General features: G+C 70.5%; 109 protein-coding genes and 4 pseudogenes (2 of these 113 running past the window's edge). 73 read left to right on the top strand and 40 right to left on the bottom strand.

Annotated features, from left to right (window positions below; all coding sequences use genetic code 11):
- The 4 genes from ACZ5GH_RS37755 to ACZ5GH_RS37770 all read left to right on the top strand — a co-directional run.
- Positions 1–137, top strand: partial view of a PhzF family phenazine biosynthesis protein gene (locus ACZ5GH_RS37755; RefSeq protein WP_464336665.1) — the end only. Its footprint begins 691 nt before the window's first position; 137 of the gene's 828 nt are visible here — the last part of the coding sequence; its start codon lies off the left edge, out of view; its stop codon occupies positions 135–137.
- 1,126 nt (positions 138–1,263) lie between these two features.
- Complete coding sequence (locus ACZ5GH_RS37760) at positions 1,264–1,716, top strand: glycine-rich domain-containing protein (RefSeq protein ID WP_464336938.1); 453 nt, start codon at positions 1,264–1,266, stop codon at positions 1,714–1,716.
- 144 nt (positions 1,717–1,860) lie between these two features.
- On the top strand, positions 1,861–2,517 hold the full coding sequence (locus tag ACZ5GH_RS37765; RefSeq protein ID WP_464336666.1) for a class I SAM-dependent methyltransferase: 657 nt from the start codon (positions 1,861–1,863) through the stop codon (positions 2,515–2,517).
- Positions 2,518–2,622: 105 nt separating this feature from the next.
- Positions 2,623–3,156 carry a helix-turn-helix domain-containing protein gene (locus tag ACZ5GH_RS37770; protein WP_464336667.1) on the top strand — a complete coding sequence of 178 codons (534 nt, stop codon included), beginning with the start codon at positions 2,623–2,625 and terminating at the stop codon, positions 3,154–3,156.
- A gap of 44 nt (positions 3,157–3,200) precedes the next feature.
- Here the strand turns inward: ACZ5GH_RS37770 and ACZ5GH_RS37775 are convergent, their stop codons facing one another.
- The 5 genes from ACZ5GH_RS37775 to ACZ5GH_RS37795 form a co-directional block, all read right to left on the bottom strand.
- Positions 3,201–3,392, bottom strand: coding sequence for a hypothetical protein (locus ACZ5GH_RS37775; RefSeq protein ID WP_464336668.1), 192 nt, complete (start codon positions 3,390–3,392; stop codon positions 3,201–3,203).
- A gap of 683 nt (positions 3,393–4,075) precedes the next feature.
- Positions 4,076–4,375: a hypothetical protein gene (locus ACZ5GH_RS37780; RefSeq protein ID WP_464336669.1), complete on the bottom strand. Its 300-nt coding sequence runs from the start codon at positions 4,373–4,375 to the stop codon at positions 4,076–4,078.
- Between the two features lie 97 nt (positions 4,376–4,472).
- Entirely contained in the window at positions 4,473–5,252 is a 780-nt protein-coding gene (locus ACZ5GH_RS37785; protein ID WP_464336670.1) for an SDR family NAD(P)-dependent oxidoreductase, read from the bottom strand.
- 441 nt (positions 5,253–5,693) lie between these two features.
- Positions 5,694–6,068, bottom strand: a complete 375-nt coding sequence (locus tag ACZ5GH_RS37790) for a pyridoxamine 5'-phosphate oxidase family protein (protein WP_464336671.1) — start codon at positions 6,066–6,068, stop codon at positions 5,694–5,696.
- 48 nt (positions 6,069–6,116) lie between these two features.
- Positions 6,117–6,500, bottom strand: a complete 384-nt coding sequence (locus tag ACZ5GH_RS37795) for a VOC family protein (protein WP_464336672.1) — start codon at positions 6,498–6,500, stop codon at positions 6,117–6,119.
- A gap of 147 nt (positions 6,501–6,647) precedes the next feature.
- On the opposite strand from ACZ5GH_RS37795, the gene ACZ5GH_RS37800 reads away from it, so the two are divergent.
- Complete coding sequence (locus ACZ5GH_RS37800; protein WP_464336673.1) at positions 6,648–9,479, top strand: ATP-binding protein; 2,832 nt, start codon at positions 6,648–6,650, stop codon at positions 9,477–9,479.
- Positions 9,480–9,561: 82 nt separating this feature from the next.
- On the opposite strand, the gene ACZ5GH_RS37805 is transcribed toward ACZ5GH_RS37800, so the two are convergent.
- Entirely contained in the window at positions 9,562–10,011 is a 450-nt protein-coding gene (locus tag ACZ5GH_RS37805) for an iron chaperone (RefSeq protein ID WP_464336674.1), read from the bottom strand.
- Between the two features lie 267 nt (positions 10,012–10,278).
- Between ACZ5GH_RS37805 and ACZ5GH_RS37810 the strand changes: the two genes are divergently transcribed.
- Positions 10,279–11,346, top strand: coding sequence for a DEAD/DEAH box helicase (locus tag ACZ5GH_RS37810; protein ID WP_464336675.1), 1,068 nt, complete (start codon positions 10,279–10,281; stop codon positions 11,344–11,346).
- A gap of 307 nt (positions 11,347–11,653) precedes the next feature.
- Here the strand turns inward: ACZ5GH_RS37810 and ACZ5GH_RS37815 are convergent, their stop codons facing one another.
- Positions 11,654–12,127: an isochorismatase family protein gene (locus ACZ5GH_RS37815; RefSeq protein ID WP_464336676.1), complete on the bottom strand. Its 474-nt coding sequence runs from the start codon at positions 12,125–12,127 to the stop codon at positions 11,654–11,656.
- A gap of 60 nt (positions 12,128–12,187) precedes the next feature.
- Positions 12,188–13,074 (bottom strand): IS5 family transposase gene (locus ACZ5GH_RS37820; RefSeq protein WP_464336939.1). Its coding sequence is split into 2 segments (ribosomal slippage): positions 12,188–12,720 and positions 12,720–13,074, totalling 888 coding nucleotides; the frame shifts between segments, so codons are not numbered across the junction.
- Positions 13,075–13,156: 82 nt separating this feature from the next.
- Here ACZ5GH_RS37820 and ACZ5GH_RS37825 point away from each other — a divergent pair.
- Positions 13,157–14,047, top strand: a pseudogene (locus tag ACZ5GH_RS37825) (IS701 family transposase); the annotation flags it as partial.
- A 44-nt stretch (positions 14,048–14,091) separates the two neighbouring features.
- On the opposite strand, the gene ACZ5GH_RS37830 reads toward ACZ5GH_RS37825, so the two are convergent.
- A protein-coding gene (locus tag ACZ5GH_RS37830; RefSeq protein ID WP_464334099.1) for an IS3 family transposase occupies positions 14,092–15,302 on the bottom strand; the annotation gives its coding sequence in 2 pieces (ribosomal slippage) (positions 14,092–15,008 and positions 15,008–15,302; 1,212 coding nt in all).
- Positions 15,303–15,378: 76 nt separating this feature from the next.
- Between ACZ5GH_RS37830 and ACZ5GH_RS37835 the strand changes: the two are divergent.
- Positions 15,379–15,633, top strand: a pseudogene (locus tag ACZ5GH_RS37835) (IS701 family transposase); the annotation flags it as partial.
- Positions 15,634–15,860: 227 nt separating this feature from the next.
- Here ACZ5GH_RS37835 and ACZ5GH_RS37840 read toward each other — a convergent pair.
- A protein-coding gene (locus ACZ5GH_RS37840; RefSeq protein ID WP_464336677.1) for an IS5 family transposase occupies positions 15,861–16,747 on the bottom strand; the annotation gives its coding sequence in 2 pieces (ribosomal slippage) (positions 15,861–16,393 and positions 16,393–16,747; 888 coding nt in all).
- A 798-nt stretch (positions 16,748–17,545) separates the two neighbouring features.
- Here ACZ5GH_RS37840 and ACZ5GH_RS37845 point away from each other — a divergent pair.
- The 4 genes from ACZ5GH_RS37845 (at position 17,546) to ACZ5GH_RS37860 (ending at position 20,896) form a co-directional block, all read left to right on the top strand.
- Positions 17,546–17,971, top strand: a complete 426-nt coding sequence (locus tag ACZ5GH_RS37845; protein WP_464336678.1) for a hypothetical protein — start codon at positions 17,546–17,548, stop codon at positions 17,969–17,971.
- 418 nt (positions 17,972–18,389) lie between these two features.
- Positions 18,390–18,986, top strand: a complete 597-nt coding sequence (locus ACZ5GH_RS37850; protein WP_464336940.1) for an eCIS core domain-containing protein — start codon at positions 18,390–18,392, stop codon at positions 18,984–18,986.
- Positions 18,874–19,365: a M35 family metallo-endopeptidase gene (locus ACZ5GH_RS37855; RefSeq protein ID WP_464336679.1), complete on the top strand. Its 492-nt coding sequence runs from the start codon at positions 18,874–18,876 to the stop codon at positions 19,363–19,365. The genes ACZ5GH_RS37850 and ACZ5GH_RS37855 overlap by 113 nt, the downstream gene beginning before the upstream one ends.
- A 1,201-nt stretch (positions 19,366–20,566) precedes the next feature.
- Positions 20,567–20,896, top strand: coding sequence for a hypothetical protein (locus tag ACZ5GH_RS37860; RefSeq protein WP_464336680.1), 330 nt, complete (start codon positions 20,567–20,569; stop codon positions 20,894–20,896).
- A gap of 22 nt (positions 20,897–20,918) precedes the next feature.
- Here the strand turns inward: ACZ5GH_RS37860 and ACZ5GH_RS37865 are convergent, their stop codons facing one another.
- Complete coding sequence (locus tag ACZ5GH_RS37865; protein WP_464336681.1) at positions 20,919–21,443, bottom strand: DUF1877 family protein; 525 nt, start codon at positions 21,441–21,443, stop codon at positions 20,919–20,921.
- 2,592 nt (positions 21,444–24,035) lie between these two features.
- Here ACZ5GH_RS37865 and ACZ5GH_RS37870 point away from each other — a divergent pair.
- The 3 genes from ACZ5GH_RS37870 (at position 24,036) to ACZ5GH_RS37880 (ending at position 27,661) form a co-directional block, all read left to right on the top strand.
- A complete protein-coding gene (locus ACZ5GH_RS37870) occupies positions 24,036–24,920 on the top strand; it encodes an IS5 family transposase (protein WP_464336941.1) in 885 nt (294 codons plus the stop codon).
- 48 nt (positions 24,921–24,968) lie between these two features.
- Entirely contained in the window at positions 24,969–25,451 is a 483-nt protein-coding gene (locus ACZ5GH_RS37875; protein ID WP_464336682.1) for a GNAT family N-acetyltransferase, read from the top strand.
- 1,427 nt (positions 25,452–26,878) lie between these two features.
- The gene (locus ACZ5GH_RS37880) at positions 26,879–27,661 is read left to right on the top strand and encodes an IS5 family transposase (protein ID WP_464336683.1); all 783 of its coding nucleotides are present in this window, start codon (positions 26,879–26,881) and stop codon (positions 27,659–27,661) included.
- On the opposite strand, the gene ACZ5GH_RS37885 is transcribed toward ACZ5GH_RS37880, so the two are convergent.
- From ACZ5GH_RS37885 to ACZ5GH_RS37895, 3 genes are all read right to left on the bottom strand, one after another.
- Positions 27,627–28,112 carry a hypothetical protein gene (locus ACZ5GH_RS37885; protein ID WP_387760888.1) on the bottom strand — a complete coding sequence of 162 codons (486 nt, stop codon included), beginning with the start codon at positions 28,110–28,112 and terminating at the stop codon, positions 27,627–27,629. The two genes, ACZ5GH_RS37880 and ACZ5GH_RS37885, sit on opposite strands and share 35 nt — an antisense overlap.
- Before the next feature lie 112 nt (positions 28,113–28,224).
- A complete protein-coding gene (locus ACZ5GH_RS37890; RefSeq protein ID WP_464336684.1) occupies positions 28,225–29,343 on the bottom strand; it encodes an NADAR family protein in 1,119 nt (372 codons plus the stop codon).
- Positions 29,344–30,131: 788 nt separating this feature from the next.
- Positions 30,132–31,088 (bottom strand): ATP-dependent DNA ligase, encoded by a 957-nt coding sequence (locus tag ACZ5GH_RS37895; RefSeq protein ID WP_464336685.1) that lies wholly within the window; start codon positions 31,086–31,088, stop codon positions 30,132–30,134.
- A gap of 623 nt (positions 31,089–31,711) precedes the next feature.
- Here ACZ5GH_RS37895 and ACZ5GH_RS37900 point away from each other — a divergent pair.
- The 4 genes from ACZ5GH_RS37900 to ACZ5GH_RS37915 all read left to right on the top strand — a co-directional run bounded on the left by ACZ5GH_RS37900 (position 31,712) and on the right by ACZ5GH_RS37915 (position 35,263).
- Positions 31,712–32,041, top strand: coding sequence for a hypothetical protein (locus tag ACZ5GH_RS37900; RefSeq protein WP_464336686.1), 330 nt, complete (start codon positions 31,712–31,714; stop codon positions 32,039–32,041).
- Positions 32,042–32,043: 2 nt separating this feature from the next.
- On the top strand, positions 32,044–33,702 hold the full coding sequence (locus tag ACZ5GH_RS37905) for an alpha/beta hydrolase (RefSeq protein WP_464336942.1): 1,659 nt from the start codon (positions 32,044–32,046) through the stop codon (positions 33,700–33,702).
- 171 nt (positions 33,703–33,873) lie between these two features.
- Complete coding sequence (locus ACZ5GH_RS37910; protein WP_464336687.1) at positions 33,874–34,326, top strand: hypothetical protein; 453 nt, start codon at positions 33,874–33,876, stop codon at positions 34,324–34,326.
- 397 nt (positions 34,327–34,723) lie between these two features.
- A complete protein-coding gene (locus tag ACZ5GH_RS37915) occupies positions 34,724–35,263 on the top strand; it encodes a hypothetical protein (RefSeq protein WP_464336688.1) in 540 nt (179 codons plus the stop codon).
- On the opposite strand, the gene ACZ5GH_RS37920 is transcribed toward ACZ5GH_RS37915, so the two are convergent.
- The 3 genes from ACZ5GH_RS37920 to ACZ5GH_RS37930 form a co-directional block, all read right to left on the bottom strand.
- Positions 35,253–36,182, bottom strand: a complete 930-nt coding sequence (locus ACZ5GH_RS37920) for a hypothetical protein (RefSeq protein WP_464336689.1) — start codon at positions 36,180–36,182, stop codon at positions 35,253–35,255. The two genes, ACZ5GH_RS37915 and ACZ5GH_RS37920, sit on opposite strands and share 11 nt — an antisense overlap.
- 717 nt (positions 36,183–36,899) lie before the next feature.
- Entirely contained in the window at positions 36,900–37,184 is a 285-nt protein-coding gene (locus ACZ5GH_RS37925) for a hypothetical protein (protein ID WP_464336690.1), read from the bottom strand.
- Positions 37,177–37,479, bottom strand: a complete 303-nt coding sequence (locus ACZ5GH_RS37930; protein WP_464336691.1) for a hypothetical protein — start codon at positions 37,477–37,479, stop codon at positions 37,177–37,179. The genes ACZ5GH_RS37925 and ACZ5GH_RS37930 overlap by 8 nt, the downstream gene beginning before the upstream one ends.
- Positions 37,480–37,967: 488 nt before the next feature.
- Here ACZ5GH_RS37930 and ACZ5GH_RS37935 point away from each other — a divergent pair, with 488 nt between their 5' ends.
- From ACZ5GH_RS37935 to ACZ5GH_RS37945, 3 genes are read left to right on the top strand one after another with little or no spacing between them, the layout of a single operon-like run.
- A complete protein-coding gene (locus ACZ5GH_RS37935) occupies positions 37,968–38,537 on the top strand; it encodes a hypothetical protein (protein WP_464336692.1) in 570 nt (189 codons plus the stop codon).
- A gap of 47 nt (positions 38,538–38,584) precedes the next feature.
- Positions 38,585–39,817: a tyrosine-type recombinase/integrase gene (locus tag ACZ5GH_RS37940; RefSeq protein ID WP_387760191.1), complete on the top strand. Its 1,233-nt coding sequence runs from the start codon at positions 38,585–38,587 to the stop codon at positions 39,815–39,817.
- The gene (locus ACZ5GH_RS37945) at positions 39,817–42,165 is read left to right on the top strand and encodes a tyrosine-type recombinase/integrase (protein WP_464336693.1); all 2,349 of its coding nucleotides are present in this window, start codon (positions 39,817–39,819) and stop codon (positions 42,163–42,165) included. The genes ACZ5GH_RS37940 and ACZ5GH_RS37945 overlap by 1 nt, the downstream gene beginning before the upstream one ends.
- Before the next feature lie 4 nt (positions 42,166–42,169).
- On the opposite strand, the gene ACZ5GH_RS37950 is transcribed toward ACZ5GH_RS37945, so the two are convergent.
- Complete coding sequence (locus ACZ5GH_RS37950) at positions 42,170–42,496, bottom strand: hypothetical protein (protein ID WP_387760194.1); 327 nt, start codon at positions 42,494–42,496, stop codon at positions 42,170–42,172.
- A 147-nt stretch (positions 42,497–42,643) separates the two neighbouring features.
- Between ACZ5GH_RS37950 and ACZ5GH_RS37955 the strand changes: the two genes are divergently transcribed.
- The 3 genes from ACZ5GH_RS37955 (at position 42,644) to ACZ5GH_RS37965 (ending at position 45,314) form a co-directional block, all read left to right on the top strand.
- Positions 42,644–43,741 carry a Mu transposase domain-containing protein gene (locus ACZ5GH_RS37955; protein WP_464336694.1) on the top strand — a complete coding sequence of 366 codons (1,098 nt, stop codon included), beginning with the start codon at positions 42,644–42,646 and terminating at the stop codon, positions 43,739–43,741.
- A 65-nt stretch (positions 43,742–43,806) separates the two neighbouring features.
- Complete coding sequence (istB, locus tag ACZ5GH_RS37960; protein WP_464336943.1) at positions 43,807–44,586, top strand: IS21-like element helper ATPase IstB; 780 nt, start codon at positions 43,807–43,809, stop codon at positions 44,584–44,586.
- Between the two features lie 173 nt (positions 44,587–44,759).
- A complete protein-coding gene (locus ACZ5GH_RS37965) occupies positions 44,760–45,314 on the top strand; it encodes a hypothetical protein (protein WP_464336695.1) in 555 nt (184 codons plus the stop codon).
- Between the two features lie 424 nt (positions 45,315–45,738).
- Here ACZ5GH_RS37965 and ACZ5GH_RS37970 read toward each other — a convergent pair whose 3' ends face one another.
- Positions 45,739–47,685, bottom strand: coding sequence for a hypothetical protein (locus tag ACZ5GH_RS37970; protein ID WP_464336696.1), 1,947 nt, complete (start codon positions 47,683–47,685; stop codon positions 45,739–45,741).
- Positions 47,686–48,113: 428 nt separating this feature from the next.
- Between ACZ5GH_RS37970 and ACZ5GH_RS37975 the strand changes: the two genes are divergently transcribed.
- The 5 genes from ACZ5GH_RS37975 to ACZ5GH_RS37995 all read left to right on the top strand — a co-directional run bounded on the left by ACZ5GH_RS37975 (position 48,114) and on the right by ACZ5GH_RS37995 (position 52,415).
- On the top strand, positions 48,114–50,276 hold the full coding sequence (locus ACZ5GH_RS37975; protein ID WP_464336697.1) for a cell wall-binding repeat-containing protein: 2,163 nt from the start codon (positions 48,114–48,116) through the stop codon (positions 50,274–50,276).
- A 90-nt stretch (positions 50,277–50,366) separates the two neighbouring features.
- Positions 50,367–50,738, top strand: a complete 372-nt coding sequence (locus tag ACZ5GH_RS37980) for a hypothetical protein (protein WP_464336698.1) — start codon at positions 50,367–50,369, stop codon at positions 50,736–50,738.
- 634 nt (positions 50,739–51,372) lie between these two features.
- Entirely contained in the window at positions 51,373–51,591 is a 219-nt protein-coding gene (locus ACZ5GH_RS37985) for a hypothetical protein (RefSeq protein WP_464336699.1), read from the top strand.
- 153 nt (positions 51,592–51,744) lie between these two features.
- Positions 51,745–52,080: a hypothetical protein gene (locus tag ACZ5GH_RS37990; protein WP_464336700.1), complete on the top strand. Its 336-nt coding sequence runs from the start codon at positions 51,745–51,747 to the stop codon at positions 52,078–52,080.
- A complete protein-coding gene (locus ACZ5GH_RS37995; protein ID WP_464336701.1) occupies positions 52,077–52,415 on the top strand; it encodes a hypothetical protein in 339 nt (112 codons plus the stop codon). Before ACZ5GH_RS37990 ends, ACZ5GH_RS37995 begins: the two co-directional genes overlap by 4 nt.
- Positions 52,416–52,478: 63 nt before the next feature.
- Here the strand turns inward: ACZ5GH_RS37995 and ACZ5GH_RS38000 are convergent, their stop codons facing one another.
- Positions 52,479–53,036: a hypothetical protein gene (locus ACZ5GH_RS38000; RefSeq protein ID WP_464336702.1), complete on the bottom strand. Its 558-nt coding sequence runs from the start codon at positions 53,034–53,036 to the stop codon at positions 52,479–52,481.
- Positions 53,037–53,911: 875 nt separating this feature from the next.
- Between ACZ5GH_RS38000 and ACZ5GH_RS38005 the strand changes: the two genes are divergently transcribed.
- The 4 genes from ACZ5GH_RS38005 (at position 53,912) to ACZ5GH_RS38020 (ending at position 57,361) form a co-directional block, all read left to right on the top strand.
- Positions 53,912–54,208, top strand: a complete 297-nt coding sequence (locus ACZ5GH_RS38005; protein ID WP_464336703.1) for a hypothetical protein — start codon at positions 53,912–53,914, stop codon at positions 54,206–54,208.
- Between the two features lie 207 nt (positions 54,209–54,415).
- The gene (locus ACZ5GH_RS38010) at positions 54,416–55,600 is read left to right on the top strand and encodes a competence protein CoiA (RefSeq protein ID WP_464336704.1); all 1,185 of its coding nucleotides are present in this window, start codon (positions 54,416–54,418) and stop codon (positions 55,598–55,600) included.
- A 308-nt stretch (positions 55,601–55,908) separates the two neighbouring features.
- A complete protein-coding gene (locus tag ACZ5GH_RS38015; protein ID WP_464336705.1) occupies positions 55,909–56,742 on the top strand; it encodes a hypothetical protein in 834 nt (277 codons plus the stop codon).
- A complete protein-coding gene (locus ACZ5GH_RS38020) occupies positions 56,735–57,361 on the top strand; it encodes a Fic family protein (RefSeq protein ID WP_464336706.1) in 627 nt (208 codons plus the stop codon). The genes ACZ5GH_RS38015 and ACZ5GH_RS38020 overlap by 8 nt, the downstream gene beginning before the upstream one ends.
- A gap of 229 nt (positions 57,362–57,590) precedes the next feature.
- On the opposite strand, the gene ACZ5GH_RS38025 is transcribed toward ACZ5GH_RS38020, so the two are convergent.
- The gene (locus ACZ5GH_RS38025; protein ID WP_464336707.1) at positions 57,591–58,352 is read right to left on the bottom strand and encodes a GntR family transcriptional regulator; all 762 of its coding nucleotides are present in this window, start codon (positions 58,350–58,352) and stop codon (positions 57,591–57,593) included.
- 307 nt (positions 58,353–58,659) lie between these two features.
- Between ACZ5GH_RS38025 and ACZ5GH_RS38030 the strand changes: the two genes are divergently transcribed.
- Positions 58,660–60,147, top strand: coding sequence for a pyridoxal phosphate-dependent decarboxylase family protein (locus tag ACZ5GH_RS38030; RefSeq protein ID WP_464336708.1), 1,488 nt, complete (start codon positions 58,660–58,662; stop codon positions 60,145–60,147).
- Positions 60,144–60,812: a hypothetical protein gene (locus tag ACZ5GH_RS38035; RefSeq protein WP_464336709.1), complete on the top strand. Its 669-nt coding sequence runs from the start codon at positions 60,144–60,146 to the stop codon at positions 60,810–60,812. The genes ACZ5GH_RS38030 and ACZ5GH_RS38035 overlap by 4 nt, the downstream gene beginning before the upstream one ends.
- Here the strand turns inward: ACZ5GH_RS38035 and ACZ5GH_RS38040 are convergent.
- From ACZ5GH_RS38040 to ACZ5GH_RS38050, 3 genes are all read right to left on the bottom strand, one after another.
- Complete coding sequence (locus ACZ5GH_RS38040; RefSeq protein WP_464336710.1) at positions 60,770–61,660, bottom strand: phosphotransferase; 891 nt, start codon at positions 61,658–61,660, stop codon at positions 60,770–60,772. The genes ACZ5GH_RS38035 and ACZ5GH_RS38040 overlap by 43 nt on opposite strands.
- Positions 61,661–62,059: 399 nt before the next feature.
- Positions 62,060–62,569 (bottom strand): hypothetical protein, encoded by a 510-nt coding sequence (locus ACZ5GH_RS38045; RefSeq protein WP_464336711.1) that lies wholly within the window; start codon positions 62,567–62,569, stop codon positions 62,060–62,062.
- Positions 62,566–63,363 (bottom strand): NucA/NucB deoxyribonuclease domain-containing protein, encoded by a 798-nt coding sequence (locus tag ACZ5GH_RS38050; RefSeq protein ID WP_464336712.1) that lies wholly within the window; start codon positions 63,361–63,363, stop codon positions 62,566–62,568. The genes ACZ5GH_RS38045 and ACZ5GH_RS38050 overlap by 4 nt, the downstream gene beginning before the upstream one ends.
- A 597-nt stretch (positions 63,364–63,960) precedes the next feature.
- On the opposite strand from ACZ5GH_RS38050, the gene ACZ5GH_RS38055 reads away from it, so the two are divergent.
- Together ACZ5GH_RS38055 and ACZ5GH_RS38060 are read left to right on the top strand one after the other, a co-directional pair.
- Positions 63,961–64,866 (top strand): IS5 family transposase, encoded by a 906-nt coding sequence (locus tag ACZ5GH_RS38055; RefSeq protein WP_387760396.1) that lies wholly within the window; start codon positions 63,961–63,963, stop codon positions 64,864–64,866.
- A gap of 32 nt (positions 64,867–64,898) precedes the next feature.
- Positions 64,899–65,498 carry a hypothetical protein gene (locus ACZ5GH_RS38060; RefSeq protein ID WP_387760364.1) on the top strand — a complete coding sequence of 200 codons (600 nt, stop codon included), beginning with the start codon at positions 64,899–64,901 and terminating at the stop codon, positions 65,496–65,498.
- A 73-nt stretch (positions 65,499–65,571) separates the two neighbouring features.
- Here the strand turns inward: ACZ5GH_RS38060 and ACZ5GH_RS38065 are convergent, their stop codons facing one another.
- On the bottom strand, positions 65,572–66,411 hold the full coding sequence (locus tag ACZ5GH_RS38065; protein WP_464336713.1) for an IS5 family transposase: 840 nt from the start codon (positions 66,409–66,411) through the stop codon (positions 65,572–65,574).
- A 272-nt stretch (positions 66,412–66,683) separates the two neighbouring features.
- Here ACZ5GH_RS38065 and ACZ5GH_RS38070 point away from each other — a divergent pair, with 272 nt between their 5' ends.
- On the top strand, positions 66,684–67,079 hold the full coding sequence (locus ACZ5GH_RS38070; protein WP_464336714.1) for a contact-dependent growth inhibition system immunity protein: 396 nt from the start codon (positions 66,684–66,686) through the stop codon (positions 67,077–67,079).
- 44 nt (positions 67,080–67,123) lie between these two features.
- Here the strand turns inward: ACZ5GH_RS38070 and ACZ5GH_RS38075 are convergent.
- Positions 67,124–67,368, bottom strand: a pseudogene (locus ACZ5GH_RS38075) (transposase); the annotation flags it as partial.
- 516 nt (positions 67,369–67,884) lie between these two features.
- On the opposite strand from ACZ5GH_RS38075, the gene ACZ5GH_RS38080 reads away from it, so the two are divergent.
- Complete coding sequence (locus ACZ5GH_RS38080) at positions 67,885–68,202, top strand: hypothetical protein (protein ID WP_464336715.1); 318 nt, start codon at positions 67,885–67,887, stop codon at positions 68,200–68,202.
- 174 nt (positions 68,203–68,376) lie between these two features.
- Here the strand turns inward: ACZ5GH_RS38080 and ACZ5GH_RS38085 are convergent, their stop codons facing one another.
- From ACZ5GH_RS38085 to ACZ5GH_RS38110, 6 genes and pseudogenes are all read right to left on the bottom strand, one after another.
- Positions 68,377–68,970, bottom strand: coding sequence for a hypothetical protein (locus ACZ5GH_RS38085; protein WP_464336716.1), 594 nt, complete (start codon positions 68,968–68,970; stop codon positions 68,377–68,379).
- A protein-coding gene (locus ACZ5GH_RS38090) for an IS5 family transposase (RefSeq protein WP_464336944.1) occupies positions 68,967–69,853 on the bottom strand; the annotation gives its coding sequence in 2 pieces (ribosomal slippage) (positions 68,967–69,499 and positions 69,499–69,853; 888 coding nt in all). Before ACZ5GH_RS38090 ends, ACZ5GH_RS38085 begins: the two co-directional genes overlap by 4 nt.
- 242 nt (positions 69,854–70,095) lie before the next feature.
- Positions 70,096–71,027: pseudogene (locus tag ACZ5GH_RS38095) on the bottom strand (IS5 family transposase).
- Positions 71,028–71,551: 524 nt separating this feature from the next.
- Positions 71,552–72,736 carry a HEAT repeat domain-containing protein gene (locus ACZ5GH_RS38100; protein WP_464336717.1) on the bottom strand — a complete coding sequence of 395 codons (1,185 nt, stop codon included), beginning with the start codon at positions 72,734–72,736 and terminating at the stop codon, positions 71,552–71,554.
- Between the two features lie 121 nt (positions 72,737–72,857).
- Positions 72,858–73,313: a hypothetical protein gene (locus ACZ5GH_RS38105; RefSeq protein WP_464336718.1), complete on the bottom strand. Its 456-nt coding sequence runs from the start codon at positions 73,311–73,313 to the stop codon at positions 72,858–72,860.
- A gap of 94 nt (positions 73,314–73,407) precedes the next feature.
- Positions 73,408–74,319: a DNA-3-methyladenine glycosylase family protein gene (locus ACZ5GH_RS38110; protein ID WP_464336719.1), complete on the bottom strand. Its 912-nt coding sequence runs from the start codon at positions 74,317–74,319 to the stop codon at positions 73,408–73,410.
- A 174-nt stretch (positions 74,320–74,493) separates the two neighbouring features.
- Here ACZ5GH_RS38110 and ACZ5GH_RS38115 point away from each other — a divergent pair, with 174 nt between their 5' ends.
- From ACZ5GH_RS38115 to ACZ5GH_RS38135, 5 genes are all read left to right on the top strand, one after another.
- Positions 74,494–75,177: a hypothetical protein gene (locus tag ACZ5GH_RS38115; protein ID WP_464336720.1), complete on the top strand. Its 684-nt coding sequence runs from the start codon at positions 74,494–74,496 to the stop codon at positions 75,175–75,177.
- Between the two features lies 1 nt (position 75,178).
- Positions 75,179–76,714 (top strand): DNA polymerase Y family protein, encoded by a 1,536-nt coding sequence (locus ACZ5GH_RS38120; protein ID WP_464336721.1) that lies wholly within the window; start codon positions 75,179–75,181, stop codon positions 76,712–76,714.
- Positions 76,715–76,787: 73 nt separating this feature from the next.
- Complete coding sequence (locus ACZ5GH_RS38125; protein WP_464336722.1) at positions 76,788–80,078, top strand: error-prone DNA polymerase; 3,291 nt, start codon at positions 76,788–76,790, stop codon at positions 80,076–80,078.
- Positions 80,079–80,188: 110 nt separating this feature from the next.
- The gene (gene lexA, locus ACZ5GH_RS38130; RefSeq protein WP_464336723.1) at positions 80,189–80,878 is read left to right on the top strand and encodes a transcriptional repressor LexA; all 690 of its coding nucleotides are present in this window, start codon (positions 80,189–80,191) and stop codon (positions 80,876–80,878) included.
- A 94-nt stretch (positions 80,879–80,972) separates the two neighbouring features.
- Complete coding sequence (locus ACZ5GH_RS38135) at positions 80,973–82,127, top strand: hypothetical protein (RefSeq protein WP_464336724.1); 1,155 nt, start codon at positions 80,973–80,975, stop codon at positions 82,125–82,127.
- Between the two features lie 636 nt (positions 82,128–82,763).
- On the opposite strand, the gene ACZ5GH_RS38140 is transcribed toward ACZ5GH_RS38135, so the two are convergent.
- Positions 82,764–83,336: an HhH-GPD-type base excision DNA repair protein gene (locus tag ACZ5GH_RS38140; protein WP_464336725.1), complete on the bottom strand. Its 573-nt coding sequence runs from the start codon at positions 83,334–83,336 to the stop codon at positions 82,764–82,766.
- A gap of 109 nt (positions 83,337–83,445) precedes the next feature.
- A complete protein-coding gene (locus ACZ5GH_RS38145; protein ID WP_464336726.1) occupies positions 83,446–84,294 on the bottom strand; it encodes a hypothetical protein in 849 nt (282 codons plus the stop codon).
- A 156-nt stretch (positions 84,295–84,450) separates the two neighbouring features.
- Between ACZ5GH_RS38145 and ACZ5GH_RS38150 the strand changes: the two genes are divergently transcribed.
- From ACZ5GH_RS38150 to ACZ5GH_RS38190, 9 genes are all read left to right on the top strand, one after another.
- The gene (locus ACZ5GH_RS38150; protein ID WP_464336727.1) at positions 84,451–84,588 is read left to right on the top strand and encodes a hypothetical protein; all 138 of its coding nucleotides are present in this window, start codon (positions 84,451–84,453) and stop codon (positions 84,586–84,588) included.
- 501 nt (positions 84,589–85,089) lie between these two features.
- A complete protein-coding gene (locus tag ACZ5GH_RS38155) occupies positions 85,090–85,302 on the top strand; it encodes a hypothetical protein (RefSeq protein WP_464336728.1) in 213 nt (70 codons plus the stop codon).
- Positions 85,303–85,737: 435 nt separating this feature from the next.
- Positions 85,738–86,205 carry a hypothetical protein gene (locus ACZ5GH_RS38160; RefSeq protein ID WP_464336729.1) on the top strand — a complete coding sequence of 156 codons (468 nt, stop codon included), beginning with the start codon at positions 85,738–85,740 and terminating at the stop codon, positions 86,203–86,205.
- Between the two features lie 120 nt (positions 86,206–86,325).
- Positions 86,326–86,709 carry a hypothetical protein gene (locus ACZ5GH_RS38165; protein ID WP_464336730.1) on the top strand — a complete coding sequence of 128 codons (384 nt, stop codon included), beginning with the start codon at positions 86,326–86,328 and terminating at the stop codon, positions 86,707–86,709.
- 907 nt (positions 86,710–87,616) lie between these two features.
- A complete protein-coding gene (locus tag ACZ5GH_RS38170; RefSeq protein ID WP_464336731.1) occupies positions 87,617–87,838 on the top strand; it encodes an RNA polymerase sigma factor in 222 nt (73 codons plus the stop codon).
- On the top strand, positions 87,835–88,485 hold the full coding sequence (locus ACZ5GH_RS38175) for a hypothetical protein (protein ID WP_464336732.1): 651 nt from the start codon (positions 87,835–87,837) through the stop codon (positions 88,483–88,485). Before ACZ5GH_RS38170 ends, ACZ5GH_RS38175 begins: the two co-directional genes overlap by 4 nt.
- A gap of 110 nt (positions 88,486–88,595) precedes the next feature.
- The gene (locus ACZ5GH_RS38180) at positions 88,596–88,817 is read left to right on the top strand and encodes a hypothetical protein (protein WP_464336733.1); all 222 of its coding nucleotides are present in this window, start codon (positions 88,596–88,598) and stop codon (positions 88,815–88,817) included.
- Complete coding sequence (locus ACZ5GH_RS38185; RefSeq protein ID WP_464336734.1) at positions 88,814–89,134, top strand: hypothetical protein; 321 nt, start codon at positions 88,814–88,816, stop codon at positions 89,132–89,134. Before ACZ5GH_RS38180 ends, ACZ5GH_RS38185 begins: the two co-directional genes overlap by 4 nt.
- The gene (locus tag ACZ5GH_RS38190; protein WP_464336735.1) at positions 89,131–89,547 is read left to right on the top strand and encodes a hypothetical protein; all 417 of its coding nucleotides are present in this window, start codon (positions 89,131–89,133) and stop codon (positions 89,545–89,547) included. The genes ACZ5GH_RS38185 and ACZ5GH_RS38190 overlap by 4 nt, the downstream gene beginning before the upstream one ends.
- Before the next feature lie 168 nt (positions 89,548–89,715).
- Here ACZ5GH_RS38190 and ACZ5GH_RS38195 read toward each other — a convergent pair whose 3' ends face one another.
- The gene (locus ACZ5GH_RS38195; protein ID WP_464336736.1) at positions 89,716–90,090 is read right to left on the bottom strand and encodes a hypothetical protein; all 375 of its coding nucleotides are present in this window, start codon (positions 90,088–90,090) and stop codon (positions 89,716–89,718) included.
- Positions 90,091–90,092: 2 nt separating this feature from the next.
- On the opposite strand from ACZ5GH_RS38195, the gene ACZ5GH_RS38200 reads away from it, so the two are divergent.
- Positions 90,093–90,437, top strand: coding sequence for a sigma factor-like helix-turn-helix DNA-binding protein (locus ACZ5GH_RS38200; RefSeq protein ID WP_464336737.1), 345 nt, complete (start codon positions 90,093–90,095; stop codon positions 90,435–90,437).
- A gap of 30 nt (positions 90,438–90,467) precedes the next feature.
- On the opposite strand, the gene ACZ5GH_RS38205 is transcribed toward ACZ5GH_RS38200, so the two are convergent.
- A protein-coding gene (locus tag ACZ5GH_RS38205) for an IS5 family transposase (protein WP_464336945.1) occupies positions 90,468–91,354 on the bottom strand; the annotation gives its coding sequence in 2 pieces (ribosomal slippage) (positions 90,468–91,000 and positions 91,000–91,354; 888 coding nt in all).
- A 116-nt stretch (positions 91,355–91,470) separates the two neighbouring features.
- Positions 91,471–92,142, bottom strand: coding sequence for an HNH endonuclease family protein (locus ACZ5GH_RS38210; protein WP_464336738.1), 672 nt, complete (start codon positions 92,140–92,142; stop codon positions 91,471–91,473).
- A gap of 627 nt (positions 92,143–92,769) precedes the next feature.
- On the opposite strand from ACZ5GH_RS38210, the gene ACZ5GH_RS38215 reads away from it, so the two are divergent.
- The 7 genes from ACZ5GH_RS38215 (at position 92,770) to ACZ5GH_RS38245 (ending at position 96,052) form a co-directional block, all read left to right on the top strand.
- Positions 92,770–93,051 carry a hypothetical protein gene (locus ACZ5GH_RS38215; protein WP_464336739.1) on the top strand — a complete coding sequence of 94 codons (282 nt, stop codon included), beginning with the start codon at positions 92,770–92,772 and terminating at the stop codon, positions 93,049–93,051.
- On the top strand, positions 93,005–93,532 hold the full coding sequence (locus tag ACZ5GH_RS38220; RefSeq protein ID WP_464336740.1) for a DUF6879 family protein: 528 nt from the start codon (positions 93,005–93,007) through the stop codon (positions 93,530–93,532). The genes ACZ5GH_RS38215 and ACZ5GH_RS38220 overlap by 47 nt, the downstream gene beginning before the upstream one ends.
- A 37-nt stretch (positions 93,533–93,569) precedes the next feature.
- Positions 93,570–94,418 carry a helix-turn-helix domain-containing protein gene (locus tag ACZ5GH_RS38225; RefSeq protein ID WP_464336741.1) on the top strand — a complete coding sequence of 283 codons (849 nt, stop codon included), beginning with the start codon at positions 93,570–93,572 and terminating at the stop codon, positions 94,416–94,418.
- A gap of 159 nt (positions 94,419–94,577) precedes the next feature.
- Positions 94,578–94,721, top strand: coding sequence for a hypothetical protein (locus ACZ5GH_RS38230; protein WP_464336742.1), 144 nt, complete (start codon positions 94,578–94,580; stop codon positions 94,719–94,721).
- Positions 94,718–94,930: a hypothetical protein gene (locus ACZ5GH_RS38235; RefSeq protein WP_464336743.1), complete on the top strand. Its 213-nt coding sequence runs from the start codon at positions 94,718–94,720 to the stop codon at positions 94,928–94,930. Before ACZ5GH_RS38230 ends, ACZ5GH_RS38235 begins: the two co-directional genes overlap by 4 nt.
- Positions 94,914–95,630 carry a phytanoyl-CoA dioxygenase family protein gene (locus ACZ5GH_RS38240; RefSeq protein ID WP_464336744.1) on the top strand — a complete coding sequence of 239 codons (717 nt, stop codon included), beginning with the start codon at positions 94,914–94,916 and terminating at the stop codon, positions 95,628–95,630. Before ACZ5GH_RS38235 ends, ACZ5GH_RS38240 begins: the two co-directional genes overlap by 17 nt.
- Positions 95,627–96,052, top strand: coding sequence for a hypothetical protein (locus ACZ5GH_RS38245; protein ID WP_464336745.1), 426 nt, complete (start codon positions 95,627–95,629; stop codon positions 96,050–96,052). The genes ACZ5GH_RS38240 and ACZ5GH_RS38245 overlap by 4 nt, the downstream gene beginning before the upstream one ends.
- 62 nt (positions 96,053–96,114) lie before the next feature.
- Here ACZ5GH_RS38245 and ACZ5GH_RS38250 read toward each other — a convergent pair whose 3' ends face one another.
- Both ACZ5GH_RS38250 and ACZ5GH_RS38255 read right to left on the bottom strand, forming a co-directional pair.
- Entirely contained in the window at positions 96,115–97,365 is a 1,251-nt protein-coding gene (locus tag ACZ5GH_RS38250; protein ID WP_464336746.1) for an MFS transporter, read from the bottom strand.
- A gap of 108 nt (positions 97,366–97,473) precedes the next feature.
- On the bottom strand, positions 97,474–97,599 hold the full coding sequence (locus ACZ5GH_RS38255; protein ID WP_464336747.1) for a hypothetical protein: 126 nt from the start codon (positions 97,597–97,599) through the stop codon (positions 97,474–97,476).
- 76 nt (positions 97,600–97,675) lie between these two features.
- On the opposite strand from ACZ5GH_RS38255, the gene ACZ5GH_RS38260 reads away from it, so the two are divergent.
- Positions 97,676–98,137, top strand: coding sequence for a hypothetical protein (locus tag ACZ5GH_RS38260; RefSeq protein WP_464336748.1), 462 nt, complete (start codon positions 97,676–97,678; stop codon positions 98,135–98,137).
- A 155-nt stretch (positions 98,138–98,292) separates the two neighbouring features.
- Positions 98,293–98,526: a hypothetical protein gene (locus ACZ5GH_RS38265; RefSeq protein ID WP_464336749.1), complete on the top strand. Its 234-nt coding sequence runs from the start codon at positions 98,293–98,295 to the stop codon at positions 98,524–98,526.
- Between the two features lie 62 nt (positions 98,527–98,588).
- Here the strand turns inward: ACZ5GH_RS38265 and ACZ5GH_RS38270 are convergent, their stop codons facing one another.
- The gene (locus ACZ5GH_RS38270) at positions 98,589–98,750 is read right to left on the bottom strand and encodes a hypothetical protein (protein ID WP_464336750.1); all 162 of its coding nucleotides are present in this window, start codon (positions 98,748–98,750) and stop codon (positions 98,589–98,591) included.
- A gap of 188 nt (positions 98,751–98,938) precedes the next feature.
- On the opposite strand from ACZ5GH_RS38270, the gene ACZ5GH_RS38275 reads away from it, so the two are divergent.
- From ACZ5GH_RS38275 to ACZ5GH_RS38315, 9 genes are all read left to right on the top strand, one after another.
- A complete protein-coding gene (locus tag ACZ5GH_RS38275) occupies positions 98,939–99,559 on the top strand; it encodes a DNA-binding protein (protein WP_464336751.1) in 621 nt (206 codons plus the stop codon).
- A gap of 5 nt (positions 99,560–99,564) precedes the next feature.
- Positions 99,565–101,784, top strand: a complete 2,220-nt coding sequence (locus ACZ5GH_RS38280; protein ID WP_464336752.1) for a hypothetical protein — start codon at positions 99,565–99,567, stop codon at positions 101,782–101,784.
- Positions 101,781–102,479: a helix-turn-helix domain containing protein gene (locus tag ACZ5GH_RS38285; RefSeq protein ID WP_464336753.1), complete on the top strand. Its 699-nt coding sequence runs from the start codon at positions 101,781–101,783 to the stop codon at positions 102,477–102,479. Before ACZ5GH_RS38280 ends, ACZ5GH_RS38285 begins: the two co-directional genes overlap by 4 nt.
- Positions 102,480–102,604: 125 nt before the next feature.
- Positions 102,605–104,971, top strand: a complete 2,367-nt coding sequence (locus tag ACZ5GH_RS38290) for a helicase associated domain-containing protein (protein ID WP_464336754.1) — start codon at positions 102,605–102,607, stop codon at positions 104,969–104,971.
- A gap of 227 nt (positions 104,972–105,198) precedes the next feature.
- Positions 105,199–105,504 carry a trypco2 family protein gene (locus ACZ5GH_RS38295; protein WP_464336946.1) on the top strand — a complete coding sequence of 102 codons (306 nt, stop codon included), beginning with the start codon at positions 105,199–105,201 and terminating at the stop codon, positions 105,502–105,504.
- 2 nt (positions 105,505–105,506) lie between these two features.
- Positions 105,507–110,027, top strand: a complete 4,521-nt coding sequence (locus ACZ5GH_RS38300; RefSeq protein WP_464336755.1) for a trypsin-like serine peptidase — start codon at positions 105,507–105,509, stop codon at positions 110,025–110,027.
- Between the two features lie 14 nt (positions 110,028–110,041).
- Positions 110,042–110,854, top strand: a complete 813-nt coding sequence (locus ACZ5GH_RS38305; protein ID WP_464336756.1) for a replication-relaxation family protein — start codon at positions 110,042–110,044, stop codon at positions 110,852–110,854.
- Between the two features lie 360 nt (positions 110,855–111,214).
- Positions 111,215–112,420, top strand: coding sequence for a hypothetical protein (locus tag ACZ5GH_RS38310; protein ID WP_464336757.1), 1,206 nt, complete (start codon positions 111,215–111,217; stop codon positions 112,418–112,420).
- A 266-nt stretch (positions 112,421–112,686) separates the two neighbouring features.
- Positions 112,687–113,975 carry the 5' portion of a P-loop NTPase fold protein gene (locus tag ACZ5GH_RS38315; RefSeq protein ID WP_464336758.1) on the top strand. It continues 2,674 nt past the right edge of the window, so 1,289 of the gene's 3,963 nt are visible here — the first part of the coding sequence; the start codon lies at positions 112,687–112,689; its stop codon lies off the right edge, out of view.

Genomic DNA, 113,975 nt, shown 5'->3' on the forward strand with positions numbered 1-113,975 from the left:
CACGACTCGGCCGCGAGGAGCTCACAGGCCTCCAGGTGTCCGCACGCAGCGGCCTGGTGCGCACCGCTCTGCGCGACGACCGCGTCCACCTCACGGGGAACGCCGTCACGGTCTTGGACGGCGCCCTGCACGTCTGACGCCCCAAGGACTGGAAGCGTAGTTCTCGAAGGAGCTCCGGCCCGTCCACCCTGGCCCCGGCGGCCGCCGTTCGGCTTCCGTCAGGCCGCCGTCTCCATCCCGGCTGCGCACCGACGCCTCGATCCTCGCAGGCTTGCTTCGGCCCGGCCCCGCCGGCCTCTTCCTCAGGGTCGTGGGCCCCCTACCACCGCTACCGCGCGGCGTTCGTCGTGAGCGCGCATGGCTGGGCGATCTCCCTAGAAGTGGCCAGACGTCAGTCCAAGGGTCGATGCGCGAAATGGATGTCGGGAAGAGGCGGGTAGACAGTGGGTGGGGCAGGGTGAGTGCCCGCTTCGGTAGTCCGTGTTGCCCCGGCGCCGGCCCTGACCGCGAGCCGGGTTGCGTCGGCTTCTCGCCCGGTCTCTCGGCGTTGACCACAGAAAGGGGGTCACGCCCTGCTCGTGGCTGGACGGGGCTGCGCTGGAACACGCGGTCCTCCCGCCACGAACCCTCCGGGACGGAGACCGACGCAGCCACCGGTTCCCGCTTCGACAAGACCAGCAGCACCGAGGGATCCCCGGCTACCCGGGCCGTCGGCTTGCCGCCGAGGTCCGGAGCCCGCACATTCCCCGGCACGACCAGCCGGAACCCCCGACACACCACCACTACGCACGGTCGTGCACTGGTGTTCCGGCCGCCGGTGAGCCGGTCGTCGGGGTTGTGCTTCCGCCGCGGGGGGGGGGCTTCTGGGGTGGTGGTGGCGAGGCGTAGTTCGTCGAGGCCAGGCAGGGGGATCGGCCAGTGGTCGTGCCAGCGGGAGCGCCTGGCCGAGGCCATGTCCGACCGGGGCGGGCAAGGCACCGGGGCCAGCAGGGTGCGGCGGTTGCATCCCGGCGTGCGCGCACGATCGCTGACAGGTGGTTACGCCCCGCCCGTCCGCTCATCACGTCCCGCACGTCGTGTGCGGCCCCTGCACGCCGTGTGCGTACCGCCCCGACGCGCCTTGCCCGCCCTCGGCGGCCGCCGCACGCTGATCCCACCGGACCGGGGCACCGACACCCGGGACGGACCCAACGAACCCCTCCCGCCCGGCGGGTGGGGTGCGCACCACTCGACACCCTTCGAGAGGAGCACGAGTTGACCACGATGATCAGCGAGGCGGTTCAGCTGCCGGCCTCCGACCAGCGGGACCCCCGGGCCTACGTGGACCCGCAGGTGTGTGAGCGGGAGGTCACGCTCCTCATGCGCGACTACCCCTTCGACAAGGTGATGGCGGAGCGGCTGTTCAGCGCGGCCGTCACCTACCTCGTCACCGCGATGGAGAAGTGGGGCCAGGGCCTGGAGATGTGCTGCGGGCGGATCGTGGACATCGCCGTCCACGTCTTCATCCTCGACACCGCGAACTACCGCGACTTCTGCCACCGCCACTTCGAGGGCCGGTTCCTGGAGCACATTCCGGAGACCGCGTTCAAGTACGACGGGTCGGTGGAGCGCACGGCGCACATCATCGCCGACAACGGCTTCCCCGTGGACTGGCCGCTGTGGGAGGCGGACTACGCGAAGTGCGGGCCGTGCCACCCCGGTGCGAGCTGCCACTGACACACCGCCGACCGGGGCCCGGGGCGCACCGCGCGCCCCGGGCCTTTCCCCTTGCGGTGGATCCGGCCGGTTCCCGCACGCTACGCCCGGCGCCCCCGGTACCTTGACGCTCGTTGCGACCGCCACGGCACCGGAGGCCAGTTGATGAGCAGCGCACCCATGACCGCCGCCGAGTACTGGGACAGGTACCGGCCGAACCGGGAGCGGCCCCTGGCAGACCGGTTCGACTGGACCGGCGTGCCCGGCAACGGCCCCGGGGCCGAGGTGCTCGGGGCGCCAGGGACCGTGCTGGACCTCGGCCCGGCTGAGGGGGAGAACGCGGCGTTCATGGCCCAGGCCGGAGCGCAGGTGGTGGCCGTCGACTTCTCCGGGGTGCAGGTGGAGCGGGCCCGCGCCTTCTGGCACCACCTGCCGGGGCTGGAGTTCGTGCAGGCGGAGGCGTGCGAGTTCCTGGACGGCGAGCCGCGGGTGTTCGACGCGATCTACTCCACGTGGGGCGCCGTCTGGTTCACGGACCCGGAGGAGCTGCTGCCGCGCGTCGCCAAACACCTGGCCCCCGGCGGCATCTTCGCCTTCTCCCACCGGGAGCCGGCAGCCGGCTCCTACGGCGCCCGCCCGATGGGCGGCAAGTGGCTGGAGGGCAGGCAGACGGAGCTGACGGTGACGAGGTGGGAGTACCCGGCGCCGGCCTGGGCCGACCTGCTGAAGCGGCACGGGTTCGCGGAGGTGAGGGCCGAGGTGGTGGAGGCGGCGCAGGCCGGCGCGCTCGGCACCCTCCTCGTCACCGCCCGGGGGGCGTGAGGCCGCCACCGCGCGCACTCCAACCGCCGCCCGGCACCCCCTTCCTGCGCCCACCGGCCACCGCCTACCGTCACCCCTCCCACTGCCTGGCACGGGGAGGGGATCGTGAGGTGCATCGAGCAGGAGGTGGCGGCACAGCTGCGCGCCGCCCGCGCGGTGAAGCAGGTGACGCTGGCCGAGGCGGGACGGCACGCCGGGTACTCCCCGTCGGCGGTCAGCCGGATCCTGGCGGGGAAGATGGCGGTGCCGCCCGAGGCGCTGCGGGCGATGGCTCAGTTCCTGGAGATCCCGCTGCACAGGGTCGGCCTGTCCGTGTCGGCTGCCCCGGCATCCCTCCACGCGCCGCCCGCCGGGTCTAGGGTGGCGTCAGCCGTGGGGAGTTCGGAGGGTGATGTGAGAAGGCGTGAGTTCATCGCGGTGGGAGCCGCGGGCATCACCGCCCTCGCCCTCGGCACCGGCCGCGCCGCTGCGCTGAGCCTTCCTCAGCAGGAAGTGGATCCGGTGGAGCAGGCGCTGTTCGGCACCGGCCGTGCCACCCCGCCCGCCGGCCGGCGTTGCTGTCCGGCTGTCGTCCCGGTGCCGCCGTCGGCCCGTCCCGTCCGGGCCTCACGTGGACCGCTCCAGGCCGGCGCGGCGTGAAAGGGCCCCGGCAGGATGGTGATCTTGGCAGTGCGGGTCGGGGCCTAAAGGATGATCTTGAGCGCCTCGTCCCACACGTCGCCTCCGTCTGCCCAGGTCCACAGCCATTGGCGCAGTGACGGCGCCGCGTAGCGCAGCCCGTCGTGGGGGTTCTCGCCCCAGTCGGGTTCCCAGCCGTCGGCATCCCAGAGCAGGACCGGGTTGTCGACCGCTATCAACGAGACGTACCACTGCATGCTGCAGCCGCCACCGCTCAGGAAGAGCCAGGACGCCGGCGGCCCCCACTCCGGATATGAGTGTGTGGGGAGGTCGCGAGCGGCCAGTCCGGCCGGTGCCATTGCGGAATCCGGCGCGGTGTCAGCGAGGCAAGACCGCCTTCCGGGCCGAAGCCACCGTCACCGACCTCGGTGTAGACACGTCGGAGCAGGAGCGGCAGCTCGTACCCGAGCTCCCGCTCCACCTGTTCGACCTCGGCCTTCGTGACCGGAGAGAACGGCTGATCCGGCAGACAACCGCGGGTGACACCCGCGCTTTCTGCGCCCCAGGCGAGAGCACGCAGTCTTTCCACAAGCGCGTCGTCGTCTGCAGAGGTACGACGGGAGGCATCAGTCACGGGGCGGAACTGTAGCCGGGCGAGCACCTGGATCGGCCCCGTGCCGGCCTCGATGGGGTGGAGCGAGTTAGTGGTCAGCGTCGCGTTGTTCGTGGTCCGCTGTGCCTGGCCGGTGCTGCGCCACCGGGGCGGTGCGCGGGCCGGGGCGGTCGTCCCGGGCCGGCTGTGCCCCTGCTCGGCCGCCGCCGTCCCGGGTCCGCCGAACGCAGTGGCTGTGCCCGTGCCCGCCTCGCTGCTCCGTCGTTCCTGTTGGCCTGGTGCCCGCCCTGGCTGCGTCGGGGTCCCGGGTCAGTTTTCCGCCTCCCGTTAGAACGGTGGCTTGGTGGCGAGTTGTAGCCGCCGTTCGCTGTCCTCGTCGGTTTCGAGGCCGTTGGTGTCGTGCCCCCAGTCGCGCAGGCCTTCGAGGGCGGCGTCGCGGTGGTCGGGGCGGTCGCTCTCCTCCAGCAGGCGCCGGGCGTGGCTGGCGAGCGCGGTGCGGTGCGGTGCCAGTTGGGGGTGCTCGACCAGGGAGACGGCGGTGAAGACGCAGGCGTGGCGGACCGCACGGTCCTCAGATCGGGGCAGTCGCAGGGCTCGCCGAGACCGGCAGCCGGGCCGACAGACCACTGGTCACCGCCCTGCTGGACAACCCGGTCCCTCAGGTCCGAGTCCACGTGCTGCGCGCCCTGCGGAGCCTCGACGCGGTGCCCGTGCCCCGGGCGGATCACCCGGCCGCCATCGGGCCGAGGTAGGTGCCACCGGAGACGTCGATGGTCTGACCGGTCACCCAGCGGCCCTGCGGGCCCGCCAGGAAGCCCACCACATCTGCGACGTCCTCCGGCACGCCGATCCGTCCAAGCGCGGTGATCGACTCAAGGCCGGCCATCGCCTCGGGAACGCCGGTCCACCCTGCGGTCATGTCGGTCAGCACCACCCCGGGTTCAACCGTGTTCACGGTGATTCCGCGTCGCCCCAACTCGTTGGCAAGCGACGGGCCGAGGGCCGCCAGCGCCGCCTTGGTCACGGTGTAGCCGATCTGGAGGGGGTTCGCGATCCGAGTGGCCGCCGAGCCCACGTTGACGATCCGTCCGCCGTCCCGCAGTAATGGCAGCACCCTCTGGATCACGAAGATCGGAGTGCTCACGTTGACCGCCAGAAGCCGCTCGAACTCCTCCTCGGTGAGTTGCTCGATCGAACCGACCGAGTGCATACCCGCGTTGTTGACCAGAATGTCCAGACCGTCCGCGCCATGATCCGCCAGCCCGACGGTGAGCCCCTCGAACAGCCGGTCCGCCGCACCGGTCTCACCGAACAGGGCCCGCACCGCGAACGCCGAGCCGCCGGCCTCGGCGATCCGCGCCACAGTCTCCGCGGCAGCTGCCTCATTGCCCCCGTAGTGGACCGCGACCAGCGCACCCTCGGCGGCGAGCCGCAGGGCGACCGCACGTCCGATCCCCCGCGAGCCGCCCGTCACCAATGCGGTCCTACCGTCAAGCGCCCCCATGATCGACTCTCCCTCGTGACGCCCCGGTCGAATCCGGGAACGATTCACCCTATGCGGCCACGGTGACGTGCGGTACTGGCCCTCCCGCGCCCACCCAGGCCCGTGCCTTGCCGACCCAGGGGTCAGCACGCCTTCGGTCAACCCGCTGAGAACGCCCGCCACGGGCAACCGGGTCGGCTCTCAAACCGCCTCGGTTGGACGGCAAAGGACATTGGTGGACTCCTTGATGCCGGGCCCGACCTCGGAGAACTCCTTGGAGGCCGGCCTCCAACCTTGGAGACGGCGCCGACACCTTGACGGATGTCTGATGCCGGCACCGAACACCTTGATGCCCGGCACGGCGCGGGCCGCCAGGCCTGCCTACAGCTCCCGGGCCCCACCCCGGGGCCGCCTTGTTCGGTGTTCTGCGCCGTGGATGCGGCTGGAGGTGGCCGGTGTTCGTCAGGCGAGCCAGCGGCCGTCCCGCATGAGTTCGCGGTCGGCCAGTTCGTTCTCCTCGCGCCAGGCCTGGATGCGGTACGGGGTGATGTGGAACCAGCGGTAGAGCGTGGTGAGTGTGCGCGGGTCGAAGCCGGTGCGCTCGGCGAAGCGGTCACCCTGTTCCTGCGGGAGGGCGTCGATGTCGAAGACCTCGACGGCGCCGTCGAGCATGGTGACGTCACGGGTCGGGCCGAGTGCGAGCCGGACGGTCCCGGCGGTGGCCAGGTTCCTGCCGGTGGGACTGTCCGCCGGGGTGGCCACCCGCAGGGCGCGGCCGTCCCAGTCGAAGGACAGCGGCACCAGGTACGGCGCGCCGTCGGTGGAGGCGGTGGCCACCCAGACGTCGATGTCGTGGGCGAGCCGGTGCTCGGTGTCGAGACGGCGCTAGGCGCGGGAGCGGGGGGTTGGGCCCGCCTGGTCCTGAAGGATGCCGAGGACGTTGCCGTCGGGGTCGGTGACGGTCGCCACCAGGCGACCGCCGCCGACCTCGTGCGCGGGCTCGGTCACGGTCGCGCCCGCTGCGGTCGCCTCGGCCAGCGTCGCCCGGATGTCCGGCACGTGCCAGTAGGTCACCGGCGAGGTCATCGCCTGCGGCCCGCCGCCCGGCACCAGCCCGATGTGCTGGCCTCCAACCTCGAAGCCGACGTAGTAGGGCGAGTCGTTGCGCGGCGGGACGCCGAGCAGAGCCGCGTACACCGCCTTGGCCTTGCCCAGATCGGACACTGGGTGGAGCACCGTCTTGATTCCCGAGGTGGACGGGCCGGCCATGGGCACTCCCTTGATGTCGTGGGCCGCGATCGACCCGTTCCGTGTGCAGTCACAGCGTCCCGCCCGGCACGGCCGGCCGGCATCCGTGGTGACCACGGAGACACCCACGGAGCCGGAGCACGGAGGGCGTGCGACAGAATGTCGATCATGGGAGCAGCAGCGGACATATCGCCTCGCGAGGCTGAGGTGCTGGAGCTGGTCGGGGACCACCTGAGCAACGCCGAGATCGGAGCACGGCTGTTCGTCTCGGTACGTACGGTGGAGACCCATGTCTCCTCACTGCTGCGCAAGTTGGAGGTGCCCGATCGGCGGGCCCTCGCCCGGCGCGCCTCCGAACAGATCCGCACCGACCTCCCGCGTCCGGCGCCGGCACTGCCGGTGCGGCTGACCTCGTTCATCGGCCGGGCGGGCGAGCGGGCCGCGCTGACCGCGCTGCTCAAGGAACACCGACAGGTGACCGCGCTCGGCCCCGGCGGCGTCGGCAAGACCCGGATCGCGCTGACAGTGGCCTCGGACGTGGCCGGCGAGTTCGCTGACGGGGTGTGGTTCGTCGACCTGGTCCCGGTCAGCGATCCCGGCATGATCGCGACCGCGGTCGCCGAGGCGATCGGCCTCGGCGAGCAACTGGGCCGCGACATGGCCGAGTCCGTGGTTGTTGCGCTGACTGATCGACACGCCCTGCTGGTGCTGGACAACTGCGAGCACGTCGTGGACGGGGCGGCGCTGTTCGTCGAGCGGTTGTTGGCCGCCTGTCCTCGGGTGCAGGTGCTGGTGACCAGCCGGTCCCGGCTGATGGTGCCGTTCGAGCGGGTGTTTCCGGTTCCGCCGCTGTCACTGCGCGGCGACGGCGGGTCGGACGCGGTCGCGTTGTTCATGGACCGGGCGGCATCGGTGGGCTGGCCGTTGGATCCTCCGCTGTACGACCAAGTCACGGAGATCTGCGAACGGTTGGACGGCATGGCGCTGGCGATCGAGCTGGCCGCCGCCCGGTACCCCACGCTCGGTCTTGACGGCATCACCGCTGCCCTGGCCCATCCGCTGCGGATGCTCACCGGAGGCTCCCGCGCGGAGGACCGGCACCGCTCGGTGCGGGCGGCGCTGGACTGGAGCCACAACCTGCTGGACCCGGCCGACCGGGCACTGCTGCGCCGGGTGTCGGTGTTCGTGACACCGTTCACCGCCCTGGCAGCGGCAGAGGTCGCCGGGCCCGACAGGGCAACCGTCGCCGACGGACTGGCCCGGCTCGCCGAGCAGAGCCTGCTGGCGGTGACGCCGTCCCCGGGCGGAACCCGCTACCGGGCGCTGGAAACGCTGCGCCAGTACGGGGCCGACCGCCTCACGGAGGCCGGCGAGCTGGACGATACTCGTGCCCGGCACCTCCGCTGGTGCCTGGCCGAGAGCACCGATCTGGCGGCGGCACGAGCCAACTGGCGGGCCCGGTTCGACCAGGTGGCCGACGAGCTGCGCGCCGCCCTCGCATGGGCGCAGAACCGACCGGATCGACGCGCGGACGCCCACCGCCTCGCCCGCGGCATGGCGGAGCTGGCCTTCACCCGTCAGCTGATCGGCGAGTCCCAGCAGCGGTACGAACAGGCCGCCGCGCTCGCGATCACCCCGGCCGACAGGGCATCGATGCTCCGGCACGCCGCAGCCGTGGCCGGATGCCGCCTGCACGGCGATGACATGCACCGCTTGAACCGCGAGGCCGCAGACGTCGCGCGACAGTCGGGCGACACCGCCGCAGCCGCCCGCGATCTGGCGACCGCCGCCAGCAACGCCTACCGGTTCTCCAGCAAGTTCGCCCGGAAGCTCCCGCCGGAGGAAGCCGACGAGCTCATTGCCGAGGCGCGGGAACTGGCCGGCGACGATCCCTGCGCCCGGGCCGCGGCCGCGCTGGCCGAGGCCGGACGGGCACTCACCCACGCGATCGGCGCCGCGCAGCCCACGGCCGGCGCTTCGCCCGAGGCGACGGGTACGGACCCGGGCCCGGGTGGTGCAACCGCCCAGGAGGCGATCGCGTCCGCCGAACGAGCGGTCGAGCTCGCTCGCCTCGCGGGTGATCCGCTCGCGGAGTCCGCTGCGCTCGACACCCTTGCCGGTGCGCTGAGCTGGGCCGGGGACACGTTCGCGGCGGCGGCGACGGCGCGGCGCCGGGTCGAGCTGATCTCGTGCGCACCGGAGGGCCCGGCCAGCACCCATGAGCTGATCGAGGCCCTCGCCGAGGCCACGGAGGCCGGCCTCGGCGTCGGGGACCTTCGGGGCGCCCGCCAGTGGGCGCGGCGACTCGCGGATCATCCGCAGCTGGCCGAGGTAGGCCACCGGGCCACGGGCTGGCTCCTGGCGGCCGACGTGCTGGCGGGCGAGATCGAGCAGGCGCGCACCGTCAGCCTCCGGTTCCGCGACGCCTGGCAGCAGGCCGGCAGCCCTGCCCGGTCGGTCCTCGGCCCGCCGGTGGCAGCGATGGCGACGGCTCACGGGCTGCGCGGCGACCAGGAAGCCCGGCGCGACTGGAGCGCGTTGCTCGAACAGGTCGACCCCTCGCCGTGGAACACCTACGGGTACGGGGCGGTCTTCGACGCGATCCTGATGCTCCACCAGGGGCGGCCCGAGGCAGCGCTGGAACGGATGGCCCCCGAACCCGGGCAGGTGCGGCAGTGGACCACTTGGATCTGGCTCCACTGGTACGTGGCGCTACGCGCCGAAGCCGCCGTGCTCGTCCGGGCCACCGACGCCGCCGACCGCCTGTCACAGGCCCGGACCGCCGTGGCCGGCAACCCCGTCGCCACCGCCCTCGTGGAGCGTGCCGCGGCACTGTTCGACGGTGACGCGGAACGGCTGATCGCCACTGCGGGTGTGTTCGACGCCGCCGGCTGCCGCTACCAGTCGGCGCGCACCCTGATGCTCGCGGGCGGCGAGCACGCCGTCCGCGGCGCGAGTGCGCTCGCCGACCTCGGTCTCGCGCCGATGTCCACGCGGTAGCCGCGCCGCGGCCCGGCTACCGCACGGACACCGGCGACGGAGGCGGTCCGGGCGGCACCATGCCGACAGAGGCGGCCGCGCCTCACACCGCCCGCTTCACGAGCTCGGCGATCCGTGCCTCCACCTCGGGCGTCACCTCGGTCAGGGCGAATCCGGCCGCCCACATCGGGCCCTCGTCCAGCTTCGCCAGGTCGCTGAAACCGAGCGTCGCGTAGCGTGCCTTGAACTTCTCCGCGCTCTGGAAGAAGCAGACGACCTTGCCGTCCAGCGCGTAGGCGGGCATCCCGTACCAGAGCTTCGGAGCGAGGCTCGGCGCGTTGGCGGTGATGACGGCATGGACGCGCTCGGCCATGATCCGGTCCGAGTCCCGCATCCCGGCGATCTTCGCGAGCACGTCCCGCTCCGCTTCTGCCGCCTTCTCCGCGGCCGTACCACGGCGTGCCGCCTTCTTCTGCTCCAGAGCGTGCGCCTTCATGGCGGCCCGCTCGTCTGCCGTGAACCCCTCGTACGTGCTGCTGGCGGTGCCGGCCATGATCACTCCTTCAGTCGCTGGTCATGATCGCCCCGGTCTGCTGCCGGGCCGATCACCGTGGCCACAGTCTGTCCCGGCGGGGGTGCGGACCGCCTCCGTGCTGACCACGGAGAGCACCACTGACAGTGAGTCGGTGCCGGCCCTGAACCCGCGCGGCCTCGCTGGGGATGTCCAGATGCTGCTGCCGGCGGAACCGTACGCGGTTGCCGACCCCGGCTCGCCGACGTTCCGGCCGACTACCTCGCAGGCCACCACGAGCTTCTCGGCTTGCTTGGCGAGCACCTCGGGCGCCAGCTCCACCGGCGCCGACCCGCGCGGGTCGGCGCCGGTGCCCAGCCGCTCCCGGTGCAGCCGTCCGGCACCGCCGCGGTGAACCCGCTGCCGCTGCACGGGTTCCAGAAGGACGCCGTCGGGGCCGCGGTGCGTGAGGTGAAGGACGGCGGCCGCGCGACGGTCGTCGCGGCGACCGGCTCCGGCAAGACTCTCATCGCGGCCGGCTGCGCCCGGCGCCTGGCCGCCCGGGGCCGGGTGCTGGTGCTGGTGCCGACGATCGAGCTGCTGGAGCAGACCGCCGAGGCCTGGTCGCTGCGCGGCGGTCGCCGTGGCCTGGCGGTGGCGGCGTGCTCGCGGGAGGAGGCGCTGGAGAGCGCTGAGGCCGGCGGCCGGATCCACGCCGAGGTGACCACGCAGGCGGCCCGGATCGCCGACCTGGTCAACGGCGCCCCCGACGGCCAGCCGGTCACCGTGTACGCCACGTACGCCTCGCTGGAGCGGATCGTCCAGGCTCACCGCGACTTCGGCCTCCCGGCCTGGGACCTGGTGGTCATCGACGAGGCCCACCGAACCGCAGGAGCCGAGGGAAGGCGTGGGCCGCGGTCCACAACCCAAGGAGTACTGGGAAGCGGACACCCGCGCCTACGCCGCCGTCCCGGCCGGCATCTTCGGCGTCATCACCCAGGTCCGCTCCTACCCGAGTCCGTGGCCGTACGTCGTGGCATGGGACCGCGGCCCCAAGTGCGGCGTGCGCGACCACCAGATCGAGCGCACCGCCGACCAGTCCCTCGCACCGCCGCCCGCCACCAGCGCGCCGCCACCGCGGCCGGCGTGCGGGGCGTGCTGGACGCCCTGCGCAGCTACGCCACGAGCGAGGACCCGCAGGCCGCCGACCTGGTGCTGGTGCGGCGGCACGGCACGACCCCGCGGCGAACGGACCAGGGCCGGGCCCTGGGGGCCGCGCTGCACCGCATCCTCACCCGCGCCGAAGCCGGTACGGCCCCGGGCCGGGAGTGGGCCGGCGCCGACCGGCCCGACCGGGACCGCGTCTTCGCCCACTGATCCGGTGGGGTGGTCACGGCCCCGCGACCACCCCACCCCCTCTCTTCTTCCCTGTTCCCTCAGGGCCGCGCGGCCTTCCCGAGCCCGCGCGTGATCCCCGGACACCCGGGGACGCCGGACCCTGTCCGGCCCGAACTCCCGGCACACCCGTGCCCGGAGCCCGCCACGCAGAGGGAGAGCACCATGGCACCCGACCGGCACCACGCCGCCGAGGCCACCACCAGCGCTACAACGCGAACCCGCACACGATCACTCGAGAGAACGGAGACCCGCGCCATGCATCGCCTCGGACCCACGGCGTGGACGCCTACCGGTAATCCTGCGTCGTGGTGACCCGGCCGAAGCGCGGGAAGGTCCTCGCCACCGCGAAGTCGTGTTCCTCCGCCGCCGTGGCCGACATGGCGTCGACGACGAACTCGACCTGGTAACCGAGATCGCTCGCGGCCCTAGCGGTCGACTCCACGCCCATGGTGGTGACCAGTCCGCCGAGGACGACCGTGTCGACGCCCAGTTCCCGCAGCCGGGCATCGAGGTCCGTGGTCGCGAACGCGCCGATGCTGCGCTTCACCAAGACGACGTCCCCCTGCTCCACCAGACCGGGCGCGAAGTCGCTGCCCGGCGGCTGCTCGGCGACGTCCGGCCGGTCGACGCGGATTTGGACCACCGGCCTCCTCTGCGCGCGGAAGGCCTCGGCCAACTCCCGGCATCGTTTCAGCACCTCGTCACCCGTGTGCGGGGCGAGGGGCAGCGCGATGATGCGCGGCATCAGATCGATCAGCACCAGAGCGGTTGTCATACTGCCCGACCTTAGGCCGTGTCTCGTAATTGATCTTGGTGGGGGCTATTGCTCCTCGGCTCGCAGCCACAGGATCAGCGAAGCGAGGACGACGCCGGCCCGGTAGCGCTTGGCCAGCTTGTCGAACCTGGTGGCCACGGCCCGAAATTGCTTCAGCCTGGCGAAGCAGCGCTCAACGACGTTGCGACCCTTGTAGGCGGTCTTGTCGAAGGCCGGCGGGCGCCCGCCGCGGCTTGCGCGGCGGGCGCGGCCGGCGATCTGGTCCCGGCGTTCGGGGATGGTCGCCCTGATCCGCCGGCGCCGCAGCAGCCGGCGGATCGTCCGGGAGGAGTACGCCCTGTCGGCCACGACCCGGTCGGGTCTGGTCCTCGGCCGCCCGGCCCCTGTGCGCGGAACACGGATCGCGTCGAGGACGGCGGGCAGCATCGTGCAGTCGGCCGTGTTGCCCGTGCTCAGCACGATCGACAGCGGCAGGCCCCGGCCGTCGACCGCCAGGTGGATCTTGGTGGTCAGCCCGCCCCGGGACCGGCCGAGCGCCTCGCGGCGCGCAACTGCTGCCGGATCATCCGATTCGTCCTCGGGCTGATCCCCTTTTTGCGGGCCCCGGCCGCGTGCTGGTGGGCCCGCGCGACCGTGGAGTCGATCGAGACCGTCCACTCCACGGACCCCACCGCGTCGTTGCGGACCTGGACCTCACGCAGAAGCGCGGCCCAGGTGCCGTCCTTCTCCCACTGGGCGAAGCGCCGGTAGACGGTCTGCCACGGACCGTACCGCTCGGGCAGATCACGCCAGGGGGCTCCCGTCCGCAGCCGCCACAGCACCCCGTTGACCACCTGGCGATGATCCCGCCATGGACGCCCGGCCCCGTCCCGCTGCGGCAACAACGGCTCTATCCGAGCCCACGCGGCATCCGTTATCTCTCCTCGACCCACCACAAGATCAATTATGAGACACGGCCTAGTACTGCAACGGTGCTTGCCGTGACGGTTGTTTGGTTCGCTCGTTGGACTGTTCATGGGTGGGGACATATCCGAGGTGGATGCTCGTTGGTGGTCGGCCGGGCTGGCCGGGTTGCATGAGCGGTTTGCGCCTCGGTTCGCGCGGAGCGAGCCGCGGGAGTCGGCGTTGGCCTACATGCGGGGACTGCTGGCGCCGTTGGAGCGCAAGAACGGCTGGACGGTGGCCGAGGAAGCCGGCCACGAAGGCCCGGACCGGATCCAGCGGCTGCTGAACCGGATCGACTGGGACGCGGACGGGGTGCTCGACGATGTGCGCGAGTACGTCGTCGAGCACCTGGCCGATCCGGACGGCGTGCTGATCGTGGACGACACTGGGTTCCTGAAGAAGGGCGTGCGGTCGGCAGGTGTGCAGCGGCAGTACTCCGGTACCGCCGGCCGCACCGAGAATTGCCAGGTCGGCGTCTTCCTCGCCTACTCGGGTGAGCGGGGCCGGACCCTGATCGACCGAGCCCTCTACCTGCCGAAGTCCTGGACCGACGACCGTGTGCGGTGCCGGGCGGCGGGGATCGGCGACGAGGTCGAGTTCGCGACGAAGGTCCAGCTCGCCCGGCGGATGGTCCGCCGCGCGATCGACGATGGGATCCCGTTCCGCTGGGTGACCGCGGACGCGGGCTACGGCTACAGCAAGGGCTGGCGCACCGAGCTCGAACAAGCCGACGTCTTACACGTCGTGGCCACCACCCGACACGACACCGTTGTCACCCGGCGGGCCCTGGACCACCCGCTCCACGACCTGATCGCCGACCTGCCCCGGCAGAAGTGGAAGCGCCGCTCCTGCGGGGAGGGCGCCCACGGCCTGCGGATCTACGACTGGGCCCGCGTCGAGGTCCGCCCATGGCATCGCCCGGACCGCAAGCACTGGGTCCTGGCCCGCCGCAGTATCACCGACTCGACGAAGATGGGCCCTGACCCCGGATGTTGGACACGGGGTTATGCGGCTTGGGCGAGTGTAGTTGATGTTGTGCTGAGGGCGGTCTCGTAGGCGATCGGGCTGCGGTATCCGAGGCTGCTGTGGCGGCGGACTGTGTTGTAGCGGTGGAGCCAGCGGAAGAGCTCCAGGCGGGCCTCGCGCTCGCTTGACCAGCTCTTTCGGCCTTGGAGGGTCTCGCGTTTCGCCGTCGCGTTGAAGCTCTCCGCGAGCGCGTTGTCAGCGCTGGACCCGACCGCGCTCATCGACTGCCGGACGCCGGCCCGGCGGCAGGCCTCGGCGAAGACCCTGCTGCTGTACTGGGAGCCGTGATCGGTGTGCATCACCGCCCCGTGCAGGCTGCCGCGGGTCCGCTCGGCCGCGGCCAGGGCGTCGATGACCAGCTCGGCGCGCATGTGGTCGGCGATTGCCCAGCCGGCCAGCCGGCGCGAGCACAGGTCGATCACGGTCGCGAGATAGCAGAACTTGCCGCCGCCGACCGGCAGATACGTGATGTCGCCGACGTACTTCCGGTTGGGCTGCTCGGCGGTGAAGTCGCGGCCGACCAGGTCCGGGGCCTTCGCCGCGGCGGGGTCCGCGATGGTGGTGCGGTGCTTGCGCCGCAGCCGCAGCCCGGCGATCTGGGCGGCGTTCATCAGCCGGGCGACCTTCTTGTGGTTCACGACGTCGCCCTGGTCGCGGAGCTCGGCCGTGACGCGCGGGACGCCGTAGGTGCCGTCCGAGGCGGCGTGGACCGCGCGTATCCGCGCGGTGACCTCGGCGTCCGCGGCCTGCCGGGCGGCGCGGTCGGGGGCGGTGGTCTGCCAGTAGTAGAAGCTGGACCGGGCGATGCCCAGGACCTGGCACAACCGCTTGACGCCGTAGCGGCGCTGGTGGTCGGCAACGAACTGGCAGCGGTTCACCAGCGCGTCTCCCCTGCGAAATACCGGGCGGCCTTGCGCAGGATGTCGCGCTCCTCCTCCAGCTCGCGGATCCTCTTGCGCGCGGCCGCCAGCTCGGCCTGCACCGCGTCAGCGGCCGGAACCGCCGCGAGAGCCCCGGCCGCCGAGTGCGAGGCGGGACGGCGTCCGTCGGCGGTCCGAATCCAGTTGCGCAGGGTCTCGGTGTTCACCCCGAGGTCCTCGGCGACCGACTTGATCGTCGCCCCCGGCCGGGACCGGTACAACGCGACCGCGTCCACCTTGAACTGCGGCGGGTAGTGCTTCATCACCATCTGTGCAGGACTCCTGTCCACCCGGACCATCAAGATCCAAGTGTCTCTGGTGTCCAACATCCGGGGTCAGGGCCCGATCTCCTACTACATCGCCTACGCGCCCGCCGGGGCCACCCTGAACGAGCTGATCGCCGTCGCGGGTGCCCGCTGGGCGATCGAGGAGTGCTTTCAGACCGCCAAGGGCCAGTGCGGCCTGGACGACTACCAGGTCCGCCGCTACCAGGGATGGCACCGGCACATCACCCTCGCGATGGCCGCCCACGCCTACCTCACTGTCCTGCGCGCCCAGCAACTCGAAAAGGGGCCGGACCCGCTCGAACGCCAGACCTGATACCGCTCACCGTCCCCGAGATCCGCCGGTTGATCACCGGCCTCACCCGGCCCGTCCGCCGCAGCATCGCCCACGTCCTGCACTGGTCCCATTGGCGCCGCCGACGCCAACACCAGGCCCGCACCAGCCACTACAAACGACGAGGCCATAACCCAGGGACTGAAGCGTCGTCACAATAACAACCGTTGCAGTACTAGGGCGTGTCTCGTAATTGATCTTGGCGGGGGTCATTGCTCCTCGGCTCGCAGCCACAGGATCAGCGAGGCGAGGACGACGCCGGCCCGGTAGCGGTTGGCCAGTTTGTCGAACCTGGTTGCCACTGCCCGGAATTGCTTCAGCTTGGCGAAGCAGCGCTCAACGACGTTCCGCCCCTTGTAGGCGGCCTTGTCGAAGGCAGGTGGGCGCCCGCCGCGGCTTGCGCGGCGGGCGCGGCCGGCGATCTGGTCCCGGCGTTCGGGGATGGTCGCCTTGATCCGCCGGCGCCGCAGCAGCCGGCGGATCTTCCGGGAGGAGTACGCCTTGTCGGCCACGACCCGGTCGGGCCTGGTCCTTGGCCGCCCACTCCCGAGACGTGGGACGCGGATGGCGTCGAGGACGGCGGGCAGCATCGTGCAGTCGGCCGTGTTGCCCGTGCTCAGCACGATCGACAGCGGCAGGCCCCGACCGTCGACCGCCAGGTGGATCTTGGTCGTCAGTCCGCCCCGGGACCGGCCAAGCGCCTCGCGGCACGCAACTGCTGCCGGATCATCCGATTCGTCCTCGGACTGGCCCCCTTTTTGCGGGCGCCGGCCGCGTGCTGGTGGGCTCTGGCGACCGTGGAGTCGATCGAGACCGTCCACTCCACGGTCCCCACCGCGTCGTTGCGGACCTGGATCTCACGCAGGAGTGTGGCCCAGGTTCCGTCCTTCTCCCACTGGGCGAAGCGCCGGTAGACGGTCTGCCACGGACCGTACCGCTCGGGCAGATCGCGCCACGGGGCACCTGTGCGCAGCCGCCACAGCACCCCGTTCACCACCTGCCGGTGATCCCGCCAAGGACGCCCGGCCCCGTCCCGCTGCGGCAACAACGGCTCAATCCGAGCCCACGCCGCATCCGTTATCTCTCCACGACCCACCACAAGATCAATTATGAGACACGGCCTAGACGCCGCCACCTGCCCGTTCTGCCCGCCGCGTGTCCCGTCGGCTGCCGTCCGGCTGCGGCCCGGAGGCCGAAAGCGCCGCCGCTCGTCGTCCCCGTCCGGCCGCCGTCTCCGTGCCAGCTGCGCGCTGCCGTTGTGCCGTCGCCGTCCGACTGCTTCGTTTGTCCCGCTCAGACCGGGCCGCTTCCGCCTGCCTTGGCTGTGCCGCAGCCGGTAGCCGCCGCCCGGGACGATGGCGGGTCCGGACCGTCGCTGCTCCGCCGTCCGGCCGCTGTCCGGGCCCGCTGTGCCCGCCGGGCCCGGCCTCCGTCGGCTGGGTTTGGCGTGGCCCCCTGTGTTGGTGTCTGGCCGGTTGTGGGTCGTTTCTGGCGCCCCGCAGGGGGCCGGGTCGATCTGCTCGTCGGTGTGGTGGGCCAGCCGACTGCACGACATCCTGCTCGGTCGACCTGGTGCTGCTCGCGGCCGTCCGGTCGCCGCCGTCCCGCGTCGGGCCGGCTTGTCGCCATCCGGGTCCTGCTCGTCGGGTGCTGCTCGCTGCCGTCCCGGTCCGCTTCCCGCCGTCCGGGACCGGCCCGTCGCCGTCCTCGTCGCCCAGGCCGCCGTCCTCGGCGCCTCGGACGCCCTACTCGCCGCCGTCCCGCCCGGTCGGCGCTGCGGCGGATGGGGCGGGAATCGGGCACAAACCTTCCCCTGACGGACCGTCACTGAAAGACTTGCCGTGAGCCGGTCCAGGCCGGGCGTCAGCACCAGGAAGCCAACGGGAGTGTCTCCATGTCGCGCAGCCTGATCACGTCTGCCGCGAAGGGCGTGGCCACCACGGCGGCCGCCGCTGCCCTTGTTCTCACCACCACCGCCGGGGCCGGCGTGGCCGTGCCGGCCGCCATCACCGCCAAAACCACCACCGCGTCCCCCTCACTCGCCTTCGCCTACTTGACCATGGTTTTCGACCAGTGGTCGCACAAGACGCCGGACGCCGAGGACTCAAGCCACGTCGGCTGGCTGTACAAGGGGAGGAGCTACTTCTACTGCTGGACGCGGGGACAGGACTACCACGCGGTGGAGAACGGCCGTTACAGCAATATCTGGCTGAAGACCGACGACGACACCAAACACAAGAACGTCTTCGTCAGCGACACCTACCTGGACGCCTACGGCTGGCAGAACGACACGGCGGTCTTGCCAAAGTGTGTGATGTGACCCCGGCGGGCACCACGAGGACGCAGGCCGATCACGCCGGTCTCGTAGGGCTCTTATGGGCGTCGTATACGGGAGGCCTGCGGCCCTGTGCTGGGAAGCAGCGCGTTAGGTAGGAAAGCAACGTCGTGCTCGCGTACGGACGGAGACGGTCATGCACGCACACCGGAGGCCGGAACGGAAATCCTCCGAGGGCCCGCGGCGCACCGCGGGGCCGGACGTCGGCGCGACTGGCCAGGGCCCTGCGCGGGCCCGGCTGCTGACCGCCGCCGACCTGAGTGGTCTGCAGCGAAGCGTCGGCAACGCTGCGGTGGGCAGGATGCTGGCCGAGCACGGGTCCCGGGCCGGTGGGCCGGCGGCCGCGGTGCACGAGGTGTTGCGTGGGGCCGGGCGCCCGTTGGACGACCGGACGCGGACCGACATGGAAGGCCGTCTGGGGGCGGACTTCTCCGATGTCCGCCTGCACACCGGCCCCGCCGCGAAGGCCTCCGCCGCCGAGATCGGTGCCCGTGCCTACACCTCGGGCAACGACGTAGTCATTGGTGAGGGCGGCGCGGACCGCCGCACGCTCGCCCATGAGCTGACCCATGTGATTCAGCAGCGCTCGGGGGCGGTCGCCGGGACGGACAACGGCTCCGGCCTGAGGATCAGCGACCCCGCCGACTCCTTTGAACGCGAGGCCGAGGCGAACGCCACGCGGGCCCTGGCAGCGCCGGTTCAGCGGATGACGGGGCAGTCGCTGACGGAGTCGGAGCGGGACGTGTCCGGGCGGGGCGTCCTGCGGCGCGCCGCCGTTCAGCGGGCCCGAGTGCAGGTCGGTGGCGAGGGCCGAGCGGAGGTGGTGGAGAAAGCCGTCCAGGACGCGCAGGCCAATCATCGAGGAAGCCCTCGGCCTGCTCGACGAGATGAAGGAACGGAACTACCCGCTGGACGAACCGATCTTCGTCCGGTACTTCGGGCAGCACGTGGACAAGGAGATCTTCAGCCACATCGAGGAGGTCTACGAGGGCGCGAGTGACATCCTCGAATCGGTCCTGATCGAGGACCACCAGCCGAACATGATGGTCGGCAACGAGGCGGGCGTGCACGCGTACACCGTCCAACACGGTCCGATCAGCCTCGCCGACAGGTTCTGGAGCAGCAACAGCCGCCAGCAGGCCCTGACCCTGGTGCACGAGGCGACGCACGCCGCCTCCGACACCCACGACGAGAGCGGGTTCGGCCGCTCGGCCGCCGAAGCGTTCGCCGCCGCCTCGCCTGCCGGGGCCCTCATGTGCGCCTACAACTACGAGTACTTCGCGGACGAAGCGGGCTCGGCCTCGCTGAGTCCGGAGAGCGAGTCGGAGAGCGAGTCGGAGAGCGAGCGGGTCAGCGAGTCGGAGAGCGGCTCCGACTGAGTGACCCCACCGGGGTGGCTGTGCGTGGGCGGGGCGGCCGGAGCTGAGACCTGCGGATCGGCGTGTAGCCGCTGGCGTCCGCCAGCTGGTCGGCCGTGCGGGGCTGTCGATGAGTGGCGCGCGCCCGGGGGTGCCGACCGCTGCGGGCTGTCGGCGGCGACCGACGAGGCGAAGCACAGCGGCACTTGGTGGGGCCGTTCTCGGTCGGATGTCCTGACGCAGGCCCTGCTTCGGGGAGGCGCCACCCACCGCCCGCTGCACGGCGCGGACAACGTGCCGCGCAGCGGGGACAACGTGCTGACCGAAGATGCGCGGGGTGCGGGACAATCCGTCCGTCGAGTCGGCCGCCCCGGGACAACGCCCGGGGCCCAGCCGACCCTGCTGCCGCCGCACCGGTTCGCCGGGCCCGCTCCGAGCCGCCGCCCCTGGGCGCCCGCCGCCGCCGTCGGGCGTTGGCCGCGTCGCGCCGCTGTCCTCACCGTCTTCGGCGTCCACACACCAACCCCGGTGCCGGGCCGCCGGGGCCCCTGCTGCCGGTTCCGGGGGGCGGGGACAACCCGGACTCGACCCCGGCACCGCCCTGGGACAACGTCTGTCTCACCGGCCCGGTCCGTCCCTCCGTCCGCTGCCCCGGGCCGGTCGGCTATCCGCCGGGTGCCCGCCCCGGGCACACTCCGCGGTCCGGCCGCGCCGTCCCGGTCGCCCGCCCCCACCGGCCGCCGGCCGCACCCCGGGCCCGTCCGGTCCGCTCCAGCTCCTGGAGATTCCGCTCCTACCCCCGGCCCGGGCGCCCGCCCCACCGTTATTGTCGCCGTGCTGTCCGGCCGGGCCGCCGTGCTGCGCGGTGCCGCCCGTGTCGCTGGGGCGGGCGTCCGTCCGGGGCGGTGGGGGAGTGACTTCTCCTGCCTCCTGCTACCGCCGCCCGGGCCGTCGACCGCCCGTTCCCATCCGGCCTGGGCTCCGTCTGCCGTCGTTCGGACTCCGCCCCGTCTGCCGCTGCGCGGCCGTCCTGCCCCGGCCGTCTCCGGCTCCGGGCCTGGCGGACGCGTGGGGGAGTGGCCCCGCCGCCCCGCCGCGGTAGACGTGCTCAGATCGGGAGCTGTAGGTATGCCCGCGAGGTTCGGTTCCGTGCGACGATTCTTCGGGTGAAGAGCCGTGATGATGGTCTCCTCGGCGTCTGCTGATCGAGCCGCTGACTGTGGTGGCTACCGACGCCTCGGAGCAACTGGCCTGGGTGGCCGTGCGCGGGGTGACGACGGACGACATCGCTTTGGATTTCGAGCATGCCTTTCGGATGGCCGAAAGCCTGGTGAAGGAGGGGGCTCTCGACCCGGCGGTCGTGCCTGACCTGGGTGCGATCGATCTGATCTTCGGGGAGATGAGCGGCCAGGATCAAAGTGGCCGGTGGACCGAGGACGTAGTGGCTGCGGATCCGGGCTGGGCCCAGGCCCGGGCTTTGGCCCGCCAGGTACTCGTGGTGCTGCTGGGAGAGTGGCGCCTGCCGCTGCCCGAGGTCTGCGTAGTGCGGTGAGGCCGGCCTGATGGTGACCTGCTCAAGCCGACTCGAACTTGACCATTGCGTCGCCCGCAACTGCGGCCTCAGCGAAGAAGTTCTTTAGTTCCTTGAGGTCGGCGGCCATATCCTCTGCCCATTTTTGGCTCCACGGCGTGGAGAAGCCCAGGGACGTGACCTGTCGTGCCAGCGCAGCATCCAAGCCTCTCAACAGGTCGTCGACCGCGACTTCTTGCAGGAAGGCTGAGGCGTCCTGCACCTGGTTGGGGCGAAGCACCCACAGCTCTGTCCTGACGAACCCGTACTCGGGGTCTTCCTTGCCCTCGACCCGTTGCTCACCCCCGAAGACCGGCAGCTGAGCGACGTCACGGGAGGTCGCGCTGGCTGCTGTCAACGCGAAGTGCATCAAGTGGCCGTTGCGCTCCACGGCCATCACCATGCCGGTCTCGCGGAGCGGCTTGAATTCCGGATCGCACCAGTGCGGCACAAGCGCGTCCAGCTCCTTCGGTGAGAGCTCATCCAGCGACTTGCCGGCCACACGCCGCCAGAAGAAGTCCACGCTCATCTCGCCACCCACTCCCATGCTGCTGCCCGGCATCCCTGGTGCCGCTCGCACGGCAGGTTAGGTGACCGCTCTGACAAACCGGGCGAATGCCAGGACGGCAAGCTGAGCACGTTCATCTGGCTGCGGTCCTGGCTGCCGTTTCCCGCTCCCGCTCCCGCTCCCCGGCCGCTGCCCGTCCGCCGTGCCGTCCGCCGTGCCGTCCGCCGTGCCTGCTCGTCCCCCGGCCGCTGTCCGTCGTCCTGGCCCGGTGGTTGCCCACCTGCTGCGTTCCACCCGGCTGCCGTCCGGCTGCCGTCTTGGCCGGCGGGAGGAGGCCGAAGGCGCCGCTGCTCACCCCCGCCCGCCCGCTGTCGTACGGTCCCGGTTGCTGCCGGGCCCTGGCGGCCGCCGTCCTGGCCGCTTCGCTGGCCCGGCTCACGCTGGCCCGCCGTCCCCTCGGCTGCACCGCAGCCAGGAGTCGCCGGCCGGGCCGGGCCGGGCCGGGGCGATGGCGGGCCCGGACCGTTGGTGCTCCGCCGCTGGCCGCCGTCGCTCAGCCCGCCCGTCGTCCGCCGTCCTCCCGGCCCGGTCGCTGCCGTTGTGCCTCCGCCGTCCCGTCCCGGCCTGGCCGCCGCTTCCCGCTCCCGCCGTCCGGCCGCTTCGCTGGTCCCGCTCACGGTGGGCCGCTTCCGGCCACCGTCCGGCTGCCAGGTCGACGTCCTGCTCGCCCCACCCATCTGCCGCCGACCCGGCGCCCCGGCCGTCCCGCCCGTCCGGTGTCGTACGGTCCGCCAGCCGTCCGGGGCCGCTGCACGCCACCCGGTAGTCGTCGGCCCCAGTGCCCGCCGTCGCTGTCCAGGTCCGCCCGGACGGCTGCGCCCTGCAACGCGCGCTCGGCTGAGCCCCGCTCGCGGCCGCCGTCCGGCTGCTGTCGTCAGTTGTTCCCGGCCGGTGCTCGCTGCTGTCGTACGGTCCCGTCGACGTCGGCGTGCGCCCGGCCGGCTGCGTCCCGGTCGGCTGGTGGAGGCCGAAGGGCGCCGCGGCTCGCTGTCTCCGGACGGCCGCCGTCCGCCGTCCGGCTGCCGCGGCTGTCCTGCCCGGCTGGCGCCGGTCCGCTTCGCCAGCCGTCTGGGGCCGCTGCGCTCCACCCGGTAGTCGCCGGCCGAAGGCGGCGCTGCTCACCCCCTCCTGTCCGCTGTCGTACGGTTCCGGCTGCTGCTGGGCCGCAGCGGCCGCGGTCCGGCTGGTTCGCTGGTCCGGCTCATGCTGGGCTGCTTCCGCTCCTGGGCTGTGCTGCAGCCGGTAGTCGCCGGCCGGCCGGGGCGATGGCGGGTTCGGACCCGTTGCTGCTCCGCCGTTCGCCGTTCGCCGCCTGCCCGTGGTCGTCCTGGTTCGGACCGTTGCTGTTGTGCCTTCGCCGTCCCGTCCCGGTCTGGTCGCCGTTTCCCGTTCCCGCCGCTCGGCCGCACGGCCGCGGGCCGCTCCGTCCGGCCGTGGCTGCGGTCCGGTTGTCGTACGGGCCCCGTCGACATCGGCGGCTGCCCGGCTGCTGCCGGGCCGTCGGCCGGGGCCGCTGTGCTCCACCTGGCTGCCAGCCCGGCCGGCGGGTGTAGGCCGGAGGCGCTGCCGCTCGCGGTACTCGTCCGGCCCGTACGTCTCCTCCGGGCGCCCGCCGTCGTCCCGGTCCGGCCGCTGCCGCGGTGCCTCCGCCGTCCCGCCTGGCCTGGCCGCGGCTGCGGTCCGGGTGTCGTACGGGCCCGTCGACATCGGCTGTTGTCCGCGCGCTGGCCGTTGGTGCTCACCTGCTGCGCTCCACCCGGCTGCCGTTCGGCTGCGTCCCGGCCGGCCAGCGGCGGGCTCGAAGCTGGAGCTGCGGGAGAAGGCTCGGCCGGACCGGCTGGAGCGCCCGCAGTGCGAACAGGCCTGCGCTGCAAAGGAGTTGGGCCCGCTGGTGCTGCCGGTCCCGACCCGGCGCGAGCTGGTGGCCGCGCTGGTCTCTGTGCTGTGACGTGGGCGGATAGCCCTGTTCCCCTGTGTGTGGTGTGGGTGCGACAGGTGGGTGCGACAGGGCGCGGGGGCGGGGCTGCTGCTCGGCGGTGGCGGTCGGGAAGGCCGGCCTTCCCGACCGCCTGGTCCTGGTGGTGGTGCTCGGCGGCCGGTGGCTGGGGGCCGGGGCGGTGGGTGCGGGGTGCAACGCGAGGGGTGCAACGCGGTGTTGCGCTGGGGTGCGACACGGGGCCGTGTTGCGGGTCTGACCAGGTGCTATGTGGCCGGGAGCGGGGGCGGGTGGGCGTGTTGCGGTGCCGTGTTGCACCGGGCTGTTCGGTCCGCCGGCCTCGGCGGTTCCCGCCGCCCGTGATCTGTGACAGCGAAGTTGGGACGATTGTCACCAAAGTCGGGACAACGCTGGTTTGTGACACTGAACTTGGAAGTGATCGGTCTCGTCGGTCGCCTGAGGCTCCTGCCGACGGACGGCGCGGTAGGTTGCTCGTCATGACTGAGCTTGGACCCGTGGCTTGGCCGCCTGAGAAAGTGTTGGGTAATTGATCAACTGCGTGCCGTGACGCGCTGGCGGTGATCTTCGCGGTCGGGGTGTCCGCGAAGATCACCGCCATGTGTGTCTGCGCGTGCAAGCCGTCCTATGACTCGTCGTTGACGGATGCCCAGTGGGCGGTGATCGAGCCGCTGCTGCCGGTTCGGGATCCACGCCGGGCCGGCCGTCCGTTGAAGTTCCCGCGTCGGCTGGTCGTGGACACCGTGTTGTACGTGCTGGTCAGCGGATGCGCGTGGCGGCTGGTACCACACGACCTCGCCCCCTGGGACGTGGCCTACCGGTGGTTCCGTGCCTGGACGGCGGACGGCGTCTGGGACCGGGTCCACGACGTGTTGCGGGAGCGGGTCCGGGTGGCCGACGGACGGGATCCACAGCCCTCGGCGGCGGTGCTGGATTCGCAGTCGGCCCGCAGCCACCAGGGCGGGCAGGCGATCGGCTACGACGCGGGCAAGCGGGTGCGGGGCCGCAAGCGGCACCTGCTGGTGGACACCTGCGGGCTGGTGCTGCGGGTGGTCGTGCACTCGGCCTCGGTGCAGGACCGGGCGGGCGCGAAGCTCGTCCTCGCCGGCATCAGGGACATGTTTCCGCAGGTCGGGTTGGTCTGGGTCGACGGCGGTTACGTGAACGTGGTCGATGCCGGCCTGGTCGGCTGGGCGGCGGAGCACGAGGGTCTGGCGGTCGTCGCGGTGCCGCGCAACGCGGATGTGAAAGGGTTCCAGGTGCTGCCCCGCAGGTGGGTGGTCGAGCGGACATTCTCCTGGCTGGGACGGTGCAGACGGTTGGCACGGGACTACGAGCGCAAGACCGCGCACGCCGAAGCGATGATCAAAGTCGCCATGATCCGGCTCATGGCCGCCCGCCTCGCCGGCGAGGAGATCGAACCACGCGGCCCCATCGAGACCGAAGCAGCCCGCCGCCTCGCCGACGACCTCAAGAACGAGTGATCACCCGATTACCCAACACTTTCTGAGCCGATCAGGACCAAGAGGCTCGTGCTCCGTGAGCCCGAGACCCGGGACCGTGCGGCGTTCATCGAGTTGCTCGCCTCGCCAGAGGTGCACACCTACCTCGGCGGCCCCCGGCCGCGTGACGAGCTTGAGCGCGTGATGTCCGGGGCGCCCGAACGGTGGCCCGGGAGCTTCGTCGTTGAGCTCGACGGGGCGATGATCGGCCAGATCCTGCTCAGGAGAGCAGCGGGGAACCGTCGCCCGGCTGCCGCTGGGAAGGCCGAGCTCGGCTACCTGTTCCTGCCGCAGGCATGGGGATTCGGGTACGCCTCCGAGGCGTGCGCGGCGGCACTCGGCTGGCTCGCCGACACACTTCCCGGCGAGCCGGTGGTGCTCACCACCCAGAGCGCCAACGTCGCCTCGATGCGTCTCGCGGCGAAGCTGGGCTTCACCGAGGTAGAGCGGTTCGAGGCCTGGGACGCCGAACAGTGGCTCGGCCTGCGGTCCCCCACCACGCCGACTGATTGAACTCGCACTCGACAGCGCGGATCCAAGAGGGGCCGCCGATCGATCGTCGGCCTCATCGCGCCGCTTGCGCCAGTACTTCCCAACTTCGCTGTCACAAACAGGCACTGTTCCCAACTTCGGTGACAACTGTCCCGACTTTGCTGTCACAGGTCAGCCCGCGCCGTCCGGTGCCGTACCCGCGCTGGCGCGCCCTGGCCGCCGTCCTGGTCGGCCGCCAGGACGTCCCGCTGCGCCCCCGTCTCGGCCGGCGGCCGCCCGTGCCGGCCACCTGGCCGTTCGGTGCGCCCCGCCTGGTGGCGGTCCTGGCTGCCGCCCGCGGTGCTGCCCAGGGCCGTCGTCCAGGCCCCGTCGTCCTGGCCGGTTCCGGGTGCGCGCTGCCCGGTGCCGGGCCCCGCTGCGCCCCGCCCCGCTGTGCCGTCGAGGCCCCGTCGTCCTGGTTCGGTGTTCGGTTTGGTGGTGCTGCTCCGGGAATTGTTTGGTTGACGCTGGGCGGGATTTCCTGGGTGCGTCTGGAGGGCGGTTGCCGTGTCGGTACGGAGGGCCGTAGGCCCCTTTCCAGCGTGCCTGAATGGGATTTCTGACCGCTGCGCCGTGCGAGTCTTTAGGATTGCAGCCTGAAAGGACGACGGAGAATAATTCGTATTCCGTCTGTGAGTGTGGCTGGATAGAGCGGGTACGGGCGTTTCCGCGAGATTTTTTGTTCGCTTCCCGAGCCCGTCCGGGAATCGGTGCTATAGAGCCGTACGGAAGTCGGGGAAACGCCGCCGAATATGCTTCGGATACCCGGCTGGGATTCTCGGTTGCGGGCCCGTTAGGGGCCGTCGTCCGGGCTGTTCGTGAGGCCCGCCACCGGATTCGGGGAGGCCCGGGCCGGGCCGGAGGCCCACCGGCGTCCCTTCGAGGGCCGCAGGCCCCGCCCCAGGTGATATGCGGTGTGTGGCTTGCAGTGGTGGTGCGTCACGTGTTTTCAGTGGCCGGTGTTCTGGTTGGGTTGGTCAGGGCGTCAAGTCGCTGAAAGTTGGTGGCGTGTTGGCGTTGAAACACGGTGTCGTTGTTCGGTGAGGTTTTGCTGCCACCTGCTATGACGGCTGCCGGAGGCCGACGCGGCCGATGGTGGGACTTGCTGGTGCGACCACACCATGGCCTGTGTGTTCACTAGCCGTTGCTCTATCGATCTTTGTGATCGTGAGTTCGAGTCTGCCGACTCGGTTGGGTGATCTTCTGGTCGGCGGGGCATGGAAGTGGGGCCTCCCGCACAGCTCGTGGGTGTCGAATCCAGCCGAGCAATCAGGAGGCCCCTGGTGCTGCAGTCTTCCGTCTCTCTGGCGTTGCCGTCCAACTCCGCACCCCTGTCGTGTGATTGCCTCGCTCACCGGTTCGGGAACGCCGGCAACCGGCCGCACAGGCGTCCGAGGTACCCCTCGGACATGACCGACGCGGAGTGGGCCGTCGTGCGCGACGCGATGCCCGTGCCCGCCTGGCTGGAAGGCCGCGGCGGGCAGCCGGAGGGCTACTGCCACCGGCAACTGGTCGACGCGGTGCGCTACCTGGTCGCGGGCGGCATCGCCTGGAGGGCGGTGCCCGCGGACTTCCCCGCATGGGACCGCGTCTACGCCTTCTTCCGGCGCTGGCGGGACAAGGGATTGGTCGCCGAGTTCCACGACCGGCTGCGCGACCGGGTCCGCAAGGCGGCGGGTCGTGATCCGGAGCCGACCGCCGGGATCGTCGACGCGCAGTCGGTGAAAGGGGCCGCGTCGGTGCCGGCCGTGAGCCGGGGGTTCGACGGCGGGAAGAAGGTGAACGGCCGCAAGAGGCACATCGTCGTGGACACCCTCGGGCTGCTGCTGGCCGTCATGGTCACCGCTGCCTCGGTCACCGACCGCGAGGCCGGCCGAACCCTGCTGGAGCGGATGCGTGAGCGGCACTGGCGCATCTCGCTGGTGTGGGCCGACGGCGGCTACACGGGAGGCCTGGTCGACCTCGCCCGCGACGTGCTGCGGATCGCGCTGACCGTGGTCAAGCGGACCGATGATGCCACGGGCTTCGTGGTGCTGCCGAAAAGGTGGCTGGTGGAGAGGACGTTCGCGTGGCTGATGCACTCACGCCGCCTGGCCCGCGACTACGAGAGGCGCACCGACACCTCCGAAGCGATGATCCGGTGGTCGATGAGCATGGTTATGAGCCGCCGGCTCGCCCGGCGGGCACACTGAACATTCCCGGCCGCTCCTCGACGAGCCAGCCCCGCGCGGCCAGCCGCTTGGCCTTCGACCGCACTCCCTCCACCTTCGCCGGAACCGGCTCCAGCCCGAGTGTCGCCGCGAGCTGCCGACAGTCCATCTCCTCCCCGTCCCGCTCGACCAGGATCTCCACGAGCCGCTGGTAGTCCGGTGCCAGCACTGCTGGGGCGAGTCCTTCACGCCATTGCGGCACCACGGAACCGGGCACCGCTGCGGCGACCTGCTTCGTCCCCTCATCGGCCGCCACAACCGACGGCCCGTCTTCGCCGCCGCGAGGAAGGGCCAGCACCTCGGCCACCGTCTCACGGGCGATCACGAACCGTTCCCACGCGGCTTCCGCCTCCCGCAGCTCGGCCTGAAGGGCCTCCACACGTTGCCGGGCGGAGCGTTCACGCTCCTCCAGCAGCCCCATCACCGACGGCATCCGGCACCTCCACCGAAGAGACGACACGACAACCCGTCTCTGCCACCGAGGCACCGGCACTACGCCTGACCAGCGGAAACGCACCCGTCATTATCGGAAAGACAACGACTTCTCAGCGGGCCAGGCCGTGCTGGTCTGCAGCGAGTTCAGAGCGGATGAGTTCGAGGAGGCGGCCCGTCCAGTTACGCCCTGTCTGGTCGTGCTGGCTCCAGTAACGGGAGCGCATGTCGGTGTAGAGGATCGTGGCGTCTCCTGTCTCGACCAACACCTTTGCCAAGTCGGGGTGTTGGAAGAACTTCGCGCGCAGTAGCCGGGCCATCACCGCAGCGCGGGCCTGTTCCCAGCCGGGGTGCCGGGGAGCGGCCTTGGCGGCTTGCTGCGCGTCGTAGGGGGTGTTCGCGGCGCGGATCGTCTCCCGGTGCTGCTCGTGCGTGGTGGACAGGGCCCAGTAGGCGTGGCTGACGGTCGGGTACGCCACACCGTCGATCTCGATCGGTGCCGGGTACTCGTTGCGCAGGACCAGGACGCCGGGATCGGCCGGCCAGCCGTTGGGGTAGACGACCTGGCCCAGTTCGATGGCAGGCGCGTGGGCGACATCCGCTCCGTCCACGGGGCGGCGCGCGGCGGCCCGGGCGAGTGCCTGGTCGCGCTCGGCGAAGTACGCCAGCGCATGCTGGTACATCTCGTCGGTGACGACCGGCCCGCCACCGAACAGGCGCGCCCCGGCCCCGGCGGCGAGGGCTTTCAGCGGCCAGTCTTTGGCGTCCATGTCGCCCAGCGCGTAGCGGCGCAAATGCTCGGGGACGGCCAGGTACGCCTCCCGCAGCCCGGCGCGCTGTTCCTCGCTCGGCTCGGCGCGGAACGCGGTGACTGCTGCCAGGCAGCGGCCGGTGGAGTCGGGCCGGCCGTTGAGGCGGTCGATCTCGTCGCGGACCTCACCCAGCAGTTGTTCCGGTGTCGTCCACGACTGGACCTCAGCGAACTTCCATGCGGCCACATGGTGGGCCGACGCCCGCGCACCGTCCTCGAGCGTGGTGGCGACCCACCCGCTGCGCAGCTTCTCTGCGAACTCCTCGACGGTGACCAGTCCCCAGCAGTCGACCAGCCCGTCGGCATAGATCAACAGGTCCGTGAGGAAGTAGTCGCTGCCGTTGCGGATGAACACGTGCCGCCACGTACCAAGGATGCGTTCGCCGTCCGCATGCCTGAAAGTGCGCCGGAATCCTGACATGCCCGCCAGCGTAGAGGCCGCCGTTCCGCGTTCCTCCTGCAGGGCCCGGCCCACTGATCGGTGATGCCGTCTTGCTGCTGAACGGCTGTTGTCGCCCGCGACTGTACTGCTGAAACCTGGTGCCGTTTTCGTTCCGTCCATCGTGTGCCGCATCGCGGCGTGTCGGGATGAGACCGCCTGGCCGTGGGCAGTCTCGCCGCGCAAGGCAGCGGTCCTGCTGCGAGACCACCAGTGGGGGAGGAGTCATGGAATGCGCGAACCAACCATGCGCCCGCAGACACCGCCGCCCGCGCCAGGCCTTTTCACAGGAGAGGCCGGCCGCCGTGGTGGGGCGTGAGGGATCGGTGGCCCGGTTGATGGATCTGGACAGCCGGGGGGAGCTGACCACCGCTCACGTGCGTCTGGTCGCGTCGGCGATGGGGGTGTCGGAACGGGCGGTCTGGTACTGGGTGGCTGCCGCCCGTACGGAGGGGCGGCTTTCGGCCCGGCCGCGCGAGCGGACGGTTCTCACCCCGGAGGTTCGGCGTCTGCTGACGTTCTGGGGCGGGAACACCGCCGCGGTCCACCGTGAGCTCGCCGCCGGGGCCGCCGACGATCCCACTGCCTCCTTTCCATCACTGCGGGCCCTGCAGCGGGCGGTGCGCAGGGATCTGTCGGTGGGGGAGCGGGCGGGTCTGCGGGGCGGGGAGGCGGCCCGGTGGGCGTATGACGTGTTCGGGAAGCGGCCGGCGTTGTGGCCTCGCGGCACACCCCCCTGCTCCCACGGGCCCGGCCGGCTGCGCCCCACGTCAGCCGCGGAGCCCTCGCCAGACCGGTTGCCGGAGCCGGCCGGCGTCGGTCAGTTCCAGGAACTCGACCTCGGCGTGGAGCTCGGGCCGTACGAACCGCACCTCGGTGCCGCGCGCCAGCCCCAGGCCGGCGCCGGTGGTGAACGGTGACACCGGGACGGCGAGGCGGCGCAGGGTGGCGGCCAGGGCACGCTTCTCGGCGGTGACCATGCCGCTGCTGACCGAGCCGACGAACAGGAGCCGGCCGTCGTCGGCTGGGGCGGGGACGCCGACCAGGACGGCGCGCACCGAGGTACCGCCCGGGCCGCCGGGCAGCCAACCGCCGATCACGACGTCCGCCACCCGCAGGTGCTTGACCTTGGTCCAGTCCCGGGAGCGGCTACCGGGCCGGTACAGGGAGTCGCGCCGCTTGGCCACGACACCCTCCAGCTGATGCTCGCGAGTCCAGCCGTAGGCGTCGGTGACCGAGTCCCAGACCGGCGGCACCCGCAGGTGCGGCCGCTCCAGCTCCAGGCCCTCCAGCAGCTCGCGCCGGCGCGCGTACGGCTCGTCGAGCAGTGACCGCTCACCGGTGTGCAGCAGGTCGAACGCGACGTACAGGGCCGGCGCGGCGGCCGCGCCGGCCCGCACCGCGGCCGGGCGGGTGCGGTGGATGCGGCCCTGCAGCGCGGCGAACGACGGGATACCGGAGCGCATCACCACCAGCTCGCCGTCCAGGACCAGCGGGCCGCGGACCTCCGTGAGCGCGTCGGCGACCTCGGGGAACCTGCCGGTGAAATCCACGCCGGAGCGGCCCAGCAACCGCACCGGCGCCGCCTCGGGCACGTACGCAACGCACCTCGCCCCGTCCCACTTCACCTCTGCGGCCCACCCCGGCCCGGACGGCAGCGGGCCGGCCGTCGCCAGCATCGGCTCGATGTGGGGCAGCCGCACCCGCGCGGATCCTCGGGCACTCACACCTCAAGGGTGCCGCCGGGCACCGCCCGGAGCGGAACTGGATACACCCATCCGCCAGCCCCGGGGAGGTGTGTGCCGCGGGCTGCCGCACGGGCTCAATGCCGGGATTCGGCGGCGGCGCGGCTGGCGGTGACGACCTGAGCCGAGGCGTTCGGCGAGCCGGGCAGCTGGGTGAGTGGTCACCCGAATGCGATGGTGTGCGGCAGGGCGAGCGCGATCGCCGCGACGGCCCCGCAGCCCGAACAGGCCCTCGGTGTGCTGGCGGGGCAGGCGCTTCTGGGTCTGCTTGATCGGGGCGTTGCCGCCGTCCGGCTGGCACAGCTGCTCGGCGGTCGCCGGCCAGCCGGAGCGGCGGCGGGCCTACGGCGCTCGTAGATGGAGCCCTGGCGGGCCGCGCCTCCCGCTCGGGCCTCGGCGGCTGCCGTCCCGGCGCCGGCGTGTCCGCGCTGACCGCTGAACGACCGCTTCGACCGGTCCGCCAGGGAATTTAGGTGCCATAAAAGCCTCATACAGCTATAACGTGGCAAATCACCTGATAGCGAATGAGTATCTATACGGATAGGGGTCAGTCGGTTACCTGAATAGGATTCCTGCTGACTGAAAGTTGTCGGGAGGGGAGTGCTGTGGGGCATCTCAAGGTCGATCCAGGTGAAATCCGCATGTCCGCAGGAGCGGCGCGAGCTATCGGCGAGGACTTCGCGAAGCCCAGCCAGGCCGCTGTTACCGCCAGTCAGACCGCCGCCAGCCAACTGACCGGGTGGGCGGTAGCCGCGCGGCTGAACCAGGTGGCCGGTAGCTGGGCGCCGGTGCTGGCGGGTGTCAGTGACCGCCTGACGAAGACGGCCGACAACCTCACCGCCACGGCACAGGCCTACGCGAACAACGAGAACGCCAACGCCGAGGTCTGGCAGAAGCAGCACATCGGCGAAGCATGGGAGAAGCCGGGCCAGTGAGCATGTTCGAGTTGCTGCTCCGCTTCGACCCGACCGGACTGCACGAAGCTGCCAAGGCCTGGCGCGCCCTGTCCAACGGGGCGCAGTCCGCTGACACCCGGCACCGCAGCCAGGTGAACGCCCCACTGAGGAACGGCAACTGGGAGGGGGAGGATGCGCAGAAGGCGTTCTACACCCTGGGCCGGAATGAGCAGATCCTGGAGATCGTGCGTGTGGAGTCCGCCGCTGTCGCACTCGCTCTGGACACCGTCGCCGACCGGATCTACCAGGCGCAGACCAATCTGAAGAACGCCGTGCACCGCGCCGAGGAGTGGGGCCTGACCGTCGGTGCCGACGGGATAGTGAATCTGCCGGCGCTGAGCAAGGGGGAGCAGAACGATCCCGAGGCCGCGTCCAACCCGGAGCGCAAGTCGCTGGAGACCCTGCGCACGCAGGCACAGGAGCGGATCAATAAGGCACTGGCCGATGCGAAGGAGGCGAGCGACAAGGGCGTCATCGCCCTCGGCCGCCTTGACGCCGACATCCTGACCAGTCCCAGGACGTTCGGCTCCGTCGCCGAGACTGCCACGGACGTGAAGGACGTGGCGAAGGATCTCGGCCTCTCCGATCCTTACGTTCCCGAGAACAAGGACCCGCAGAAGTCCGCGGACTGGTGGAAGTCGCTGACCCCGGAGCAGCAGAGCAGTTACCTGGCGCTTTACCCGGACAAGGTCGGACAGCTGGACGGCCTACCCGCAACGGTCCGGGACGAGGCGAACCGGCTGGCGCTCGACCAGGAGTTGGACCGGCTGAGGTCCGGTACCGCGCGTGGAAGCGGAAGCGACCAGGGGGTGTACAACCTCCGCGAGCAGAACCTGATGAAGCTCAAGGAGCAGCTCGACCAGCACGACAGTATGGCCGAGGACAAGCAGTTGTTCCTGCTCTCGTACGACTCCAAGTCCTACAGCGGAGACGGTAAGGCGGTCATCGCGATGGGCAATCCCGACACCGCTGACCACACTGCCGTCATGGTGCCGGGGACCGGGACCACTGTCGGCAGCACGGGAGGCCAGATCGAACGCATCAACAGCATGCAGGAGGCCGCGAAGGAGGCGTCGAAGGGGACGAACCAGAAGGTCTCCGTGATCTCGTGGCTCGGATACGACGCACCCGAGATCCCGGTCCTGCAAGAAGCGAACGCCGCCATCGCCGGCACCACTCGGGCGGAGGACGGAGCCGAGGCCCTGCGCCAGTTCACCCAGGGCACGCGGGTCGCCCAAGGCGACCACCACAGCCACCTCTCAGTGTTCAGCCACAGCTACGGGACGACCCTTGTCGGTGCGGCTGCCGCCGGCGGACAGGGACTGGGGGCCGACGACATCGTCGCCATCGCCAGCCCAGGAATGACCGTCCAGCGCGCCGACCAGCTCCACATCGACCCGGCCCACTTCTGGACCGGCCGGGCGGCAGACGACCCGATCGAACTCGCCACAGAACTCACCCTCGGCGACGACCCGATGGTCAGACCGTTCGGCGGGAACAACATTCAGACCGACACCTCTGGGCACAGCGGGTACTGGGACGCCGGCAGTAAGAGTCTCGACAACCAGGGCCGCATCATCGTCGGGAAGCAGCCGACCACGGTTCCCAAGGAATACCCCACCCCGCCGCCTCCCCCGTAACAACCGGCGCCGGGCCAATCACAGCCCGGCCGCTCGGTCCTCATCCTGTACCGGCCGCAAGGACTCACTGTGCCGTTCCACCTGCCACGATTCGCTGTACGCCCTCTCGAGGCCCGACGCCTGAGGGCCGCGGCGATCGCACTCTGTCTGCCCCTCATCCTCGGAGGATGCATGTCAACGCCTGGTCCCAACGATCCGATCCCTGTCAAGGCCCGCCAGGACGCCCAGGACTGGGCGCAGCACATGACCGAATACATGGCGCAGGCCGCCGGCGCCACCCTCGACGCGGGTAGTGCCGAGCCGAAATTCAGCAACTGTGTCGGTAAGAACGACGAGGTCCGCAACGACGGCCGGTACAAGCTGGCGTACGCGGTCTACAGCTCCGCCCCGCTTGAACAGCACCCCGAGGCTGTCCGCAAGGTTCGCGCAATGCTCGAACAGCAGGGCTTCAAGATCGATGGCTACCGGGAGACCACCGACGGCAAGGTGGACACCGTTCTCGACGCCTCCCAGGAATCGAGCCGGTACATGGTCACGGTCGAGACCACGACCGGAGGACTTCTCCTCTTCCGGGTCAGGACCCCCTGCCTGATGCCTCCCACCCCGTCACCGGCTTCGCACTGAGTACCGCAACTCGGCAGGCAACCGCATCGACGCCGCCGTCCAGTCCGGTACCGCCTCCGTGCTCCTGCGCCGACTCGGGGGCCAGTGAGCGGCCACTGCACCGAGGTCTCAGCTGGCCCATGGCAACGGCAACGGCCCTCGACAGGCGGAAGCGGTGACGAGAGTGCGCCGTCGCCGCCGAGCCGCAGGGCTGCGTCACAGGGTGATGACGCGGGCGGGCGAGGCATACGACGTGGCTCGGCGTGTCGATGACGAACTCGGCCAGGCTGCGTTCGTAGGGATCGGGAGCCGACGCCAGTCGCAGACGCTGTGGCGAGCGCTGCCCGCTGACGCTCGCTCCCAAGGGCCCGCACTGACCCCGCAACCCGTCCGACCAACCGCCGGACTCAGGAGCACGATGGCTGCCAGCGTATCCCGCACCCCCCGGTGGTTCACCGCCGCTGCGCTCCTGCTCGCGGTGCTCAGCGGATGCTCGTCCGCCCATCCCGCCGACAGGAGTGACACACCGCCCGTGAAATCCAAGGCCGACGCTCAAGCCTGGGCGCAGCAGATCACCGAGCACATGGCCCAGACGGCCGGGATCGAGACCGACGCGTCGACCATCGACGCGCTCTTCACCCCGTGTACCGGTAAGAACGGCGAGACCGCCCCCGACGATCGGTACATCCTGATGTACAGCGTCAAGAGCACGGTGCCCCGTGCCCAGCACCCGGAGGCGGTCAGGAAGGTCCGCGACATGCTGGTCGGCGAAGGTCTGACCGTGAAGGGCTACCGCGAAACCGTGGACGGCAAGCCGGACGCGCTCGTCGACGCCTTCCATCCCAGCAGCCGCTACTCAGCGACGGCGTCCACGTCGGGTACCGCTGACCGTATGTACCTGCGGGTCGTCACCCCCTGCCTACTCCCTCCCCCTGAAGAGGCGGCTCCTACGTCCTGACGCCGGCCACCCGCAGCGCGGCAGGAGAACGGCGAGGCCGCCCAGCGAGGGCGGCTTCGCCGTTTCGATGCTGGTGGGCACCTGCTCGGCGATCGCCCACGGCGTCCTTCGCCGGGGCCGCAGACGGGTCGTCGTACTCCCGGGAGATCACCTGGACCTGGCCCGACTCGGCGTCGTAACGCACAGTGTCCAGGCCCTGGCGGTCGAGCTCGGCGATGGTTTCGGCGTGGGTGGTGGTGTTCAAGGCGAGCATCCCGACCGGCGAGTGCCTCGGGCCGAGCTCCACCTCCTCGCGGAGCAGGATCTGCATCAGGCGGTTGGCGGAAGCCGAGGGCAGGTCCTCGTCCACAGCGACGTGCAGCATCAGTTGTTCCTCGCCGCTGGTCCGCCATCGGACCTGTGCCACCCACGCCGAGCGGACGGCGGGGAACTCGCGGACCCGTCGAGCCAGTGCGTCGCGCAGGGCGATCGCCACCGGGTCGGTGGACCAGTCGAGCTTCATCTCTGCCCCGGACCCGTAGGTCGCCCAGTCCTGCAGCACCTGCTCGGGAAAGATCGCCTGTCCCTTTCCGGAACGGACCCCGAGCACGGCGACGCCGGTCTTCTCCAGGATGTCCCTCAGTCGCGCCGCGTCGCAGTGCACCATCCCGGCGGCCTCCGCCAGCAGTTGCGTGCCGAGTGCCGCGTCGGTGAACCCGAGCAGTGTGGGCGGCTGCTTGTCGTCGGGGAGGAACATCACCGATCCGGTGTCGGTGACGGGAACGAACACCCCGTCGTCGAACAGCGCGGTGAGCACCGCCTCCGGTGCGGGCTCGTGCCCGTCCGCACGACGGTCGAGAAGGTCGGCGAGACGTACGTTCGAATGCTCGATCACGCGTGCAGCGTAGTGCCCGGCCGGCCGCCGCCAGCCCCGCCCCATCGGGATCCGACCAGCACTCCGGTTCCAACAACCGTGACCAAGTTCCAACTAACGTGTCACGGCTCACACCACCAGGTCGCCGGGTACAGGCCACCCGCAAGATACAGATCCCAATCGCAAGATACGGATCTCAGTCACAGTTCCGTCGGCCGCGCGCCGCCCCGGCCGGCCGTTCCCCCGCAACGGGCTCTTCTCGACCAGAGATTCCGTGACGTGGGCCGGGGCGTCGCCTATGTGTCCGGGATTCCGGCCCGCCCGTTGTTCCGTGACGCCGTACCGGTGACGGAACCCGGTGGTACGTGGCCACATGGGGCGGCGGCCGTTCAGTTCCTGTCAGCGGTCGTAGGCGGTGTCCAGTTCGCGGCGGGCCAGGAAGGCGCGAAGGTCAGGCGGTGACCTGCTGCACCCTCTGTCCAGCCCGGCGGGCGTCTCCGGCGTCGGCGGTGACGCACTTCAGTTCGGCCTCGGGGATGAGGGCTCGGAGCCGTTGGGGGCAGGGCCGACGCCGCGATGGCGTTGTGGACAAGGACGACGAAGGCCCGTACGTCCGCCTCGGTGGTGTCCTCCAGCGCGAGGGTGAGCAGCTCACGTCGGCCGTCGGGCGGTGTCAGGAGGCCGGGCCGCTGCTGCAGGACGGCGTCCCGCCGGCGGTGCCCGTGTCAGAGGTCGAGGTGTGTGCGGCGTCCGGCGGCGGGGGTACGTCACCGGACGGCTGCGTCAGCTCTCAGAGGGGGATGACGCGGGTGAGGCGTACGACATGGCTGTGCGTGTGTCGATGACGTACTCGACCAGGCCGCGGCCGTGGGGGATCGGAAGCCGGCGCCAGTCGCCGGCGCTGTCGCGGGCGCTGCTCTCTGGCAGCCACGGGTCCTCGGCGATCGCGACGGTAAGCGCGACGATCGCGGAGAACAGCTCGACCGACAGGCCGGGATCGGACAGGGCGTCCTGAACGGCTTCGGACGGCAGGACCGGCCACAGGTCGTCTGGGTCTTCGCTACTCACCCGGCATGTCCCCGCCGCGGTCACGGCGCAGCCGCAGGATGTCGGCCATGGTGCCGGTGGGCAGGGTGCCGGTGCGGGCGGCGGCGATGATGCGGTCCTGCTCGGGGTCGGTGTCCATCTCCGCTTCGCACCACCAACGGTTGAGGACCTGCTCGGCCTGGTCGATGGGGGCTTGGCCGAGCTCGCGGTAGAACTCCATCCGGCGGCCGCCCTGCAGCGCGGCGGCGATGCCGTCGGGGGTGCGGGGCACTCGGGGCTGCGGCTGCGGGGGGTGGTGCACGGGTTGGACGCTCATCGGGCTCCTCCTGCCTCTCGCCACCACCGTATCCGCTTTGGGTCGGCCTCCGGGCCGTGCCCGCCATGGTCGCTGCCGACCGACTGCGAGATGTCGGTCGGGACCCGGCCCTCTTCTAGCGGTGGCCGGTGTGCGAGCGGTGCTGGCGGGCGGTGACGAGGGCGCGCCACCGTGCGCGGACGGCGTCGGGGCCGTCGTACCAGCGGGCGCCGGAGGGGAACTGGAGGTCGCGGCCGGCCTGGCACGTAGACGTCGTCGCGGTGGAGAAAGACCTTGATCGCGCGCTTCTCGTCCTCAGGTGTGTTTTTATCGGGGTGAAGTAGAGCCAGGGCTTCGGTCGGTTGGGGAGCCGGTGGTTCTTCGGCGAGTTGGGAGCCAGTCGGTGTGATGGTGTGGAACATGCCGCTTTCGGAGTAATCGCGGGGGCTTGCGCCGTCTGGCCGTCACTCTGTGCCTGTTGATCACGGTCCAGGTCAGGGAGACCGCTGGTGCACAGGTCACGTGAGTGGCTGTTCGAGAGGATCCGCCGGGCCAAGCGTGAGCAGGGGCTGTCGGGGCGGGAGCTCGCGGTGCGGTTCAAGGTGTCGCGGAACACGGTGAAGAAGGCGTTGGAGTCTCCGGTGCCGCCGAAGCGCAAGTCGCCGCCGCCGCGCAAGAGCGTGCTGGAGCCGGTTAAGGGCTTCATCGACGCGATGCTGCGCGAGGACCTGGACGCTCCGGCGAAGCAGAAGCACACGATCCCGCGGATCATCGAGCGTCTGGCCGCGGAGCACGACTTCGAGCTGGCCCGTCCCACGACGGTCTGGGACTACGTGTCCAAGCGGCGCCCGGAGATTCGCGCGGAGGCGCTGGAGGGACGCCGGCATCTGGACGGGATGGTGCCGCAGGCGAAGAGGCCGGGCGAGGAGGCGGAGGTCGACTTCGCGGACTTCTGGCTGGACCTGGCCGGGCAGCGGCGCAAGTGCGTGTTGTTCACGCTGCGGCTGTCCTACTCGGGCAAGGCAGTGCACCGACCCGTTGACCGCACTACCGGCGTGTCCTACGAGTTGGCCTGGTGACGGCGAGGAGTCTCCGTTCGGGATGGTCCCGATGAGACGGAGACGTAATGAATCGCGCTGCGGCGACGGACGAACGCGAGGTGACCGGGCTGGTGGTGGCCCGAGTCGGCAGGGTGCAGGCGACCAGTGCTGCGACGCTGCCCTGGGTGGTTCTCGACGGGGCGGGGCGGGCGATCACGCCGGCGAGCGAGTTCCTGCGGGAACTGCTGGCCTGCGGCAACACCCCGGCCTCCTGCCGTTCCTATGCCTTTGACCTGCTGCGCTGGTTCCGATTCCTCGCGGCAGTGGATGTGGAATGGAACCGCGCGAAGCGCGTGGACGTACGCGACTTCGTCCTTTGGCTGCGGACGTGCCACAACCCGGCGCGGGACCGGCGCCGACCGGACGCGCCCGCGCCGGGATCGCTGAACGCGCGCACCGGCAAGCCCTACCTGAAGTCGGGCTATGCTCCGGCGACCATCAACCACGCGGTGTCGGTGCTGGCGGCGTTCTACGACCACCATCTGCAGACCGGGCAGGGGCCGGTGGTCTCCCCGGTGCCACCGCAGTCCCGTGATGGCCGCCGACTGGAAGCGCACCACAACCCACTGGAGCCGTTCCGGCTGCACCGCCGGGGCGCCTACCGACAGAAGCAGGTCGACCGCGAACCCCGCGCCGTCCCCGACGATGTCGTCGAGGACCTGTTCACCTCCCTGGGCTGCCACCGCGACCGGGCACTGTTCTCCATGTTCCTGTCCAGCGGCGCTCGGGCCGCCGAGATGCTGGGCATGACGATCGGCGACGTCCACCCGGGCGAGGGACGGATCTACGTGCAGACCAAGGGCCTGGGCGGCGCGAAGGAGGCATGCCCAGCCTCCCCGGAAGCCTTCGCCTGGCTGGCCCTCTACCTCGGCGACCTTGCCCAGGACGGCCACCGGCCCGCCCCGCACGAGCCGGTCTGGTGGACCCTACGCGGGCAGACACGCCCGCTGACCTACACGGCCCTGCGGGCGGTGCTGAACCGGATCAACGCGAGGATCGGGGCGAACATCACGCTGCACGACCTGCGGCACACCCTGTGTCTGCGCCTGATCGAGGACCCGGCCATCACCCTGGTCGACGCCCAGCAGGTGATGCGCCACCGGCGCATCACCACGACCAGTACCTACCTGCGGCCCAGGACCGACGAGGTCATCGCCAAGGTTCATGAGCACTACACACGCCCCAAGCCGCCGCCGCGGCCGCTGACCGGCTGGGCATACGACCCGGACGACCTCGCCGACGTCTTCGGGAACCGGTGATGGCCCGCCACGGGCGTGTCGCCCGCACCCCGGTCAGCCCACGCGACCCCGCCCTCCTCACCACCGTGCTGCCCCAGCCCAGGACCACGACGCGTGCCAGTGGCCGGGAGTCCGCGAGTCGCGATGAACTGGCCCGCCTGGCCGAGGGCCTGCTGAATGAGCCGACCGTCCGTAACCTGTGGCGCCAACAGCTCTCACTGACGCGCATCTTCGACTGGCTGGAGGGATTCCCCGCCGACACCTGGCAAGACCGATGGCTCCTGAGCGGTTCCGACGAACTGGGTCCTGGCTGGGGACCCCAGGGGCTCAGCGCGGGCACCCGATCGCGGTTCACCGCCGGTCTCGGCACCTTGATCGTCCTCCAGGCGATCCGGCCCTCCTACGGTTGGCTGTTCGGCAGCCGCCTCCTGGGCGTCTACGACGCCTACCGTCGTCACAATCAGCCCGCGCTGTTCGCCGAACTCACGCAGCGCGTCGGCGGACAGCGCTGCGACGAGCACGCGACCGATGCCCTGAACGTGCTCGGCCGCATGAGCATCGTCACCGGCAAGGACCTGTTGGCCTTCGACCTGGAAGACCTCACCGACTACGCCAAGGCCCGTCGGGACAACGGCCGCACTGTCACGGCCTTGCCCCTCGCCTACGACATCCTTCACGCCGTCGGCGGTCTCAAGGACTCGCCACCGACCTTGCGCGAGGCCCAGGCCCGCGGCCAGCTCACCCCCGCCGAACTGATCGACCGCCACCCGATCACCAACCGCGCGGTCCGCGACGTGCTCGTCCACTACCTCGCCGAGCGGTCCGCCGTCCTGGACTACGGCTCCCTGGTCAACCACGCTCAGATGCTGGCCGACCTGTTCTGGGGCGACCTGCAACGCCACCAGCCTGCGATCTCCTCGTTCAACCTGCCCGACGAGGTCGCCCAGGCATGGAAGCAACGCGTCCGGGTCCTGCCTGACGGGCGACCGCGCCGCACGGCCCACGCCGTGTTCCTGGCGGTCCGCTCCTTCTACCTGGACCTCTCGCAGTGGGCCATGGAAGACCCAGCCCGCTGGGCGGCCTGGGCCGCCCCCTGCCCGATCAGCGAGGCCGACATCCGCGGCTACATCAAGGAGAGCCGGCACCGGCAAGCGCGGATGCAGCAGCGCACCCGCACCCTGGTCCCCGTCCTGCCGCAGCTCGTCCGCACTGCGGAGACCCGGCTGCAGCACGCCACGCTCCTGCTGCAGGCAGCCCGCTCCGCGACGCCGGGCGACGAGTTCACCGTCGAGGGCTCGCGCTATCGCCGCACCGGGCGCAACGGCAGCCACTGGCGCCCCACTGCCCTGTTCCTCGCCCCGGTCGACGAGCCCGGTCCCCGGTTCGATGCCGAATGCGAGGAGAACAACGCCTTCTGGACCTGGGCGAGCATCGAGGTCCTGCGACGCACCGGGGCCAGGATCGAGGAACTCCTGGAGCTCACCCATCTGAGCCTGCGTCAGTACCAGGCGCCGACCGGCGAGACGGTGCCGCTGCTGCAGATCAGCCCGTCCAAGACCGACCGTGAGCGCGTCATCCCCGCCGACCCGGACCTGGTCGCCGTCCTCGCCCGGATCATTCGCCGGATCAAAGGCACCGGCGAGCGGGTGCCGCTGCTGACCCGCTACGACGGCTACGAGCGGGTCTTCGGGCCGCCGCTGCCGCACCTGTTCCAGTGTCTTTCCCAGCACCGGCTGCAGGTCATCTCCCCCAACCGGATCCGCGAGCTCCTCACCGAGCACGCCCTTCGGGCCGGCATCGTCGACGTCGACGGGACACCGCTGAGGTTCACGCCGCACGACTTCCGCCGAATCTTCTCGACCGAGACGGTCAACGGCGGCCTGCCGATCCATATCGCCGCGAAGCTCCTCGGACATCTCGATCTCAACACCACCCAGGCCTACGTCGCCGTCTATCCCGAAGAGGTGATCCGCCACTACCGGCAGTTCGTCGACCAGCGCCGAACCCACCGTCCCAACGAGGAGTACCGCGAGCCCAGCGACTCCGAGTGGCAGGACTTCCGCGACCACTTCAGCCTGCGCAAGGTCGCCCTCGGTACCTGCGACCGCCCTTATGGGACACCCTGCCAGCACGAACACGCCTGCATCCGCTGCCCCATGCTCCGCCTCGACCTTGCCCAGGAACCCAGACTCCTGGAGATCGAAGCCAACACCCGTCAACGCCTCGGAGAGGCCCAACGGATGCGGTGGCTTGGCGAGGTCGCCGGCCTGCAGGAGAGCCTGCGCCACATCGCCGACAAGAAACAGCAGGCCGAACGCCTGCGAGCCCAAGCCGACAGTGGCGCGGACGGGGTCGCTGCCCTTGGTTAGGCGATCACGCCTCCGCGATGATCCGGGCCTTCAGTAGGTCGTACTCGGCAACCGCATCCGGCTCGTGATCGTAGTAGTCCTCCCAGAAACCCGGTCGCTGCCACTCCCGGGGCGCCAGGGTCAATCGGCCGTCCTTCAGTGCAGTGACCCAACAGGTCGGCATCCGCTCGGACACGATCTCGAACATGTCGGCGTCCCACAGACCGGGCGATTCGATCTCGTCCCGCCTCGCGCTGCGGTCAGGAAGGCGAAACAGGATCCGCGACCGGGCGGCGAACACTTCGAGGACCGGATACTCCTCGCCCACGCGAATCGCCGGGTGCTCGCTCACAACCGTCAAGTTGGCAGGACTGATGATCTTGATGCATCGGACGATCACACGGCGCACAGTACCTGGCCCAGCGCATGCCAGGCGCATTTCGTAGTGCAGAGAAGGGTCTATGCGACCGCGTCCCAGGAGGCGTTCCTGGAAGGGCACGTGGAAGCGTTCACGGTGCTGGGCGGGGTGCCGTCGGTGCACATCCGGTACGACAACTTGAAGCCGGCGGTCAAGCAGGTGCTGTTCGGGCACTCGCGGCTGGAGTCGGCGCGGTGGGCGTCGTTCAAGTCCTGGTATCAGTTCTCGGCGTTCTACTGCGCGCCCGGCGAGGGCGGCGCCCACGAGAAGGGCGGGGTGGAGCACGAGGGCGGCAGGTTCCGCCGAAAGCACCTGGTCCCGCCTCCCGCGGTCGACTCGCTGGCGGAGCTGAACGAGCGCCTCGCCGCGATCGACATCGCGGAGGACGCCCGGCACATCCACGGCCGGCCGACCTCGATCGGGTTCGACTTCGAGGCCGAGCGGGACCGGCTGCGGCCGTTGCCGGTGGACGATTACGACTGCGGGATCGACCTGAGCCCGACGGTCGCACGGAACTCCCGGATCACGGTGCGGCAGTGCTACTACTCGGTGCCGGCGAAGTTCATCGGCACCAAGGTGCGCGTCAAGCTGCGGGCGAACGAGTTGTGGGTGTTCGACGGGCGCAAGGTCGTCGCCCGCCACCCGAGGCTGACCAGGCGTTACACCTACCACGACTTCCTGGACCACTACCTGGAGATCCTGCTGGTCAAGCCCGGCGCGTTCGCCGGGGCCTCCGCGCTCGCGCAGGCCCGCGCGGAGGGCGGCTTCACCAAGGTCCACGAGGCGTTCTGGGCGGCGGCGAAGACCAAGGCCGGTGACCGCGAGGGCACCAGGATGCTGATCGAGGTGCTGCTGCTGCACCGCCAGCTCCCGCCGGAGGCATTGGTGGCGGCGATGGAGACCTGCCTGCGGGTCGGGTCGGTCTCCACCGACCTGGTCGCGATCGAGGCCCGCAAGGCGATGGAAGGCACCGACGCGGACGACGCCGAGCTCCTGGCCGGCCCCGACGAGGCCGGTGCAGTCGCGCCCGCGGCCGCCGGAGCCCAGGTGATCTCCCTGCACGCGCGCCGCCTGCCACCCGACCCGCGCCCGGCACTGCCCGACATGAGCAAGTACGACCGGCTGCTGAGCCCGGTCGCCAGCCGCGACAGCCAGACCCAGAAAGGCCACGGCGCATGAGGCCCACCATCACCGTCACCGACCAGGACGACGAGCAGGACACCGGCAAGGTCCCCGGCCGCAGGATGTCGCTGCCCGGCGACCCGGAGGACATGCTCATCGACGAAGCATGCCGCGAGCTTCGCCTGCCGGCGTTCCGCGAGCGGTTCATCGACCTGGCAGGCACCGCCCGGCGCGAGCAGGCCACCTACAAGCAGTTCCTGCTGGACCTGCTGCAGGTCGAACTCGCCGACCGGGACCTCCGCCGCCAGCAGCGGCTGTTGCGGCTGGCCCGCTTCCCGCGGCCCAAGCGGCTGGAGGATTTCGACTTCGTGAAGAACCCCAACGTCACCCCCGAGGTCGTCGCGGACCTCAAATCCCCGACCTGGGTCCGCGAGGGCCGGCCGCTGGTGCTGATCGGAGACTCCGGCACCGGCAAGTCCCACCTGCTGATCGGCATCGGCACCGCGATCGCCGAGACCGGCCTGTCGGTTCGCTACACCACCACCAGCGCGCTGGTGAACGAGCTCGCCGAGGCCGACGCGAGCCGCCGCCTGTCCTCGGTGATCGCCCGCTACAGCAAGATCGATCTTTTGTGCCTGGACGAGTTCGGCTACCTGAACCTGGACCGCAAGGGCGCCAAGCTGCTGTTCCAGATCTTCACCGAGCGCGAGGATCGCAAGGCCACCGCCGTCGCCACGAACTCACCCTTCACCGAATGGGACAAGACCTTCGGCGACGCCCGCCTCTGCGCGGCCATCGCCGACCGGATCACCTTCCGCTGCACCCTGATCCAGACCGGCACCGAGTCCTACCGCTACCAGGCCACCCAGGAATCCCTCTTCCCCACCCCGAACCGAGCTTGAGATCTAACCCCTGAGCCGAGCCCCCGCTCTTGGAGTGGCAGGCTGTGGTCGTGAGAATCGCGAGGGACGACCGGCCAAGGCCACTGTCGACGTGCTGGCTCTACTGGATCGCCGTACCGACCGGGGACCAGGCAGGAGTCATTGCGGACCTGGGCCTCACCCGACCCATCCCCGTGACGTTCGCCGAGGCCGAGGCCGTCATCGACGAGGACGGCCACGGAGAGGCGGAGGACAACCCGGATGGACTGGCCCGGGTCTATGTGAGTCCTGAGATCGAGGGATGGACTCTGGTGATCGGCCCGTGGTGCGACCCGTGCAACAGCGACAGAAGCGACGAGGTGCTGCGTCTGTGTATCGGCCTGAGCTCCCGCTACGGAGTGGCGCAGGCGTACTACTTCGGTACACAGAACGACGGTTCAGCCTGGCTGATCGCAGAGCACGGGGTCGTGGTGCGGCGGTACTGCGAGACCGGCGAGGTAGACGACGGACTCCTCACACTGGGGCAACCGCTTGTGCAGGAACAGGCCGAGCGGGAGCGGATGGGCCTGCCGCCCGCCTGGCACGAGAACGCGCGCAACGACGAGTCCGAGGAGGAGTGGAAGTGGCGGGCGTTCGACATGGCCCCCGAGATCGCCACAGCCCTGGGCATCAGTCCGCTCGAACTGACGGCGTCGATGCGAGTGAGCGGCATCGGCGTTCTTGCGGAGACACCTGCTCCGGCACGCTGATGAGTTCAGCTCTTCGCTGAGCTGGGTGCGCGCCGCGACCACCAGCCAGGCCCAGCGATCGACCGTCGTGGACACGTAGGGCTGAACCCACGGGTCCAGCCCTTCACCACGTCCGAGGGCGAGCCCCGGCCGCGACTTGTCAGGGAGGCGACCCGGGCCCACGGCCACAAGCTACCGACGCCCCCACCCCAGCCCCTACGGACACTCCGCCCACGCCTGTCGGCTCACCCGATCAGTGGCTCCCAATCTCGCCGAAACGGCTCCCGAACTCACCGAAGAACGCCCGCCACGGTCGAGTACGTCACCACCAGAACGGCCTAGCCCCGGCTCCCGTTCACGCCGAAGCAGTGGCTCTCATATGACCCGACAAAATCAGGCTGGCCGGCCAACGCACCGGAGTGATGCGACCGGCCATGATGCGGTGCTACTCGCCGGGCCTGTGACGCCACACCTGGTACAGGCGCAGGACGTCGACAGCCCACGGCATGCGGAAGTCTTCGCCGTCCGCGGGCGCCGTGCGGCCTGCCCGCTCCAGGACACGGGGCAGGAGTGGGTGCGGCTGCCCCGTGGACGTGGTGAGCAGCCCGGCGAGCAGCGGCTCGTCGGGCGGGGTGTCCCTGTCGACGAGGACCAGGAGGTCGAGCAGGTCGGCGTCGTCGAGGCGGGGAAGGGCGACTCCCGAACTGCGCAGCCCGGAGAGCGTCGTCATGCTCCGGTTTCTGGCCTGCCGCTGGAGCTGGCTCCGTACGGTGCGGGCAAGGGCGCGCAGGCGATCGTGGCTGTCCAGGGCAGGGCTGGGTGGGGCGGGGGTGTTCGGCGCCGTCGGCCCTTCAACCGGTGTGTGTTCCAGTTCGGCCAGGCGCCTGGTCCAGGTGCGTACGGCCTGCGCCTCGTCGCCCGGCAGGGCACCGGCGGTTTCGGCGAGGTGGGTGAGTTCGGCGACGGCCGCGCCGAGGTGTTCGGCGTCGAGGTCGTAGCCGCTTGGGGTCAGGTCGGTGAGTCGGGCGCGCAGCGCTGCCAGGGCTTCTCGCCGTTCACGTGCCCGGGGCGTCTGCGGCTCGAGCAAGGCCCGCTGCGATGCGGTCGCGCGTCGTGGCACACGCTGTTCGGCGGCGCGACCGTTCGGTTCGTCGTCGCCCCGGGCACTCGTCGCGGCCTGGTTGTCGGCTGCGCGGGCTTTGGGCGGTGACTGTAGGAAGTCGCCGGCCGGGTTGGCGGGTTCGGGCTGCGGGACAGGCGGTTGGTCGGGGGCGCCCGGGTCGGTGTCGGCAGCCGGGGGAGGGGCGGCCGGCGGTACGGGCGCGGGTGTCCTAATGGCGGGCTGGGCGAGGTCGGCGAGGCGGGCGCGGGCTGCGTGAAGGATGCTGCGCTCGGCCGGGGTCCGGGGCGCGGGCGCCAGCCGCATCACCTTGTGCAGGGAAGCGGACAACTGCTGGGCCGTGCCTGCCTCGGTGAGCTGCTTGAGTTCGGAGAAGGCGGCCCTCTGTCGGATGGCCGGGTCCACGCTGCGTAGCCAGGCCTTGGCGTCCGCCACGGCGGTGCGCAGGGCCGTGCGGGTGGCACCTTCGGCTTGCAGGCACAACTGGAAGGCGCGGTCGGCCAATTCCTCCGCTTGTCCGGCGTCGCGCCGGCGGCATGCTTTGCGCAAGGCTTTGATGAGTTGGTGAGCCTCGGGTTCGAGCGCTGGTTCCCCTGGGCGTCCGGTCTTGGCGATCGGCCTTCTGTTCCGATGCCGGGCGAGGGTCGGTGTGACGAGCCCGTCGCGGGTCAGCGAGCAGTCGGCGAGGTCGAACCACTCCAGGGGACCGGCCGCTGTGCTGACCTGGGTTCCCACCTTGACGAGCCGCTCGGTGCCCGCCGCTTCACATCGAATGCGATGGACGAAGCCCTGTTTATGGAGTTGCGCGTCGGCGGGGTGATCCTCGGTCAGCAGGGTGCGCATCGGCGGTGTTTCATCGGCGGGTCGGTCGTGCGTCCGGGCTGCGGAGGGCAGGTGGATCCACCAGTCGGCGCCGGTGGCCGGTTCGCTGAGCACGATCGTGCCGGTGCCGCCGATCGGGACCTGGGCGGAGATGTCGATGCCGCGTCGGGCGAGCCAGCGGGCCATGCCCTGCTTGATGTAGAGGTGGTCGGCGCTGGAGACGCCCCTTGACGCGCGGCGGCACACCGTGGGCAGGCCGCCGGGTTCCGGGTAGTGCGCGAAGTGACAGGCCCTGTCGAGGTAGAGCTTGGTGGTGAGCTGTTTTCCGCAGCCCCCGAGCAGGACGCCGCACCAGAAGGTGTCACCGTGGTGGGCGCGCCGGAAGGCGTCGACCTCGATCGCTTCCAGTGGCAGGGCGACGGGGGTGTCGCTGTGCTCGTCACCGATCACGGCAGTCTGGATGCGCCGCCGGTCCCAACCTTGCTCCGCCAACATGTCTCCGTCCGGTCGCGGATCATGCTTCCACTCTCTGTCCGTCGTGTCAGGCGATTGGGTGGTGCGGTGGCGGTCAGCGGGCCGGCTCGTGTCGGATGTAGTCCGGCTGGGCCGCACCGGTCTCGATGCGGTTTTCGTCGAGTCCGTGGGCGATCGGACAGCAGGGCGCTGCTGACCGAGCCGACCATGGCGGTGAAGGTCAGCGCGGCGGGTACGCGCACCGGCAGGCCGTGCTCCGTCCCGGGGGCAATCGGCCGCCGACTCATCGGGTGGAAGCGCACTCTGGGGGCGCAATGGTTCCCGAATCCGAGAATTGCTAGGCTTCGCCAAAGGCAAAGAGATACCCATGCAAATTTACTAAAACTGTAAATAGGGGGCAAAGGGTGCATTATTTACTGGGGGGAAGTCGGCGAACGGTGGCCTCGGCCGCCTTCGCCGCTATTCTTCTCGGCTGCGTCGGCTCGGGAGGGGCTGAGGCTTCTTCCGGCGCGGCCGCTGCCGTCGCGCCGCACACCGTGAAGCTCACGGCGGAAGACCGGGCGGCCATCTCAACGACCAGGCTCGTGGCTGGCGATGGTGGGCGCACACTGGCTTACCGGGCCCACGTGAGAAACCTTGGTTGGAGCCCCTGGGTCACGAACGCTTCGGACGGGTTCGCGGGCTGGACCGGACACGGCGAGCCGATCGAAGCGGTCGAGGTGTCCTGGGCTGCGGCCCCGGCCGGCGCCGTTCTGGACCTCAGGGCGCACTGGTCCGGTGTTGGCTGGACCGAGTACGCCCGGGTCCCCGCGGCAGACAGCGGTGCGAAACTCCTGCTCGGCACGGTCGGTGCTGCCGGGCCAACACTGGAGGCCATGACCTTCGGGGGAGATAACGCCAACTACTACAAGGCCGACGGGCATGTGAAGGAAATCGGCTGGCAGCAGCTGGACCAACGTGCGATGGTTCGGCCAGAGATTGGCACTACGGGTAAAGCCCTTTGGACGGAGGCCTTCCGCGTATCTCCCTTCGAGGCTTATACAGAGCCGGTGAATCTCAGCCGAGTATCCGGTTCGTCTGCATTCGAGACCTCCGTCAACGCTTCAAAGAAGTACTGGCGATCGAAGGATTCGGCAACGGGAAACGCGGCAGAGTCCGCCGTGGTGGCCAGGTTTGACGCCTGGCACGACGCCGTCAGTGCCATTCCGCTGGCAAAGTCCAAGCGAGGACCGCTGCTGCTCAATCCGCAGAACGGCCTGGACGCTGCTGTCGCAACGGAGCTGAAGCGGGTTCTGCCAATAGGCAGGACTGTCTTCTTGCCAGGAGGAGCCGGATCGATATCAGATGCTACAGAGCAGCAAATCCGGGCGCTCGGGTATGAGACCAAGCGGTTTCTCGGAGGGAACGCCGCACAGGTTTCCTTGTCGATTGCTCGCGACGGAATCGTGAATCCCAAGCACGTTGTGATCACCTATACGGAATCATGGCAGGAGGCTCTTAGCGCGGCGACTGCAGCATCCGCAGTCGACGGTGCCCTCGTCTACAGCTTCGGCTCCGGAGTCGAGCCGGAGATCAAGGCATGGCTCGACTCACTACCCGCCAGTGTCACGAAGACAACCGTCGGCGCCGCGTCAGCGAATTCCTATCCTAGTTCCACTGGCCCGGTTCAAGGATCCAATGCCATCGAGACCAATGCGCTGGTTTCGGACCGCTTCCTCCCGTCGGCCTCGGCAGCTTCCGTAGCCAGTTCGACAAACCCGACCGACGCCATTGCTGGTGGGGCATACGCGGCGACGGTCGGCAGCCCGGTTCTACTCACATCACCCCAGACCCTGGAAATTGGGCCGCAGTGGTTTGCTGAGGACCATAGCGCCAAAGTGAAGGACGTCACTGTATTCGGTAGCCCTTCAACGATCCCAGACGAGGTCGCCCAAGAGGCGAAGGAAGCCGCAACCGAAGCATTTGTGAGCGGCGAGATTGTGCCAGCCGGCGAGGCGCCGGGCAGTGAGGATTCTTTTGCTGGCTTCGGCATTGCCCCGGACTGGGTGCACGAGGGCACGCCCGTGGATCTCGGGCTGCAATCGAGGGGTGCAGCGCTAGACGGCGGCAATGAATACATGAATGAGGCCGAGAAGAGTTTCTGCAAGTGGCCGAGTCGCTGGATTATCTGCGCCAAGGCATATGATGCATCCGAGTTGGCAATTTACCACGCCAACAAGGAAGGAAAGGATGGTGGAATTTGGCCCGGGAGCAACGGTAACGGCGGGAAGCGCGACGCCTACCGTCATTGCGCATGGAATGGCGCCATGACTCTTATGATGGGTGCGAAAACCGCAAAGGGGTTCGCCGATCGCCATGAGATGGGCCCGAAGCCAGCCAACATGTCAGACGAGACTGCCAATGCGCATCATGCTATGGACTATCACAGCAATGCGACAGGTAGGTTTTTCGGGCAGCATATGCTGGATCACATGAAGGACGGCCCCGCAGTGGACTACAATGCCCAGATCCGAACCTGGTGTGCGATTGCGGTGGCAGACGGAGGTTTGTACTCACTGTCATACTGAGGGCGAAATTGATATGGCTCACAATCGATCTGGCCGAAACGCTTGGAAGGCAAGATGACCCGCTCCTCCACTGCCGCTCTACTGGGCGCAATGGCACTGATTCTGCTTGAGACGATCGCGATCGTCCTCTTCTTCTGTATCGCTATGCCGCTGCTTGCGGGCGGTATCGCTTTCGAGGATGAGATGGAACCCACTCCGCGCTTCCTGCCGTATGGGTTCCTTTCTGTAGGAATCGTCATGGTCGGGATCAACGGTTGGGCGGCTCGGGGCCTTTGGGCAATGCAGTCGCCGAGTAAGACGTCCCGTAGTTCCTATGCCCTGGTGGGGGCGGGATCGGTGCAGGTCGTGCTACTTGGCTACGGTCTGCTGTCGGGGGAGCACCTGTTCACGCTCTTCGCGGCAACAGTGCTGGCTCTTCTCTCCGTACTCGTGAAGCCCGCATTCGCAAAACCTTCGGCTTGACGCGAGGGGCGCTGCAGCGCAAATGAGGCAGGGGTTCGGCACCCACACAGGTGCCGAACCCCTGCTGTGTACCGACGCACTTGAGCGGCCAACGCGGCGCCGACGGTTGTCTTCGTGACACTGGCGGGTAGTGAGTCGAGCCATGCCTTGATCTCCGGCTCGACTCCGGGCCCTACCGCCTGTGGTGTCACCGCAGGCGGATAGCCTCCGGCGGGAACGGGCGACCGATGGGTTGGGCATGGACATCGAGGAAATGCTGGATCGACTCGGCGTGTGATCGGGCCGCCGCCCGCGGACGGCGTGACCCCGGTCCCGTGGGAGCTTGCACCCGCGGCGATCGGCTTCCAGCTGCCCGCGGACTACCGGGCGTTCGCCGACCGGTACGGGTCTGTCAGCATCAGCAACGAGCTGCACATCTTCACACCGACGGAAGTCCCCAGTCCCCACGCCGCGGTGCCGTCTGGCTTCGAGGGGTTTCTGTACGACACGACGGAGCCCTACGGATACTGTGCCTGGCTGGCCGAGTGCTACCGGGACGGGGACTACAGGGAATGCCCATATCCTCTGTTCCCAGCCGAGGGCGGCCTGCTGAAGTGGGGCAACAACTACAATTCCGACCACTTCTTCTGGCCTGATGCAGGGCCCGGATCCGGACCGGTGGCCGGTGGCCGCCAAGTTCCACTCGATGCGGGAGTGGGACGTGTTCGAGGGCGGCTTCCTGGAGCTCCTGCTGGCGGCGGTGACCGAACAGTATCCGTACCACGGGGACGTCGTTCCCGGCGGGACAACGCAGGTCGATGACAGCCGTGCCTATCGCCCTCGGGGTGACTGGTCGAAGAACCTTCGGGACTGAACAAGCAGCGGACACACCATGTCCTCCACCACCCGATCCGCCCGGCACACCGCCGCCCTGGGCAGCCTGCAGGCCCGCGTCAAGAGTGGCGCCGCGCTGACCACCGGGTGACGGTACGACGGCCGCCCCACCGGGGCCGATAGCCCTTGCTACATGATCACTTCTGCCTGGTGGCGCCGGGGCGCTACCGCCGCCGCGCTCGCCCTTGCTCTGATCCTGGCCGCCGCCGCGTCAGCACCACCGGCTGTTCCCGTGGCCGCCGTCCAGCACCAGCAGCTGCCCGAACCGCCTCCGGCCGACGTCGTGCGCGCAGAGCTGGAGGAACTCGTCGTCGAGGCCCCGCACTCCATGGACGGCTACAGTCGGGAGAAGGTCCCACACTGGATCCGGCAGTACGGGCAGTGCGACACCCGCGAGGTCGTCCTCGCCCGCGACGGCCAGGACGTCGCCCAGGACGACCAGTGCCGGGCGGTGGCTGGCCGTGCGTGAGCGTCTACGACGGCAAGGTCTTCACCGACGCCACGGCCCTCGACATCGACCATCTGGTTCCGCTCGCCGCTTCGTGGAGGTCGGGTGTCGACACCTGGAGCACCGACAAGCGCAAGGCGTTCGCCAACGACCTGACCCACTCCCAGCTGGTCGCGGTCTCCGCTGCCAGTAACAGGGCCAAGGGCGACAAGGGTCCCGACGCCTGGCGGCCGCCGCTGCGGTCGTACTGGTTGCACCTACTCCCGTGCCTGGACCGACATCAAGCACGTCTACGGCTGTCCGTCACCGAGCCGGAGAAGACGGCGTTGACCGAGATGCTCGACACCTGCGCGTAGCGGCGACGGCCGGCCCGTCGAGTCTTCAGGCGGGCCGGGGTTGCCCGGGTCGTGGTTCCGGGTTCAGCCGTCGAAGTGGAACCAGCGGAAGCCGTAGTCGAGAAGTGCCGTCAGGGTTCCGCGGTGGAGCGCGGCGAAGCGGATTCCCGCAGTAGTCCCGTCGGTGCTGACCGCCGTGATCAGGCCGGGGGCGACGAAGAACCTCGCGGCGTCGTAGGCCGGCAGGAACGGGCTCAGCGGCACCGGCCGCAGCGTGCTCAGCAGCGGCTCCAGGCTCGCGGCCGGCAGGCCGTAGGTCTGGGCGTGGTACGGGGCGGCGATCAAGGCCTCAAAGAGGGTGAACTTCAGAAGGAATCGGCTGAGCGGTTCCTGATCGACGGTCGTCTCCTGGTAGGCGGCGTTCTGGGGGTCTTCGGTCTCCCACACGACGGGATCGGATCCGTCCTGCTCCCGCAGCGGCCACGGGATGGACCAGTCCCGGTAGCCCTGCGCCCACCGCGCGAAGACCAGTCTGTCCCCGAGCGGTCCGCTGGCAGGCTCCGGCTGTTCCAGGACCGGGTCGTGGAACAACCGGAGGGCCGGGCGCAGACGTGCCAGACGGTGGAACGCGGCCAGCGCCACCGGCAGGTCACCCCGCGCTCCCGCCCCGTCGCTCCCAGATGCTTCCACCTGACCGGCAGGGAACCAGCCGAGGGCGAACGACTCCAGGGCCCGGACCGATGGCCCGGACCGGTCTGACCGCGTCCAGCGCAGCTCGGCTCAGTGGCTGGTCGAACTCCAACTCGATGTGGTTGAAGCCGTCGCATCCCCAAGATGTCCCCCGGCGGAGTGCGGTGCCAAGAGGGAGGTATCCCTGCTCAAGTCGTGCGAACAGCTGAGTGGGCGGGGCATCGCAGGAGCCCAACCGTGAGCGCAGGTCCGGCACCTTCTCCCCGCACAGGAGGATCCTGCTGGAGTTCTGCACGCCGGTCTTCGGGTCGTCTCCGGGTATGAGAATGACGACAGTGGCGTCCGTTCCTGTAGCGATGAGCGCCGGGCCGAGCGTGTAGTGCCGGAGCCCGGCGCCGACAGCGGACAGTACCGCCGCCTCAGTGATCAGGAGCGGAAGCGTCTGTGCCATGCCGTCACCTTAACCACGGTGACGGACAGCACAGGCGAGGCCCTGCTGCAGCAGCGGACGCCTGGCCGTTTGCTGCTTGCCGGAATATGCACGTTCGGAATAACGCACCCCGCCAGTCGGAGCGGACAGCTGGACGGACGACCAGCGCAAGGCCTTCGCCAACGACCTGACCCGCCCCCAGCTCCTCGCGGTCTCCGCGGCCTCCAACAGGGCGAAGGGGGACCAAACGCCCCGACCAGTGGAAGCCGCCGTCCAAGGCCGCCTGGTGCCACTACGCGAAGGCCTGGATCAGCGTGAAGAGCCACTACCAGCTGACCGTCACCGAACCGGAGAAGGCGGCCCTGGGCCCGATGCTCGACACCTGCCCGGCGGGATCATGACCACCCCCGACGCCGCCGGCGGGCCGCTGCTGACCGAGGGCATCCCGGCCGGCCCGGGCGGCGTGATGACCGCCGAGGTCGGCGTCATCACCGGCGACCTCACGCTGCGCACCGACTGGGACGGCCGCCAAGCGCTGTTCACCGTCCAGTACGACGGTGCCGACGAGTGGTACACCGTGGAGGGGTCCCCGGTGCCCGCCGCCACCGCGACCGACGCCGAAGGGGCCCACCGGGCGATGGCGGCCGTCGTCCGGCGCGGCGGTGCGGCCACCGCCACCGGCCTCGGCCGCTGAACCCCGCCCCCCGCCGCCCGCGCACCGGGCTGGTTCTCCGCGGCACCGCCTTGGCGTAGCCCGGACTGCGGCCCGGCCCCGGCGGCCGCACCGTGGAGGAGCGGCCGGCCGAACCCCCGAGCGGTCCGGCCGCCCCGGTTCGCGGTTCGGGCAGGGAGGGGACGGGGAGGATGGCGGCCGGGGGGCCGTCGGGGGAGAGGGGGAGCGGTGACGTTCACCGCCGTGCACGCGCAGCGGGGCCGCCTGGACGCGACCCGGGACGACCTGGGCTGCGGCTGGACGTGGCCAGCGGTCCACCGGGCACGGCCACGGGTCCCGCTCGGGTGTCCGGAGTGCGGCCACGGGGTGCACGCCAAGGTCTCGCCCACGGGGATGCGGTTCTTCTCCCACGACCGCGGCTCCCCGACCTGCGCGCTGGCGCAGGAGAGCATGGAGCACCACCTCACCAAACTGCAGCTCGCGCACGCCATCCGAGCCGCCGGCTGGTACGCCGAGCTGGAGGTCCGCGCACCGGACGGTAGTTGGCGCGCCGACGTGACGGCCTCCTCCGCCGACGGCGCCCGTCGTATGGCCTGGGAAGCACAGCTCTCCCCGATCACCCGCGACGAACTCCGCGAGCGCACCGATCGCTACGCTGGGGCCGGCGTCGCCGTGTGCTGGGTGGCGCTGTCCCCTCGGGGATGGGTGGGCGCGGCACCCACGGTCGTGGTCTCGGCCCGGGGCCCGGCGGACACCGGGAGCTGGAGCGTGCACGGCGGTGTCGGCCGCTTCACCGTCGTGCCGTGCCGCAAGAAATGCCGCTGTCCGCACGGCCACGGTCGGTGGGAGATGGTCAGCGCGCCCCTGGACGACGTCGTCGCCTGGGTGCTCGGCGACCGGATCGTCCCTCACCGGCTGCCCGCCGACAACGACGACCACCGGGTGCTGTGGACCGCACCGCGCTACATCGAGCGGGCCCAGATCCACGCCGCAGCCGACCACGAACAGCAGGCGAAGCGGGCCGCCGAGGAGCAGCGGCGGCGCCGGCGACGCCAGGAAGGGTGGAGCGAACCGACCGCAGGTCAGGATTGGCGGGCCACCATGCCGATGGGGCGGCGCTTCCGGCTGGAGGCCGCGGCCGCCCGGTGGGTTCGGGCCGACAGCGGCCGGCCCGCGCGCCTGGGCCACGAAGAAATCACGGAACCACGGTGGGCCGGCGGCCTTCCGGTGTACGCCGCCGGCCGCCCGTACGCCGTTCTCCGGCCCGCCGTCCACCGCGCGGGCCGGGGCGAGCTGGCCGGGCTGGTGGTCCTGACCGCCGGCGCCACCGAGCACCGTGCCGTCGTCGACCAAGCCCCGGCCGGAACCCGCGTCGTCAACCTGTCGACGCAGCCCGACCCCACCACCATGTGAAGCGCCCCGGCCTCGGGCGGCACCGCCGGGCAGCGGCCGGTCCCGGCCGGCCGCCCACCGCGCCTACCTGCACCGCGCCCATGCCGATACCGTGTCCCCATGCGCACGCCCGGACCCGTAGGCCTGGTCCCCATACACATCGCCGGCCAGCCCCGGCAGCACGCGCCGTGCGCTCGCCGGATCGGTCCTTGCCAATCGCTTGCGCAACGCTGAGCGGCAGGCGCGGCTGCCCGACAACGTCCTGCGCTTCCCCACATCCTGACCGTTCTGGTCGGTGGCATCGCGTCGCCGTGCTCGCTTCGGGCGCAGTGGGTGACCACGAGCCCTACGTGAATGTGCCCGGCTGGGTGAAGGCAGCCGGGCAGCAGGGGACGCAGGTCGGTGGCCAACAAATTGGGGTGACAGGTCTCGACCCGGTCGGCATGATCGGTCAGTTGTTCCGTCATGTCCCACCTCGGAGGTACGCCACGTCCATCAACCGCGAACGAGCCTGGGACCTGCCGTGGTCCGCGGCTGACCCCGACCGGAACGCTTTCGACTGGGACGACGATGAGGCGGCGCGGCTGACGGCCCTGCTCGTTCCGATGGTGCCTCCCATCGGTGCCGAGCGGATGGCGGGGTTTCGATTCATCGACGAGGTCACCGTTCTTCTGGTGTCCCGTTACGGCCGGTGGGCCTGCGGCTGGGACCATTCGAACCACCACGGCGGTCCCGTCGAGACCTGGTGCTGCGATTCGCACTCGGTCGGGGAAGCGGAGGAGACCGCCGAACGCGTCGTGACCTGTCTGCTGGAGTGGCGTGACTGGCTGGAGGACATGGCCGAGCGGTTCGAGCAGCTCGCACCGCCTAACGGCGCGGACGCCGAGGACCGCAGCTGGCACCTGGAGCGCGCGGCGACCCGCCTGGTCACCGCGGTCGTCAACAGCACCCACGCCGAGTCGTCCTGGTACGGGATCTGCGAGACGACGCTGACCTGGTTCCTCACCTCCACCGGACTGGGACAGGAAGAGGCGCAGAAGGCGGTGGAAGACGCGATAGGTGGCCGGTTCAAGAGCCACGTCGCGCCGGCCCCGACCCTGGTCGACAGGGTGGGAGAGGACCTGGCGATTCGCCTGACCGGCCGCGGGTTCTACCGTGAGTGATGACGCGCTGGCCACGTGGTGCGAGGTCAGGGAGCAGGTCTGCTGGTCCTCGGCCGCGAGTGTGCCTCCGGCACCGGTGCGGCCGGCCGTCGACGGACTCGCCGCCTGGTTCAACGGTCCGGTCCGCCTCCGCGACCCGGACCGCGCCAACCGGCTGCTCGCCGCGATGGCCCTGTCCCGCGCTGCGGCCTCACAGGGAGAGCCGCTCACCCCGGCCCTTCTCTCCGGCTGGCAGAAGCTGGTCCTCGGGGTGAACGAGGTGCGCCTGCGCCAGAGCGACGCATTCGCCAAGGACGGCCGGGAACGATACGGGATCACGCCCCACACCTGGGAGGACTTCGCCGGCTGCCTGCAGCAGAGCACCGACCCGTCGGTCCCCCTGCCAGCCCGCGCGGCCCGGGCGTACCTCGACATCGCCTTCTTCCACCCCTACCCGGACGGCAACGCCCGTCTGGCGCTACTGGTTCTCGCCCACGTCCTGGAGACGGAAGGAGTACGCCTGGACGAAGTGGGGCCGCTGCAGACGACCCGCTACGCGGACGACCCGGAGGGCGCCCTCGACCTGGCCACTCTGGTTTCCGTACTGATCCGCGCCACTCAGCGCCGGGCAAACAGGTGAGAGAAGGCTCCTGCCGGAAGTTGAGCCAGAACCACAACTCACGTATAGAGCCAAGGACGCGGCCGCGGGCGGCGCCGGCGCCAGCAGCACAGAGGCCATCCACCGTCGAGGCTCGCCCCGCGCTGCCCAGGCAAATCCCCTCGCCACGGACCCGGTCTCTGGGTGGTCGGGGTCGGCGAGGAGGACGGCGTCGGGATCGGCGCGGTTGTCTTGGGTCCGCGATGGTCGTCTACGGGGCCGGGGTGGCGGAGGGGTCGCGGGTGATGGTGTAGCCGAACTCGAAGTCGTCGCCGGACATGCGGGTGTCGTTGACTTCCAGCACGGTGCCGGCGGGGCTTGAGGTAGTGCGCACGACCCGCAGCAGCGGCACGCCCTTGGGCAGGGCCAGGCGCTCGGCCTCCTTGGGGGAGGGCATCCGGGCGCCGAGGCCCTCGTGCCAGGTGAGGGGGCCGTGGCCCATCTGCTCCAGCAGGTCGTAGATGCCGCCGGGGCCGGTGTCGCGTTCGGCCAGGCGGGTGCCGCGCGCCAGGGGGGCGGGCAGGTAGCTGGTGGCGAGCTGTTTGGGTGCGCGAGTGTCGGGGTCGCCCATGACGCGGTCGCGGATGAGGACGTTCTCGCCGGGTTGGACGCCGAGGACGGGCGCGAGGTCGCGTGGGGCGGGCCCCCAGTCGATGGTGGGTGGTTCCAGTGCCACCCAGGGCTGGGCCGCGGGGTCGAAGTAGTAGCCGCGTTCGTCGCGGTAGACGGTCCTGGTGCGCAGCAGGCGCAGCCGGGCGGGGACGGGGCGCACCACGGTGCCGCGTCGGCGGACCGGCTCGACCAGGCCCTCGTTCTCCAGCTCAGAGACGGCTTCTCGGGCGGTCTGCTTGGCGATGCCGTACTGCTGGGCGATTTCTTCCAGCTTCGGCAGTGCGGTGCCTTCGGGGTAGTCCCCGCGCTCGATCGCGGTGCGCAGGTCGGTGGCGACCTGCCGGTAGGCAGGGACGTTCATTGAGCCTCCTTGTTCACTCGCGGCACGCCAGAACCAGATTAGAACTAGGCCTATTGACGGCCTGTCGGTCCAGGTCGAGCATAGTCCTAGCCCTAACACGGTTGGTGGTGGGGCACATCCTCGTTGTTCCCCGCCGGGCACCCCGGCCCCTCACCGCTGCACACACGCACCAGCCGCCGCCAAAAGGCCGTGCCGCCCACTGCCCCACCGGGACTTGCAACCGCCCGGCATCACCCACGCCTCCCCGGCCTCACGGCCCAGCAGAGGCCTTCGGTACCACCCGCCCAGCCCACACTCGGGAGGAACCATGCACGCCCTCACCCCCGACACCCTGGAACAGACCACCAGGCTGCTCCAGGACGTCGTCACCGCCGGCCTGGCACACAAAAGCGCCGAGAGCGTCTACGCCGCCCGCGCCACCACCGCGCAGCTGCGCGACCTCCTGCTCACCGACCTCCCCGACGCACCGTCCAGCCCCAAGCAGATCTGGCGGGAGATCACCGACACGGTGCTGCCGTACTGCGTCAACATGAACTCGCCCCGCTTCATGGGCTTCGGCGACACCGGCGCCGACACCGCCTCCCTCGCGGCCGCCCTGTTCGCCGTCCTCGCCCAGCAGAACCTCATCAACCAGTCCTTCTGCTCACCGTCCGGCACGTTCACCGAGATCGCCGTGCTGCGCTGGCTGCGCGGCCTGATCGGCTACAGCAACCCGCCCACCGGCCAAGTCACCTCGGTGTGGGACGCGGGTGGGATCACCACCTACGGCGGTACTGGATCCAACGCGGCCGCGATGATGCTCGCCCGCGAGCATGCCGTCCCCGGCACCCTGGCCCGAGGCGTCACCGATCCCGGCCGGTTCGCCCTGATCGTCCCCAAGGGCATCGGCCACTACAGCGTGAAGTCCGCGTCCACCTGGATCGGCTGCGGCGCGCACATCACCGAAGTCGACACCAACGCCTTCCGCTACAACCTGTCCGCGCTCGCCCGCGCGGTGAAAACCGGCCGCGGCCACACGATGGCCGTGGTCGCCTACGCCGGCGACTCCCGCACCCAGACCGTCGACCACCTGCGCGCCGTCGCCGAAACCGTCCGCGAACACGACCCCGACGTGTGGCTGCACACCGACGCCTGCTGGGGCCTGATGTGCGCCCTCACCCCACGCCTGAACCACCTCCTCGACGGCATCGACCAGTTCGACTCCGTCACCGTCGACCCCCACAAGGTCCTCAACGTCCCCTACGGAGCCTCCGCACTCCTGCTGCGCGACCCCGCCGCGCTACGCCTGATCTCCTCCTACTCGGACCTGATCATGCAAGAGGACTTCGCGTTCGGGCAGGTCACCCCGTTCATCGGCACCAAGGAGTGGACGTCCCTGCGCGCCTGGGCCACGCTGCGCGCCCTCGGCCGACAGGGCCTGGCCCAGATGATGGACGACCGCCTGGAGCGCGCCCGGCAATTCGCGGACCTGGTGGATGCTCGGCCCGGCCTGCTGCGCTTGAACGAGCCGGACATGTGCGCGGTCGCCTTCCTCGTCCTGCCCGACGACCACGACCCGCAGGCCCCGGACGTAGAACGGATCAACCACCTCAACCGGGCCGTCCACGCTCGGATCCTCGACGAGGGCCACTGGCACCTGCACCACTTCACGATCCCCGACGACACGGGCCGCGTCCGGCACGGCGCCCTGCTCGCCCCGCTGCGCTTCGTCTCCATCAACCCGCGCATCACCGAAGCCCACATGGCCGAGGTCCTCGACTACGTCACCGCCCTCGCCGAGCAGGCGCAGCGGTGAACGCGCCCTTCGAGGACGCCGCCCGCCTCGCCGCCTTCCCCGGCGGCTACGCGCTCGCGTACGGCTCTCACGCCACTGCAACCCACCGGGCAGGGTCGGACCTCGACCTGCTGTACACCGGCCGCGCACCGCTCACCGCCGAGCGGCTGGCCGACCTGGTGGAGCGGGTGAAGCAACTCCACCGGCGGCACGGGCTCGACCTGGACGACGAGGTCCCCTACGAGACGAAGCTGTACACCACGCTCCACCAGGCCGAACAGGCCGCCGACGGCGAAGGCTTCACCGCCGGTGAGGGCACGCCGGCCACCGTCCGCGAGACCGCGTTCCTGACCACCGACTCGTTCCGACTCCGGCTGGTGTTCAATGCGCTCACCACGCCGAACGTCTTCCTCGCCGGGAATCCGGCCGCCTACCGGCGGCACACCGCCCGGGCAGAGCGCACCGCCGCCCGCTTGGCCCACACCCTCCACGAGGCAGAGAAGGTGTCGGTAAGTCAGGCCGCGGAGGTCCTGCTGCACGCCCCGGACGGTCGCACCGGTAAGGACTACCTCGGCTACCTGTGCCCCGCGCACCTGTATGCGGTCCTGGCCCGAGGCTTCGCCGACCTGGTCGCCCGCGGCTCCTACAAGGTCACCGCCGCGGGGGAGTTCCAGCCCGCGCGGTAAGCAATCCATTCACGCCCCGCGGCGGAGGCCCGGGCCCGGTAGGCGCCCAGCGCGCCGCCGGGCCCGGTGCGCTGCTGCCACGCCCAGTACCCGGTGATGGCGACCGCGAACGCGAGCACCCCCTTCTCGGGCGCAGCCCGCCAGGCGGGAACCCGCTCGGCGAGCAGACGCTCGGCGGAAGCGGCGGTGTGGCCGGCCAGGACCAGCTGCGGCAGGAAGAACGCGGCGTCGACCCAGGCCGAGCCCCGGGCGAACCACGACCAGTCGATGACCCGCACATGGCTGGCGTTCAGCAGCATGTTGTCCGCGCGCAGGTCGCAGTGCAAAAGGGTGTCGCCCTCAGCGGCCCGCACCAAGGCGGCCGGACTGTCGATGCCGACCAGCTCCACGGAGTGCTCCTGGTCCCAGCCGTCCAGGCCGCCCTCGGACAGACGAACCCAGCACCCGCACAGGGTCTCGGCGAGCGCGGAGAACGGCCCGGCCCGTCCGGCCGGGCACGGTGTCAGCAGCTCACCCAGCTCACCGACCGTCTCCAGCACCGCGTCGAGCTCCGCCGAGCCGGGCGCGAGATCCGGATTCGTGCCGTCGACATCCTCGAAGCCGAGGACCAGCCACCCGCCGGTCTCCACCGTCCACAACAGCGCCGGAGCGATCCGAGAGGGCAGATACGCTCCCACAGCGGCCTCGGCCCTGTACATCCCCGCCGCCCGGTCAGCCACCGGCGCACCCTTGATGAACACTCGACCGCCGTCGGCGAGCCGCAGGCGCGCGGCGATGCCTGGAGTGAACCCGCCCGATGGGTAGCTCACGCCCCTCACCCGGGCCCGCGAACGCTCCTCGACAGCCATACGGACAGCGGGAGGAAGATCGTCCCAACCGGGACGGCTGGCAGGCGGAGTGGACACCATGAGGGCCTCCGGGATCGACGGTGGGCCGACCGTACCGCGCGTACCACCGTGATCGCCGCGAATTCCCTGTCGGCGACGACCCGCACTGGTCCGCGGGGTAGGCGCAGCCGCTGCCGCGGTGGACGCAGCGGCCTGTGGGGCGGGGGTTCCGGCAGGGGTGCAGCGTGGTCGTCGACGGCGGGGCGGTCGGCTGGTGAGGCTGGGCGGTGTCGCGGCAGATGCTTCCCCCAGCGTCAGCGTGCGCAGTGCCAAGCCAGGGGAGTGCTGAGGGTGCGGGGCTGCTGCGGCTGAGGGCGTGGTGCCTCGGCTGGGGTTGCCCACGGCCGAGGCACCGTTGTTTCAGGCTGTGCGGACGTGTCGGCCGCGTCGGTCGGTGAGCTTGTGCCGGATCTCGGGGTTCACGGGGTGCGGCCATGCCTGGATCAGGTAGGACTCGACCGGGTCGCCGTAGTTGTCTTCCAGGTCCAGGCCTTCGTTGCGGCCCCGGACGTGGACTCTGACCCGGTAGGAGCCGGGACCCGGGGCGGACAGGTAGGGGAGGCTGGTGATCGGGTCGTCCTGGAAGCCATGGCCGACGAAGCCTGCTCTCGGGGTGGTGAAGGTCATGCTGACGTCGACGACGTCCTCCCACCCGTCGAGTGTGAGCGCCGGTTCTGTCTGACACGGCTCGAAGGTGAGCGCGATCTTCCCGAACGCGGTGCCGGTCAGAATGGTGGCGCGGTTCTCCCCGCCGCGGGTCTGGATCAGGCCGTTCAGCCCGGTGTAGACGTCGGGGTCGGGATCGGTATCGGGATCCCTGATCCAGAACTGGGAGTGCGACACCCGGGTCTCGATCGAGAAGGTGCTCATGACGCCGCCACGTAGAACTTGTCGCCGTTCAGCACGCGCTGGGCCGCGTAGAACGCGCTGAGAGTGCCGCCCTGACTGTCGTTCTCGGCCTTGGGTACCCAGACGGACCCGCTGTTCGGCGGAGGTGTCTTGGCGGCGCCTTCCAGAGTCGTGGCGAACGGGTACTCGTCGCACGACCACACGGTGCCGGCGGGGGTCGTGGGCTTCGGGACGCCGGGCACCGGGCATGCTGCCTTCCGGTTGTCCGACTCCACGGTCGGGGAGGTGGAGCGGGTGAGCGGATTCGGGCTGTCCGGCTGGCCCATGTGCAGCGGAGCGCTCTGCACCTTCCGGATGCCCGCAGAGATCGTCGGCAGGTAGCGCATGTCCGTCACCGGCCGCCCGTCCGGCATGACACAGCCGGCCGCTGATCCGGGGACCTGGTCATCGCACCGGAAGTACGGGGAGTTCCACTCACCGGCGACCTCGGTCCCACCCAGGGGGTGGATCGTGATCTTGTAGGTCGCTTCGGCGCGGTCCTGTGTGGAAGCCGCGGGAGTGTCGGTGTAGGCGTCGTTGGAGTAGAACGAGGCTCCCTGGCTGATCCGCCCGCCGTTGTAGAAGGAGAGGGGCTTGCAGGACACGCTGGTGCAGCCGGTCGTATAGGTGAAGTCGGCGCTGGCGGCCTCACCCCACACGTACGGGAAGTCGACCTGGAAATAGCCGTATACCTGCGTGCTCTTGGGGTCGGCCTTCAGATAGTTGGTGACCTTGTAGGTCATCCCACCGACCGGTGTGCCGTGCTGGTCGGTCATCTCCCACTGATTCGTCTGCGTGTAGCAGGCCTCCGTCCGGTTGACCTCCCATTCACTGGTACACCAGGACGGGATCGCTCCCTGTCGCGGTCCCGGAGCTGCAGACGCCGTGAGGCTGGCCGTCATCCGTGCGCCTTCCAGCCGGTCCTGCGTAGCGGCCCCGCCGCCCGCTGTGCCGTCACCGAAAAGGGCCGTTCCACCGGCATCCGCCTGCGGACTTCCCGCAGCCTGTACTACCGGCCCGGCGCCAGCCCCTGCCCCGGTACCCGCCGCCTGAGCGCTGCCTGTCACAGTGATCAGCGCGGCAGCGCTCACAAGAGCAGCGATTCCGCCGATCAGCCGCTGGCCTGCATACCTCACTGAAGCCCCCTTGCCTGCGGATCACTCCGCGTCTCCCGGCGGCCGCGACAGACAGGCACGACGCTTGCCTAGAAACCGCCGAATATGGATCGTGTGCTGCCGACAGCGGCACCGGATGGCATCGTGCGCCATCCATCCAAGGACCACGGCCCACGCTGTACGGACGGTTCAACAGATCTAACGCTTTGTCAGCAAATTCCGCTGTCGATGCTCTCTGTCTGAGACCGCGTTTGAGATCTGCCGTGCCGTGGGGTTGTCAGTGTCGTTGAGCTCTGTGTGAGTGGTTCTGGGGGTGGGTATCCGTCGAACCTGGCGGACGAGCAGTGGGCGCTGGTGGAGCCGTTGCTGCCGCCAGCGAGGGTGGGGCCGAAGGGTGGCCGGCGAGAGAAGCACCCGCGGCGGCGGATCGTCGATGCGATCTTCTACGTGGTGCGGACCGGATGTGCCTGGCGGCAGCTGCCGAAGGACTTCCCGCCCTGGCCGACCGTGTACTGGTACTTCACCTGGTGGCACGACGACGGCACCGTCGAGCGCATCCACGACGCCCTGCGCGGCAAGGTCCGTGAAGCCGACGGCCGCGACGCGGAACCGAGCGCCGGGCTGATCGACTCGCAGTCCGTCCGCACCGCCGACACCGTCCCAGTCACGACCAGGGGCTTCGACGCGGGCAAGAAGGTAAAGGGCCGCAAGCGGTTCATCGTCACCGACACCCTCGGCCTGCTCCTGGCCGTCCACGTCGTCGCTGCGAATATCCAGGACCGCGACGGCGGTCGCCGCCCACTGCTGTGGACCCGCCTCGACCACCCAGGTATCCGGAAGATCTGGGCGGACCAGGGCTTCGCCGGACGACTCGTCGACTGGTCCGCCCAGATCCTCGGCCGCGAGCTGGAGATCGTCCGCAAGGACCCCGGTCAGCGCGGATTCCAGGTCCAGCCCAAGCGGTGGGCCATCGAGCGCACCTTCTCCTGGCTCACCGCGCACCGGCGCCTTGCCCGGGACTACGAGACCAGCCCGGCCCACTCCGAGACGATGATCCGCTGGGCGATGATCGGCGTCATGGTCCGTCGGCTCGCCCGAGGCCGGGCGGCAACCCGCTCCGGTCCGCGCTCACTTGTCTACTGCGGTCCGATTACCCCCAGCTGAACCTCCGGTGCGGCAAGGGCTACTGTTCCGCTGTGATCGACATCGACGGAGCCCGTCTCGGGGCCGAAGCCGCCCGCCGCCTGCGGCAGGCCGATTGCTGCACCATAGAACCCGGCCTCAGCGACGACGAGTTCGAGCGCGTCGAGACCGAGTACGGCATCCAGTTCTCCGACGACCACCGCGCCTTCCTGTCGGCCGGCCTGCCCGTCTATTCGCCACCCGAAGAAGGCACTACCTGGGACAAGCCCTGGCCCGACTGGCGCAACGGCAACCCCGACGAACTCCGTTCCCACCTCGCATGGCCGACTGAGGGAGTGCTACGGGCGGTCGAGCGCGGCTACTGGCACACCTCGTGGGGCACACGCCCCGCCGAACCAGAGGACGCCCGGGCTACGGCAGAAAGGCACCTGGCAGCGGTGCCCCGACTGGTACCTCTCTACGCACACCGGTTTCTTCCCGCAGGCAGCGGAACCCACGGGCACCCCGTCCTCTCGATCTGGGGCACGGACATCATCTTCTACGGCGAAGACCTTGCCGACTACATCAGCGCCGAGTTCGAAGAGGGGTACGAGCACCCCGAGACCTGGAACCCGCGACCGAACGTCCCCTTCTGGCAGGACTTTGTTCAGTAGTCGAGCGGCTTGCTGCAGATCTCAAACGCGGTCTGAGAGGGCGTTTGATCTCGTGAGTTCCATGATGTCGGGTTCAGGTGCCTCGCCAGGTGGGTGTTGATTCGCCGGTGAGACGGCGGGTCATGTTGTCGATCATCGCGAGGTGGATCATCGCTTCGGAGCGGGCGGGCAGGGCTTCATAGTCACGGACCAGGCGCCGGTGGAGCATGAGCCAGCCGAAGGTTCGCTCCATGCACCAACGTCGAGGCAGGACAGCGAATCCCCTGGTCGTAGGGTCGCGGTGGACGATTTCCATGTCGATGCCGAGGGCGGCGGCGTGCTCGACGAGGTACTGGCGGTAGCCGCCGTCGACCCAGGCCTTGCTGATCGTGGGGTGGTCGGCGGCGGCCCGGTTCAGCAGTTGGGTGCCGGCGACGGAGTCCTGCACGCTGGCGGCCGTGACGAGTACGGCGAGCAGAAGGCCGAGGGTGTCGGTGATGATGCTGCGTTTCCTGCCGACGATCTTCTTGGCGGCGTCGGTGCCCCGGGTGGCGGCGGGCACGGTGGGCGCGGTCTTCACGCTCTGGGCGTCGATCACGCACGCGCTCGGCTCGGCGGTCCGTCCGCCGGCGGTGCGAACTCGTCGCCGCAGCAGGCCGCTGAGCTGCTCGAACACGCCGTCGCGCTGCCACTTGGCGAAGTAGCCGTAGACGGTGGCCCAGGGCGGGTACTCGTGCGGGAGGTAGCGCCACGGAATCCCGGTCCGGTCGACGTACAGGATCGCGTCGAGGATGTCCCGCAGGTCGTGCTCGGGCGGGCGCCCGATGTCCAGTGCCCTGCCCCGGCGTTCGGCCCGCCAGGCGGTCAGGACGGGCTCGACCAGTGCCCACCGGGCGTCGGATAGGTCGCTCGGGTACGGCTTCCGCGACGTCATGCCTATGGCGTACCGCTGCGGGCGGTCTTGGGCTAGGGCTCTGGCCGGAGGCCGGCGGGCGACGACGGGAACCGGGCGCCTTGGGATGAGACAGGAGCAACACGGATAGGTCGGGCGTGCTGGTCACACCAGCACGCCCGACCCTCACACACGCCTCGTCAGCCACTTCGGGAACCGGCCGATCGGGGACCGAAATCCCCACACCTCAGCCCGTGTGAGGAGCAAACGCCCTCTGAGACCGCGTTTGAGATCTGACATGGGACGATCGGTCGGTGACTCGACTCGTGAACCGTGACCGCTCCCTGGAGGAGCTTGAGCGCGACCGCTGGTCGGCGCCGTCGGGCGGCGAAACCCGGCTGATGGCGACCGTGAGCGAGCTTCGGCGCAAGCCGATCGGCGGCCTGACGGTCGAGGACATGCGGTTGCTGATCAGGCAAGACGTGGGCCTTGCCTATCTCCTGCCCTTGGCGGTGGAGGTCCTCCGGAGCGACCCGCTGGCGGAAGGCGACATGTACGAGGGTGACCTGCTGGCCGCCGTTCTCACCAGGAGTGCGGAGGCCTGGCGGGAGATCCCCGAACTCGGGCGGGCTGTCGGGTTGATCGTCTCGGAGTTGGCCGACGTGCCGCCTGCTCTGAAACGCGATATCGAGGGGTTCCTGGCTCGGTAGCTCGGCGACAACGGCTGCCGCCGCCAAAGGGTCGGTGGGGCTCCCTACGAGGGCTGCCGCACGAGCGGTCGTGGGCCGGGTCGGGTTGCCGGGCGGCCTCGGGTGAGTCGGCGGACCATGATGCCGATCATCGCCCAGCGGATCATCGCCTCGGAGCGGGCAGGGCTGGTCTCGTAGTCCCGGGCGAGGCGCCGGTGGGCGGTGAGCCACGAGAAGGTGCGCTCCACCGCCCAGCGCTTGGGCTGGACCTGGAAGCCCGCTGGTCGGGGTCCTTGCGGACAATCTCCAGGTCCCGGCCGAGGAAGCGTCGCCCTCTACCCGCGGCTCGGCATCCCGGCGCTCAACGAACTTCTCCACCGCGTCCAACTCGCCGGGACGTAGCACCGTGTGCCTGGCGGCGACCCCGAGGTCGACGACTACACCGCCCGCACCGACCCAGCCTCCGACTCGGGCGACCGCATCAGCGTGGTGTACCGAGTGTACGAAGGGATGGGGCCGTCTTCGTGACGTGGATCATCGCAGGGCCCTGACCTCGCATCAGCGCAGCCCCGGAGATGGTCGGCGGGCCGACCATCAGCCTGCGCTCCGGGGAGGGAAGGGATGAGCGTGGGCAAGACCAGCCGATTCCTCGCGTTCCCGGGACACCGCGGTCTGGGGGACGTCAGTCTGGCTGCGTAGGTGAGACCCGGTTCTGGCACGAGTTCTGTGGTCGGTTGCAGCGAGCCGCAAAGCCACCGACCGTGAAGTCCAGGGGTGGGGCTGCTGGAGCCATGGGCCGTGTGGGGTCGCGAAGTAGGATCGGCCGATGAGTGAGGACTATCCGTTCGAAGACGGCCGCAACGTTTCATGGGTGCTGGAGGGGTTCGGTTCCGACGAGTGGCTCTGCTCGTCCGTCACTGTGACACGTGAGCAGTACCTGCAGGTGCGCGCACTATTCGACCTTGGCGACGACGAGTGGATGATGGCTGGCGTGTATCCGGTTCCCCTCCAGGCCCAGGGCATAATGCAGTCATCGAAGGGGCTGTGTTCGAGGAGGATGTGGACTACTTCCTCGGAGCCCAGCAGGATCTCCCTGCCGGACTATGACCTCCTGCCGGGGTCTCCGGACCGTTCCTGGGGCTGATTCCTCCACCGTAGAACCTGTACGCCCTGTGACGGCTCCACAGAACTCGTGCCAGAACCTAAACTCGTGAACAACCGACGTCACAACCCGTGATCAAGGCCAGGGGCTGTTCGTGAGTCGATAAGACCGCAGGTGCGGCACCTCTGTCGGGGAGGTGCCGCACCCGGGGTAGGCCTATTCGTTCTCCTCGTCGTCCTCGGACTCGGCGGTCCACCACAGGTCGATCCGGTAGGTCTCAAGGACCTCCCTGTGGGCTGCCCAGATAGCGTCGGTGTCGGCCTGTGAATGTTGTTCCGCCGTGCCGAGTTCGGCGTGGAGACGCGTCTCCTGTGCGGCCGCCTCATGCCTGCCCTTCCACGACACCCGGCCTTCGTAGACTCCTGGGCGCGGCAGCTGGAAGTGACCGGCGATGTCCGGGGCGAAGGCGCGGACGACCACCTCGCCTGTGGCACTGTTGAGTACTGTCGGGCTTTCCCCCTCGTCGAGCCAGCTGTTGTCGGCCGGTGCAGGGCCGTCCCAGACCCGTACCAGGACCTCCGCGGGCGCGATGCCCTGGAGGCTGCGGAGATAGATCTGGGTGCCGGTACCCGCTACCACCGTGTCCCAGGTCTGCCTGACGGCTTCCGAGTTGGTGAGGTAGGAATCGGAGTCGTACACCTCGATGAGGCCGTTGTCGGGCCTGGCTTCGGTGCGGAACTCGAAAACGATCGGCACTGGTCGTCCTCCGGCCTTAGGGCGTGTCTCGTAATTGATCTTGGCGGGGGTCATTGCTCCTCGGCTCGCAGCCACAGGATCAGCGAGGCGAGGACGACGCCGGCCCGGTAGCGGTTGGCCAGTTTGTCGAACCTGGTGGCCACTGCCCGGAATTGCTTCAGCTTGGCGAAGCAGCGCTCAACGACGTTGCGACCCTTGTAGGCGGTCTTGTCGAAGGCCGGCGGGCGCCCGCCGCGGCTTGCGCGGCGGGCGCGGCCGGCGATCTGGTCCCGGCGTTCGGGGATGGTCGCCCTGATCCGCCGGCGCCGCAGCAGCCGGCGGATCGTCCGGGAGGAGTACGCCTTGTCGGCCACGACCCGGTCGGGTCTGGTCCTCGGCCGCCCGGCCCCTGTGCGCGGAACACGGATCGCGTCGAGGACGGCGGGCAGCATCGTGCAGTCGGCCGTGTTGCCCGTGCTCAGCACGATCGACAGCGGCAGGCCCCGGCCGTCGACCGCCAGGTGGATCTTGGTGGTCAGCCCGCCCCGGGACCGGCCGAGCGCCTCGCGGCGCGCAACTGCTGCCGGATCATCCGATTCGTCCTCGGGCTGATCCCCTTTTTGCGGGCCCCGGCCGCGTGCTGGTGGGCCCGCGCGACCGTGGAGTCGATCGAGACCGTCCACTCCACGGTCCCCACCGCGTCGTTGCGGACCTGGACCTCACGCAGAAGCGCGGCCCAGGTGCCGTCCTTCTCCCACTGGGCGAAGCGCCGGTAGACGGTCTGCCACGGACCGTACCGCTCGGGCAGATCACGCCAGGGGGCTCCCGTCCGCAGCCGCCACAGCACCCCGTTGACCACCTGGCGATGATCCCGCCATGGACGCCCGGCCCCGTCCCGCTGCGGCAACAACGGCTCTATCCGAGCCCACGCGGCATCCGTTATCTCTCCTCGACCCACCACAAGATCAATTATGAGACACGGCCTAGGTGCGTACGGCTTACGGGACGATCGTGACGTAGAACGGCTCGCAGCGGTCAGCGGCTGGAGCCTAGGTAAACCGGACGAACGCTGAGGGTTCGTCGGCAGCGTGCCGGCAGGGCAGGGAGACGTGCGGGGCGATGCTGGATGCAGGCCGTCAGCTGCAGTGGCTGGGGTCCGGCGACGCCTCGGCGCCGGGTGGCTAGGACACGTCCGGTCGATCATGTGCGGAGCCAGATGGCGAGGGCGGCTGCGGTGATGGTGCCGAGGTAGACGTATCCGCGTTTGTCGTATCGGGTGGCGACGGCTCGGGCGTGCTTGAGCTTGTTGATGGCCCGTTCGACGGTGTTGCGTTTCTTGTACCGCTCCTCGTCGAAGCCCGGTGGCCGCCCGCCGCGCGAGCCTTTGCGCAGGCGGGCGGCCCGGCTGTCGCTCTTCTCCGGGATCGTGTGCCGGATGCCGCGCCTGCGCAGGTAGGCGCGGATGGGTCCGTTGCTGTAGGCCTTGTCGGCGGCCACGCTGTCGGGCGTCTTGCGGGGCCTGCCCGGCCCGGTCCGCGGGATGCGGATCTTCTCCAGCACGGGCTCGAACTGGGTGCAGTCCGCCCGCTGCCCCGGCGTGACGACCAGGGAAAGGGGGCGGCAGCGGCCGTCCGCGCTCAGGTGGACCTTGGTGGTGAACCCGCCCCGCGAGCGGCCAAGGCCCTCGCCTCCAGCACCACCTCCACCAGGCGGGCGACGAGGCTCTGCCACGGCGTCTCGTCCTGGTGTTCGCCCTGCCCAGCCCCCTTTGAGGCCAGGGCCGGTGGTGGATCGGTGCGGGCACCGGCCGCGTGCTGGTGGGCCCGCACGATGGTGGAGTCGACGGAGATGTCCCAGTCGATGTCGCCGGCCGCGTCCGCTTCCGCCTGGACCTGCTGGAGCAGACGCTCCCACGTCCCGTCGGCCGACCACAGCCGGTGGCGCTCGTAGACCGTCTTCCACGGCCCGAACCGCTCGGGCAGGTCACGCCAGTGCACACCCGTCCGCACCCGGTGCAGAATCCCGTCGATCACCTGCCGATGGTCGCGCCACCGGCCACAACGCCTGTTGCTGACCGGCAGGAACGGCCGCAGCCGTTCCCACTCGGCATCCGTGAGATCACCCCGCCCCATGCCCGAACTAACGACCAAGGCCGGTGATAGTCACATGATCGGCCGGACAAGTCCTAGGCAGGTGGACGGTGGGCGGTGGGCGGATACGTCGGCCGGGGAGGGATCAGCGCGGGTCGGGCCGGAGGGGTGGCCGGCGCGGGCGGGGCGAGGGGTAGTCCCGGCGGTCGACCGCCGGCACTTCGGCCGGGCCGAGCTGAGCCGTCGTCGTCAGCGCGGCGCGGGACCGGTGGCGGGACCACGGGGGTGGTGGGAGCGGAACGCCTAATCCAGCACTCCGAATCGCTGATCACCTGGGCCGCGATCACCTGATGGCCAGGCGCATTACCCAGCGGCAGTCCGAACGCTCCGGACAGCCCGCCTCCCGCGAAGCCCGGCGGGACTGATCCGTCTCACGGCTACCGCCACCGCCAAGGCCCGGTCCCACCCGCGGCAGATGTCCAGCGACCACTCTGCCACCGCCCCGGCCGCCCGCCAGCCGATTCGGCCTTATGACACCCGGCATTGGATGTCGGCCTGTCGGCGGCCTAGACGCTCCCGACGTATACGCGCAGGTCGGAGCGCCCGGTCGGCACCTTCCACCGGCGCAGAGCGTCCATTCCGCCGGTGGGCCAACCATCGGCATCCTGGTCGGCGACGAACCGCACGACACGTTGCTGGACGTCGCTCAGATCTCCGAAGGACTGCGGCGGTTCGGCGGGTTCGCCCGGAAAGACCAGCGTGAACAGCCTGTGCGCCGTGTTGTACCTCTCGACGCCCGTGCAGTCGGCCAGGCCGACGAGTACGGCCTCGACCGCCCGGAGCGTTGTGCCCTCGGACGTCTCGGCCAGGGCCATCGCGGCGAGGCTGCCGTAGGAGCCGCTCAGGAACGACATGGTCTCAGCCCTCTCCGGCGGCCGGGCGACGACCTGGATCAGCACGTCGACGACGGCCGGGCCGGCGATGCCGAGCCGTGTCAGCGCGAAGGCGGAGGCCCAGCGCAGCTCGACGACAGGGCTGTCGAGGTAACTTTCGATGAAGGGGATGACCGCCGGATCGCCGAGCAGCCCGAGGGCGACCAGGCCGGTCGCCGCGGTGCCGGGCGAGGCTTCATCGGTGACGAACGCCTTCAGCAGCGGAATCGAGGTCGCCGCGGACTCGGGGAACCATGCGAACAGGTTCGCTGTCTCGGCGCGCAGCTCAGGGCTGTTCGAGGTCAGCAGGACGGCGAGTGCGGGAAGTGTTTCCCGAACGGCCTCGTAGGAGGACACAACCGCTTCGGCGTCGATGAGCACCTGCTCGCACATCGCTTCGCGCTGCTTGCGCTGCTCGTCGTCCGTGGCGTCGGCGATCCACTGGGCCCAGTGGTCGGCTTCACCTCGCAGGCTTTCCAGGTTGTCGCGGTCTTCCCGAGGGTCGTAGCCGTTCGGCAGATGGTTGTTGTCCAGCCCGATCGCGATGGCGACCAGCAGAGCGACGAACTGGTGCCTGTTGACCAGTCTCGGGTCGAGCGCCATCCGCACGAGAAACGGAACGGTGTACGCCGCAGCCTGCGATCGCGTGCCCTGGTGCACGATGTGGTTCGCGAGCTGCGCACTCGGCGGGTACTGGCCCTCCCAGTCCCCGGCCTGCATCGCCCGGAGGTGTCCGGGAACGTCGTCGGCCTTGCCGTAGGAGTGCCGCAGTTCGGCCCAGGGCACATCGTCCAGGCCGGCAAGAGGGTCGCTAGTCACAGCAGCGAATCCTGGCACACCAGGAACTCGCTGCCCCCTCCTCCGCACCGTGATCCGTCCCTCCAAAGACCTATGAACCCAACCCTGTTCGATTCCTGACCTGGCTATAGGCCGAACAGCGCTACCGCCAGCTCGAGACCGACTGGCCGCCGCGCTGCCGCCGGCGATGTCCAGGTTGCCGTGCCACACGATGTCGGCGTCCTCCGGGAGGAGCAGGGGAGCGGTGCGGCCGTCGTGGGTCCAGGCCGTGGGCGACGGCGACGCGTACGTGCGGGGCGCTCAGCAGGCCCGGGCTGGCGCGGTGTCCGTTGGGGCAGATGTAGGTGGCCTCCGGGCCGTCGGCCAGGACGGTGCCGCCGGGCAGGGTGCCGCACGGCGCGCAGGCGACCGGGACCGCGCCGACGACCATGCCGCCGCTCCACCGGTACACCCGCCCGCCGTCCATCCGGACCGTCAGCGCTCCCACGGGGAGCGGCGCCGCGGGCAGCAGCTGCTCCTCGGCCTCGGTGGTCCCGGCCAGCAGGGCGAGCAGCACGTCGACCTGCCGGGCCAGCAGCGACGGCCGGGGCTCGACCATCCCGATCGGTGGCTCCCGCGTCGCCCGCCCGGTCCAGGGCGTTCAGGCCACGGGCGCGCCCGGAGAGCGTGAGGGCCGACGTCGGTATCGGTGATCACCTGTTCCGGTGATCGTTGGGGGAGAGCCGGGGGCCGAATCGTGGGGTGCGGGCGCCGGCGAGGAAGGCGAGTTTGCAGACGCGGTGGCGGTGGCCCGCGTAGGGGGCGAGGAGGTCGAGCATCTCCTCGTCGGTACTGCGGGCGCGGCCGGTGAAGAAGTGCCCGATGTGGTTGGCGAGGTGATAGTCGCCGACGGAGACGGCGTCGGGGTCGCCGTTGGAGCGCTGGAGGGTCTCGGCGGCGGTCCAGATGCCGATGCCGGGCACGGTCATGAGGCGCTCGAAGGCCTCCGTGCTGGTCATGGCGGAGGCTTCCTCGAGCCGGGGCGCGAGGCGGACGGCGCGCAGGATCGTCGCCGCGCGCTTCGGGTCGACGCCGGCCCTGTGCCATTCCCAGCTGGGGATCGCGGCCCACTGGCGGGCCGAGGGCATCACCAGCAGGTCGGGGCGCGGGCCGGGCGCGGCGGTGCCGTGGCGGCGGACGAGGTAGCGCATGCCGCGCCTGGCCTCGAGGACGGTGACCTTCTGCTCCATGATCGCGGGGATCAGGGAGTCCAGGACGAGGCCGGTGGCGCACAGGCGCAGGCCCGGGTTGCGGCGCTGGACCTCGCGAAGCGGCCCGGGCGGCAGGGTGAGGCGGTCGGGGGTGTCGGTCGCGCCGAGCAGGGTCGGCAGGCGCTCGAGGAGCCAGTCGGCCGCCTCGCCCCACGCGGTCGCGTGGATCTCGCCGGTCGCGGGGCGGGCGGTGATGCGCAGGGTGCCGGTGCCGGCCGGGGTGCGGAAGGTGCGCCACAGCTCGCCGGGCGACCACGCCGAGACGGGGTCGTCGGCGCCCCGGTGGAGCGGGCCGATCACGTGGGCGACGTCGAGCGGGAACGGCGGCCGCCAGGTGCGCTCGAGGGGTCCCATGTCCGGCCTCCCTCGGATGAGCGTCCCGCGCCGCGGGGCTGCGGCATGCCGGGACACTATCGCACTCGCATGTCCGTGACCTGCAGTGATGGGAGCGGTTCGAACGAGTGAACGATTTAATGAGAGATGCGATTCCGCTTGCTTAGTTTCGCACGAATGTTCGATGCTGGGCGTGTGGAAGCAACCCTCGCAGCGCTGGCCCCCCGGCTCCAGCTGTCCCGCCCAGGACCGCTGGTTCCGGTGCTGCCCGCCCTGCAGGACCTGCTCCCGGACAAGGGGCTGCGCCCGGGCGCGGTCGTGTCGGTGACCGGCGGCGCGACCGCGCTGGTGCTCGCGCTCGCGGCCGCCGCGACCACCTCCGGTATGTACTGCGCCGCGCTGGGATTCGACGGGTTGGGCGCGCTCGCGGCGGCGGAACTCGGCGTCGACGTCTCCCGCCTCGTCGTGGTCGACGCCCCGCCCGAACGGCGCGCCGAAGTCGCCCTGGCACTGGCCGACGGGGTCGGCATCCTGCTGCTGCAGGGCGCCCCGGCACCGGGCCCGGCCGCCGAGCGCCTGGTCACGGTAGCCCGCCGCAGCGGGTGCGCGGTGGTGGTGGCGGGGGAGTGGCCCGGGGCACGGGTGCGCCTGCGGGTGGTGTCGCGGGCCTGGGAGGGGCTGGGGCAAGGGCGCGGCCGGCTGCGGGCGCGGCGCCTGGCCGTAGTGGCCGGCGGGCGGGGAGCGGCGGCGCGGGAAAGGCGGGCGGAGCTGTGGCTGCCGGACGCGCAGGGCGCGGTGCGCCTGGTCGAACGGCCTGCCGCAGCCGCGGCGCCGCAGCGGCGCGCCCACGCCGGCGAGCGCCCGCTGGTGGTGGTGTGACATGGGTGAGCGTGTGGGGCGTGTGCTGGCGGGCTGGGTCCCGGACTGGCCGGTGGTAGCGGTGCTCGGCCGGGAGCCGGAGCCGCAGTGCCTCGCGGCGGTGACCGAACGCGGCCGGATCCTGGCCGCCAGCGGCGCGGCCCGCGCGGCCGGCGTCCGCGGTGGGCAGAAGCTGCGCTCGGCGCAGGCCCTGGTCGCGGACCTGCAGGTCTTCGACCGGGATCCCGATCTCGAGGCCCAGGCGTTCGAGCCGGTCGCGGATGCGGTCGGTGCCCTGGCCGCGCACCTGGAGGTGGTGCGGCCCGGGCTGCTGGCCCTGGCCGCGGCGGGCGCGGCGCGCTTCCACGGCGGTGAGGACGTGCTGGCCGAGCGGGTGACGGACGCGGTCGAGGCGACGGGGCACCCGTGCCGGGTCGGGATCGCTGACGGCCTGTTCGCCGCGCGGCTGGCCGCCCGCGTGCAGCAGATCGTCCCCCCGGGGACGAGCGCCCGGTTCCTGGCGCCGTACCCGGTGGCGGAGCTGGGGGAGCGGCCTCTCGCCGACCTGCTGAACCGGCTCGGACTGGCCAGCATCGGTCAGTTCGCCGCGCTGCCGGCCGCGAGCGTCGCGGACCGCTTCGGCCAGGCCGGCGTGCTCGCGCACCGCCTGGCCCGCGGCCTGGAGGCCCGTCCGGTCGTGGCCCGCCCCCCGGGGACGGACCTGACAGCCGAGCAGCACTTCGACGAGCCCGTGCTGCTCGCGGAGCCGCTGGTGTTCACCGCGCGCACCCTCGCCGAGCGCCTGCACGAACACTTGGCGGCGGCCGGGCTGGCGTGCGAGCGCGTCGACGTCGAGGTCGAGTGCGCCGACGGCACCACCGCCTCCCGGGCCTGGCGCCATGAAGGAGTCCTGTCCGTCGGAGCGGTGGCCGAGCGGGTGCGCTGGCAGCTGCAGGCCTGGCAGCAGCGCGCCATCTTCGACGAAGCGTCCGGCGGCGTGGTGGCCCTGCGCCTGGTCCCGGACGGTCTGGTGAGGGATCCGGGCCGCCAGCTGTCCCTGGAGGACGGCGACCAGGAAGCGCGGGCCCGGGCGGAGCGCGCGGTGGCGCGGGTGCAGGCGATCCTCGGCCACAGCGCCCCAGTGACCGTCGACCTCGCCGGTGGCCGCGCCCCGGGCGACCGGGTGGTGCACACGCCGTGGGGGGACGCCCACCAGGAGCGCCGCGCGGACGGCCCCTGGCCCGGCAGGCTGCCCGCACCGTCGCCCACCCACGTCCCGGCGGCGCCCGCTGCAGTGCGGCTGCTGGACGCGGACGGACACGACGTCGAAGTGAGCGCCCGCGCCGAGGTCCGCTCGGCACCGGCGCACCTGGTCCTGCCCGACGGCGTGAGCCAGGTCGCGGCCTGGGCCGGCCCATGGCCGGAACAGGAGCGCTGGTGGGACCCGGAGCACGCGCGGCGCACCGCGCGTATGCAGGTCGTCGTCGACGACGGACGGGCTTTACTGCTGGCCGTCACAGGCGGGCGCTGGATGCTCGAGGGCGACTACGACACCTGACATCCCCCTCACCGCCACCGGGCCGGCGCCCGCCGCCCGTTCACCACCGAGCACCACCACCTGGACGACCACCATGGGATTCACCAACCACCCCCACACCCCGTGGAACGAGCTACACCGCCGCCTGGCCGGCGCCCCGCCCGGCCCGGGCGGGCGAACCGTCGTCCCCTTCCCCGGCACGGCCCCGTCCACCAAGCCCGCCCCACCGGCCCGCCCCGCCTCGCCGCCGACGGGACCGGACTGGGCCGAACTCCACGTCCACACCACCTACAGCTTCCTGGACGGCGCCAGCGACCCGGCCGCCCTCGTCGACGAGGCCGCCCGCCTCGGCATCGAGACGCTCGCCGTCACCGACCACGACGGCCTCTACGCGGCCGCCGTCTTCGCCGCCGAGGCCCGCCGCACCGGCATCAGCACCGTGTTCGGCGCCGAGCTGACCCTGGACGCCGACCTCGCGCCGACCGGCGTCCCGGACCAGGACGGCGAACACCTGCTGATCCTGGCCCGCGGCGCCGAAGGCTACCGCCGCCTCGCCAAGGTCATCGGCGACGCCCACCTCGCCGGCGGCCAAAAACGCCGCCCCCGCTACGACCGCGACCGCCTCGCCAGCGCCCACGACGGCCACTGGGCCGTCCTCACCGGCTGCCGCAAAGGCGCCGTACGCCGCGCCCTCGACACCCAAGGCCCACAAGCCGCCGAGCGTGAACTGCGAGCACTGGCCGACCGCTACGGCCACGACAACGTCTACGTCGAACTCACCGACCACCGGATGCCCGAAGACGACGACCGCAACGACACCCTCGCCGCACTCGCCACCCGAACCGGCCTCACCCCCGTGGCCACCACCGCCGCCCACCACGCATCCCCAGCCCAGCTGCGCCTGGCCCAGACCCTCGCCGCACTGCGCCAGAACGCCTCCCTCGCCGAAGCCGAGCCGTACCTCGCCGCCACCGGCGCAGCCCACCTGCGCTCCCCGACCGAGATGGCCGCCCGCCTCGCCCCCTGGCCCGGCATCCAGCAGGCCACCGTCGACCTCGCCCGCACCTGCGCCTTCGACTTCCGCACCCTCTCCCCGCAACTGCCCGGCTTCCCCGTCCCCGACGGCCACACCGAGGCCAGCTGGCTGCGCGAACTCACCCTGCGCGCCGCCACCACCCGCTTCGACCCCGCCAACACCAAGGCGCACCACCAGATCGCCTACGAGCTGCAGGTGATCGAGCAGCTCGGAATGGCCGGCTACTTCCTCATCGTCCACGACATCGTCGACTTCGCCCGCCGCGCCGACATCTGGTGCCAGGGCCGCGGCTCGGCCGCCAACTCCGCCGTCTGCTACGCCCTCGGCATCACCTCCGTCGACCCGATCCACTACGGCCTGCTCTTCGAACGCTTCCTCAGCCCCGAGCGCGACGGACCGCCCGACATCGACCTCGACATCGAGCACCGCCGCCGCGAAGAGGTCATCCAGTACGTCTACGACACCTACGGCCGCGACCACGCCGCCCAGGTCGCCAACCTCATCACCTACCAGCCCCGCCTCGCCGTCCGCGACGCCGCCCGCGCCCTCGGCTACGCCACCGGCGACCTCGACCGCTTCGCCCGCGAGACCAGCTGGCACGAAATGCCGCCACCCGACGCACCAGTGCCCGCCGACGTGCGCGACCTCGCCGCCCAGCTGCGCGGCCTGCCCCGCCACCTCGGTATCCACTCCGGCGGCATGGTCCTCACCAAAGACCCGATCGCCACCACCTGCCCCACCGAGTGGGCCACCATGCCAGGCCGCTCCGTCCTCCAATGGGACAAGGAGGGCGTCGCCGAAGCCGGCCTCGTCAAGATCGACCTGCTCGGCCTCGGCATGCTCTCCGCCCTGCACGACACCTGCGACCTGATAGCCCAGCACCACGGCATCCGCTACGACCTCGCCACCATCCCCCCGGACGACCCCGCCGTCTACGACATGCTCTGCCGCGCCGACACCGTCGGCGTCTTCCAGGTCGAATCCCGCGCCCAGGCCTCCGCCCTGCCGCGCATGCGCCCGCGCCGCTTCTACGACCTCGTCGTCCAGGTCGCCCTCATCCGCCCCGGCCCCATCCAGGGCGGATCCGTCCACCCCTACATCCGCCGCCGCAACGGCCACGAACCCGCCACCATCGCGCACCCCCTCATGAAACGCGCCCTCGCCAAGACCCTCGGCGTCCCGCTGTTCCAGGAACAGATGATGCAACTGGCCATCGACTGCGCCGGCTTCACCCCCACCGAAGCCGACCAACTGCGCCAGGCGATGGGATCCAAGCGCTCCCACCAGCGCGTCGCCGAACTGCGCGAGCGCCTGCTCGCGGGGATGGCCGAGCGCGGCATCCCCACGGAGGTCGCCGAAGACGTCTACGCCAAGATCGACGCATTCTCCAGCTACGGCTTCCCCGAAAGCCACGCCGCCAGCTTCGCCCTGCTGGTGTACGCATCCGCCTGGCTCAAGCACCACTACCCGGAGGCGTTCACCTGCGCACTGCTGGCCAACCAGCCGATGGGCTTCTACTCCCCGCTCACCCTGATCGCCGACGCCAAACGCCACGGCGTCACCGTGCTACCCGCAGACGTCAACCACAGCAGCCCCCAGCCCACCCTCGAACCGGCACCCGACCGCGACCAGGATCCAACGGCCTCCGCACGGCCGGCGATCCGCCTGGGCCTCGCCGCCGTGCGCGGCCTCGGCCCCGACCAGGCCGAGGCGATCGCAGCCCACAGCCCCTACAGCGACCTGGAGGACTTCGCGCGCCGCACCGCCCTGCCCGCCCCCGTCCTCGAGGCCCTCGCCACCGCCGGAGCGTTCACCAGCCTCGGCGTGACCCGCCGCCAGGCCCTATGGTCCGCCGGGCTGCTCGCCCGCACGAGCGACGCCATGCTGCCCGGCACCGCACCCGCGCTCACCGCTCCGGCAGGCCTGCCGGAGATGACCGCCGTCGAGGAGACCATCGCCGACCTGTGGGCCACCGGCACCTCCGCCACCACCCACCCCGTCCAGCACGCCCGCCCGCACCTGCAGCACTGCGGCGCCATGACCGCCGCCGACTTCAAGCACGGCGCCACCCCCGGAACCATGGTCGCCGTCGGCGGCCTCGTCACCCACCGCCAGCGCCCACCGACGGCCGGCGGCGTCCTGTTCATCTCCCTCGAAGACGAAACCGGACTCGTCAACATCATCTGCCAGCCCCACATCTGGGAACGCCAACGCCGCGTCGCCCTCGGCAACGCCGGCCTGCTCGTCCACGGCACCGCCGAACGACGAGACGGCGCGATCAACCTCGTCGCGACCCGACTCACCCCACTCACCCTCGCCCCCGGCACCCGAAGCCGCGACTTCCGATGACCCCCCACTCGCCAACCCCACCCCCGCCTGCGCAGGTCAACGACCCAAACCCGGTGACCGGTCCGCCGCACCCGGGATACAGTCACCACCCGAACCACCGGAAGGGCACCATGGCCGACACCACCACCACCCCCGGCGCCACCAGCGGCCGCCCCAAGGGCGTGCGCGCGGACCCCGACGGCCTCACCGACCGCCAACGCCGCGTGATCGAGGTCATCCGGGACAGCGTCCAACACCGCGGCTACCCACCGTCCATGCGCGAGATCGGCCAGGCCGTAGGCCTCTCCAGCACCTCCTCGGTCGCCTACCACGTCAAGGCCCTCGCCCGTAAGGGCATCCTCTACCAGGACCCCCAGCGCCCCCGCGCCTACCGCGTCACCGCCGACCGCCATGCACCCGCAACACCGGCCCACACCCCCGCGAACGGCACCACCCCCGTCCCACTCGTGGGCCGCATCGCCGCCGGCGGCCCGACCTTGGCCGAGCAGACCGTCGAGGACGTCCTCCCCCTGCCCCGCCAGCTGGTCGGCGAAGGCGAGCTGTTCGCACTCACAGTGCGCGGCGACTCCATGGTCGAGGCAGCCATCACCAACGGGGACACCGTCGTCGTGCGCCGCCAGCCGGTCGCCGAGAACGGCGACATCGTCGCCGCGCTGATCGACGACGAGGCCACCGTCAAGCGACTCAAGCGCCAGGACGGCCGGATCTGGCTGATGCCCCACAACCCGGCGTACGAGCCGATCAACGGCGACAACGCCACCATCCTCGGCAAGGTCGTCGCCGTCCTGCGCCGCCTCTGACGAAGAACCGGCGAAGACCGTACCCCGGAAAACCCGAAGTCCCGGCCCAAACACGGCAGTAGGCTCCGACGGACGATCCGAACGGAGGCGGCACGTGCGCACGCTGATCGACCCGCTCACCCCCGAGGAGAGCGTTCTCCTGCGAACCGTCTGGGAGCCCTTCGCGAAGAACGGGCGCTTCCCAACGTCCAGACACGTCCACCTCGTACTGCACCGTCAAGGCATCGATGCCGCCGCCGTGCTGCGCAGCCTGCCGGTGGCCCAGCTGAGCAGCTGGAATGCCAGCTACCGGGCCGTGCACTCCGACCGGGACGGCTATTTCCGGCCGGACGGCGAGGTGCGTCTGACGCTGGCCGCCCTGTACCACCTCAGGGGCGACGAGACCGCGGACGGAATCTGCAAGCTCCTGCTGGAGGCCATGCGAGCGGCCGGCAAGGCGCAGGAGTACATCCTCACCGACCCCTACGCCACCGAGGCCGCCGAGGCGCCGTTCGCGAAGGTACTCGCCGGGACCGGGGCAACGGACGAGCTCGCGCAACGGGCGGAACTCATCGCGGCTCACGAGTGGCCGGGGCTGCGCATCTCCAGGCAAGACGCCAACACCCGGATTGAATCGGTGCAGCCCGGCTCCCTTCTGCCGGACGCCGACTTCACCTCGGTCGAGGAATACCTTTCGGCTGTCATCGTTGCGGCCACCCCCGCTCCCGTCGCCCAGCCGCTGCCCTACAACGACAACGACCCCCGGGCGCTGCTGCGGGCCTTCGGTGTCCTGGACGTGAGCGTCGAGCTGGTCCTCCGTATCGAGGGGTTCACGCCCCGGCCGCCGGTGGACCGTTCGGCACTCCTGGCCTTCGGCATAGACGACGAAGACGGCCTCCAGACCGGGATCACCGTTCTCACCGAGATGCTCAGCAAGCTCAAGGTCGGGAAGGTCTCCTCGTCGAAGGACGTGAATAGCGACCACGTGCTCAGGCGGCTGGAGGCCTGGCTAGCGGAAGCGCTGCCGGGCATCGATACCTCAGCAGTCGCCAGCTCGGCCAAGACCTTCGACAGCGTCCGCGAGATACGCAACAGCATCGTCCACCCGAAGCCCGGCCGTGCGCTCCTGGACGCCCATCAGGAGCTAGGCCTCCCGTACCCGATCACCGATCCCACCGTGGCATGGGACAGCATCCGCGCACACACCGAACGCGCCCTCACCAGACTGTACGACGCGATCATCGGCGCGCGCCCCGGCAAGCTGCAGTAGGCCACGGCGCGACGCGGCATGGCCAAAGACCTGCGGCCAGCGGCACCTGCTGCGATCCCCTGGCACCGGCCTTGTCAGCCCTCACCGCGACCAACTCTGGCAGCAGCCCGGCTGCCACCCAGCCACACTGGAAGGGACCGGTCCGCGTCCGGCCCCCGAGCGGGCAGTGGACCGGTACCCCTCTGTGCTCGCCGAGCCATACGTAGAAGCCCTGTTCGCACTCGCACGCTCCCACTCCAAAGCCCTGGCCGCGTACTCCGGCAGCAGCGCTGGCAGCAGATTCCTGGGCGACGCGGTCTCCTCCACAGCGGCCGGCATCAGCGAGGAGATCATCGTGCTGGTCCTGCCCGTACTGGCCGCGTGGCGCATCGGCGAGGCACTCACTGGAGCCCGGCTGCGGCGCTACGGCCCTGGCCGTAGCGCCGCTCGTGCCGTGGGCGGTCGTCAGGGTGCTGCCGTACCTGCGCTCGCGCGCGGTACTGCCTCTCATGTTCGCGCACACGGGTTTCGACGTGACGCTGGCTTCGGTCAACTGAATCGCCGCCTGACACAGCATCGGTCCCGCAGCGGCGGTGTTCGTCGTTGTGACCACGCTCGCCACCGCGCTGAGGCTGGGCCCAGGGGCCAGTCGAAGGTTCACCCAGTCCCTCGCCGTTGCTCCTCCTGAGCGGCACGGACCCTCTCCAAGGAGTCTGGGCCCGTGATGTCAGCGACGGAACGGAAGACCCCGTCCTCGCCGAAGACACTGGCGGCCTCGCGCCAGCCGGCAGGGCGGATGCCGTACTGCTTGCCGAGCAGGGCCGCGAAGATCCGCGACTTCTCCCGTCCGAAGCCCGGCAACTCGCCGACCCGGCGCACGAGCTGCTGGCCGCTTTCTGCGTCTTCCCACACGGCGGCGGCCCGGCCGTCATAGCGAGCCACGAGGAACCGGCACAGCTCCTGGACACGGCGAGCCATAAACGCCGAATGATCGTGAACGGCGAGGCTTGCCGCCAGCAGCGCGGCGAAGCCAGGTGAGCCGTACTCCGCGAACTCGTACACATCGAGATCCTCGCGCCCCATGCGCCGTGCGAGAGCCAACGGCCCCGCGAAAGCACGCTCAGTCGCCAACTGCCGGTCCAGCAACGCCCCCACGAGCAGAGCGAGCGCGCTGCGGGAGAGCAGGGCATCAGCGTCGGGCTGCTGCGCGATGCACACTGCGAACTTCACCGGCACCGGCCTCCCATGCGGCGGACTTTGACAGTGAGCCCTTCGAGGACTCGCGCGCACCGGCCCGGGCCGGTGCGCGCGAGTCCTCGAAGGGCCGGCCAAGGCTTCGCTAACCCCCAGCAGTGGGTTCCCCCTGAGGGCCGCCCGTTTCCGACTCATCGGGCTCCATATCCAGGAGGAACGCTGCCGCTTGTGTCCATGCCTCTACCTCATGGGCGTGGCTGATGTGGGACACTCGCGCCAGGGCCGACTGCATTTCCATCCCCGATCCCGACATATCCGGCTCTTCCCACAACTCGAAAGCGAACGCTTTCTCCTCATTGGTCGCGCCGAGCGCTTCAAGGATGGATTCAACGGTCCGCCAACGCGCGCGGCTTGCGTCGCGCCGGATCAGCAATTTGACCGCGTTCGGGCTCAGCTGAGCCCGCTGGGCGACCGTGGCGAGAGTCGGACGACCGCGGCGGGCGTGCAGCGCGTTCAGGTACCCGGTCAGAACAGGCTCCCTCGGAGGCTGCGGCCGGTCTACCACGGACATCAGCTCCTTGGGGTAGACCGGCACATCGATGACCTCGAAGTCGTCCATGTCGTCCCAGTCCCGGTCGCCCCAGCTCTGGTTCTGCAGGGCTGCCCGTCGCCCATGTTCCGCTTCGCGCTGCGCAGCGTCCCGCCGCTCGAGCCATTCCCGCCGTTCCACTTCGAGCCCGGCGTCTCCGATGACCCTGAGGATGGAGAGCAGCGTGTACTCGCTGATGAAGGGGCGGTGGCTCGCCGCGCCGAGTGCCGCATGGATCGTCGCCTTGCTCAGCATGGTGGCCCTGACCAGCCCGGCCGGCGTGAGGGTGTCCAGTTGCTTCTGGGTCCTGGCCACCGCACGGGCGTCCCGGAGCAGATTCCTCAGCTCTTGCGTGAACCGGTCCCGTGGGTTGTCCGGGTCGAACTCCTTCGGGTCCTTCGGCATGCCCGAAGTATTTCATCCGGTCTCAAGCAGGATCACCAAGTCTCAAGCAGTCTCGTCAAGTTACAACTGACACCCAAGGCGCTGGCCCGGCTGTTGACTGGCCTGGCGGGACGGACCGGTGGAGCCCGGCCGACCGCCAATCGGAGGGGGTAGGCCATGGAGGGCACGTTCAGCAGGTTCGCCAGCCACTGGTGGTGGAAGCTCCTGTCGCTCGCGCTCGGCGGCATCGTGTTCGGCGCGGGCCGCGAACTGGGCGCCTGGGCCGCCGTTCACTGGGGCGGGCTCATCCTGTGATCCGGTGATGAGCTACGACACGCCGGGGCCGGGGAGCGGATCGCTCCCCGGCCCCAGCCGTCTCGGTCAGCCTTTGCCCGCGCCGTCGACCAGGACAAGGAGGGGACTTCGCCGGGAACCGACCCGTCGGCCACCACCGAACCGAGATACTCGCCCCCGTGGCGACAAAGACCCCGGCGGGCATGGAGCTGCCCCGCATCCTGCCCGCCAACCCGGCCTGGATCCAGCACGCCGCCTACCTCTCGGAAGTCCTCGACCTGGCCGCCCGCGCCGCTGACATCCGTCCGCACGACCACCCCCTCCCGGCCCTGACCCTGGAAACGGCGGCGGAGGCCATCGGCTCGCCGATGGCCTCACCACCACCGCAGCGACCACCGCGTCCCCCGTCGTCCTCTACACCCTGCCCCCTGGATCCTGAAGACCCTGCAAGACGTCCTCACGGCGCTGCGCACCGCGGCCGGGGACGGGCCGGCGGCCGAGTCCGGGCTGCGGACGACGCTGGTGCTCCTGGGAGAGAGCCTGGACTTCCCGAGGGGCCGGACTCCGGCCGAGATGGCGGCGGACCTGGAGCTGGTGGTGGCGGTGCTGGCCCTCGACGGCCCGGCGGTACGGGCAGCGGCCACCGACCTGGCCCTGAACCGGTGGCAGCCCGACACGGAGACGGCGCTCGCCGAGGTCTTCGCACAGTGGGTCCTCCTCGGCGTCCCGCTGTAGACCGGTATCCCGCACCATGCTGACGACGCGGAGCTGTGGGCTGACACCGCGGCCTGGTTCCTCGGTCTCCTGTCGGCCGGTGCCCGGGCGGTCGCCATGGTCGAATCGAACGAGATCCTGCAGTCACTCTTTGACATCGGTAGCCGCGTCGGCCCGGCGACGAGCCTACGACGCAGCCCGGTCGCAGCGCCCGAGCGTGGCGGGAACGCCCCGTGCCAGCCCTGGGCCTGGTCTGGAAGTGGGAGTGAGGACGGGCCGCCGATGTGCCCGTTTCGGCGATGGAGAAGCCGATTCTCGGCCATCATCATCACGCACGGACCGGGGAGGGGCGAGATGGACGGGGTGTGGGAGCGAATGCGGGCGGAGGTGGTGCGACGGTGGGCGCGGGCACGACGGTGGCGCCGGCGTGTGAACCGGCGAGCGGCTGAGGAGCCGATGCGCGAGGTCCAGGACGCCTGCACGCAGCTCGGACTCGACGTCTCCGACCTCCGCGCGACCGCCGAAGCCGTGCGGGCCTCGCGGCTGACCACCGAGACGCTCCCGTACGGCTGGATGCTGCTAGCGCTGGCCATCATCGCGATGCTCCTCTTTCGGGCGGAGGCGCTCGCCCGGACCTTCGGGGACCTTTTCGCCACTTATGGACCGGACCTGCTCGCCAGAGCCGCATATTCGACCGCCCACAGGATCGCCATGTCGAAGGCCGGCACTCCGCTGAGCTTGCGCGACGCCTACACATTCCAGATCTACGTGGTAGTAGCGATCGTTGGCCCCTGGCACTGGCTGGTGAGGCGCCGTCTGCCGAACTACCGCCACACCCTCACCCTCCGGACCAACTCGGCCCTTTGCCGCGTGCGCAGAGACAAAAGCCGAGCCACCGACCACCAGGGCGTCCTCGCTGCGTGATCTGGAGATCTGGATAAGGCCTGCCGCGATGTCGAGCAGGCCCTGTTGGCCGTACACCGAACATCACGCTCCATCCGGCGCCGCTCACCGCGCCGGGCCGCAGTCCGGGAGCACTGCGCCTTGGTGGCGGGCGCGCTTCGCCTGCAACTGGCCCGAGTAGACACCGACCCCGACACCACCCTGGTGGAACTGGCCCGCACCCTGTCGCTGATCGGCGAGAATTACGCCGCCGGCCGACTGGCCGCACTGCTGCCGGAAACCGAACTCGAAGGCGCGAGCCCCGTGTCGACCAGACGCGCCTCGGCCGCGGAGACCGTACGGCTCGCCCTCGCGATCGCCGCCGCAACAGCCTCGGCGGTGGCCGCCACCGTGCTGCTCCCCTCCACAGGGCTTCCCACGACCGTTCATTCTGTGGTGGTGCTCGGCTGCGCGGTGGTGAGCGCGATGCTGGTGGCGGGCCCGTCGCGGTTCGCGCGGATCGCTGAATTCCTGCCCGGCAAGTAGGAGCCGCCGGGCGAGGTTGCCGATGATGTTGACGCACTGTGGCTGTGCACGCGGTGAAGGGCTGACGGGTATCACCTGCCCTATCGACTGCCGGGGGAGGGAGACGGTGGCCGCTCGTACTCGACGCTTCGTTCGGGCCGGTGCGTCCTGGGAGCGACCTGTCTCCAGGAGTTGAATGCCATAACGGGAGGGTGCGTGGCGTGGAGCGGCTCTGACCGGTTCCGGGTGGTCGATGGTTCGGATCGCGGCATCTAAACGTCGGAATGTGACCCTCCGTAAGTATTTACCTTCGAGTCGTGAACCTTTGGCGTGTTCGAGGGATTTGATTCCTCCACCGGCACGCCGCGCTCACCTGTCCGAGCAGAGCGTGACCGTTCCCTTGCACCGATGACCGAAGGACATCCCCGACCCATGCACACCCATCCCCCCGTCGTGCCGCGGCCCGTCACGGCCCCCGTCCAGCCGTGCCCCAGCCGCCCGCTGCGCCCGCGCGGCAGCCTCCCGGACCCGGCGGGGGAGGCGTCGTCGCGACCGAGCCGTTCTTCACCGACACCGCCGGCACCACGCCCCGGGTAGAGCTGCCCATAACCCTGGAGGCCTTCCAGCGGCTGCACGCCGACGCGTACTACGACTACGCCTACGCCTGCCTGGGCGACGCCGCCCTCACCCAGGAACTCGTTAGCGAGGCCTTCCTCGAACTCGCCGACTGCTGGGACCGCGTCCTGACCTACCCCCAGCCCGCCGCCACAGCCTGGGCCGCCCTGCGCCACCTGGTCGAGGTGGAACGCGAGCGCTGGACCGCCTGGAGGAGCGCGTCGCGTTCTCCGTCGCGCTGCGCCTGGAGTGGGAGCCCCGGCTGGACGACCTCGACGCCGTCACCGCCAGCATCGACGGCCTGGAGGTCGGCATGGCGCTCGGCGCCGCCATCAAGGAACTACCCGCCGCGAAGTACGACGTCATCGTGCTCCGCTTCGTCGTCGGCCTCAAGGTCGCGGGCACCGCCCGAGCCATGGGCACCGACGAGGCCACGGTGAAGTCGTTGACCACGCAGGCCCGCACCAAGCTGGAGGCCCGGCTCAGATCCCGCCGGCTCCTGCGCCCCAGCACCGCCAAGGAGGACCAGGAATGACCGTGATCCCAGACGACGCCTGCCGCTGCGACGTCGGCCGCCTGCTGGAGACGGCCGGCCCCCTGCCCGCAGACCGACCCCGCTACGACATGGAGGCCGGACGCCGCTACGTCGCCGAAGGCCTCGCCGCCCGCCGCGCGGAACGGGCCGCCGCCGCCCACCAGGCGATCCTGACCTTCCCGGGCTCGGCCGGCATCCACGCCGACGCCCGCCGCGACCTGCGCGCCCTGGCCACCATCGTCATCAACGAGCCCGGCGCCTGGGAAGAGGTCGAGAGCCTCGCCCGGGACTGGGAACCCAAAGGCGCCCTCGTCTTCGCCTGCCTCCTCGACCTCTCCGGCCGCCACCACTCCGCGACCTGGTGGTGGCAATTCGCCGCCGGCGCCGGCAGCCACCTCGCCGCCTACTGCATGTACCTCCACCACCTACGCCGCGGCGAACTGCGCGACGCCGACAACTGGTTCCACCAGGCCGCCTGCCTCGAAGACGGCACCAGCGCCCCCATCGCCCCCAAACTTCCCAACCTCCCCGGCTACCCCCGCCTGGCCCCGCCGCTGCCCGACCCCGCCGGCCTGCCCGCCCCGACCGCGCCCTGCGCGAAGCGATCAACGGCCTGCCCCGCGAAGACGAAGCCGGCGGACTCCTGAGCCTGCCCACCAACGCCATCGCCGACCGGCTCCAAGAACTCGCCTCCCACTGAACCCGCCCGCCCGCACCCCCACCGGGGCGGGCGGCCCCACCCCGCACGGAGAAGACGATGTCCCTCACCCGCGACCCCGCCGCTCTCGCCCTGGTCACCTCGGCCACCGGCTACCTGCTCACCCTCACTGCGCTCGCCCTCACCGCCCTCACCGCGCCCAGCCCCGCCCGCCGCCGCGAAGCCCGCACCCTTCTCGCCCTGCTGCTCCGCGGCGCTGACCGCCGAGGGCACGCCCGGCGTTTGATGGGAACAGCTGTTCGATTTAGGCTGGGGGTGTGACCAGCGCAGTTCCGTTCTCCCGCTCCCACCCGGAGTACCAGCCGGGTGATGCCGAGCGGGCGCCGCGCGCGCTGATGTCAGGCCCCGGCCGCTGCTGGAACACCGAGCCGCGCTGGCGGTGGGTCGAGATCCGCCTCGGCGGCCGGTGGCGGCCCGGCCGGATCGACACCTGGCGCCTGCACCAGGGGTCCACCGCCTGGGTCGCCCTGGTCCGTTGGGGCCCTGGCTTCGACGACTGGGGCTGGTACCTCCACCACTCCGACACCATCCGCCAGGCCCCTCAGCCCATCGACCCCGACGGCCCGGCGAGCTGGTGACCGGCACCGACAGCGGTGCCGCCGCCACCGACCTCGCCGACGCCCTCGAGGCGTTCGCCGACCTCGCCGTCGCCCCCGGCACCGTCGCCGGAGGCGGCGTCTGGCTGACGATCGGCGCCCCGTACGGAATCGAACAGCGCACCGTCCGCCTCCCGGTCGGGGCTGCCGACTGGATCACCGAGTTCCTGCGCGACGAGACTCGGACGCTGGAGCCCGGCACTGGAGCCGCCGACGGCGGCTCCAGTGCCGGGGACGACGGCCAGGACGCCGGGCTGGAACCGGCCTGGTTGGTGACCCGGCACTCGCGGAGCGTTCGGCTGTGGCTGCCCGACGAGAACGGTGCCATCGCCCAGGCGGTCCCGGAAGAGGGCGCGGGCGTGGATCGGTCGGCCGCCGTCGCCGCGCTGGCGTAGCCGCGGGTGCACGTCGGGCTCGCGTACCCGCACGCCAGGGCAAGGGCTGGATCGCTACCAGAACCCCCAGGCGGGCACGGGCCGGCCCTCGGACATGTCCACGGTGTCGGTGCGGATGGACCAGCGGCGAACACGCCAGTACGGGCCCCGGCGCCTAAGGTCGATGGCTCAGGTCGGGAAGCTCCCGAGGAAGGCGTCGAGGACTCCGGCCAGGTCGAGGGGCTGGGGGTCCACGTCGTAGTCGATCCACCACACGACGGATACTTCGGGCGCCAGGTCGTGCAGCACCTGGTAGAGGACGGTCAGAGGTCCGACGGGCGATCCCCGGTCCTCGAACGAGAACGTGCCGTGCCGGAGGTTGAACGACAGTTCAGCCAGCCGTCCGTGGCCGACGTCCGCCACGATCTCCAGGAAGCCCTCGAACGCGGTGCTCACCGTGGCGTCCGGCCAGTGCCTGCGGACGCACTCCTTCACCTGCTCGCCGGTGAACGCCCACGGTCCGACTCGCTCGCGGTCGGGGCTGACGTAGATGCTGGATCCCACGGGTGCTCGTTTCTCTCGGTGGTGCGGGTTTCGCAGACCCCCTGCTGCCCGTCGCCGACGCCTGCACCGCGATCGAGCAGGCCTTCGACGACATCGCCGCACGCTGGCCCATCATCCTGGCCACGCCCAGCCCCGCCGCCTGCGCCTGGCAGGCGGTCCGCCGCCGGGTCCGTTCGATGGCCGGCCCGCTCCCACCCGTCGCCCACCTGAGCGAGCCCGAGCAGGACGTCCTCGTCCTGCACCTCGTTCTCGACCTGCCCGAGGCCGAGGTCGCCGAACTCATCGGAACCGACACGGCAGCCGTCCACATGCATCTGTGCTCCGTTCGCGCCACCCCCCGCCCCTAGGGCGTGTCTCGTAATTGATCTTGGCGGGGGTCATTGCTCCTCGGCTCGCAGCCACAGGATCAGCGAGGCGAGGACGACGCCGGCCCGGTAGCGGTTGGCCAGTTTGTCGAACCTGGTTGCCACTGCCCGGAATTGCTTCAGCTTGGCGAAGCAGCGCTCGACGACGTTCCGCCCCTTGTAGGCGGCCTTGTCGAAGGCAGGTGGGCGCCCGCCGCGGCTTGCGCGGCGGGCGCGGCCGGCGATCTGGTCCCGGCGTTCGGGGATGGTCGCCTTGATCCGCCGGCGCCGCAGCAGCCGGCGGATCTTCCGGGAGGAGTACGCCTTGTCGGCCACGACCCGGTCGGGCCTGGTCCTTGGCCGCCCACTCCCGAGACGTGGGACGCGGATGGCGTCGAGGACGGCGGGCAGCATCGTGCAGTCGGCCGTGTTGCCCGTGCTCAGCACGATCGACAGCGGCAGGCCCCGACCGTCGACCGCCAGGTGGATCTTGGTCGTCAGTCCGCCCCGGGACCGGCCAAGCGCCTCGCGGCACGCAACTGCTGCCGGATCATCCGATTCGTCCTCGCACCGGCCCCCTTTTTGCGGGCGCCGGCCGCGTGCTGATGAGCCCTGGCGACCGTGGAGTCGATCGAGACCGTCCACTCCACGGTCCCCACCGCGTCGTTGCGGACCTGGATCTCACGCAGAAGCGCGGCCCAGGTTCCGTCCTTCTCCCACTGGGCGAAGCGCCGGTAGACGGTCTGCCACGGACCGTACCGCTCGGGCAGATCGCGCCACGGGGCACCTGTGCGCAGCCGCCACAGCACCCCGTTCACCACCTGCCGGTGATCCCGCCAAGGACGCCCGGCCCCGTCCCGCTGCGGCAACAACGGCTCAATCCGAGCCCACGCCGCATCCGTTATCTCTCCACGACCCACCACAAGATCAATTATGAGACACGGCCTAGCCCTCCGGCTCCATCCCGGCCGGAAACGCGACCGGGGCTACGCAGCCCTACGCAGACTGCGCGGACTGCCGACCGGCTCCCGCGTGGTCAGCGGGCGAGGGTGACCGTGATGACGGGGTTGTCGCAGGCCGCGGTGATCCGCTGGATCGCGGCGTGCTCGGCGGGATCGGTGCTCAGGCGCCACCGCGTCTTCACGGTGACCCAGTCGGCGATGTAGCGGCAGGTCGCGCTGGCGGCCGGGGGCATCCACTGGGCGGGGTCGCGGTCGGCTTTGGACTGGTTGGCGCTGTCGTGGACCGCGAGGAGAGAGCGCGGGTCGTCGAGGTCGTTGGCGTAGGCCTGGCGCTCGGCCGCGCTCCACACCGCCGCTCCGGAGTCCCATGCCTCCCCGAGGGGCACCATGTGGTCGATGTCCACGTCGAACTTGTCGGTCTGCGTGGTCTCGTCGTACCAGGACTTCCACACGCCGGTGTCGGCGACGATGGTGCAGCGCCCGGTGATCTGCGGCGCGACGACGGCATCGCGCAGCAGCACCTCGTTGCGGGTGTTGCAGCCGTCGCGGTCGGCGTCGATCCAGTGCTTGAACTGCTCGCGGGAATAGCCGTCGCGGGGCCCCTCGTCCTCCACAGGAAGCGCCGCGACCAGCTCCGACAGCGGAGCGCTCAGCATCTCCCCAGGAGCGGCCGCGGCTGTACCGGAGGGCAGCAGCAGAGCGGGAACGGCGAGGGCGGCAGCGAGCGCAGTGCGCAGGGTTCTCATGCCGGGTCTACGCCGCCGACGGGTACAGGGTGACGGGTTCAGCACGGGGTTCATCCGAAAGGCGACCCCGGTGCCCCCACGGGGAAGCCCCCGGTGACCGGACCCGTACACAGCCCGGCCGCGGCCCGGATGGGTGCCGGCCCCGCCCACGGTGAGCCCGCGCCGCCATCGGCCGCCGCGGTGAGGGCGCTGGGGCGGGGCCGGCTGAACCGTCGGGGTTGCGCAGCGTTCGCGGGCTGACCAGCTCCGTTCTCGCCCGGCCCTTGCGGCGGTGGAGCTGACCGGTCTCGTCGCGCTCCCACCCTCGCCCGGGGGCGTCCTGGAACACCACGGTGACGGACCGTTGACCGATCTCCGGCTCCGAAACGTAGGGGAGCTTGAAGACGCGGGTCTCACAGCGGGAGGCCTGGAACGGGACTGGCCCGGTTACATCCGGGGGATGATCGCCGACAGCAAGATCCGTACCGCCTGACCGAGCCGAGGGCCTGAGTCCGAGCGAACCCGCCTCGGCCCCGTCGCGGGGCGCGTACTGCTGCACCAGCCACGTGCGCCCTTGACGGCTTGTCAGCTGAGCGGAACGGTGGTGAGGCGCAAGGACCCGCAACCGGCTTGGCACAAGGAGCGGTCATGGCACTACGGTTCAGGGGCATCGATCCGGACACGCCCAACGGCGGTTCTCCGACCGTGTGGTTGGAGGACGAGAAGGCGGAGATCGTCATCCAGGGCTGGCTGCCCGAGATGGAGATGTACCGCGTGATCAGCGAGACCGAGTGGGTGGAGGGCCACCCCACCGGCGTCCCAGACCACGAGGGCGTCGTCCGGATCCCGGTCCGGATGATCCCGTTTCTGCGGAAGGTGTGCGATGAGGCCGAGCGTGCCGGACTTTGGCGTCCTGCTGAGGAGCGCTGAGCGCTCCGCCTGCCACCTGGAGATGCGCGACTCCTACATGGACGACCCGGTGTTCGCCGACTGGCGGGCCGGCCTTCCGGTCGAGCGGCCCGAGGCGTACGACCTGCCGGAGGAGTACACCGCCTGGGCCGCCCTGGTGAAGGAGACGGTCGGCCGCGGCGTGGTGATGCGGCGCGCTCGGATCGTCTCGGAACCGGTGACCGCCTACATCCGGTGGGAGCACGCGATCACCGAACGGCACAACGTCGCGCTCGGCGAACAGGTCCGCTGGCTGCCCCGCTCGAAGGCCTCCGACCTCGCCCTGCCGGGCAACGACCTGTGGCTGGTCGACGAGCGCCTGGTCCTCTTCCACTGGTTCACCGGTGACGGCGAGTGGGCCGGCCACGAGACCACCGAGGACCCGGCCGTGGTGAAGATGGTGACCGGCGCCTTCGAAGCGGTGTGGGAACGGGCCGTCCCGCACGCGCACTACACCGTCTGACCACCCCACTTCGACCACCCGCCGGGCAGCCAGCACCATGTCGTCGTCCCCGTCGTCCAGCGTCATCGAGGCCCGCAAGGCGATCGCCAACCGCCTGGTCGGCCTGCGCAAGGACGCGGGCCTGACCGGCGACGAACTGTCCGCCCGCTGCGGCTGGCACCCGGCGAAGACCTCCCGGATCCAGAGCGGCAAATCCGCCCCCTCCGAAGACGACCTGCGTGCCTGGTGCACCGCCTGCGGCGCCGACGACCAGGCCCCTGACCTGATCGCCGCCGCCCGCGCCGTCGACTCCATGTACACCGACTGGCGCCGCATGGAGCGCACCGGCCTGCGCGCCGCCCAAGAGTCCGTAGCCGCCCTCTACCGCCGCACCCACCACTTCCGCGTCTACGCCAACCGCGTCCTGCCCGGCATGGTGCAAACCCCCGAGTACACCACCGCCGTCCTGCGCTCCATCCAACGCGTCCGCGTCGAGGTCGACGACGTCGCCGACGCCGTCGAAGCCCGCCTGGAACGCCAGCGGATGCTGTTCTCCGGCCGGCACCGCTTCGGCCTACTCATCGAGGAGTGGGTGCTGCGCGCCGCGGTGTGCGACCCGGAGACGATGGCCGCCCAGCTCGGCCACCTGCTCGCCGTCTCGGCCAGCCCATTCGTCAGCGTCGGCGTCATCCCGACCGGGCCCGACCGCCCGCACCTGCCGGTCGAGGACTTCTACATGTTCGACGAGGCCGAAGTGGCCGTCGAACTCACCTCCGGCTACCTGCGAATCACCCAGCCCCGCGAGATCACCGACTACGTCCGCACCTTCACCGACCTGGCCGCCATGGCCGTCCACGGGGCCGGGGCCCGTCAGCTGATCTCTGCGGCGATAGCCACTCTCGGGTGACTTCGCGCAAGATGGCGCAACCTCGTAGAGGGCCTGGCCGCGCACTCCCTACCGTCGTTGCTGCCGTCCGGTGCGAGGACGGGGCCGATCCCCCTCGGCACCGTGGACGCCCCGGGCGGCGACCAAGCCCCCGCGACGCGCTGGAGTACCGCTATGCCCGTGAGTAGACCGCATCCTCGACACCCCGGCCACGACCTGGTGGTGATGGTCGACGGCCGGACGGTGGTCCGCATCCCGAACCACAGCGCCGCCCTGCGCCGGGCCCGGCTGTTCCGCGAGCTGCGCGGCCGGTGGCAGCGGTGAACAGCGCCGACTTCGTCCCGCGAGAGAAGCGCCAGCCGGGCCTGACCGTCCGCGCCTACTGCGTCGGCCCTGACGGCACCCGGTCCTACGACACCGGCCCGCTCGCTCTCGACCCCGACGACGTCCCGGCCCACGCCACCCACCCCGCGGCCGGCTGGCCGACCTGCTCCTGCCCGATCCACGGAGGAAGCCGTGCTCACTCAGCTTGACGGCATCCTCGGCCGACGCGGCATGAGCTCGCCCATCCAGTGGTCGTCTCCCGGCGCGGCGCGCGGCCGCGGCGCCCTCCTGGTCGCCGCTCACCGCGACCGCGAGATCGTCCGCAACCCCCACCTGACCGAGGACTGGGCCGCCTCCGCTGTCCGCTCCCCGAACCTGCTCGCCGCCGTCCAGGCCGTCCTCGGGCCGGACGTCGCCGTGGAGAACACGTTCCTCGTCGCGAAGTGGCCAGGTCGCTCCTTCGAGATCCCCTGGCACCAGGACGGCATCGACGCCCGCCTGGAGCTGGACCCCGAGCGCTCCGTCTCGGCGTGGCTGGCCGTCACCGACGCCACCGAGGCCAACGGGTGCCTCGAGGTAGCCCCGGGATCGCAGTCGGCCGGCTACCTGCCGGTGGAGAAGGAGCCGGCCAACGGCACCGGGCGCGGGCGGGCCGACCAGGCCGTCGGCTTCACCCCCGAGACCACCATCCCCGTGCCGCTGCGCGCCGGCTGCGCCGTCCTCATGGACAGCCGTCTGGCGCACCGCTCCGGCACCAGCACCAGTAGCGGCGCCCGCGTCGGGCTGAACGTCCGCTACACCGCGCCGAACGGCATCGTGCGGCGCGATCCCCAGAGCCCCAGCGTCGTGCCGATCAGCGGCACAGGCTGGCAGTCCGGCAGGACAAGGGAGAGGAGAGCACCACTGTGACCATCCTCGACACGCTCGACCAGGCGCACGCGGTGACCCGCGTGCGCGTGCTGACCGGGGAGGACGCCGGCGCGGCCCGCCGCGCCGACAAGACCCCGATCGGCAAGTCCGACTGCACCTACTACTGCCCCGACGCCGCCACCGCCGAGCGGTGCATCGAGGCGCTGCGCGAGTCCGACGAGCGGCTGCGCAGCCGCCCGGAGGAGCTGATGCTCTGGGACTGGCAGTGCACCTACTGGGAGCCTGAGATCGGCAACCCCAACGGCGGCGGCACCGTGCTGCTCGGCGTCGCCTGGTACGACCCGGCGTTCTTCGCCGACCGACGCGACGCCTGGTTCGGCGCGATGCACCAGCGGATCTACCAGCAGCTGGGCATCCCGCTGGAGGACATCACCGTCACCCATTGGTCCCTGATCGCGTGATCTGAGACCGCCAGCGCGAAGGGCCGGCCTCCCTCCGGGGGAGGCCGGCCCCGCTCGCTTCATCAGCCGCGCACGCTCTCCAGCACCGGCTCCGCACCCGGCAGCGGCGTGCGGGTCCTGGCCCACACCACCACCACGGCACACCCGGCCAGGCCCACGAGGGCGGTGACGAGGCCGCCGGCGGTGAACCCCGCTCTCGGGTGGGCCGCGGCCAGCGCGGGGATGCCCGCCATCGCCAGGGTGCCCATGGTCCGGATGACCGTCTGGTCGAGCGTCAGCAGCCTCCTGCGGGCGGCCGGCGGGAACTGCGCCAGGTGCGTGGACAGCAACACGGCCAGGAACGGCGAGACGGCCCCGTACGCGGCCGACACCGCCACCAGCTCGGCCACCGTGCTGACCGACCCGGTCACCGCCATCAGCACCCCGGAGACGGCCCACGCGGCGCAGTAGAACACCGGCAGGGCCCGGGGGAGACGGACGTTTCCGGCGACCGCGTTGCCGACGATCGACCCGGCCCCGGTGGCGGCCAGCATCACGCCGTAGGTGCCGACCCCGCCGCCGAGCCGCACCGCCACCAGGGCGGGCATCACGATCGACACCGCACCCGCGAAGATCGCGACTCCGTGGACGGCCAGCACGACCCCGGTCTCCGGATGCGTGCGCACCAGCGCCCGGGCCCGCGGCCTGGCAGCAGGCGCCGCAGTCGCCCCGGCCGGCCCGGCTTGCCTGCGCACGGCACCGGCGCCCAGCACGGCCAGGGCGAGCGCGGAGAGCGCGAACGTGCCCGCGTCCAGCCAGAACAGCCCGGCCATCGGCATCACCGCGAGCAGCACACCGGCCGAGCCGGGGCCGGCGACCCGGGCGATCCGGTTGGTCGAGTCCATCAGCCCGCTGACGGCCTGGACCTCCTCCGCACGCACGAGGTCCGGGACCAGGGCGCCGAGGTTCGGATCGAACAGCGCCCCGCCGACCCCGAGCAGGCCGGCCGACACCAGCAGCCCCGGCGTGCCGAACGCCTCCCACGTCCACGGCAGCGCCGCGACCAGCACCATGCGGACCAGGTCCACCCCGGCGAGCGCGCGCAGCGTGGTGAACCGCTCCATCAGCGGTCGGCCGACGGTGCCGAGCACGATGTACGGCACCGACTCCGCGATCGCCACCAGGCCCATCGCCGCGCCGCCGGATCTCTGCCAGGCCAGCCACATCACCGCCAGCGCGTACATCCGGTCACCGAAGACCGACGCCGTCTGCGCACTCCACAGGAGAAGAACCGGGCCCCGCCGAAGCAGCCGCACGTATCGCAAGATCCACACCCGTCCGGAAAGCGCGAAGTCCCGGCAGGAGGCTCGCCACCGGGAACTCCCGTAACCCTAGGGCAAGTTGAAGATCACCTGTCGCAGGCTCCCCGATCGCAACAGTCCTCAGGCCGTTGACCGTACCCGCAGCGCCACCCGCTCGTTGAACCGGCCGAGCGCCCCGACCAGGGCGTGCGGCTGCGCCTGCTCCACACCGCCCGGCACGAACACCCCACGGGCCGGGCGCCGCACGGTGAAGCCCTCGGGCGGCCGGGCCCGTACACAGCCCGGCCGCCCGGCCCCCACGCCGTCGAGGTGGAGTCCGCCTGTGCCCGTGCCCGCGTTCCGCATCCTGTGCTGCCGGTGCGGCAAGCCCGTCCGGCTCTCCGAGGACGTCTACGCCCTGGACGGCGAGTGGCAGCGCCGCCACCCGGGCATGCGAGGTGTTCTCGCCTGCCAGGACTGCGCGCTGAGAGGCGGGTGGGGATTCTGCGAGCCGCGCGGCGGCACGCTCCCCCAGGGGCACGTTCAGTTCGCGGACTGGACGGACGGCTGCGACTCCTGGAACCACGTCCTGATGCCGGGCACCCACAAGGCGATGGTCCGGCTGTACCCGTGGTCCGGCCTGGTCCAGGGCGCAGAGCCGTACCTGCGGCACGTGGCCGGGCGCAGCGGTCCGCAGTCCGTCGAGGCAGCCGAGCTGCAAGCGCTCCTGGCGGAGTGGGACGCGACGCCGGAAGGCCGGCGGGCCGACGTGTTCGGCCTGCGGCGGGCCGAGGCACCGGCGTAACCCGTTCGGAGCGGCGGCAATAACGCCGAAAATCGGAGGCTCGGCATCGTCGGACCGTCGCCACGACGAGCGCGAAACTCGTGCTCCGACGGTCCTGTGGCCCGGGACCTGCGCGTGCTCGAAGGGGTGACCCACCGCTTCGAGAAAGGCGTGCCGTGAACCTCCCGACCATCCTGCAGTTCCTCACCGAGGCCCTCGTTGACCCGGCCGGCCCGCAGGCCGACCAGCTCGCCCCCGCCGTCCGCAACGTCGGCTCGGTCCTCTCCACCGGTTCGGCCGCCGTGAACGCCGTTCGCAAGCTGCGCAACCCCGAGGCCACCGCCGTCCTGCCCGTCCCGGGCTGCCGCGGCGCGTGCCCGGTGCACCGCCCGGAGGCCGGCGCCGAGTAGGGGCGGGAAGCGGTCCGGCCCGGCCACCTGGTGGTGACCGGGCCGGACCGTGCGGGTCTTGCTCAGGCGTTGCGCAGGGCGAACGCGACGCCCGCGCTCAGCGCGGTGAGCTGGGCCGCGTTGAGGCCGAGCACGCGGGCCTGGCCCTTGGCGATGTTTCCGGGCACGTAGGTGCCGATTAGGGCCGCGCCGAGGATCACCGCGGCCTTCTGCTGGCGAGGCATCTTCTCCACCTCCTTCCGGGGTTGTAACCGATCACGGTCCCACCAGGCACCGACAGCGGAGGGCGTACCGCCGTCCGGGCATGCTTGTACGACTTACTAGAAAGGCGTGGACAGGTGTCGGAGGGAGGCGTAGAGTCGCCCTAGCGTTTTAAGTCAGGTGAATAGGCGTGGAGGTGGTGGGTGTGTTCGTGACGACCGGTCAAGCCGGAACGGCCCTGGGGTGCTCGATCCCGACGGTGAAGAAGCTGATGGCCACCGGCGTGGTCCCCGGCGTACGCGACACCGGCCGACAGGTGTTCCCGCTGGCCGCTCTCCAGCAGTTGCAGGCTCGGCCCGCCGCTGACCTGACGGTGCTCGGCACGGCCGAGGTGGCGGTGCTGCGCTCGGACGCCCCGACTCGGGTCGACGAGCCGGACCGCGACTGGATCGGCTTCGGCACCGCACTGGACCAGGCGCAGCTGCTGGCCGCGCTGTCCGGCTGGTGGCGGTGCGACCCGGCCCGGGTCGCGGCCGGCGGAGTGTTGCCGGTGACGGTGGCCGGGTTCGTCGTCGCGGTGCTGACCGGCCTGGCCGAGTGGGAGTCGGATGGCACCGTGGGCACCGCGGGCCGGTTCCGCTTCCCGAAGGCGCGGCTGGCCGGCTACCTGAGGGACCTCACCGCCCCCGCCAATGCCGCCGCCCCGGCCGACCCCGAGGACGCCCGTCTGGCGGCCCTGCTGCTGGGCACCCGCCTGGCCTCCGTGTCCGGCGGTCCGATCGCCTACGTCACCACCAACCCGACCACCGACACCGCCGACGAGGAGGAGTAAGCCTGATGGACCGGAAGTCGTACACCGCCGAGCTCGCCGGTCTGCGCGAGCTGCGTACCGAGATCGCCTCTGCCGAGAAGACGGTCGCGGCCGCGCAGAAGGAGCTGGACAAGCTCACCGCCCGGCGTGCGCGCCGGGTTGCCGGGCTCGCGGGGTACGAGGGCGCGAAGGCCGACGCCGTCGCGAAGGCCTCGGGCCTGTCGGTGGGCGACGTCGTGCGGATCGCGCCGCTGTTGGACCCGACCCCGGCCGCCGTGCGCGCCGCCAAGGGCGACGACCAGGCCACCGCCGCTGCCGCTGCGCCCGCCCCGGCATCCGTGGCCGCGCCGGTCGCCGAGCCCGCCGTCGCGGTCGCCCCGGCGCTGACCCGCCCGGCCCCCGTCGTCGAGCAGCCGGCCCCGGCCGCCCCGGTGACCGACGCGCCGACCGAGGTCGAGGACCAGGCCGCCGCCGTCGAGCAGCCTGTCCCGGCCGCGCCCGCCGCCGCACCCGTCGTCCCGACGGTTCCGGTCGCTCCGGTCGCTGCCGGGCCGCGCGAGCTGCCCACCCTTCCCGAGGGCCCGGCCGGTGCCCGGTTCGAGGCCGTCACCACGGGCCTGGTCTCCAAGCGCCCCAACTTCACGCAGCAGGCCCGCGCCACAGTGTTCCTGGACGCCGCCGCCGGTGTCCTGGCGGTGCGCGACCAGACGGTGCGGCTCGACCTCGGCGCCCGCACCCCCGGGGAGATCCTGGACGCCGTCCTCGCCACCGCGCCCGGCACGGAGCGGGTCTACATCACTGCTGGCGCCCCGTGGCACGACGGCGCCGAGCGATACAGCACGCTCAAGGACGCCGTCGCCGCCTGGCTGAACACCCCCTCCGAACGCTGGACCACCGCCGTCGGCTCCGGCCGCGACAAGCTCGCCGGCCACTTCGTCCACCAGCGCCAGCCGGTCGGCCGCTACGCCTCCGCCGCCGCACCGGACGGCGCCAGCACCGAGATCCGCTCCATGGGGGAGTGGTTCGACCCGGACGGCGCCGACGTCGTCACCTGCCATCAGGCGTTCACCCTGCTGTGGCAGGCGCTGCGCCGTCACTGGGATGACGCGGTCCTGATGGGCTCGCCGTCGCAGACGGGCCGGGACCTGTGGTCGCGCACCGTCCCCACGACGGGCAAGTGGGCGGGTGGCTACCCGGTTCTGTCGGAGGAGCTGCGGGGGCTGCTGCACGCGTCCGGCGGTCAGGGCCGTACCGAGCTGATCCTGCCTCCGCGCGTGCCGGAGCAGCTGCCGGCGCTGGTGGAGTACGACCGTACCTTCGCCTACGCGAAGCACCTGTGGAAGTCCCCGGTCGGCACGCCGCGCCGGATCACCGCCGCCGCGTTCGCCGCGATGAGCGGGGCCGAGCAGACGAAGGCGCTGATGTCCTGCTCGCACTGGAACGTGCGGGTCACCGTCCCGCAGGGCTGGAACCACGTCGGCCTGCTCCCCGCCCCGGTGACCGGTGACCGCGCCTGGATCTACCCGTCCGAGCCCGGCGCCACGTTCACCACGTGGGCGGGCGGCGCGGAGATTCACCTGGCCCTGTCGAACCACCTCGCACCCTGGCGGATCGAGGTCCTCGGTGGTCTGCTGTTCGAGGACGGCAAGCCGCTGGACGAGTGGGGCAAGCGGCTGAAGGCGGCCTGGGCGGATCTGACCAACCTCTCGAAGCTGCACGGCGACGAGCGGCAGCGCACCGCCGCCTACCTCGCCAGCCGGGCCGTCCGGTCGGTGCTGCTGTTCGGCCTGGGCGGCTTCGCCCAGCGCCCGCGCCTGGTCTCCGGCACCACCCCGCTCGGCGAGGCCCTCCCGGCCGGGGTCGAGATCCTCGGCCAGGACGACCAGGTGGTGACGTGGCAGCGGCAGGCCGGCTTCTCCCGCGACCCGTACGCGCACCCGGAGTGGGCGGCGTACGTGTGGTCGGGGGCTCGGGCGGCGCTGCTGGACATGAAGTACCGCAGCGGCAAGGAGGTCATCGGCTACGCCGGTGCCCTCCACGCCCGGCCGGGCACGGTCGTGTACTTCGGCACCGACGGCATCGCCCTGACCGAGCGCCAGCCCTGGCCCTACCGGGGCGAGCCGGGCGACTACCTCCTCAAGGGCCACTTGACCGGCCCCATCGAGCACCCGACCAGCCAGGAGCAGTACCTCAAGCTGCGCGGCCTGGGCCGCGCCCACCTCGCCGAGAAGGGAGCTGACCAGTGAGCCCGGCCGACCCGAACCAGCCGAACGAGGCCGCCCGCCTGACCCAGGAGCTGATCGACCAGGGCTACACCAAGCGGCAGGTCGCCAAGATGCTCGGCCGCGACGCCAGCCTGGTCAGCCAGTTCTTCACCAAGGGCAAGGGCAAGGCGTTCGTCGGCGCGCTGCGCCAGGTCGTCCGCGCGGTGCGTGGCGGCGAGCGCGACACCGAGGCGCTGTCCGCTGTCGCCGAGGCGAACACCACCCGTCGCCGTACCAAGACCGGGCAGAAGGCCCGGGTGCGGGGCAAGGACACGGTCGGCAAGCCCGGCGAGTCGATGGCCGGCCGCGCGGGCAAGCAGGCCATCAAGTCCGGCGCGAGCCACCTCGCGCCCGTGGTCCACGAGACTGGGCAGGCCGGCGGCCGTCTGGCCTTCACCGTGCGGATGAAGGCCGACCAGTACGTCTACAGCGCGGGCTCGGAGAAGGACTCCGGCGGGGTGCGGCGCGGCTTCATCCCGCGCGCGGACGGCACCGAGGAGCGCACCTACGGCAGCTCCTCCACCGGCGGGTTCGACGCCGCCGAGTGGTCCCAGCGCGTCGCCGAGCACCACGGCGACGTCACCGAGGCGATGAAGGCGTGGCTGGTGGAGACCGGCCGAGCGGTCGAGGACGCCGACATCGCCTACCTCGAAGTCCGCGGCTGGATCCCCGAGTAGCAACTCCCGGTCGGCCTCTCCCCAACCATGACCTGGCCCCGGGGAGAGGCCGCCCGCACCGACCCTCCCACAGCACCGCCCGCACCGGCCCCGCCGTCTCAGCATCCGAAGGAGAAACCGCCGCCGTGGAGACCACCACCGCCACCGCCGAGCAGGACGTGCCGGCCGCGTTCCGCGCCGCAGCCGTATCGCCGGTCCCCGCGCAGCCGTCCGGCACCGCCACGGTGAACCCGCTGCCGCTGCACTGGTTCCAGAAGGACGCGGTCGCGGCCGCGGTACGCGAGGTGAAGGACGGCGGCCGCGCCACGGTGGTCGCGGCGACCGGCTCCGGCAAGACCCTCATCGCGGCCGGCTGCGCCCGGCGCCTGGCCGCGCGAGGCCGGGTGCTGGTGCTGGTACCGACGATCGAGCTGCTGGAGCAGACCGCCGAAGCCTGGTCGCTGCGCGGCGGTCGCCGCGGCCTGGCCATCGCGGCCTGTTCGCGCGAGGAGGCGCTGGAGAGCGCCGAGGCCGGCGGGCGCGTCCACGCCCAGGTGACCACCCAGGCCCCGCGGATCGCCGACCTGGTCGCCAAGGAGAAGCCCGGCGAGCCGGTCACCGTGTACGCCACCTACGCGAGCCTGGAGCGCATCGTCCAGGCCCACCGCGACTTCCGCCTGCCCGCGTGGGACCTGGTGATCATCGACGAGGCGCACCGGACGGCCGGTGCCGAGGGCAAGGCGTGGGCCGCGGTCCACGACGACGCCCAGGTCCCGGCGAAGCGCCGGCTGTACTTCACCGCCACCCCCAGGATCGCGGACGACCGGCGCGCGAAGGACGGCCTGGCCGACCTCGCCGACACCGACGCCGAGGGCGCGGAGAAGCTGCCCGTGCTCTGCTCCATGGACTCGGAGGCCATCTACGGCAAGACCTGCTTCACCTGGACCCTCGGCCAGGGCATCGAGCACGGCTACCTCGCCGACTACCGCGTCCTCGTGCCGGTGGTCACCGACGAGGACCTGCGCGAACTGCTCAACCTCCCCGCCGTCGCCGACCTCCGATCCCAGCGCACCAACGAGGAACTGCTGCGCCTCGCGCTGCAGATCGCGGTGCTGCGCGCGGTCGCCGACCTCGGACTGCGCCGGGTCATCACGTTCCACTCCCGGGTGGCCGGAGCGCGGGAGTTCGCCGGCACCCTGCTGGACGCCTCGGAGCTGCTGCCCGACGCGGAGCGCCCGGAGCGGATCTGGGCGAAAGCCGTCGCGGGCACCGACCGGCTCAAGGACCGCCGCGCCGCGTTCGCCGAGTTCAAGGCCCACACCGGCGAGGACGGCGAGGAGTGCGGCATCCTGTGCAACAGTCGGCTCCTGACCGAGGGCATCGACGTCGCCGCCGTGGACGCCGTCTGCTTCGCGGACCCCAAGAGCTCGGTCATCGACATCGTCCAGGCCGTCGGCCGCGCGCTGCGCCAGTCCTACCGGCAGGGCAAGGTCTCCTGGATCATCATCCCCGTCTACCTCCCGACGCCGGAGATCGGCGACGACACCCACGCCGCGGACCCGGCCGAGGTCCACGACGCCGGGGAGGCCGTGAAGGCCGAGGCCGACGCCGAGATCGAGGCCAGCTCCTTCCGCACCATCTGGCGCGTCCTGCGCGCCCTGGCCGCGCACGACGCCCGCGTGGTCGGCCGGATCACCGAGCTGCGCGCCCACCGCTCGCAGCCCGCCGCGCACACCACCGCGGCCAAGCCGGCCGAGAGCGAGGCCGACGAGCCCGACGGCGCGGGCGAGCAGCCGTCGGCCCCGGTGGAGTCGCCGATCGAGTGGCTGCGGATCAACGCCCGCCAGCACGCCGCGAAGATCCTGCAGACCGTCAAGCTGCGGGCGTTCAACCCCCGGGCGGTCGAGTGGCAGCGGATGCACGCGGTCGCCGCCGTGTTCCACCTGCAGCACGGCCACCTCGACCCCACCGACAAGACCCGCCACGGCGAGCTGATCTCCTGGCTCACCCGCCAGCGCCACCTGCACGGCCAAGGCCTCCTCGACCCGGCCCGGGTCAGCGAGCTGGACGCCCTCGGCATGATCTGGTCTAAGAACGCTAACGCCTGGGAACGCGGCTACGCCTACACCGCCGCCTTCCACCACCAGCACGGCCACCTCGCGATCCCCGCCACGGCGAAGCTCGACGACTACGCGGTGGGCGCGTGGATGCGCCGCCAGCGCAAGGCCGACAACCTCACCAAGGACCAGGTCGCCAAGCTCGACACCCTGGACGAACTGTGGCGCCTGGAGCCGGACTGGAACCGCTCCTACCGCCGCCTGCTCGCCTACCTCGCCGCCGGCGGAACCCTCGACGGCCCGGCGAACCGCACCGGCGGCGACGCGGACCCGGCCTTCCGTCCCGGCACCTGGCTGCGCAAGCAGGCGGGGGCCCGTACCGACGGCAAGCTGACCGACCACCAGACCGCGCTCCTGGACGCACTCACCCGGCACGCCGAGACCGTCACCGGCTGACCCAGACCCGCCTCGTACACCTCGCCGTCCCGGTCCACCTAGGTCCAGGCCGCTGGCTGTTGTTCAGGACATCGTTGGTGACGAACAGACTAGCCACGTCGTCAGTGAACCCGACAACACCCCTGAAGTCAGGTCTCTTTGGTGAATCCAGACACTAGTTGGCACACTTGAGGCCTCAAGCTCAGAGCTGGTAGCGAAGTGGGGCGAGAATGACGGACAGGGTGGACATGGGGCTGGCCGCAGCGATCGAGGAGCTTCGGCAGGAGCTGTACACCGCGCAGGACCAGGGCATCGACGAGCAGTTCCGCTTCGAGGTGGAGGAAGCCCAGCTGGAACTGCTGCTGGACCTGCGCAAGGACGACAAGGTGGGCGGAAAGCTTCGCTTTGGTGTGATCGAGGTGAATGGGGGTCACACGAACACCACGACGCGGACGCATAAGCTGACTCTGAAGCTCAAGATCAAGGATAAGGCAGCTGGCGACAGCAACCCCGAGATCAGCCACGAGGAGACCGGCTCCTGGGAGTACCACTGAAGATGGACCCGCAGAGGCTGGTCGACATCCGTGCAGGGGACAGCGAGCAGGTCGAGAGCTACGGCACCGGCTATCTACTCTCTCCCCGCTTGGTGCTTACTGCCCGGCACGTCACCAGGCGCCAGGCCACCGGTCGGCCGTGGTCGTGTATCAACGTGTACGTCGGTCTTCCCTCGGACGGCGACGCTGAGTACCGGAGAGCGAGAATCCGCTGGACACATCCGGGGGATCGTGACGTCGCGCTACTGGAACTCGACGCTGCTGTGGACATCCTCGGCGAGGTGTCGTGGGGCCGCGTTGGGGGGACTCGGTTGGTGCCGTACAACGGCATGGCCTTCCCGCGCGCGACACAGACGAAGGACGGTCACCGCAAATCCGAGCAGCTGGACGGATCCATTCCGCCGCTGAACGGCGGCCGCGGTGTGCACAATCTCTACGCGTTGAACCAGACCATCGCTCCCGGCGAACGCATGGACGGCAAGCAGGCCTGGGGCGGGGCGTCCGGGGCGGCCGTCTTCTGCGGTGATCGGCTGGTTGGTGTGGTCATCCACGACGACGACGCCTTCCGAAACCACCGCCTGCACGCTTGCCCCGCCTACACCTTCGTAACGGAGCCAGGGTTCACCAGGGTATTGCAAGAGCATGGTGTCGTACTGCCGAGTCAGCTCCCAATCGTTCAGATCGTGGAGCAGGCGCCGACACCGTCGTCATCACCTGTACTGGCGGCGCCACCCGCTTGGCTCTCTGCGCTTCCGACCCGCCCTACGAGCAAAATCTTCGTGGGACGTACCGCAGAGCTCCAGCGTGCGCACTCCATAGCCTCACCTGGCCGGATCATTTCTGTTGTCGGTCCCGAGCACACAGGCAAATCCGCTTTCATTGACCGGCTGATCACGGACCAGGAGTTCCACCGTGTGCTGGGAGACAACCGCCCTTGGGCGCTGCTGGACCTTGCCATTCCTGGGAAGAGCAGCCCGTTCCCGGTATCGCGGGAGCTGGCCAGGAAACTCGACGCCAACCTGTTCCAAGAGGAGTACGACGAGGACGCGGGTACGAAGGAACACGTCATCAAGCGCCTGCTGAGCAATCTCCAGGGTGCCACGCGTGGGTACGACATCGTGACTGTCATCGACTGTGCCCGTTTTGGCAAGGACCCCGTCGATCTGGAAGAGGATCTCGACGAAGTCCTCAGTAACATCGCCTTCCGGCGTTCGGTGGTACTGCTCGCCAGCGAGACGCATCTCCGGGCCGACGGCGGGCAGCAACTGCGCCGACTGCCCCCGGTTGGGCTCGGCCCGCTTACTCCAGAAGAAGCCACGGAACTCCTTGCGGCCGCACTAGACGAGAACCAGGTCCGGTCGGACGCCCGCCAGATCATCGACCTGGCCAACGACAGCCTCGTTCGGCGGCCCGGGATTCTCCTGACCGGCGTCGACCAGTACGCCAGCCTGCAGGTAAGCCCGCACAACGCCGAGCCGACCGAGGTCGCCGTGGCACTGCTCGACGCCTGCCACCTCACCATCACGGAGGTTTTTAAGGAAGCCGGATGCCGACTGGTAGACGATTCGGGGACGCCTGGTGCTATGGCCCCGCTCATCGTCTGGGCGACGACCGTGGGCCTGCGTCTTCCGCAGGACGTGCTTTCCGCCTCCGGGGTCGACCCTGTAGCGATTCAGCGACTCACCGCCCACGGCGTGCTCCTCGAATGGCCGTCGTCCACAGGCGTGCCGCTCTACGAACTCAGCCGCGCCACCAAGAAGGCGCTGTTAAACATGACGCTTGTCGCCCTTGGTGTCGACAAGGCGAGGCGTCTCAAACCCGCAGAAGCCATCGCGCTGGGTCCAGCCGCACATGACCCGGATCTGATGGACAGCGCCCTCAAGGAGAGCGCACTCGTTCTCTTCGATGCCACCCGTTCCTATTTCGAGGATGAGGAGGACGACGAGCACCGGGCTGCTCTCATCTATGCCGCAGAGTCCACAGCCGGCTGGGTGCGGGCCCGCGCCGAAAACCTGCTTCCCCAACTCTGCCAGGCGGCGGGCCACGTAGCCAACACGCTGGACATGGAAGCGCTCATCCTGCCGGTCGAGCTGACCAGGTACGAGGAGGAACTAGGCCAGGAAACTGCAGCCGGACCTGACAGTAGTCGATCAAGCAACAGCTACGCGGCCCTCTACAGCGCTGTCTCGCAGCTGAATGTGCGGATGCGCGAACCGCTGACGGCTCGCGCCAAGGCCCAGTTCGTCGAAGCTTGCGAGCAAGCGGTGGAGGCCCTGTGCAACTCCGCACCCGGCATTCCTTCACAGATGCTCAGATCGATCGACAATGCTCTGTACTTCGGTGGGCGCCGCTACAGATGCGACGCCGACATGCTGCGGGTCCGGGCCGGTGCTGCCGAAGCGCTGAGCGAGGACGCCAGGCAGATCGCTAAGGGACGGGTGAGCCGACTCGCCGGGACGATCTCATGGCTACTCAACATTGTTGAACTGCAACTGTCTGGGCAACAGCTATCCGAGGCCAGGTCGGGCATCGGACTTAGTCACGACCTGTTGGGCTTGCTGCCCGAGCCGAACACGCCTGGTGGCGAGGCCACCCAACTCGGCCTGCACATGCGTATCGCGCGGGCCCGGGCGAGGACAGCCGACAACGAAACGGAGCGGCTGGAGGCGTTGACGCAGGCTCTAAACTGCGGTGCCACCGCGCTCGAACGCTGCGCACCTACCCCGGGGCTGCGTCAGTTGTGGACGCGGCGGTTCATCGAGGCAGCGAAGCACTACGCGCTCGAACTGCGGACCGACGACGAGCGGTCCGCCGTGGTGGACCTCGTCATGGAAGCCCTCTGCGGCCTAAACGGGCCGGTGCCGGCCTGGGGGTTGTCCGTTCGCCTGGCCGTCACCAGGTTCCTCCGTGCCGTCCATCGTCACCAGGCCGACCCGGCCTTGCGGCTAGAAGGCGCGAACGCCGCAATGGGTCTGCTCTTGCCGTATGCCGAGGCCCTCTCGCAGACCGAGGGGGGCGCCCCGGACGGGCTGTTGGAGCTGGCCCGGTCGGCCAAGTTCAAGGCGTGGGCGCTGGAGGAGAACGAGCGTCTGCGCGAAGCCGTTGCGGAGGCCAGAAACGCCGAGCGGTACGCCCTGCTGGTTGTGGAAAGCGCCCCGAGTGCCAGTGCCTATCGGGTGTGGCTGGAGTGCCTGCGGTACCGTGAGCAGATAGAGGCTGGCGACCCGGAGGACCCTGCCGTGCGCGCGGGCGTTCGCCGTGCGGTCGACCGGGCGGCGAAATGGCTCGCCACTCAGGAGGCCAGGACCGAACAACATGCCCAGCTGGCCCGGTTGTGCATCGTCGAGGAGTGGCGTTTGCGCGGGGGCAGCCTGTTGCGCGCTGCGGTGGAGGCGAATAACGGGAATCCCAATATTCGGCTCGATGTACTCACGCGAGTGTATGCGTACCGGGTCCGGACACTCGGAGGCCACGAGAAGCGGTACGGGCCCACCATTGGCACGGCCCTGCTGCGCTACGATCTCGAACGTGAGTACCAGCGCCTTCTGGTGGTGAACCGGCCTGGATCCGGGAGAACCGGACGCCGTGTCAACAACCATGCAGCCTGGGATGTCCTCGACCAGGCGGAGAGACTGTGGCCCCACAGCACTGAGATTCAGTTGGCCCGGGCGGGACTCCACCGTTACACGTGGGAGTACTCCAAAGCGGCCACACTCCTGGAATCGGTGATCCGCAGCACCCACAGCGGCCAGAAGCGGCGTCAAGCCCAGATCGACACGGCGGATCTCCTGCTCCGGTACGTGCGCTGGGAATCGCCGACCCCCTCTGAACGTACGGCAGCTCTTGAACGCGCGGCCGCGCATCTGATTGAACCGCTGACTCATCGATTTCAGTCGGAAAGGGTGGCTGTTCTACACGAGCGCGTCCGTCTGGAAGCGGGTGCGCTCGTCGACCAGCAGCGCATCGATACAGCCTTCGAGGAACTCATCGGTCTGGACTACTCGACGAGCATCGGTAGGTACCTCCACAGGAGACGCTACGCACCTACGGAACCAACCGCCCAGGATTGGGGGCGCGAACTCGACGACACACCGCAGGAGCTCACGCAGCTCCTGTACGACAACTTCACCGATATCGACCTCATTAACGGGCTCGGGCAGCTCTACCTGCGGCAATCTGAGTTGTGGGGTGTCGAGGGTGAGCCGGACAGGCAGCATGAAGCCACCGTAGCCGCACAGCGGGCGTTCGACTGCTTTGACGCGTGCCGGGTGCTCTTGGACGCACGGGACCGCAAGGAGGACCTCGTCAACTGCTTCCAGCGGGCCGAAGCCATCTGGCGTGTCTGCCAGCTGGCAGGAACGGCAAATCCTTTGCCGTGGAAGCCGGAAAACAAGCCGAGCTGGCTGAAACTGGCCGTAGACCTGTTCCAGTCCGCTGCCGGACGCTCCGTGGGTACGTTCCACCTGGTGTGCGTCGACCGTATCGGCAAAGCCCAACGCTTACTCAACCAACTCACTGGCTGACGGTCCGTTCGGAGATGGGTGGCACGGCCCGGGGTGCCGGGCGCTCCGGTGCCCGGCATGCGATGGCGGTCAACGAGACCGTGCTGGCGTTCGTGCGGGGCGGCACCGCGCCCGGGGCCGCGGGCGGGGTGGGCGAGGTGACCGACTGGGCGACCGAGGTGGAGTTCCTGCTGCCGGGCGGCCGGCGCAAGGTGCGCCCGGACGCGGTGTGGCAGGCCCCGGAGATCGGGGTGCCGGTGCTGATGGTCGAGGTCGACCGCTCCACCATGGCCCCGCAGCGGGTCGCCGCGAAGTTCCCCCGCTACCGCGAGCTGTTCCGCACCAAGGTCCGCGACAACGACCCGGCCCGCTCCGGCCAGGATCCGGCCGACCGCATGGTGCACTGGTGGCGGCGGAGCTGGCCGGGCCACACCCGGCCCGGATCTCCGCCCATCGCGCTGGTCGTCACCGACGCCGGACCGGCCGCGCTGGCAGGCCGGCAGCAGGCCGTCGCGGACCTGTCCGCCGACTGCTGGCGCGGCCGGTGGCGCAGAGAGGTCCGCGACTACAACGACGACGGCTGGCGCGAGTACGACGACGCCGTGCCCATCATCGCGACCACCCTTCAGCTGCTGGCCGAGCACGGGCCGCTCGGGCCGGTGTGGTGGCGCTTCGGCCGTTCGGGCCGGCACTCCCTGCTCGAGGCGTTGGAGAACCCGAATGACCGGGCCGCCTACGACTTGCGCCAGGCCGCCCGCGAGGCGGAGGAGCACAAGGCCCACCAGGAGCTGATGGACTCCCTGGTCTGCATCGACTGCGGCGACGTTCCCGAGGAGGAGAGCACCTAGTGTGAGTTCTCATCCAGGTTGATGTAGCTGGGAGGCTTCTGAGCTGGGGTTATTTGCTTCCGTTGAGTGGAGTTCTGGGTCGTGATTAGGCAGTAGTAGCTCCCTGAATTGGGGTGCTGCATGTTGGATGAGAAAGAAGCAGGTTCATTGAGAATCCAGTGCTCGGATGACCTGGTGCTGAGGCCGGAGTCAGACCGGGCGGGCGGTATGGAGGTCGATCCTCGCTCGGGGACTCGGCTGGCCCGGGGGAGCAGCGGGCCTGACTCAGATCGGGGTGGGCCTGCATAAGAGGTACGTACCCGCGCTATCTCTATGGCGGGCGCCGTCCCGTCTGTCGGACCGCTGGTGCATCATGCGGGGATGAGTCTGGAATCTGAGCCGTCGGTCCTCCTGGTCACCATGGACCGCGCGTCGGAGTCGGTGGTGTTCTCGCGCTCCGATGGGAAGGAAGCGCACTTCCCGCTGGCGCACAGCCCGTTCGAGGAGATCAGTACCGTGGCCCGGTTCGCCTTTACACGGGCTTTCGACGCGCTCGTTGCGACAACGATCGCAGGTGACGACGTGGCTTTCGAACTGCCGGCCCTCGATGGCGCGGACCGACGAGAAGGGCGTTTGGCCGTCTACCTGGACCAGAACAAGTGGCGGGACGTCACTAACGCCCTCACCGGCATCGGTCGCACCACACCTGTAGAGCACGCGGCTGCCTTGCAACTCGCCCACTGGGTGAGGGAACGGAAGATCGTCCTGCCTGTGTCCGCCGCCCACTGGGCCGAGACCACGAAGTGGTCTGACACCGACAAGCGCTACCAGCTCGGCCTGACGATTTTGCAGCTCAGCCGGGGCTGGCAGATGCGCGATCCGCTGCAGGTGCGCCGCGACGAACTCCGCACCGCTCTTGCCCGACACGGCGCGGTGAACGCCGAGGCGCCGGTGGACGCAGTGTTCACACTCGGTCCCGACGTCATCCATGGAGCCGCTCGCGGTTGGACCCCCGCTCCGGTGCCTGCGGACCTGCCTCCCGACTTCCAATTCCAGCTTGAAGCGCTGAGATCAGCTACGACTCTGATCGATGTCATGCTCAACACCGAACGTGTTCCTCCCGGATCGGTGTCCGGCTGGGTGGAGTCCAACCAGAGGTTCAGCGACTGGCTGGATGGTGAGAGGCGTGACGCGCGTCAAAAACGCAAGAGCGTCGACGCGTTCTTCCTGAACGACGTTCGGATGGACATCGCGATCGAGGCCCACGCCGCACAGCTGGCGCCCGAGACCATCTCCGAGTGGGTGACGGAGCACGCCACCAGTGACCTGGCCGCAGCACCGGCGCTGGGCCTGCTTCGTGAGATGTTCCACGAGCGCCACCTCAACAAGGGCACCACGTGGCGCGCCAACGACCTGACGGACATGCTCTATCTGTCCTGCGCCGCCGGCTACGCGGACTTTGTGGTCTGCGAACGGGCAATGGGAGGCGCGCTGAGGCAAGGCATCGAGCGTCTGCGCCGACCGGTGCGGGTCCTTCAGAACCTGAGCGACGTCGCTGAGGCCGTCGAGTCAGCCCTGCGGCCGTAGCGGCGGGCAGACAGGCTCAGGCTGGCTCCGAAACCGGAGAACTGCGCACTCTTCGACGGGACGGGGCCGTCGACGCACTACTCATGTACTGGGCTCCACTGGTCGGCCGACACCGGGCCCTGAACCGTTCTCCCTCGAACCCGGCGACCCTAGTTCCGAAACCGAAACCTTGTCGTAGCCGTGCTGCAGCGCCGGTACCAGGTCGTTGTCTGCGGTGAGCCCTAAAATCGTGACGACCATGAGCACTGGGCGCAGAGGCGGGGCACGTGAGCAGAGGCGACGCGTGGATCATCGAGGACGTCTCGATCACGAAGCACGATGAGGACAGGTTCGATCACACCTCCGTTGCACGTGAAATTGCGGACATCGCCCGCGGGTCCCGCGACTCTCTCGCAATCGGACTGCTCGGACGCTACGGCGTGGGCAAGTCCTCGGCGGTGCGCCTGCTGAGCGCCGAACTCGCTCCGAACAAGGACTGGGCCGTGCTCCAGGTGAGCGCCGAGCGCCACACAGGCGTCGCGCGCGGCAGGGGACTGCTGTACGGGTTGATGGACGAAGCGCACCGGCAGGGCAACAAGGTCCTCACCGCAGCCGACCACAAGTCGCTGCGCGCCAGCCTGGAGGGCAGTCAGCAGCAGACTGCCACGATCGGCGCGAAGGGGGAGAGCCCGCCGCCGCCCACCACCAAGCTGGCGAAAGCCGCAGCAGTTGGTTTGGGGTGGACGGTTGCATTCGTGCTTGCCCTCTGGATCATCGGCGTCGTGGCTACCTGGGCGGCCCACGTGTTCCACGCTTGGCCGCAGGTGAAGACCTGGGCCTGGTTCACCACAAGCGGCGCAGCCGGCCCCACCACGCTCCTGGCTACTGGCGCGGTGATTGCCGCAGTGATTGTGGCTGCCAAGGAAGCCGCACAGCGCGCGTTGCGCAGCTACGACATCACTCTCAACACCCCCCGTGCCGACACCAGCGACGAACTTGAGCAGACGTTCCTGAAACTCGTCCGCCACATCAAGCGCCGGGTAGTGGTCGCCATCGACGACATCGACCGCCTCGCTGCGGCGGATGTTCTCGAAGCCCTCTCGACTGTACGTAGCCTGCTCCTGGTCGGCGCCCACCTGGAGAAGCCCCCGGTGTTCCTGATCTCCTGCGACGAGGACATCATCCGGGAGGCCATCATTGGCGTTCGCCCGGGGCTGGCCCACCGTCCGGTCGACGAGGCTGCGGGGGCAGGTCAGCCCGGCAAGGACGACACCACGACGGACATGGATGCCGCCGCAACGGACGACGCCATCACGCAAGCCGCGGATGAGTACCTCAACAAGCTGTTCACGGTGCGGATCATGCTGCCCGTGCACCACGGCTTCGACATGCGCGATTACGCCGACCAACTCCTGAAGACCCACCCGATCCGCGCGGCCGTCAGTGGGCCGGGAACGTTGGACACCGTTCTCGACGTGCTGATCCACGACGGGGTCGGCGACCCGAGGCACGTGATCCGGCTCCTCAACAGCTTCCTCGCCCACTACCGTCTCGCTCAGCGACGCGAAAGCACCCC

Source organism: Kitasatospora sp. Xyl93 (assembly GCF_055383135.1).

Coding starts and splice junctions, on each gene's coding strand:
- ACZ5GH_RS37760 (WP_464336938.1), top strand. CDS start 1,264: ATGATCAGCGAGGCGGTTCAGCTGCCGGCCTCCGACCAGCGGGACCCC.
- ACZ5GH_RS37765 (WP_464336666.1), top strand. CDS start 1,861: ATGAGCAGCGCACCCATGACCGCCGCCGAGTACTGGGACAGGTACCGG.
- ACZ5GH_RS37775 (WP_464336668.1), bottom strand. CDS start 3,392: ATGCAGTGGTACGTCTCGTTGATAGCGGTCGACAACCCGGTCCTGCTC.
- ACZ5GH_RS37785 (WP_464336670.1), bottom strand. CDS start 5,252: ATGGGGGCGCTTGACGGTAGGACCGCATTGGTGACGGGCGGCTCGCGG.
- ACZ5GH_RS37795 (WP_464336672.1), bottom strand. CDS start 6,500: ATGGCCGGCCCGTCCACCTCGGGAATCAAGACGGTGCTCCACCCAGTG.
- ACZ5GH_RS37800 (WP_464336673.1), top strand. CDS start 6,648: ATGGGAGCAGCAGCGGACATATCGCCTCGCGAGGCTGAGGTGCTGGAG.
- ACZ5GH_RS37805 (WP_464336674.1), bottom strand. CDS start 10,011: ATGGCCGGCACCGCCAGCAGCACGTACGAGGGGTTCACGGCAGACGAG.
- ACZ5GH_RS37845 (WP_464336678.1), top strand. CDS start 17,546: ATGTCGCGCAGCCTGATCACGTCTGCCGCGAAGGGCGTGGCCACCACG.
- ACZ5GH_RS37850 (WP_464336940.1), top strand. CDS start 18,390: ATGGAAGGCCGTCTGGGGGCGGACTTCTCCGATGTCCGCCTGCACACC.
- ACZ5GH_RS37855 (WP_464336679.1), top strand. CDS start 18,874: ATGAAGGAACGGAACTACCCGCTGGACGAACCGATCTTCGTCCGGTAC.
- ACZ5GH_RS37865 (WP_464336681.1), bottom strand. CDS start 21,443: ATGAGCGTGGACTTCTTCTGGCGGCGTGTGGCCGGCAAGTCGCTGGAT.
- ACZ5GH_RS37870 (WP_464336941.1), top strand. CDS start 24,036: ATGTGTGTCTGCGCGTGCAAGCCGTCCTATGACTCGTCGTTGACGGAT.
- ACZ5GH_RS37880 (WP_464336683.1), top strand. CDS start 26,879: ATGACCGACGCGGAGTGGGCCGTCGTGCGCGACGCGATGCCCGTGCCC.
- ACZ5GH_RS37885 (WP_387760888.1), bottom strand. CDS start 28,112: ATGCCGTCGGTGATGGGGCTGCTGGAGGAGCGTGAACGCTCCGCCCGG.
- ACZ5GH_RS37890 (WP_464336684.1), bottom strand. CDS start 29,343: ATGTCAGGATTCCGGCGCACTTTCAGGCATGCGGACGGCGAACGCATC.
- ACZ5GH_RS37905 (WP_464336942.1), top strand. CDS start 32,044: ATGTTCGAGTTGCTGCTCCGCTTCGACCCGACCGGACTGCACGAAGCT.
- ACZ5GH_RS37910 (WP_464336687.1), top strand. CDS start 33,874: ATGTCAACGCCTGGTCCCAACGATCCGATCCCTGTCAAGGCCCGCCAG.
- ACZ5GH_RS37915 (WP_464336688.1), top strand. CDS start 34,724: ATGGCTGCCAGCGTATCCCGCACCCCCCGGTGGTTCACCGCCGCTGCG.
- ACZ5GH_RS37920 (WP_464336689.1), bottom strand. CDS start 36,182: ATGGGGCGGGGCTGGCGGCGGCCGGCCGGGCACTACGCTGCACGCGTG.
- ACZ5GH_RS37930 (WP_464336691.1), bottom strand. CDS start 37,479: ATGAGCGTCCAACCCGTGCACCACCCCCCGCAGCCGCAGCCCCGAGTG.
- ACZ5GH_RS37940 (WP_387760191.1), top strand. CDS start 38,585: ATGAATCGCGCTGCGGCGACGGACGAACGCGAGGTGACCGGGCTGGTG.
- ACZ5GH_RS37945 (WP_464336693.1), top strand. CDS start 39,817: ATGGCCCGCCACGGGCGTGTCGCCCGCACCCCGGTCAGCCCACGCGAC.
- istB (WP_464336943.1), top strand. CDS start 43,807: ATGTCGCTGCCCGGCGACCCGGAGGACATGCTCATCGACGAAGCATGC.
- ACZ5GH_RS37980 (WP_464336698.1), top strand. CDS start 50,367: ATGGCACTGATTCTGCTTGAGACGATCGCGATCGTCCTCTTCTTCTGT.
- ACZ5GH_RS37985 (WP_464336699.1), top strand. CDS start 51,373: ATGCAGGGCCCGGATCCGGACCGGTGGCCGGTGGCCGCCAAGTTCCAC.
- ACZ5GH_RS37990 (WP_464336700.1), top strand. CDS start 51,745: ATGATCACTTCTGCCTGGTGGCGCCGGGGCGCTACCGCCGCCGCGCTC.
- ACZ5GH_RS38005 (WP_464336703.1), top strand. CDS start 53,912: ATGACCACCCCCGACGCCGCCGGCGGGCCGCTGCTGACCGAGGGCATC.
- ACZ5GH_RS38025 (WP_464336707.1), bottom strand. CDS start 58,352: ATGAACGTCCCTGCCTACCGGCAGGTCGCCACCGACCTGCGCACCGCG.
- ACZ5GH_RS38030 (WP_464336708.1), top strand. CDS start 58,660: ATGCACGCCCTCACCCCCGACACCCTGGAACAGACCACCAGGCTGCTC.
- ACZ5GH_RS38040 (WP_464336710.1), bottom strand. CDS start 61,660: ATGGCTGTCGAGGAGCGTTCGCGGGCCCGGGTGAGGGGCGTGAGCTAC.
- ACZ5GH_RS38045 (WP_464336711.1), bottom strand. CDS start 62,569: ATGAGCACCTTCTCGATCGAGACCCGGGTGTCGCACTCCCAGTTCTGG.
- ACZ5GH_RS38050 (WP_464336712.1), bottom strand. CDS start 63,363: ATGACCGACCAGCACGGCACACCGGTCGGTGGGATGACCTACAAGGTC.
- ACZ5GH_RS38065 (WP_464336713.1), bottom strand. CDS start 66,411: ATGACGTCGCGGAAGCCGTACCCGAGCGACCTATCCGACGCCCGGTGG.
- ACZ5GH_RS38080 (WP_464336715.1), top strand. CDS start 67,885: ATGAGTGAGGACTATCCGTTCGAAGACGGCCGCAACGTTTCATGGGTG.
- ACZ5GH_RS38085 (WP_464336716.1), bottom strand. CDS start 68,970: ATGACCCCCGCCAAGATCAATTACGAGACACGCCCTAAGGCCGGAGGA.
- ACZ5GH_RS38105 (WP_464336718.1), bottom strand. CDS start 73,313: ATGGTCGAGCCCCGGCCGTCGCTGCTGGCCCGGCAGGTCGACGTGCTG.
- ACZ5GH_RS38110 (WP_464336719.1), bottom strand. CDS start 74,319: ATGGGACCCCTCGAGCGCACCTGGCGGCCGCCGTTCCCGCTCGACGTC.
- ACZ5GH_RS38120 (WP_464336721.1), top strand. CDS start 75,179: ATGGGTGAGCGTGTGGGGCGTGTGCTGGCGGGCTGGGTCCCGGACTGG.
- ACZ5GH_RS38125 (WP_464336722.1), top strand. CDS start 76,788: ATGGGATTCACCAACCACCCCCACACCCCGTGGAACGAGCTACACCGC.
- lexA (WP_464336723.1), top strand. CDS start 80,189: ATGGCCGACACCACCACCACCCCCGGCGCCACCAGCGGCCGCCCCAAG.
- ACZ5GH_RS38145 (WP_464336726.1), bottom strand. CDS start 84,294: ATGCCGAAGGACCCGAAGGAGTTCGACCCGGACAACCCACGGGACCGG.
- ACZ5GH_RS38150 (WP_464336727.1), top strand. CDS start 84,451: ATGGAGGGCACGTTCAGCAGGTTCGCCAGCCACTGGTGGTGGAAGCTC.
- ACZ5GH_RS38160 (WP_464336729.1), top strand. CDS start 85,738: ATGCGCGAGGTCCAGGACGCCTGCACGCAGCTCGGACTCGACGTCTCC.
- ACZ5GH_RS38170 (WP_464336731.1), top strand. CDS start 87,617: ATGGCGCTCGGCGCCGCCATCAAGGAACTACCCGCCGCGAAGTACGAC.
- ACZ5GH_RS38175 (WP_464336732.1), top strand. CDS start 87,835: ATGACCGTGATCCCAGACGACGCCTGCCGCTGCGACGTCGGCCGCCTG.
- ACZ5GH_RS38180 (WP_464336733.1), top strand. CDS start 88,596: ATGTCCCTCACCCGCGACCCCGCCGCTCTCGCCCTGGTCACCTCGGCC.
- ACZ5GH_RS38210 (WP_464336738.1), bottom strand. CDS start 92,142: ATGAGAACCCTGCGCACTGCGCTCGCTGCCGCCCTCGCCGTTCCCGCT.
- ACZ5GH_RS38215 (WP_464336739.1), top strand. CDS start 92,770: ATGGCACTACGGTTCAGGGGCATCGATCCGGACACGCCCAACGGCGGT.
- ACZ5GH_RS38220 (WP_464336740.1), top strand. CDS start 93,005: ATGAGGCCGAGCGTGCCGGACTTTGGCGTCCTGCTGAGGAGCGCTGAG.
- ACZ5GH_RS38225 (WP_464336741.1), top strand. CDS start 93,570: ATGTCGTCGTCCCCGTCGTCCAGCGTCATCGAGGCCCGCAAGGCGATC.
- ACZ5GH_RS38270 (WP_464336750.1), bottom strand. CDS start 98,750: ATGCCTCGCCAGCAGAAGGCCGCGGTGATCCTCGGCGCGGCCCTAATC.
- ACZ5GH_RS38280 (WP_464336752.1), top strand. CDS start 99,565: ATGGACCGGAAGTCGTACACCGCCGAGCTCGCCGGTCTGCGCGAGCTG.
- ACZ5GH_RS38295 (WP_464336946.1), top strand. CDS start 105,199: ATGGGGCTGGCCGCAGCGATCGAGGAGCTTCGGCAGGAGCTGTACACC.
- ACZ5GH_RS38300 (WP_464336755.1), top strand. CDS start 105,507: ATGGACCCGCAGAGGCTGGTCGACATCCGTGCAGGGGACAGCGAGCAG.
- ACZ5GH_RS38305 (WP_464336756.1), top strand. CDS start 110,042: ATGGGTGGCACGGCCCGGGGTGCCGGGCGCTCCGGTGCCCGGCATGCG.
- ACZ5GH_RS38310 (WP_464336757.1), top strand. CDS start 111,215: ATGAGTCTGGAATCTGAGCCGTCGGTCCTCCTGGTCACCATGGACCGC.